The organism is Xanthomonas bonasiae (assembly GCF_014836395.1).
In the GTDB taxonomy this organism is placed as follows: domain Bacteria; phylum Pseudomonadota; class Gammaproteobacteria; order Xanthomonadales; family Xanthomonadaceae; genus Xanthomonas_A; species Xanthomonas_A bonasiae.
Map to the genome: position 1 here is coordinate 537,049 of NZ_JACSQX010000001.1, position 107,181 is coordinate 644,229.

At 68.9% G+C, this 107,181-nt stretch carries 105 protein-coding genes, 1 pseudogene and 1 riboswitch; of the genes and pseudogenes, 74 read left to right on the plus strand and 32 right to left on the minus strand.

Annotated elements, in window-relative coordinates:
• Window positions 1-39: 39 nt before the first annotated feature.
• From H9658_RS02340 to H9658_RS02410, 15 genes are all read right to left on the minus strand, one after another.
• A complete protein-coding gene (locus H9658_RS02340) occupies window positions 40-1,146 on the minus strand; it encodes a glycosyltransferase family 4 protein (protein ID WP_191824201.1) in 1,107 nt (368 codons plus the stop codon).
• Window positions 1,143-2,267, minus strand: a complete 1,125-nt coding sequence (locus H9658_RS02345) for a glycosyltransferase family 4 protein (protein WP_191824202.1) — start codon at window positions 2,265-2,267, stop codon at window positions 1,143-1,145. The genes H9658_RS02340 and H9658_RS02345 overlap by 4 nt, the downstream gene beginning before the upstream one ends.
• A 26-nt stretch (window positions 2,268-2,293) precedes the next feature.
• On the minus strand, window positions 2,294-3,805 hold the full coding sequence (locus H9658_RS02350) for a B12-binding domain-containing radical SAM protein (protein WP_191824203.1): 1,512 nt from the start codon (window positions 3,803-3,805) through the stop codon (window positions 2,294-2,296).
• A 23-nt stretch (window positions 3,806-3,828) separates the two neighbouring features.
• Window positions 3,829-4,527 carry a class I SAM-dependent methyltransferase gene (locus tag H9658_RS02355; RefSeq protein ID WP_191824204.1) on the minus strand — a complete coding sequence of 233 codons (699 nt, stop codon included), beginning with the start codon at window positions 4,525-4,527 and terminating at the stop codon, window positions 3,829-3,831.
• Complete coding sequence (locus H9658_RS02360; RefSeq protein WP_191824205.1) at window positions 4,524-5,756, minus strand: amidohydrolase family protein; 1,233 nt, start codon at window positions 5,754-5,756, stop codon at window positions 4,524-4,526. Before H9658_RS02360 ends, H9658_RS02355 begins: the two co-directional genes overlap by 4 nt.
• Window positions 5,757-5,759: 3 nt before the next feature.
• Window positions 5,760-6,608, minus strand: a complete 849-nt coding sequence (locus H9658_RS02365) for a class I SAM-dependent methyltransferase (protein WP_179564663.1) — start codon at window positions 6,606-6,608, stop codon at window positions 5,760-5,762.
• 138 nt (window positions 6,609-6,746) lie between these two features.
• Entirely contained in the window at window positions 6,747-7,604 is an 858-nt protein-coding gene (locus H9658_RS02370) for a Wzz/FepE/Etk N-terminal domain-containing protein (protein ID WP_191824206.1), read from the minus strand.
• Window positions 7,601-8,785, minus strand: coding sequence for a hypothetical protein (locus tag H9658_RS02375; protein WP_191824207.1), 1,185 nt, complete (start codon window positions 8,783-8,785; stop codon window positions 7,601-7,603). Before H9658_RS02375 ends, H9658_RS02370 begins: the two co-directional genes overlap by 4 nt.
• Window positions 8,782-9,723 carry a glycosyltransferase gene (locus H9658_RS02380; protein WP_191824208.1) on the minus strand — a complete coding sequence of 314 codons (942 nt, stop codon included), beginning with the start codon at window positions 9,721-9,723 and terminating at the stop codon, window positions 8,782-8,784. The genes H9658_RS02375 and H9658_RS02380 overlap by 4 nt, the downstream gene beginning before the upstream one ends.
• Window positions 9,723-10,976, minus strand: a complete 1,254-nt coding sequence (locus H9658_RS02385) for an O-antigen translocase (protein ID WP_191824209.1) — start codon at window positions 10,974-10,976, stop codon at window positions 9,723-9,725. The genes H9658_RS02380 and H9658_RS02385 overlap by 1 nt, the downstream gene beginning before the upstream one ends.
• On the minus strand, window positions 10,973-12,088 hold the full coding sequence (locus H9658_RS02390; protein WP_191824210.1) for a DegT/DnrJ/EryC1/StrS family aminotransferase: 1,116 nt from the start codon (window positions 12,086-12,088) through the stop codon (window positions 10,973-10,975). Before H9658_RS02390 ends, H9658_RS02385 begins: the two co-directional genes overlap by 4 nt.
• Window positions 12,085-13,020: a GNAT family N-acetyltransferase gene (locus tag H9658_RS02395; RefSeq protein ID WP_191824211.1), complete on the minus strand. Its 936-nt coding sequence runs from the start codon at window positions 13,018-13,020 to the stop codon at window positions 12,085-12,087. Before H9658_RS02395 ends, H9658_RS02390 begins: the two co-directional genes overlap by 4 nt.
• A complete protein-coding gene (locus H9658_RS02400) occupies window positions 13,007-13,966 on the minus strand; it encodes a glycoside hydrolase family protein (RefSeq protein ID WP_191824212.1) in 960 nt (319 codons plus the stop codon). The genes H9658_RS02395 and H9658_RS02400 overlap by 14 nt, the downstream gene beginning before the upstream one ends.
• Window positions 13,967-13,970: 4 nt before the next feature.
• Entirely contained in the window at window positions 13,971-14,636 is a 666-nt protein-coding gene (locus H9658_RS02405; protein WP_191824213.1) for an acetyltransferase, read from the minus strand.
• Window positions 14,637-14,640: 4 nt separating this feature from the next.
• Complete coding sequence (locus H9658_RS02410; RefSeq protein ID WP_004425725.1) at window positions 14,641-15,057, minus strand: sugar 3,4-ketoisomerase; 417 nt, start codon at window positions 15,055-15,057, stop codon at window positions 14,641-14,643.
• Window positions 15,058-15,403: 346 nt separating this feature from the next.
• On the opposite strand from H9658_RS02410, the gene H9658_RS02415 reads away from it, so the two are divergent.
• The 14 genes from H9658_RS02415 (at window position 15,404) to H9658_RS02480 (ending at window position 26,604) form a co-directional block, all read left to right on the plus strand.
• The gene (locus H9658_RS02415) at window positions 15,404-15,913 is read left to right on the plus strand and encodes a cytochrome b (protein ID WP_191824280.1); all 510 of its coding nucleotides are present in this window, start codon (window positions 15,404-15,406) and stop codon (window positions 15,911-15,913) included.
• A gap of 60 nt (window positions 15,914-15,973) precedes the next feature.
• Window positions 15,974-17,335, plus strand: a complete 1,362-nt coding sequence (locus H9658_RS02420; protein WP_191824214.1) for a cytochrome C — start codon at window positions 15,974-15,976, stop codon at window positions 17,333-17,335.
• A 29-nt stretch (window positions 17,336-17,364) separates the two neighbouring features.
• Window positions 17,365-17,763 (plus strand): c-type cytochrome, encoded by a 399-nt coding sequence (locus tag H9658_RS02425; protein ID WP_179564643.1) that lies wholly within the window; start codon window positions 17,365-17,367, stop codon window positions 17,761-17,763.
• A gap of 271 nt (window positions 17,764-18,034) precedes the next feature.
• A complete protein-coding gene (locus H9658_RS02430) occupies window positions 18,035-18,796 on the plus strand; it encodes a TorF family putative porin (protein ID WP_225209677.1) in 762 nt (253 codons plus the stop codon).
• A 64-nt stretch (window positions 18,797-18,860) separates the two neighbouring features.
• Entirely contained in the window at window positions 18,861-19,448 is a 588-nt protein-coding gene (locus tag H9658_RS02435) for an RNA polymerase sigma factor (protein WP_179564641.1), read from the plus strand.
• On the plus strand, window positions 19,445-20,089 hold the full coding sequence (locus H9658_RS02440; protein ID WP_191824215.1) for a zf-HC2 domain-containing protein: 645 nt from the start codon (window positions 19,445-19,447) through the stop codon (window positions 20,087-20,089). Before H9658_RS02435 ends, H9658_RS02440 begins: the two co-directional genes overlap by 4 nt.
• A 2-nt stretch (window positions 20,090-20,091) precedes the next feature.
• On the plus strand, window positions 20,092-21,417 hold the full coding sequence (locus H9658_RS02445; protein ID WP_406848093.1) for a S8 family serine peptidase: 1,326 nt from the start codon (window positions 20,092-20,094) through the stop codon (window positions 21,415-21,417).
• A gap of 11 nt (window positions 21,418-21,428) precedes the next feature.
• Window positions 21,429-22,229: a heme ABC transporter permease CcmC gene (ccmC, locus tag H9658_RS02450; protein WP_191824217.1), complete on the plus strand. Its 801-nt coding sequence runs from the start codon at window positions 21,429-21,431 to the stop codon at window positions 22,227-22,229.
• Window positions 22,226-22,441 (plus strand): heme exporter protein CcmD, encoded by a 216-nt coding sequence (gene ccmD, locus H9658_RS02455; protein ID WP_179564633.1) that lies wholly within the window; start codon window positions 22,226-22,228, stop codon window positions 22,439-22,441. The genes ccmC and ccmD overlap by 4 nt, the downstream gene beginning before the upstream one ends.
• Window positions 22,425-22,901 carry a cytochrome c maturation protein CcmE gene (gene ccmE / locus H9658_RS02460; RefSeq protein WP_191824218.1) on the plus strand — a complete coding sequence of 159 codons (477 nt, stop codon included), beginning with the start codon at window positions 22,425-22,427 and terminating at the stop codon, window positions 22,899-22,901. Before ccmD ends, ccmE begins: the two co-directional genes overlap by 17 nt.
• A 58-nt stretch (window positions 22,902-22,959) precedes the next feature.
• Window positions 22,960-24,945: a heme lyase CcmF/NrfE family subunit gene (locus H9658_RS02465; RefSeq protein ID WP_191824281.1), complete on the plus strand. Its 1,986-nt coding sequence runs from the start codon at window positions 22,960-22,962 to the stop codon at window positions 24,943-24,945.
• Window positions 24,942-25,484: a DsbE family thiol:disulfide interchange protein gene (locus H9658_RS02470; protein ID WP_191824219.1), complete on the plus strand. Its 543-nt coding sequence runs from the start codon at window positions 24,942-24,944 to the stop codon at window positions 25,482-25,484. The genes H9658_RS02465 and H9658_RS02470 overlap by 4 nt, the downstream gene beginning before the upstream one ends.
• Window positions 25,481-25,966, plus strand: coding sequence for a cytochrome c-type biogenesis protein (locus tag H9658_RS02475; protein WP_191824220.1), 486 nt, complete (start codon window positions 25,481-25,483; stop codon window positions 25,964-25,966). Before H9658_RS02470 ends, H9658_RS02475 begins: the two co-directional genes overlap by 4 nt.
• A complete protein-coding gene (locus H9658_RS02480; RefSeq protein ID WP_191824221.1) occupies window positions 25,960-26,604 on the plus strand; it encodes a tetratricopeptide repeat protein in 645 nt (214 codons plus the stop codon). The genes H9658_RS02475 and H9658_RS02480 overlap by 7 nt, the downstream gene beginning before the upstream one ends.
• Window positions 26,605-26,839: 235 nt before the next feature.
• On the opposite strand, the gene H9658_RS02485 is transcribed toward H9658_RS02480, so the two are convergent.
• Complete coding sequence (locus tag H9658_RS02485) at window positions 26,840-27,199, minus strand: response regulator (protein WP_191824222.1); 360 nt, start codon at window positions 27,197-27,199, stop codon at window positions 26,840-26,842.
• A 501-nt stretch (window positions 27,200-27,700) separates the two neighbouring features.
• Between H9658_RS02485 and H9658_RS02490 the strand changes: the two genes are divergently transcribed.
• From H9658_RS02490 to H9658_RS02500, 3 genes are read left to right on the plus strand one after another with little or no spacing between them, the layout of a single operon-like run.
• The gene (locus H9658_RS02490; protein WP_191824223.1) at window positions 27,701-28,048 is read left to right on the plus strand and encodes a DUF3649 domain-containing protein; all 348 of its coding nucleotides are present in this window, start codon (window positions 27,701-27,703) and stop codon (window positions 28,046-28,048) included.
• Window positions 28,045-29,664: a PepSY-associated TM helix domain-containing protein gene (locus tag H9658_RS02495; protein WP_191824224.1), complete on the plus strand. Its 1,620-nt coding sequence runs from the start codon at window positions 28,045-28,047 to the stop codon at window positions 29,662-29,664. Before H9658_RS02490 ends, H9658_RS02495 begins: the two co-directional genes overlap by 4 nt.
• Window positions 29,661-29,993 (plus strand): DUF3325 domain-containing protein, encoded by a 333-nt coding sequence (locus tag H9658_RS02500; RefSeq protein ID WP_179564617.1) that lies wholly within the window; start codon window positions 29,661-29,663, stop codon window positions 29,991-29,993. Before H9658_RS02495 ends, H9658_RS02500 begins: the two co-directional genes overlap by 4 nt.
• A gap of 18 nt (window positions 29,994-30,011) precedes the next feature.
• On the opposite strand, the gene crcB is transcribed toward H9658_RS02500, so the two are convergent.
• Both crcB and H9658_RS02510 read right to left on the minus strand, forming a co-directional pair.
• Window positions 30,012-30,431 carry a fluoride efflux transporter CrcB gene (gene crcB, locus H9658_RS02505; RefSeq protein ID WP_179564615.1) on the minus strand — a complete coding sequence of 140 codons (420 nt, stop codon included), beginning with the start codon at window positions 30,429-30,431 and terminating at the stop codon, window positions 30,012-30,014.
• Between the two features lie 111 nt (window positions 30,432-30,542).
• Window positions 30,543-30,613, minus strand: a riboswitch (Fluoride riboswitch).
• Between the two features lies 1 nt (window position 30,614).
• On the minus strand, window positions 30,615-31,925 hold the full coding sequence (locus H9658_RS02510; protein ID WP_179565601.1) for a replication-associated recombination protein A: 1,311 nt from the start codon (window positions 31,923-31,925) through the stop codon (window positions 30,615-30,617).
• Window positions 31,926-32,106: 181 nt separating this feature from the next.
• Here H9658_RS02510 and dmeF point away from each other — a divergent pair, with 181 nt between their 5' ends.
• On the plus strand, window positions 32,107-33,195 hold the full coding sequence (dmeF, locus tag H9658_RS02515; RefSeq protein WP_191824225.1) for a CDF family Co(II)/Ni(II) efflux transporter DmeF: 1,089 nt from the start codon (window positions 32,107-32,109) through the stop codon (window positions 33,193-33,195).
• 36 nt (window positions 33,196-33,231) lie between these two features.
• Here dmeF and lolA read toward each other — a convergent pair whose 3' ends face one another.
• The 3 genes from lolA to H9658_RS02530 all read right to left on the minus strand — a co-directional run bounded on the left by lolA (window position 33,232) and on the right by H9658_RS02530 (window position 38,341).
• A complete protein-coding gene (gene lolA, locus H9658_RS02520) occupies window positions 33,232-33,858 on the minus strand; it encodes an outer membrane lipoprotein chaperone LolA (RefSeq protein ID WP_191824226.1) in 627 nt (208 codons plus the stop codon).
• A 74-nt stretch (window positions 33,859-33,932) separates the two neighbouring features.
• Window positions 33,933-35,882: a DUF3857 domain-containing protein gene (locus tag H9658_RS02525; RefSeq protein WP_225209678.1), complete on the minus strand. Its 1,950-nt coding sequence runs from the start codon at window positions 35,880-35,882 to the stop codon at window positions 33,933-33,935.
• 101 nt (window positions 35,883-35,983) lie between these two features.
• Window positions 35,984-38,341: a DNA translocase FtsK gene (locus tag H9658_RS02530; protein WP_179564608.1), complete on the minus strand. Its 2,358-nt coding sequence runs from the start codon at window positions 38,339-38,341 to the stop codon at window positions 35,984-35,986.
• Between the two features lie 297 nt (window positions 38,342-38,638).
• Here H9658_RS02530 and trxB point away from each other — a divergent pair, with 297 nt between their 5' ends.
• From trxB to infA, 5 genes are all read left to right on the plus strand, one after another.
• A complete protein-coding gene (gene trxB / locus H9658_RS02535) occupies window positions 38,639-39,607 on the plus strand; it encodes a thioredoxin-disulfide reductase (protein ID WP_179564606.1) in 969 nt (322 codons plus the stop codon).
• The gene (locus tag H9658_RS02540; RefSeq protein WP_191824227.1) at window positions 39,604-40,476 is read left to right on the plus strand and encodes a hypothetical protein; all 873 of its coding nucleotides are present in this window, start codon (window positions 39,604-39,606) and stop codon (window positions 40,474-40,476) included. Before trxB ends, H9658_RS02540 begins: the two co-directional genes overlap by 4 nt.
• Window positions 40,473-41,594, plus strand: coding sequence for a GNAT family N-acetyltransferase (locus H9658_RS02545; protein WP_191824228.1), 1,122 nt, complete (start codon window positions 40,473-40,475; stop codon window positions 41,592-41,594). The genes H9658_RS02540 and H9658_RS02545 overlap by 4 nt, the downstream gene beginning before the upstream one ends.
• 30 nt (window positions 41,595-41,624) lie before the next feature.
• Entirely contained in the window at window positions 41,625-42,362 is a 738-nt protein-coding gene (gene aat, locus H9658_RS02550) for a leucyl/phenylalanyl-tRNA--protein transferase (protein ID WP_191824229.1), read from the plus strand.
• A 94-nt stretch (window positions 42,363-42,456) separates the two neighbouring features.
• Window positions 42,457-42,675: a translation initiation factor IF-1 gene (gene infA / locus H9658_RS02555; RefSeq protein ID WP_004425677.1), complete on the plus strand. Its 219-nt coding sequence runs from the start codon at window positions 42,457-42,459 to the stop codon at window positions 42,673-42,675.
• Between the two features lie 125 nt (window positions 42,676-42,800).
• Here the strand turns inward: infA and clpA are convergent, their stop codons facing one another.
• Both clpA and clpS read right to left on the minus strand, forming a co-directional pair.
• Window positions 42,801-45,083, minus strand: a complete 2,283-nt coding sequence (gene clpA, locus H9658_RS02560) for an ATP-dependent Clp protease ATP-binding subunit ClpA (RefSeq protein WP_179564598.1) — start codon at window positions 45,081-45,083, stop codon at window positions 42,801-42,803.
• 123 nt (window positions 45,084-45,206) lie between these two features.
• Entirely contained in the window at window positions 45,207-45,527 is a 321-nt protein-coding gene (clpS, locus tag H9658_RS02565) for an ATP-dependent Clp protease adapter ClpS (RefSeq protein ID WP_046979857.1), read from the minus strand.
• Window positions 45,528-45,602: 75 nt separating this feature from the next.
• On the opposite strand from clpS, the gene H9658_RS02570 reads away from it, so the two are divergent.
• The 6 genes from H9658_RS02570 (at window position 45,603) to H9658_RS02595 (ending at window position 50,080) form a co-directional block, all read left to right on the plus strand.
• Window positions 45,603-46,103 carry a hypothetical protein gene (locus tag H9658_RS02570; protein WP_191824230.1) on the plus strand — a complete coding sequence of 167 codons (501 nt, stop codon included), beginning with the start codon at window positions 45,603-45,605 and terminating at the stop codon, window positions 46,101-46,103.
• Complete coding sequence (locus tag H9658_RS02575; RefSeq protein WP_064539928.1) at window positions 46,103-46,561, plus strand: NUDIX hydrolase; 459 nt, start codon at window positions 46,103-46,105, stop codon at window positions 46,559-46,561. The genes H9658_RS02570 and H9658_RS02575 overlap by 1 nt, the downstream gene beginning before the upstream one ends.
• Window positions 46,558-47,697, plus strand: a complete 1,140-nt coding sequence (mnmA, locus tag H9658_RS02580) for a tRNA 2-thiouridine(34) synthase MnmA (RefSeq protein WP_191824231.1) — start codon at window positions 46,558-46,560, stop codon at window positions 47,695-47,697. The genes H9658_RS02575 and mnmA overlap by 4 nt, the downstream gene beginning before the upstream one ends.
• Entirely contained in the window at window positions 47,694-48,308 is a 615-nt protein-coding gene (hflD, locus tag H9658_RS02585) for a high frequency lysogenization protein HflD (protein ID WP_191824232.1), read from the plus strand. Before mnmA ends, hflD begins: the two co-directional genes overlap by 4 nt.
• A gap of 135 nt (window positions 48,309-48,443) precedes the next feature.
• On the plus strand, window positions 48,444-49,634 hold the full coding sequence (locus H9658_RS02590) for a methyl-accepting chemotaxis protein (RefSeq protein WP_179564590.1): 1,191 nt from the start codon (window positions 48,444-48,446) through the stop codon (window positions 49,632-49,634).
• Between the two features lie 128 nt (window positions 49,635-49,762).
• Window positions 49,763-50,080: a hypothetical protein gene (locus H9658_RS02595; protein WP_179564588.1), complete on the plus strand. Its 318-nt coding sequence runs from the start codon at window positions 49,763-49,765 to the stop codon at window positions 50,078-50,080.
• A gap of 214 nt (window positions 50,081-50,294) precedes the next feature.
• Here the strand turns inward: H9658_RS02595 and H9658_RS02600 are convergent, their stop codons facing one another.
• The 4 genes from H9658_RS02600 to H9658_RS02615 all read right to left on the minus strand — a co-directional run bounded on the left by H9658_RS02600 (window position 50,295) and on the right by H9658_RS02615 (window position 56,904).
• Entirely contained in the window at window positions 50,295-51,614 is a 1,320-nt protein-coding gene (locus tag H9658_RS02600; protein WP_191824233.1) for an ABC transporter ATP-binding protein, read from the minus strand.
• Window positions 51,615-51,635: 21 nt separating this feature from the next.
• Complete coding sequence (locus H9658_RS02605; protein WP_191824234.1) at window positions 51,636-53,390, minus strand: ABC transporter permease; 1,755 nt, start codon at window positions 53,388-53,390, stop codon at window positions 51,636-51,638.
• A gap of 81 nt (window positions 53,391-53,471) precedes the next feature.
• Window positions 53,472-53,720 (minus strand): hypothetical protein, encoded by a 249-nt coding sequence (locus H9658_RS02610; RefSeq protein ID WP_191824235.1) that lies wholly within the window; start codon window positions 53,718-53,720, stop codon window positions 53,472-53,474.
• 394 nt (window positions 53,721-54,114) lie between these two features.
• A complete protein-coding gene (locus H9658_RS02615; RefSeq protein ID WP_179564581.1) occupies window positions 54,115-56,904 on the minus strand; it encodes a sensor domain-containing protein in 2,790 nt (929 codons plus the stop codon).
• Between the two features lie 172 nt (window positions 56,905-57,076).
• On the opposite strand from H9658_RS02615, the gene H9658_RS02620 reads away from it, so the two are divergent.
• Both H9658_RS02620 and H9658_RS02625 read left to right on the plus strand, forming a co-directional pair.
• The gene (locus H9658_RS02620) at window positions 57,077-59,176 is read left to right on the plus strand and encodes a PAS domain-containing sensor histidine kinase (RefSeq protein WP_225209679.1); all 2,100 of its coding nucleotides are present in this window, start codon (window positions 57,077-57,079) and stop codon (window positions 59,174-59,176) included.
• Window positions 59,177-59,181: 5 nt separating this feature from the next.
• Complete coding sequence (locus H9658_RS02625) at window positions 59,182-60,906, plus strand: EAL domain-containing protein (RefSeq protein ID WP_179565595.1); 1,725 nt, start codon at window positions 59,182-59,184, stop codon at window positions 60,904-60,906.
• A gap of 134 nt (window positions 60,907-61,040) precedes the next feature.
• Here the strand turns inward: H9658_RS02625 and H9658_RS02630 are convergent, their stop codons facing one another.
• From H9658_RS02630 to flgA, 4 genes are all read right to left on the minus strand, one after another.
• On the minus strand, window positions 61,041-62,270 hold the full coding sequence (locus H9658_RS02630) for an ATP-binding protein (protein ID WP_179564579.1): 1,230 nt from the start codon (window positions 62,268-62,270) through the stop codon (window positions 61,041-61,043).
• A 104-nt stretch (window positions 62,271-62,374) separates the two neighbouring features.
• Window positions 62,375-62,719 carry a flagellar protein FlgN gene (locus H9658_RS02635; protein WP_179564577.1) on the minus strand — a complete coding sequence of 115 codons (345 nt, stop codon included), beginning with the start codon at window positions 62,717-62,719 and terminating at the stop codon, window positions 62,375-62,377.
• Window positions 62,716-63,033, minus strand: a complete 318-nt coding sequence (gene flgM, locus H9658_RS02640) for a flagellar biosynthesis anti-sigma factor FlgM (RefSeq protein ID WP_179564574.1) — start codon at window positions 63,031-63,033, stop codon at window positions 62,716-62,718. Before flgM ends, H9658_RS02635 begins: the two co-directional genes overlap by 4 nt.
• 65 nt (window positions 63,034-63,098) lie before the next feature.
• The gene (gene flgA / locus H9658_RS02645) at window positions 63,099-63,743 is read right to left on the minus strand and encodes a flagellar basal body P-ring formation chaperone FlgA (RefSeq protein ID WP_191824284.1); all 645 of its coding nucleotides are present in this window, start codon (window positions 63,741-63,743) and stop codon (window positions 63,099-63,101) included.
• Window positions 63,744-63,858: 115 nt separating this feature from the next.
• On the opposite strand from flgA, the gene H9658_RS02650 reads away from it, so the two are divergent.
• The 32 genes from H9658_RS02650 to H9658_RS02810 all read left to right on the plus strand — a co-directional run bounded on the left by H9658_RS02650 (window position 63,859) and on the right by H9658_RS02810 (window position 93,611).
• Window positions 63,859-64,803, plus strand: coding sequence for a chemotaxis protein (locus tag H9658_RS02650; protein ID WP_179564572.1), 945 nt, complete (start codon window positions 63,859-63,861; stop codon window positions 64,801-64,803).
• A 150-nt stretch (window positions 64,804-64,953) separates the two neighbouring features.
• Window positions 64,954-65,355 (plus strand): flagellar basal body rod protein FlgB, encoded by a 402-nt coding sequence (gene flgB / locus H9658_RS02655; protein WP_179564570.1) that lies wholly within the window; start codon window positions 64,954-64,956, stop codon window positions 65,353-65,355.
• A 2-nt stretch (window positions 65,356-65,357) separates the two neighbouring features.
• Complete coding sequence (gene flgC, locus H9658_RS02660; RefSeq protein WP_145708233.1) at window positions 65,358-65,765, plus strand: flagellar basal body rod protein FlgC; 408 nt, start codon at window positions 65,358-65,360, stop codon at window positions 65,763-65,765.
• Window positions 65,766-65,803: 38 nt separating this feature from the next.
• On the plus strand, window positions 65,804-66,475 hold the full coding sequence (locus tag H9658_RS02665) for a flagellar hook capping FlgD N-terminal domain-containing protein (RefSeq protein ID WP_179564568.1): 672 nt from the start codon (window positions 65,804-65,806) through the stop codon (window positions 66,473-66,475).
• Between the two features lie 25 nt (window positions 66,476-66,500).
• Entirely contained in the window at window positions 66,501-67,724 is a 1,224-nt protein-coding gene (gene flgE, locus H9658_RS02670) for a flagellar hook protein FlgE (protein WP_179564566.1), read from the plus strand.
• Window positions 67,725-67,872: 148 nt separating this feature from the next.
• Window positions 67,873-68,628 (plus strand): flagellar basal body rod protein FlgF, encoded by a 756-nt coding sequence (locus H9658_RS02675; protein WP_179564564.1) that lies wholly within the window; start codon window positions 67,873-67,875, stop codon window positions 68,626-68,628.
• Between the two features lie 117 nt (window positions 68,629-68,745).
• The gene (gene flgG, locus H9658_RS02680; protein ID WP_179564562.1) at window positions 68,746-69,531 is read left to right on the plus strand and encodes a flagellar basal-body rod protein FlgG; all 786 of its coding nucleotides are present in this window, start codon (window positions 68,746-68,748) and stop codon (window positions 69,529-69,531) included.
• 26 nt (window positions 69,532-69,557) lie between these two features.
• Window positions 69,558-70,259: a flagellar basal body L-ring protein FlgH gene (flgH, locus tag H9658_RS02685; RefSeq protein WP_179564560.1), complete on the plus strand. Its 702-nt coding sequence runs from the start codon at window positions 69,558-69,560 to the stop codon at window positions 70,257-70,259.
• An 8-nt stretch (window positions 70,260-70,267) separates the two neighbouring features.
• Complete coding sequence (locus tag H9658_RS02690; RefSeq protein WP_179564558.1) at window positions 70,268-71,386, plus strand: flagellar basal body P-ring protein FlgI; 1,119 nt, start codon at window positions 70,268-70,270, stop codon at window positions 71,384-71,386.
• Window position 71,387: 1 nt separating this feature from the next.
• On the plus strand, window positions 71,388-72,617 hold the full coding sequence (gene flgJ / locus H9658_RS02695) for a flagellar assembly peptidoglycan hydrolase FlgJ (RefSeq protein WP_191824236.1): 1,230 nt from the start codon (window positions 71,388-71,390) through the stop codon (window positions 72,615-72,617).
• Window positions 72,618-72,628: 11 nt separating this feature from the next.
• Entirely contained in the window at window positions 72,629-74,503 is a 1,875-nt protein-coding gene (flgK, locus tag H9658_RS02700) for a flagellar hook-associated protein FlgK (RefSeq protein ID WP_191824237.1), read from the plus strand.
• The gene (flgL, locus tag H9658_RS02705) at window positions 74,500-75,705 is read left to right on the plus strand and encodes a flagellar hook-associated protein FlgL (RefSeq protein WP_191824238.1); all 1,206 of its coding nucleotides are present in this window, start codon (window positions 74,500-74,502) and stop codon (window positions 75,703-75,705) included. The genes flgK and flgL overlap by 4 nt, the downstream gene beginning before the upstream one ends.
• 41 nt (window positions 75,706-75,746) lie before the next feature.
• On the plus strand, window positions 75,747-75,971 hold the full coding sequence (locus H9658_RS02710) for a hypothetical protein (protein WP_191824239.1): 225 nt from the start codon (window positions 75,747-75,749) through the stop codon (window positions 75,969-75,971).
• Window positions 75,972-76,038: 67 nt separating this feature from the next.
• The gene (locus H9658_RS02715) at window positions 76,039-77,223 is read left to right on the plus strand and encodes a flagellin (protein ID WP_191824240.1); all 1,185 of its coding nucleotides are present in this window, start codon (window positions 76,039-76,041) and stop codon (window positions 77,221-77,223) included.
• 196 nt (window positions 77,224-77,419) lie between these two features.
• Entirely contained in the window at window positions 77,420-78,754 is a 1,335-nt protein-coding gene (fliD, locus tag H9658_RS02720; protein WP_191824241.1) for a flagellar filament capping protein FliD, read from the plus strand.
• A gap of 167 nt (window positions 78,755-78,921) precedes the next feature.
• Window positions 78,922-79,341 (plus strand): flagellar export chaperone FliS, encoded by a 420-nt coding sequence (fliS, locus tag H9658_RS02725; RefSeq protein WP_179564545.1) that lies wholly within the window; start codon window positions 78,922-78,924, stop codon window positions 79,339-79,341.
• Complete coding sequence (locus tag H9658_RS02730) at window positions 79,338-79,640, plus strand: hypothetical protein (RefSeq protein ID WP_179564543.1); 303 nt, start codon at window positions 79,338-79,340, stop codon at window positions 79,638-79,640. Before fliS ends, H9658_RS02730 begins: the two co-directional genes overlap by 4 nt.
• Window positions 79,637-80,215 (plus strand): PilZ domain-containing protein, encoded by a 579-nt coding sequence (locus H9658_RS02735; protein WP_179564541.1) that lies wholly within the window; start codon window positions 79,637-79,639, stop codon window positions 80,213-80,215. Before H9658_RS02730 ends, H9658_RS02735 begins: the two co-directional genes overlap by 4 nt.
• Before the next feature lie 94 nt (window positions 80,216-80,309).
• Window positions 80,310-80,942 (plus strand): response regulator, encoded by a 633-nt coding sequence (locus tag H9658_RS02740; protein WP_179564539.1) that lies wholly within the window; start codon window positions 80,310-80,312, stop codon window positions 80,940-80,942.
• Window positions 80,943-81,212: 270 nt separating this feature from the next.
• Window positions 81,213-82,610, plus strand: coding sequence for an RNA polymerase factor sigma-54 (gene rpoN / locus H9658_RS02745; protein WP_179564537.1), 1,398 nt, complete (start codon window positions 81,213-81,215; stop codon window positions 82,608-82,610).
• 13 nt (window positions 82,611-82,623) lie between these two features.
• Window positions 82,624-83,007 (plus strand): response regulator, encoded by a 384-nt coding sequence (locus H9658_RS02750; RefSeq protein ID WP_010341669.1) that lies wholly within the window; start codon window positions 82,624-82,626, stop codon window positions 83,005-83,007.
• A complete protein-coding gene (locus H9658_RS02755; RefSeq protein ID WP_191824242.1) occupies window positions 83,004-84,494 on the plus strand; it encodes a sigma-54 dependent transcriptional regulator in 1,491 nt (496 codons plus the stop codon). Before H9658_RS02750 ends, H9658_RS02755 begins: the two co-directional genes overlap by 4 nt.
• Window positions 84,495-84,788: 294 nt before the next feature.
• Window positions 84,789-85,970, plus strand: coding sequence for a DegT/DnrJ/EryC1/StrS family aminotransferase (locus H9658_RS02760; RefSeq protein ID WP_191824243.1), 1,182 nt, complete (start codon window positions 84,789-84,791; stop codon window positions 85,968-85,970).
• Window positions 85,967-86,191 carry an acyl carrier protein gene (locus tag H9658_RS02765; protein ID WP_003466862.1) on the plus strand — a complete coding sequence of 75 codons (225 nt, stop codon included), beginning with the start codon at window positions 85,967-85,969 and terminating at the stop codon, window positions 86,189-86,191. The genes H9658_RS02760 and H9658_RS02765 overlap by 4 nt, the downstream gene beginning before the upstream one ends.
• 1 nt (window position 86,192) lies before the next feature.
• Entirely contained in the window at window positions 86,193-87,233 is a 1,041-nt protein-coding gene (locus H9658_RS02770) for a ketoacyl-ACP synthase III (RefSeq protein WP_191824244.1), read from the plus strand.
• A complete protein-coding gene (locus H9658_RS02775; RefSeq protein WP_191824245.1) occupies window positions 87,230-88,003 on the plus strand; it encodes an SDR family NAD(P)-dependent oxidoreductase in 774 nt (257 codons plus the stop codon). Before H9658_RS02770 ends, H9658_RS02775 begins: the two co-directional genes overlap by 4 nt.
• Window positions 88,000-88,752 (plus strand): SDR family NAD(P)-dependent oxidoreductase, encoded by a 753-nt coding sequence (locus H9658_RS02780; protein WP_191824246.1) that lies wholly within the window; start codon window positions 88,000-88,002, stop codon window positions 88,750-88,752. The genes H9658_RS02775 and H9658_RS02780 overlap by 4 nt, the downstream gene beginning before the upstream one ends.
• A complete protein-coding gene (locus H9658_RS02785) occupies window positions 88,752-89,393 on the plus strand; it encodes an acetyltransferase (RefSeq protein WP_191824247.1) in 642 nt (213 codons plus the stop codon). The genes H9658_RS02780 and H9658_RS02785 overlap by 1 nt, the downstream gene beginning before the upstream one ends.
• A 14-nt stretch (window positions 89,394-89,407) precedes the next feature.
• Window positions 89,408-90,553: an aromatic ring-hydroxylating oxygenase subunit alpha gene (locus H9658_RS02790; RefSeq protein WP_191824248.1), complete on the plus strand. Its 1,146-nt coding sequence runs from the start codon at window positions 89,408-89,410 to the stop codon at window positions 90,551-90,553.
• A complete protein-coding gene (locus H9658_RS02795) occupies window positions 90,543-91,166 on the plus strand; it encodes an LbetaH domain-containing protein (protein ID WP_191824249.1) in 624 nt (207 codons plus the stop codon). The genes H9658_RS02790 and H9658_RS02795 overlap by 11 nt, the downstream gene beginning before the upstream one ends.
• A gap of 31 nt (window positions 91,167-91,197) precedes the next feature.
• Window positions 91,198-92,139: a hypothetical protein gene (locus H9658_RS02805; RefSeq protein ID WP_225209680.1), complete on the plus strand. Its 942-nt coding sequence runs from the start codon at window positions 91,198-91,200 to the stop codon at window positions 92,137-92,139.
• Between the two features lie 254 nt (window positions 92,140-92,393).
• Window positions 92,394-93,611 carry an FkbM family methyltransferase gene (locus tag H9658_RS02810; protein ID WP_191824250.1) on the plus strand — a complete coding sequence of 406 codons (1,218 nt, stop codon included), beginning with the start codon at window positions 92,394-92,396 and terminating at the stop codon, window positions 93,609-93,611.
• A gap of 711 nt (window positions 93,612-94,322) precedes the next feature.
• Here H9658_RS02810 and H9658_RS02815 read toward each other — a convergent pair.
• Window positions 94,323-94,922 (minus strand): hypothetical protein, encoded by a 600-nt coding sequence (locus tag H9658_RS02815; protein WP_191824251.1) that lies wholly within the window; start codon window positions 94,920-94,922, stop codon window positions 94,323-94,325.
• Between the two features lie 155 nt (window positions 94,923-95,077).
• On the opposite strand from H9658_RS02815, the gene H9658_RS22835 reads away from it, so the two are divergent.
• From H9658_RS22835 to H9658_RS02865, 11 genes and pseudogenes are all read left to right on the plus strand, one after another.
• Entirely contained in the window at window positions 95,078-95,410 is a 333-nt protein-coding gene (locus H9658_RS22835) for a hypothetical protein (RefSeq protein ID WP_225209681.1), read from the plus strand.
• Window positions 95,392-95,775: a cytidylyltransferase domain-containing protein gene (locus tag H9658_RS02820; protein WP_263604312.1), complete on the plus strand. Its 384-nt coding sequence runs from the start codon at window positions 95,392-95,394 to the stop codon at window positions 95,773-95,775. Before H9658_RS22835 ends, H9658_RS02820 begins: the two co-directional genes overlap by 19 nt.
• Before the next feature lie 211 nt (window positions 95,776-95,986).
• Window positions 95,987-96,976 (plus strand): DUF1028 domain-containing protein, encoded by a 990-nt coding sequence (locus H9658_RS02825; protein ID WP_225209682.1) that lies wholly within the window; start codon window positions 95,987-95,989, stop codon window positions 96,974-96,976.
• A 293-nt stretch (window positions 96,977-97,269) separates the two neighbouring features.
• Window positions 97,270-100,761, plus strand: coding sequence for a glycosyltransferase (locus H9658_RS02830; protein ID WP_225209709.1), 3,492 nt, complete (start codon window positions 97,270-97,272; stop codon window positions 100,759-100,761).
• A 343-nt stretch (window positions 100,762-101,104) separates the two neighbouring features.
• A complete protein-coding gene (gene fliE, locus H9658_RS02835) occupies window positions 101,105-101,467 on the plus strand; it encodes a flagellar hook-basal body complex protein FliE (protein WP_185812917.1) in 363 nt (120 codons plus the stop codon).
• An 11-nt stretch (window positions 101,468-101,478) separates the two neighbouring features.
• Window positions 101,479-103,191: a flagellar basal-body MS-ring/collar protein FliF gene (gene fliF / locus H9658_RS02840; RefSeq protein WP_179564514.1), complete on the plus strand. Its 1,713-nt coding sequence runs from the start codon at window positions 101,479-101,481 to the stop codon at window positions 103,189-103,191.
• A 10-nt stretch (window positions 103,192-103,201) separates the two neighbouring features.
• The gene (gene fliG, locus H9658_RS02845; RefSeq protein ID WP_179565591.1) at window positions 103,202-104,191 is read left to right on the plus strand and encodes a flagellar motor switch protein FliG; all 990 of its coding nucleotides are present in this window, start codon (window positions 103,202-103,204) and stop codon (window positions 104,189-104,191) included.
• Window positions 104,188-104,808, plus strand: coding sequence for a FliH/SctL family protein (locus H9658_RS02850; protein ID WP_179564513.1), 621 nt, complete (start codon window positions 104,188-104,190; stop codon window positions 104,806-104,808). Before fliG ends, H9658_RS02850 begins: the two co-directional genes overlap by 4 nt.
• Window positions 104,805-106,181: a FliI/YscN family ATPase gene (locus tag H9658_RS02855; RefSeq protein ID WP_179564512.1), complete on the plus strand. Its 1,377-nt coding sequence runs from the start codon at window positions 104,805-104,807 to the stop codon at window positions 106,179-106,181. Before H9658_RS02850 ends, H9658_RS02855 begins: the two co-directional genes overlap by 4 nt.
• Window positions 106,182-106,184: 3 nt before the next feature.
• The gene (gene fliJ, locus H9658_RS02860; RefSeq protein ID WP_179564511.1) at window positions 106,185-106,652 is read left to right on the plus strand and encodes a flagellar export protein FliJ; all 468 of its coding nucleotides are present in this window, start codon (window positions 106,185-106,187) and stop codon (window positions 106,650-106,652) included.
• Window positions 106,649-107,181, plus strand: a pseudogene (locus tag H9658_RS02865) (hypothetical protein); the annotation flags it as partial. The gene fliJ and the pseudogene H9658_RS02865, both read left to right, overlap by 4 nt.

The following is a 107,181-nucleotide window of genomic DNA, read 5'->3' on the forward strand; positions in this document are numbered from 1 at the left end:
TGTCGCGGCTGAAGCCGCTCCTACAGGGAAAACGTATGTTCACGCGCGCGCCGGGCACAGCCGGCGGTAGATCGCGCCGAAGCTGCGCACGGTGTGCTCGGCATCCTCGCGCACCGCGCGGCACTGCGCGGACCAGGCCAGGCGCAGGCGCAGTTCGTCGTCGGCCAGGACCTGGCGCAAGGCTTCGGCCAGGCCGGCCCAGTCGCCGGTCGGCACTGCCAGCGCCGCCGACGGCGCCCATTCCAGCAGGTGCCCTACCCCGGTGCCGACGGTGGGCACGCCGGCCACCGCAGCTTCCAGCAGCACCATCGGCCCGGCTTCGTGCAGCGATGACAGCACCAGCAGATCGGCGGCCTCCACCAGCGGGCGCAGTTCGCGCTGGGTCTTGAAACCGAGAAAGCGCACCTGCTGCGACAGTCCCAGTTGCGCGACCAGGCGCTGCATCTCGCCGTCGAGCGTGTCCACGCCGACGATGTCGATCCGGAACGCGACCCCGGCACGTGCCAGTGCCGCCAGTGCACGCAGCAGCGTCGGCTGGTCCTTGACCCGGTTGAGGCTGGCGACGTGCAACAGCTGCGCCGTGCCGCCACCGCGCCGGCGCGGCGCGCGCTGCGGCCAGGCGCGCAGGTCCACGCCCAGCGGCACGCGTTCGGCGGCAATGCCCAGCGCCTGCACTGCCTCGACGATCGGCGCGCTGGCCGCGGTGACCGCGTCCGCCAGCCGCAGCACCAGCGCCTCGCGCAGCCGCCCTTGCCATTTGCGCCGCCCGCCATAGCCGATGGCATGCAGCGCGACCAGTTCGCCGCCGGCGATGTGCACCAGGCTCGGCCGCCGCAGCAAGCGCGCGGCGGCCACCGCGATCAGGCTGCAGTGGCCGGAGAAGATCGATTGCACCAGGTCGAACGGTGCCCGCCGATGCTCGGCGCGGATCGCGGCGACCGCGCGCAGGCGGGTGCGGCCGTCGCCGATGTTGTGGATGCGCGCGCCGAGCAATTCCCAGCACGCCGGCGCAGGCTCCTGGTGCAGCACGAACACATGCACCTCGTGGCTGCGCGCCAGGCGTTCGATCAGAGTCAGCAGCACCGGGATCACCCGGTACTCGCCGCTGCGATCGACCCCGCCGGGTACCACCAGCGCCAGCTTCATGCGTCTCTCCGCGCGGCTTGCTCCAGCAACTGCGCATAGGCGCGCGACCAGCGCCGGCCCACCGCCGCGAACGACAGCTGCGCATCGAAATGGGCCCGGACCTGCGCCGGCGACGGCCGTTCGCTGGCGGCATGCACCAGCGCCTCGGCGAGCAGCCCGGCATCGCCGCACGGCCACAGTTCGCCGACGCGGCCGCAGTCGGTGAGCGCGCGGAACGACGGGATGTCGGTCAGCACCGGCAGCGTGCCGCAGGCGAACGCTTCCAGCGCCGCGTAGCCGCAGCTTTCGGCCAGGCTGCCCGACACGAACAGATCCGCCGCGCGCATCAGCGTCTGCACCTGCGCGTGGTCGACCTTGCCCAGCAGATGCACGCGCCCGCGCAGACGCGGATCCCGCTGCACGCGCTGCTCGACCGCTTCCAGCAACGGCGCGCTGCCGAACGCGCAGAACAGCTGCAGTCCGGGCAGCCGCGCGGCGGCGCGGGCCACGCCGTCGAGCACGGTCAACGGATCCTTGCCGGCGCTCAGGTGCCCTACCCACAGCACGCAGGGCGCGCCATGCAGGCCGCTCTCGCGCCGCGCCTGATCCCGATCGCCGGGGGTGAAGCGACAGCTGGATTCGGGGATCGCGAACAGGCGGGTGGACGGCGCGAACAGACCGGCATGCACGAACGTCCGCGCCAGATCCAGCGAGGTGAAGGCGATTCCCGCTGCGGCCGCGTACCACTGCCGCCACTGCGAACGGCGCCACCAGCGCGGCGGGCGATTGGCGTGGTCCTGCAGCAGGATCGGCACCTGCGGCAACTGCCGCGCCATCGCGCAGGCCTCGCGCGCGAACTCCAGGCCGTGCACGTGGACCACATCGGCGCCGATCGCATGCACGATGCCGGCGATGCGCCGCGCCCGGCTGCTGGTGCCGGCATTGCCCGGATCGGTGAAGTGATATTCCACGCCGTTGCGCAGCAACTGCTCCGATACGTCGGCGGCCTGGATCACCGACACCCGGGTGCCGGCGCTGGCCACCGCTTCGGAGATGTCGGCCAGCGACGGCCAGTGCGCGAAGACCTGCGCCGGCGCCAGTCCCGGCGGCGTGCGGACGAAATTGATCTGGGCGACGTGCATGGGGTTTCCGCGGGGGAGCGACACGCCTAGAGGCCGGAGACCTGCGGCCGGCGCAGGCGCACCAGCCAATTGGCCAGGTTCAGTTCCCACGGCCGGTCGTAGCGCCGGTAGCGGTAGCGCCACGCCGCCATCGCGCTCAAGCCGCGCTTGGCCCAGCGCGGCGAGCGCAGGTCCTGTGCGGTGGGATAGCGGCAGCCCAGCACGGTGACGAAGTCGCGGATGCGCTGGCGCAGCGCGTCGTCGAGCCAGGGCGCGTCGGCATGGCAGGCGTAATCCACCCATTGCGGCTGGGTCCATTCCTCGGGCGTGCGCGGGAACACCACCGGCGCGCCGTGCAGGTCGCGCAGCGGCATCGATGCGCGCTTGCCGCGGTCCTTCTCGTGGCGGCTGGCCTCCGGCAGCGGCGTGTATACGTAGACGATGATTTCCGATTGCGGATTGATCCGCTTGAGCTCGCGGATGAACTCGAAGGTCTGCTCGGTCTCGTGCACGGTGTCCTGCGGCGGCGCGACCATGAACGACAGTTCCGGGATCACCCCGTTGCGCCGGCACAGTTCGGCCACCTCCAGGGTCTGGTCCGGGCGCGTGCCCTTGCGGATTTCCTTGAGCATCGCCCCGCTCGGCGATTCGGCGCCGATGTAGGCCATGCGCAGCCGGCTCTTGCGCACCAGCTTCCAGGTGCTCTCGGACAGGTTGAGCAGCGCGTCGGCGCGCGCATAGCACCACCACGGCATCTCCAGCTTGGCCATGACCTCCAGCAGCGGGATCATCTCCGCCTCGCGGTCGAAGAAGTTGTGGTCGAAGAACTGGATCGAATCGGCGCCCAGCTCCTCTTTCAGATAGCGCAGCTCGCGTTCCAGCCGCGCCGCGGTAGGCAGCGCGGTGGCGCCGCCGAACATCGCCGCCACGCCGCAGAAGGTGCAGCGGAAACGGCAGCCCAGCGCGGCCTGGTGCGAAGCGGTGCGGCGGCCGAGGAAACTGCGGCCGAGATAGTGGCGCGGATCGCCGAGCTTGTCGTACGGCAGCGCCGGCGCCGCCTCGCCGCGGCTGAAACCGCGATTGCGGTTGTGCACGATCGCACCGTCCTGTTTCCACGACAGGCCGTCGATCTGCGCCAGGCCGGGGCCTTCGCCGCGCAACGCGGCGACCAGTTCCGGCAGGGTGTCCTCGCCCTGCGCGCGGATCGCGTAGTCCACGTACGGCGCGCTCAACGCGGTGTCGGTGTACAGGGTCGGGAAATAGCCGCCCCAGACGATCGGCATGGCCGGGAAGCGCTCGCGGATCGCGGTGGACAGCGCGATCGACGGCGCGATCTGCGGCCCGCCCATGACGCTGATGCCGACCGCGTCGTAGCGTTGTTGCTGCAACGCCTGCAGCGCGCTGTCGATGAAGCCGCGATCGACGTTGCCGTCGATGATGCGGCTGTCGCCGCGGCGGTCCAGCGCCGCGGCCAGGTTCAGCAGCGCCAGCGGGAAGCGGGCGTTGCCGCGCGAGGTGATGGTCGGATTGACCAGCAGCGTGTTCGGTGTGGAAGGCATGGCAGGAGACCGCAGGGCGAGGCTCACGGCAGGCGCCGCAGCCGGAACACCAGCGCCACCGGGACCTGCAGCGCGGCAGGATCGAAGTGCGCGCCGGCGGGAATGTCGGCAGGGTCGAGCATCGGTTCGCGCACCGCCTCGATCGCCAGCCCGAGCGCGGCGCAGGCCGCATGCCAGTGGCTGTAGAGGTGCTGGGTATGGCGCACCGCATAGCGCTGGCCAGCGGCCTTGAAATCGCGCTTCCAGCCCAGCGCGTGGCCGATCGGGTGCACGTCGCTGCACAGCACGCTGCCGCCTGGGCGGGTGGCGCGGCGCAGTTCGGCCAGCGCCGGCAGCAGTTGCGGCAGATGCCCGACGACCAGGGCGCAGATGCTCAGGTCGGCGTCGGCATCGGCCACCGGCAGCGCGTCCAGGCTGCCTTCGCGCAGCGTGTAGCGATTGCTGGCGCCGGCCGCGTCCAGTTCGCGTGCGGCGCGGCCGAGCATCTGCGGCGACAGGTCCACGCCGGTGGCGTGCGCGGCGTGACGCTCCAGCGCATGCAGCAGATAACGTCCGCTGCCGCAGCCGGCATCGAGCACGCGCTGGCCGTGCAGCGCGGGCGGCAACAGCGCCAGCATGGCGCGCTGCTCGGCCTGCATCACCGGGTTGTGGGCGTGCGCCGGGTAGCTCGCCGCCCACAACGCATAGGCCTGGACCGGATCCAGGATCGGCACGGCGCTCATGCGCGGCGCGCCTGCAGCGCGGACGGCGCGATCGTGCGAAGCGCAGCGCCGCCTTGCAGCTCCAGCCCGGGTTCGAGCGCGAGCAATGCGGGGTCGGCCAGTTCCGCGGCCAGCAGCTTCGGCACGCCGTCCAGCGTGACCGGCACCGCCGCCACGCCGGTGGCCTCGAACCAGTCGGCGAAATCGGGATCGGCGATGCGCGGGCGGCCATCGCGCACCACCGCGCGCAGCTCGCTGCGTGCCAGCCCGACCAGGCTATGCGCCGGATCGCCGCCGCGGTCGCCGACGATCAGCAGATCCGCTGCGCTGCCGACCGCGAGACTGCCGCGTCCGGGCAGACGCAGGATGCGCGCCGCGGCGGTGGTCGCCAGTGCGAGCGCCTGTCCGGCATCCAGGCCGTTGGCGGTGGCCACCTGCAGTTCCTCGAGCAGGTCGCGCGCGCCGCTCAGGCGCGAATCGCTGCCCAGCGCCAGGCGCCCGCCCGCGTACAGACGGCGTGGATCCAGCGTGCGCCCCAACAGCGCCAGGTTGCTCGACGGGCACCACACCACGGCGGCGCCGCAGGCGAGCACGCGCTCGATGTCGGCCGCGCCGAGGCCGACCCCGTGGATCAGCACGCTGTTGGCGGCCAGGCAGCCGCGCCGGTCCAGCTCGGCCAGTTCGCCAGCGGCGACCGCATCGGTGCCCTCGGCCAGGTGAATCATCCACGGGCGGTCGGCGGCGGTCTCGGCGAAGCTCTGCGCCAGCGGCGGGCCGTAGTCGGGGCCGTGCAAGGCGTAGCTCCAGCCGAACTCGCGCAGCAGCGCGACCGGGAAGTCCGCCGCGTCCAGTTCGGCATGCCACGGATCGTGGTGAGCGACGCAGGTGACGCCGGCGAGCAGGTTCTTCAGCGCGCCGTGGCGCAGGCGCAGCGCTTTCGGCAGTTGCAGCGCGGCGGCGACGGCGGGATCGCGGAAATGCGCGGCGAACGCCTCGATCCACGCGTAGCTGTTGGCGAACGGCGCGGTCTGCGGCAACGGCGGCACCGCGTTGACCTGCAGGTGCTCGTGCGCATTGAGCAGTCCCGGAAACACCAGGTGCCCATGCAGCGCGACCCGGTACGCCGCAGTGGCCGGCGCAGCGGCGATGCGTGCGCCGCGCAACCCCAGGGACGCGCGTATCGCGCCGGCCGGCGTGGCCAGGCGCGCGCCGTGCAGGCAGATCTCGGCAGCAGCGGAAGGCATGCGCATCGGTCAGCGCTTGCGCATCACGATCAGGAAGTGATCGCCCATGTCGCGCAGCAGCGGCCAGCCGCCGATGCGGTCGTCGAGCCGGCCCAGGCGCTCGCCCCAGCGCGGGTGGCGCCGGTAGTGGTCGACCAGGTACGGCGGCGGCAGGCACAGGCTGAGCGCGCGGTAGGAGTCCAGTTCGAAATGCGCGGAGAAGGCGCGGTAGAACTCGCGCGGCAGGTAGTACCAGGTCCAGATGGTGTGCCCGTTCATGCCCACCGCGGTGACCCCACGCGCGCCACGCACCGCGGCGCGGCGGAAGCGCCCGCGCAGCGCGTAGTGCCCCACTTCCCACGGGCACAGGCGGCCGATCACCGAAAACACCAGGCGCCCGTCGCGGCGCAGCAGGCGCGCGCATTCGGCGGCGACCGCGGGCAGGTCCGGCGCGCAGTTCAGCGGGCCGAAGTTGGAATACATGCCGTCGAACTCGCCGTCGAGGCGGTCCAGTTGCTGGATGCCGACGTGCGCCGCGCTGAGCCGCCCCTGCAGCGCCGGGTCCTGCGCCCGCTGCCGGGTGCGCGCCACCATCTGCGGCGACCAGTCGGTGGCCAGCACGCGATAGCCGCGTTGCGCGAACTCGTGGGCGTCCAGGCCGGTGCCGCAGCCCAGGTCGATCAGCCGTGCGCCAATCGGCAACTGCGCGGCCACCGTGTCCCACAAAGTGGTGCGCATGCGCTGGATCAGCTCGTTGTTGCCGCGCGGGCCGTCGTAGTCGGCGGCGACGCTATCGAAGGCGCGCTGGGTCTCCAGCAGCAGCGCCGGATCGATCGTCGCCGCGCGCGCAGCGGCGCCGGGCTTGCCATTCGCAGTCACATCCACTCTCCACTCGCCTGCCGTCGTCGTCGGGAATTGCCGTGCCGGCCGCAAGCGCGGATCGCACGGTATGCCAGTGAGTGCGGGTGGCGGGCGGTTTGGTTGAATCGCCGTGAGCGGCGTCGTGCGTCTTCGCGCTTATGCGCCGCTGCCGGCCGGCGCAGGCTGCGGCATGCGTGCGGCCTGCCGGCGCCGCAGCGCGTTGCGGACGATCGCGGCGAACACGCCGAGTCCGACGCCCAGCATCAGCCCGACCGCCAGCACCAGCACCGGATTGGGAAATGCCGGGCGTTCGGGCACGTAGGCCGCCCATGGCGCGGAGGTGTCGTAGGTATAGCGTGCGCCGAGCCGGGCGAGCAGGTCGTCGCGCTCGGACTTCAGGCTGCGGATGGTCGCGTTCTTCTCCGACAGCAGCATGTTGCCGAGCAATTGCTGCTCGACGCTGCCCTTGCCCTCGGCCTGCTGTTGCAGCAGGCGCGCGCGCTCGGCCTGGGTCGTAGCGAGTTCGCTGCCGATGTCCTGCAGGCGTTCGCGCGTCTGCTGCATCGGCACGGCCTGGATGCGCCGGTGCAGTGCCTGCAGCTGCGCCGTGGTCGCCGTGGCCAGGGCGCGCGCCTGCTGCGCCGAATCGGCACGCAGGCTCAATTCGATCAGGTTGGCGTAGGGATCCGGGTCCAGCTTCAGGCTGCTGCGGTACAGCGCGGCCTCGCGCCCGTTCAACGGCAGGCCCAGGCTCTGCAGCACCTGATCCTGGAACAGCCGGGTCTTGATCCGCTCGATCACGCGCTGGAACGGCTCCAGCTTGGGGTCGCGCCCGGCCGGGGTCGGGCCGAATTCGCCCACCTGCACCCATGCGGTGGCCTGCCACTGGCGCGTGGCGATCTGCAGGAAGGCGAACGCCAGCGCCAGCGTCGCCAGCAGCGGCAGCACGCACCATGTCCACTCGCGCCGCAGGATCCGCCACAGGTCGATCAGGTAGATTTCGTCTTCTTTCATGGCAAGGCACTTCCCGGAGAAAAAGGTGGCGACGGCGCCTGCCCCGCCCTGCGCGGCGCCGTCAGCGCCGCGCGGCGGTTCGGCAGCAGCGCGCTGCAGGCGTGCAGGACCAGGCACAGCGCGATGAAGCCGGCGTTGGTCCAGGTGAAGGCCTGCGGCGCGAACGGCGACATCAGGCAGGCGTAGGCGATGCGCAGGAACACCAGCAGGTTGAACAGCGACACCGTGCTGCCAAGCAGGCGCACGCTCCACAGCAGCGCCGCGTACAGCGCCAGCATCGCCGCCAGCGCGGCGCCGGCGCCGCCGGCGAGCAGAAACGGGAAGAATTCGGTGCCGACGTTGATGTTCGGCGCATCCAGCGGAATGCCGGTGCCGGCGGTGGCGATCGAGCCGCTCAGCGGCACCAGCTGGTTGACCAGGAAGCTGGCGTTGACGTAGTCCTTGGCCAGCATCGCGCCGAAGTTGTACGGGCCGGCGCCGATGTACAGCAGCAACCACTTGATGCCTTGCGGCGCGGCGCGGTACAGCGCGCCGAACGGCAGCGTCACCGAATCCAGCGAGCCCGAACGCAGCGTACCCAGCAGCGAGAACGCCGCGCCGCCAGCGACCAGCAACGCCACGATGGCCTTCCACGGCATCGGCCGCGCCGGATCGCGCCGCAGCAGCAGGAGCAGCGCGAAGCTGAACAAGGCGGCGAAGATGCGGTTGCGGTCGATCACCAGCACCGGGAACACGAAGCCGGCGACGATCATCGCGTTGCGCAGTGTCTTGTCGCGCACGCACAGCAGCGCGATCGGCGGCAGGATCCAGCACATGTTGGACAGGTGCCGCACGTGCGAATGCAGCGGCGTCAGGTCGGCATACGCGGAGGGATTGGTGAACAGCGGGATCGGAAACAGCGCCAGGTCCAGCACGCAGAACACGCCGACCAGCGCGGCCAGGCACAGCGCGACGAAGGCCTCGCGCGTGCCGGCATAGCGGCGCGCGCGAAACGCGGCCAGCGACGGCAGGCGGATGCCGTGCAGCGCATCCAGCAACAGCGTCGCGGCGGCCGCGGCGGCCAGCAAGGCGATGCCGGCGGAGTAGCCGGGCGGCAGATCGAAGCTGAGCAGGGTCAGCGCGCAACTGAACAGCAGCGGCAGGCCGAAATAGCTCGACGGCAGGCGCAACAGGCGCTTCATGCGCGCTCCGCCAGCGGTGCCGCTGCGGCCGGCCGCAGGCGTGCCAGCAGCGACAGCCAGGCATGCGCCAGCAGGTGGCCGCCCAGCGCCGCCGGCTGCCGCCGCAGGAACGCGATCTTGGCCGCGATGTAGTGCGCCTGCGCGTGCAGCAGCGTGCGGCATGGGGGATCGAACAGCGCGGCGCGGCGCAGCGCCACCTGCCGCGACTCGGTCAGATTGGCCAGGCGGCTGGGCAGGTGGCGGGTCCTGCTGGCGTTGGCGCCGTGCAGCCGGTACGCGCAGACGCCGACGTCGATGAAGCCCAGCGCGTCGCGCGCGACCAGGCGCAGGAAGAAGTCCCAGTCCTCGATGTGCAGCTCTTCGTCCCAGGCCACGCGCGCCTGCAGCGCGCTGCGCCGCACCAGGGCCACCGCCCCGCTCACCGCCCAGTGCCGGATCACCGCGCGGCGGATGCCGGCGTCGCTCAGGTACAGGCGTTTGTCCACGCCGTGCAGGTCGCGCATGCTGCTCTGGTGCAGCAGGCGCCCGTCCGCGTCGACCACGACCGCATCGCCGATCACCGCGGTCTTGTCCGGCGAGGCGCGCAGATAGGCGACCTGCGCGGCCAGACCGCCCGGCAGCAGATAGTCGTCGCTGGCGCCCAGGCGCAGGAACTCGCCGCTGGCCATCGCCACCAGGTGGTTCAGCGTGGCGGCGATGCCGCGGTTCTCGCGCGGCCAGAACCGCACCGGTAGGCGCTGTCCGTGCAGCGCGATCCACTCGGCGATGCGCGCGGCGGTAGCGTCGCTGGAGCCGTCGTCGACGATCACCAGTTCCTTGTTTGGATACGGATCCTCCAGCACGCTGTCCAGGCAGCGCTGCACGAAGCGTTCGTGGTTGAACGCCGGCACCAGCACGGACACCAGCGGCACGTCGTGATGCGGTCCAAGCTCGGCCATCAGCGCAACCCTCCCAGATAGCGCCGCACCACCACGACGTTGAACGCCAGGTACAGCGCATAGTTGACTGCGAATGCGTAGGCCGCCCCGATCAGGCCCATGCGCGCGGTGAACAGATAGACCAGCCCCAGATAGCTGGCGGCGAACACGCATTCGGAGATCACGAACAGCCGTGTCATCGCCTTGGCCAGCATCAGGTACGAAAGAACGAACGAGGCGATCTTGATCACGTCGCCGACCAGCTGCGGCGCGTACAGCGGCGCGGCGGCGGCGAAATCGGCGGCGAACAGCAGCCGGGTGAGCCAGTCGCGGCACAGGTAGATCGCCGCGGCCAGGGCGATCACCGCCGGCAGCACGTAGCGGTAGGCGGTACGCAATTCCAGCAGCAGCCCGGCGCGATCGCGCAACGCCGCCAGCTTGGGCAGGTAATAGACGTTGATCGCGGTGGTGAAGAACAGCAGATAGGCCTCGGAGACCTTGCTCACCGCCTGCCAGTAGCCGACCTGCTGCCAGCCGAAGGTCTCGGCCAGATGGTCGCGCACGCCGATGTTGACCAGCAGCGGCAGCAGCGCCGAGGTCAGCGTCATCACCGAGAACGCGGCCAGGCGCCGGGTCATTTCCGCATCGAAGCGGATGCGCAGCATGTCGCGGCGGAAGTACGGGCTGCGCCGCAACGCCGGCAGGCCGGCGCACAGCCACAGCACCTGCCCGGCGACCAGCGCCAGCAGCGCGCCGTACAACTGCAGCCAGCGCGACAGCCACAGCACCACCAGCACGCTGAGCACCGAGCCGGCGACCTGGATGAAGGCCAGCCGGCGCACGTCCATGAAGCCGTTGACCACGGCCAGGATGTAGTTGACCAGGGCGATGCCGAGCTGGGCCACGGCCAGCACGCAGATCAGGCTCTGGTACTGCGGATCGCCGAGCAGGCGTTGCGCGATCTGGCGGCTGAACAGCAGCGCGAGCACGCCCATCACGCACGCGGCGCAGCACGCATAGCCCAGCGCCGCACCGAGCAGCCGCGCCAGTGTCTGCGCATCGTCGCGGTACTCGGCCACGTACTTGACGATGCCCGCACCGATGCCGCCGCCGGCCAGCACCGCCAGCAGCGACATCAGGCTGGTGAACTGGCCGAGCCGGGCCACGCCGGCCGGCCCCGCGTAGACGGCGACCAGCTTGAGCACCAGCAATGCGGCCAGCAGCTTGGCCGCGGTGGCCGCGCCGCTGTACAGGCCGCTGCGCAGCACGTTCATGCCGCCACCGCCTCGAATTCCAGGCAGGCTGCGATCACCTGTTGCACCGCATCCGGGTCCAGGGTCGGCCCGATCGGCAGGCTCAGCACCTCGCGGTGCAACTGCTCGCATAGCGGCAGGCTGAGTCCGCTCAGTGCGGCATAGGCCGGCTGCCGGTGCGGCGGCTGAGGATAGTGCACCAGGCAGTGGATGCCGCTGGCCAGCAGATGGCGCTGCAGCGCGTCGCGCCGGGCGCAACGCACCACGAACAGATGCCAGGCGTGGGCCGCATCGTCGGCCACCTGCGGCAACTGCAGCTGCGGATGCACGATGCCTGCGCGGTAGCGCCGCGCCACATCGCGGCGCAAGGCGATGTCGGCATCCAGGTAGCTCAGCTTGACCCGCAGCAACGCCGCCTGCATTTCGTCCAGGCGCGAGTTCACGCCTTGCACCAGGTGCCGGTACTTGATGTCCGAACCGTAGTTGCGCAGCATCCGGATCTGCGCGGCCAGCGCGGCATCGTCGGTCGTCACCGCGCCGCCGTCGCCGAGCGCGCCCAGGTTCTTGCCGGGGAAGAAACTGAAACCTGCGGCGTCGCCGAAGCTGCCGGCGTGGCGCCCGTGCCGGCGCGCGCCGTGCGCCTGCGCCGCGTCCTCGATCAGCAGCAGGCCATGCTGTCGCGCCAGCGTTCGCAGCGCCGCCATGTCCGCCAGCTGGCCGTACAGGTGCACCGCCATGATCGCCCGCGTGCGCGGGCCGATCGCGCGTTCCACGCTGGCCGGGTCCAGGTTGAAGCTGACCGGATCCGGCTCCACCGGCACCGGCAGCAGCCGGTTCTCGCTGATCGCCAGGAAGCTGGCGATGAAGGTGTTGCCCGGTACGATCACCTCGTCGCCGTCGCGCAGCCGGCCCAGTTCGCGGTAGCCGCGCAGGATCAGGCTCAGCGCGTCCATGCCGTTGCCCACGCCGATCGCATGTTCGGTGCCGCAATAGCCGGCGAATTCGCGCTCGAACGCGTCCAGTTCCGCGCCCAGCACGTACCAGCCCGAGTCGATGACCCGTGCCGCCGCGGCCTTCAGTTCGTCGGCGTAGCGGGCGTTGAGCGCGCGCAGGTCCAGGAACGGCACGCTCATCGCAGGTCCCAGGCGTAGAAATCGTGGACCACGCCGCGCGCGCCGAAGCGCTCCTTCTGCGTGACCAGGCCGTCGTTGAGTGCCTGGCCCTGCTGCTCGGTGGAAATGCCGAGGCTGAAGTAGTCGCGCTGCGCGTAGCGGTCTTCGATCAGCTCGGCCAGCAGCAGACTCAGCGCGTCCACGCGCCGGCCCTGCTCGGAGCAGGCCAGGTACTGGGTGTGCACCACGCGGCCGAAGTCGTACAGCAGCGTGCCGGCCAGCAGCGTCTCGCCATCACGCACTTCGTACAGCACCAGGTGTTCCGGGAAGCGCCCGCACAACAGGCGCAGTTCCTGCAGGCTGTGGGTGGGCGTGGCGCCGTGGCGCTGCAGCACTTCGCTCAGCAGCGCATGGAACGGCGCCGGATCGTCGCTGCGCTGCACGCGCAGGCCGGCCTTGCGCGCCTTGCCGACCGAGCGCCGCCGTTCGGCGGCGAAGCGCAGCGGCTCGCGCAAGGCGATCGCCGAAGACAGGTCGCGGCGCTGCAGGCGCGCACCGAGCCGATGCAAGGCGTAAAGATCCTCTTCCGCAGGCGTGGCATGGAACAGGTGCGGCACCGCCTTGTACAGCAGTTCGCGCACGCCGCGGGCGCGGTAATGCGCGGCGATCTGCTCGAACACGTCCAGCGTCGCCGCCGCGCGCAGGGCATGCGCGGACAGCAGCCCGGCATAGCTCAGCCCGGCATGGCTGACCACGCGCGTGCCGTCGATGTTGGCCGGGAACGCGGCCACCAGCGCACTGCCGCGTTCGACCAGCAGCGAGGCGTCGACGAAGCGCTCGGCGTGGTAGTCCATGTAGCCGCGCCGGTGCAGCAGGTTGCCGTTGCGGGATTCGGCGATCAACGCGTCCCAGGCCGGCGCATCCTCGGCGCGATAGGGCCTAACCGAATACATCGCCGCTCCCCTCGCCCGCACCCTGCGCAAGCGGCGCCACCGCCACGCCGAAGCCGTCGCGGCCCATGTCGTTGCCGTTGTAGAACATCAGCACGCGGTCGCGGTGCCGGATCAACGCCGGATAGCACAGCGTGCGCGCGTCCCAGCCGCCGGGCGAGAGCGCCAGGCCGAAGGCGTCGTCGCAACGCTGCCAGTGGCGGCCGTCGTCGCTGCGCGCCACACCGGGGAAATACGCGCCGCCGATGTTGCCGCGGGTGAAGTACATCAGGTAGCCGCCCTGGTGGCGGTACACGCGCGGGCGGCCGATGCGGTATTCGCTGCCCTGCGGCTGCAGGCACAGCGTGTCCTGGCGCGGGATCGCCTGCAGGTCCTCGGTCTCGGCGTAGCGGATGTGGTAGCGCGGGAACGGCGTGCCGTCGATCCATTCCCAATCGTCGCCGACCGCGTACCACAGCCGCCAGCGGCCGTCCTCGTAACGTGCCGAATGCACCGCGGCGATGGTGCTGCGCCCGGGCGCACGGTCCAGCAGCGGCGTGTCCTGGCGCCGCTGGAACGTCTCGCCGCCGTCGCTGGACACCGCCAGCCCGGTGAAGGCCAGGAACTTGGCCTTGGCCACGCGCTGAAAGCCGACATAGAACATGTACAGCCCGTCCGGCGCGGCGACCACGTCGCCGAGGATCATGCCGTTGTCGTCGAAGCAGCCGTCGCGGCCGATATCCAGCACCGGCGTGGCGCTGACCCGCACCACCCGGGTCGGGTCGTCGCCGCGCACGTCGACGTAGCCGATGCGGCTGATCCCGGCGTCGTCGCGGAAGCCGGCGTAGACGCGGATCAGCTCGGCGTCCAGGCGATGCGGGGTCGGCGTCAACGCCGAATGCCGCATCCAGCCGCCGACGCCGTCGCGTGCGGTGGCGAACGCCAGGCCGCGTTTGCTCCAGTCGAACATGGCGTCAGAGCGTCACGTCGAAGCTGGACTTGCCGGCCACCGCGCGCGCCGGCGCGCCGACGTAGACCCGGCCCGGCTCGGTGTCGCGAGTGACCAGCGCGCCGGCGCCGATCACGTTGTCCGCGGCGACCTTGACCCCGTCGCTGAAGGTGGCATTGACCCCGACGAAACTGCTCTGGCCGATCTCGCAGTAGCCGGAAATCACCGCATGCGAGGCGACGAACACATGGTCGTGGATCACCGTGCGGTGGCCGACGTGGTTGCCGCTCCACAGGATGCAGTTGTCGCCGATGCGGGTGAACGGCTGCACCACATTGCCTTCGAACACGAAGCAGTTCTCGCCCAGCTGCGCATTGCGCCAGACGAAGGCGCGCGAACTGACGTAGCTGGCCAGGCGATAGCCGCGGCGCTTGGCGTCGAGGAAGAACCGCGTGCGCAGGCGGTTGAGGCCGCTGGCGGGAATCGCCACGAACGCCTCGACCTCGCCTGGCGGGTACAGCCGTTCCAGGTCTTCGTACGCCACCACCGGCCGTTCGGCCAGGGTCGGCGCGGCGATGTAGGCGCGCTCGGCGCTGAAGGCCAGCACCTCGTAGTCGCTGTCGTGGCTGAAGTACTCGCAGGCGATCTGCGCCAATTCGCCCGCACCGATGATGACCAGCGGTTTCGCCATGGCCCTACGCCTCCTGCCTGCGTTCGCCCGCGGCTTCGCGCAGGAACTCGTCGTAGTCGAGGATGTAGTCGGCCGGATCGTAGGCCTGGTCGGCCAGCACCATCAGCACGCAGTCGGCGCTGAAGTCGTACAGGTCGCGCCACACCATGCTGCCGAGCAGCAGCCCCTGGCAGGGGTCGTCGAGCACCACCTGCACCGGTCCGCTGCCGTCGTCGAGCAGGAACGATACCGAGCCATGCAGGGCCACCGCCAACTGATTCAGATGGCGGTGCGCGTGCTGGCCGCGGTGCACACCGTGCTTGGTGGCGAACAGGTAGTACACGCGCCGGATGTCGAAGGGCACGTCGCGTTGCTGCTCCAGGGCCACGAGCAGACCGCGCTCGTCGCCGTGCGTACGCAACTGGATTCGTTCGATTGCCATAGTGTGTCCGACACGGACTCCGACGCGGAGTTACCAGGCTGAGTGCCGCCGGCCTGCGGAAAGGTTGCGCCATGCCATCGCAGCGCGATCCGAACGCGGCCGCCACGCCGACGCAACCTTTTGCCGCGCCCCCGGCACCCATCTGCGACCACCACTGCGCCAGCCGTTGCGCTGCCCGCCGGTGGCGCAGCACGACGCCGCGAACGGCAGCGCGCATTCCATCGACACGACCTGGACAGGGCACGCCACCATGACTTCATCCACGCAGGCCGACGACGGCACCTCTCTCTCCGACGCGACGGCGCATTCGCCACCCGCATCGGCCGCTGCAGGGTTGCCGCGGCCGATGGTGCTGCTGCACTGGCTCACCGTGCTGTGCCTGGTGCTGGCGGCGGGCCTGATCCTGCTGCGCGAAGAGGTTGAGGGCCGTGCCGTGCGCCAATGGTTGCTGGAGGGACATCGGCATTTCGGCCTGTTCGTGCTCGGCCTGTTCTTCCTGCGCGTGGCGCTGCGCCTGCGCCTGGGCAAACGCCACGACCCCGATGCCGCCTCGCCGCTGCTGCGTGCGCTTGCCGGGCTCACCCACGTGGTCATGTACGCGCTGCTGCTGACCCTGCCGGTGCTGGGCTGGGCGCTGAGCCAGTCCATGGGCAAGCCGGTGCATCTGTTCGCCGCCACGCTGCCGGAACTGGTCGCCCCCGATCCGGATCTGGCCGACACGCTCGGCGCCTGGCACGTGTATGCCGCCTGGGCGCTGCTCGGCCTGATCCTGCTGCATATCGGGGCCGCGCTATGGCACCACTTCGTGCGCCGCGACGACACCCTGCGGCGAATGCTGCGCTTGCGCCGCGGCTGAGCCGTGCTTTACGCCCTTCCCCCGTCCGCCGCCGCGCCGACCCGCTCAAGGACCCATCGCATGCAGACCACCCCGTCCCCTTCTTCCTTCTTCCGTCCCGGCACGCTGCGTGGCGCCGAGCAGGTGCTGCTGTGGTCCACGCTCGGCTCGCTGTTGCTGCTGGCCAGCCCGCGCGCCGCGGCGGTGCCTGCGTTCGCGCGGCAGACCGGCTCCTCCTGCGCGGACTGCCACATCGGCGCCTACGGCCCGGCGCTGACCCCGTACGGCATGCGCTTCAAGCTCAACGGCTATACCGACAGCGACGGCAACGGGACCAAGATCCCGGCCTCGGCGCAGCTCACCGGCACCCGCAGCGTGCCGGTGCGCGGCAAGACCAACAACCAGCTCAGCGAGGCCGACCTGTACCTGGCCGGTCGGGTCAGCGACAACGTCGGCGGCTACATCAAGGTCTCCAGCAGCAACAACGGCAAGGACAAGTTCACCACCAAGCTGGACAACGTGGACCTGCGCTTCGTCGCCAAGACCTTCAAGCTCGGCGGCAAGGACGCGCTGCTCGGGGTGAGCGTCAACAACAACCCCGGCAGCCAGGACCCGATCGGCGTGCTGCCCAATGCCTCCGGCCTGGGTCCGGCCTCGGCCTACGCCGGCTCCACCACCCTGCTCAACCAGTCCTCGCTGTCCAACCGGGTGATCGGCACCAGCGTCTACGGCGTCTACGACCGCAACTGGTACGGCGAGATCGGCACCTACAACGCGCTGCCGGTCTCCACCCAGGACGACCTCGGCTACGCGGTCGGCGGCGACCCAGGCAAGCTCAGCGACACCGGCTACCTGCGCCTGAGCTACATGAAGGACATGAAGAAGCAATTCTTCTCCGCCGGCGTGGTCGCGCTGACCACCCATCGCCAGCTGCCGCGCAGTACCGGCCCGCGCGACGACTTCACCGATCTGGGCTACGACCTGAACTACCAGTTCCTGGGCACCCGCGAGCACATCCTCAAGCTCGGCTACCTCAACATCTACGAGCGCCGCCGCTACGGCAGCGCGGCGATCGACCCGGCCGACCCCAGCGTGGCCGGGCTGCGCCGCGGCAGCATCCGCGACCAGTCGATCAATCTCAGCTACACCTACAAGCAGAGCTACGGCCTGCTGCTGGCGCACTTCATCAATACCGGTTCGGCCGACCCGTTCCGCTACAGCCCGTACGGCACGCCCGACACCACCAGCAACCTGATCAGCGCCTCCTGGGCGCCGTTCGGCAAGGACGACTCGTTCACCTCGATCGCCAACCTGCGCCTGTCCGCCACCTGGTTCCGTTTCAGCAAGTTCAACGGCACCACCGGCAACGTGTTCGGCGCCCTGCCGGTGACCCGTCCGCACGACCTGAACCAGTTCTCGCTGGCCCTGAGCCTCGCGTTCTGAGCACACCTCCCCACCCAGTACGGATCGTCATGAAACCAGCCAACGCATTTCCCCTGTGGTGCACCCTGATGGCCAGCCTGCTGCCGCTCGGCGTCGCGCTTGCGCCCGCCGCGCATGCCGGCGGCGGCCTGCCCGGCGCCGGCGTGTTCGCCACCGAATGCGCCGAATGCCATAGCGCGGCGCCGGGCAAGAACAAGAAGGGCCCGACCCTGTTCGGCGTGGTCGGGCGCAGCGCCGGCAGCGTGCCCGACTACCGCTACTCGGACGCGATGAAGAAGACCCAGTGGACCTGGAGCGACGACAAGCTGCGCAGCTACCTGGCCCAGCCCGCGTCCAAGGGCATCCCCGGCGCCAACATGAAGTACGACGGGCTCGACGACAGCAAGCAGCTCGAGGACCTCATCGCCTATCTCAATACCCTGCATTGAAGTCGGCGCCCGGCCCCGGCATAGTCGAAACTGAACCCGGCGTCCGACGCCGGGTGTGCGCCGTGTCGCCGCCAGTCCGCAACGCCGATAATGGCGAGCGTCCACGCGGCGAGCGCTCCGGCGTTGCCGCTGCCACGCGACCCAGCGCCCCCTGCGATCCGACCCGCGACCATCGAGCGACCGTGCACAACCGCCCTTCCGCCGCCGGCTCCCTGTCCCCGACCGCCCTGCCCGCGACCGACATGGGCCGCCGCCGCGGACACCGCCATGCATGGGCATCCCGACCGGCATGACCGCGGCCGCAGGTGACCTGGCGCAGCGTGCCGCGCGCCTGCGCCCGCTGCGCGGCACGCTGGCGCTGGCGGCGGCGCTGTGCCTGCCGGGCACGGCGCTGGCGGCCAAGCTGGGCGGCGCGGTCGGGCTCAGTTCGCAATTGGTCGATCGCGGCATCGCGGTGACCGCCGACACCCCGTCCCTGCAGCTCGCCGGCTACTGGCTGCCCGCGCCGGGCTGGTCGCTGGGCGCGTCCGCCAGTACCGCGCTGGACGCGCCGGGCCACCAGTTGCTGACCACGATCGAGCTGTCGCGCAGCTGGACCCTGTCCGACAGCTGGCAGATGCAGGCCGGGCTGCTGCGCTACGACTACCCCGGCAACCGCATCAACCGCCTGTTCAACCGCAACGAGGCCAGCCTCGGCTGGTCCTACCGGGACCGGCTGAGCGTGTCGCTGGCCGCGTTCGAGCTGCCCGACAGCTACCGCGGCCGCTGGTACGGCGCGGCCGACCTCACCGTGCACCAGCCGCTGCCGGGGCAGCTGTCGCTGTCGGCCGGGATCGGCATCAGCCAGGCCCCGCCGGCGCTGTACGGGCTGGACTACGCCGACCACTACAGCTACGGCCACGCCGGGCTGATGTGGAACGCCGGCGCCTGGAGCGTGGAGGTCGACCGCGTGTTCAGCGACGCGCGCAGCATCTACGCCAGGCGCGGCAACGGGATCTGGCCGTGGGTGGTCACCGTGTCGCGCGCCTTCTGATCCGCACGCAACCTTTCCGTGCCGACCCGGCACATACCGGTGCCCGTTGCCAAGCCAGCCCTCCATGACCGACACCGATCCACTAGGCGATGCCACCGACCGCATGCTGCTCCGGCGCATGGCCGGCGGCGATCGCGATGCGCTGGCCACCCTGTACCGCAACTACCACGGGCGCCTGTGCCGGTTCCTGTCGCGGCTGACCCGGCGCCCGGACATCATCGAGGAGGCGATCAACGACTGCTTCTGGATCGCCTGGCAGAAGGCCGGCGATTTCCGCGGCGACTCGCAGGTCTCGACCTGGATCATGGGCATCGCCTACCGCTGCGGGCTCAAGGCGATCCGTCACCACAGCGACGAGGCGATCGAGGACGGGGTGAGCGCCGAAGAGCATTTCGCCTCCTCCGCCGACCCGGATGAGGACCGCGAGCTGCGCGACTGGCTGGGCAAGGGCCTGGAGCGGCTGTCGGCCGACCAGCGCCTGGTGGTCGAACTGGTCTACGGCCTGGGCCACAAGCTGGAAGAAGTCGCGGCGATCATGCAGTGCCCGGTGGGCACGATCAAGGCGCGGCTGTTCCATGCCCGGGTCAAGCTGCGCAACGTGCTGCCGGGATTGGCCGGCGGCGCTTCCCCTCTGACGGAGAGCGTGTCATGAAGACAGGCTTCAACGAGCCGGGCAACGAGTGCTCGCATGCCTGGGAACTGATGCCGTGGGTGCTGCAGGCCAGCGCCACGGAAGAGCAACACGAGTGGCTGATCGCGCATCTGGCCAAGTGCAGCTTCTGCAGCGCCGAGTTCGCGCAGCAGAGCCGGCTGCGCATGGCGATGTCGCTGCCCAGCGACGTGCCGGTGGACGCCGAGGCCGGGCTGCAGCGCCTGCTCGGCCGCCTCGACGCGCCGGAACCGCAGCGCCTGCCGGCGCGCGCGCGCTCCAGCTGGACCACGCGGGCGCTGGTCGCCGCGGCGCTGGTGCAGGCGATCGGGCTGGGCGTGCTCGGGGTCAGGCTGTCCGCCAGCGACCAGGGCCAGGGCGCCAACTACCGCACCCTCAGCGAGACCGCGCAGCCGCTGGCGAGCGACGCGATCCGGGTGGTGCCGGACGCGCGCATGACCCTGGCCGACTGGGACGCCGTGCTGCGCAAGCTGCAGCTGCGCGTGGTCGGCGGCCCCAACGGCGCCGGCGCCTATACCGTGGTGCCGGTCCAGGCCGGGTCGCCGGCGCAGCCGCAGCGCAGCGTGCAGCAGCTGCGTGCGACGCCCGGCATCCGCCTGGCGGAGCCGATTTCCGCACCATGAGCCTGCGTCGTCTCTGCCTGCTGATGGCCTGCCTCGCGCTCGGCGCCTGCGCCCATGGCGGGCGCAGTGGCGCCGACGCGCCCGTCGCTGCCACAGCGGCGCCGGCCAAGACGCCGACCCTGGATGCCTCGCCGGCGTTGGACAGCCAGCGCCAGATCGTGCTCGCAGTGGCCAACCCGATGGCCGCACCGGGCCGGCATGCCGGCTCCAACCTGATCGGCTATGCCTCTTCCAAGTATTACGGCGCCGGCACCCAGGCGGCGGCGACGCTGGACGCGCTGGCCCAGCGCTACGGCCTGCGCCAGGTGACCGGCTGGCCGATCAAGCCGCTGGGCGTGTACTGCGTGGTGTTCGAGCCGGCGCCGGGCGCGGCGCGCGACGCGCTGCTCGCCGCGCTGGCCAAGGACGAACGCGTCGCGCTGTCGCAGCCGTTGCAGGAATTCGCCACCTACGCCGACCCGGCGCCGCCGGCCAAGCCCGCGCAGCCGCTGCGCTACAACGATCCCTACGTCGACATGCAACGCGGCTTCGCCGCGACCAACGCCGCCACCGCGCAGGTGCTGAGCCAGGGCCAGGGCGTGGGCGTGGCCATCGTCGATACCGGCGTGGACACCGCCCACCCCGACCTGCAGGGCCGCCTGCGCGAGGTGCGCGACCTGGTCGGTGCCGACCCCGCCGCGTTCAATCGCGATCACCACGGCACCGAGGTCGCCGGGATCATCGCCGCCGGCAGCAACAACCATCTGGGCATCGTCGGCATGGCGCCCAAGGCCATGCTCGACGTGTACAAGGCCTGCTGGTACCCGCAGCGCGCCGGGGCCGGCGCCGGCTGCAATTCCTTCACCCTGGCCAAGGCGCTGGTCGCGATCGGCGACACGCGCACGCGCATCATCAATCTGAGTCTGGGCGGGCCGGCCGATCCGCTGCTGCGCAAGCTGCTCGAGCAGTTGCTGCGGCAGGGCCGCATCGTGGTCGCGGCGATGCCGCCGGACGGCCGCCTGGACGGCTTTCCCGACGGCACCCCGGGCGTGATCGTGGTGCGCACCAGCAGCGCCACCGCCTCGCCGCCGGGGGTGCTCAGCGCGCCGGGCGAGGACATTCTCACCACCCAGCCCAACGGCGCCTACGATTTCACGTCCGGCTCGTCGATGGCCACCGCGCACGTCAGCGGCGTGGTCGCGCTGCTGCTGTCGCTGGCGCCGCAGCTGGACGCGCGCAGCGTGCACGAGCTGCTGCGCCGGACCAGCCGGCAACGCGACGGCCTGCTGCAGGTGGATGCCGCCGCCGCGGTACAGGCGCTGCCCCGCGCCGCCACGACGTCCCGCTGAGCGCAGCGGCCATGGCCAAGTGGATTCCGCACTGGATGCACCGGCTCGCCTCGCCGCCGACGTTCTATCGCGTCGCCGGCGCGATCCGGCCATGGGCGCTGGGCGCGGCGCTGCTGCTCGGCGCAGTGGCGTTCTACGGCGGCCTGGTGCTGGCGCCGCCGGACTACCAGCAGCACGACGCCTACCGGATCATCTTCATCCACGTGCCCAGCGCCTGGATGAGCCTGTTCGTCTACGCCGCGATGGGCGCGGCCGCCTTCGTCGCCCTGGTGTGGCGGCTGAAGCTCGCCGAAGTGGCGTGCATGGCCTCCGCCTCGATCGGCGCCGCGTTCACCTTCATCACCCTGTGCACCGGCTCGCTGTGGGGCAAGCCGATGTGGGGCGCCTGGTGGACCTGGGACGCGCGGCTGACCTCGGAACTGGTGCTGCTGTTCCTGTACCTGGGCATGATCGGCCTGTACCGCGCGATCGAGGATCCGCGCCAGGGCGCGCGCGCCGCCGCGCTGCTGGCGCTGGTCGGGCTGATCAACCTGCCGATCGTGCATTTCTCCGTGGTCTGGTGGAACACCCTGCACCAGGGCTCCACGGTGCGCGTGCTGGGCCCGTCGAAGATGCCGCTGGCGATGTTGTGGCCGCTGCTGACCGCGGTGCTGGCGAGCAAGTGCTATTACCTGGCCAGCCTGCTCGGCCGCATGCGCACCGACCTGCTGGCGCTGGAGCGCGGCAAGGGCTGGGTGCGGGCGCTCGCCCTGGCCGCACACGCGCCGGCGCCGCTGCCGGAAGCGCGCCTGGCAGCGGAGCGCGCGGCATGAGCGGCTTCTGGGCGATGGGCGGCTACGCCGCCTACGTATGGCCGGCCTACGCGCTGTTTTTGCTGGTGCTGCTGCTGGACACGCTGCTGCCGCGCTGGCGGCAGCGGCGCCTGCTTGCCGAGACGCGCGCACAGGTGGTGCGCGAACACAGCCGCCGCCAGCGCGGCGCCGCGCCGCTGTCGCCAGGTCCCGCCCATGAATCCCACCCGTAAGCGCCGCCTGCTGATCGTGCTGCTGGTGCTGGGCGCCGCCGCGCTCGCCACCGGCCTGTTCGTGCTGGCCCTGCAGCACAACATCAGCTACCTGTTCACACCGAGCCAGGTGCAGGCCGGCCAGGCCGAAGGCTACCGCGTGTTCCGTCTCGGCGGCATGGTCAAGGCCGGCTCGATCCGGCGCAGCGCCGATTCGCTGCGTGTGGACTTCACCGTGATCGACGCCTCCGGCGCCACCGCGGTCGCCTACACCGGGATCCTGCCCGACCTGTTCCGCGACAACCAGGCGGTGATCGCCACCGGTTCGCTGCACGGCGCCGCTTTCGTCGCCACCGAGGTGCTGGCCAAGCACGACGAGACCTACATGCCGCAGGAGCTGAAGGACGCGATGGCGCAGGCCCATGAGGGCCGCACCGCAGCGGCGGTTTCCGCGTCGGCGGCCACGTCCGCAACGCCATGAAGCCGATGCCGCCCTGCCGCGTCGCGCGGCGCTGGCCACGCTCGGCCGCCCTGCCGCGATGACCGCCGAACTGGCCCAGCTCGCGCTGATCCTGGCCCTGCTGCTGGCGCTGGCGCAGGGCGTGCTGCCGCTGCTCGGCGCCTGGCGCGGCGACCGTGCGCTGATGGCGGTGGCGCGGCCGGCCGCCTGCGCGCAGGCGCTGTTCGCCTGGCTGGCCTTCGCCCTGCTCGCCTATGCGCTGCTGCGCCTGGATTTCTCGGTGCGCTACGTGGCTGCCAACGCCAACCTGGCGCAGCCCTGGTACTACCGGCTGGCCGCGGTCTGGGGCGCGCACGAAGGCTCGCTGCTGCTGTGGATCGCCATCCTCGATCTGTGGACGGTGCTGCTGGCGCGCAGCAGCCGGCACCTGCCGGAGGCGTTCGCCGCGCGTGTGCTGGGCGTGCTCGGCCTGATCGCCGCCGGCTTCCTGGCCTTCGTGCTGTTCACCTCCAACCCGTTCGCGCGGCTGTCGCCGATGCCGCTGGACGGCAACGAACTCAACCCGGTGCTGCAGGATCCGGGCATGGTGTTCCACCCGCCGGTGCTCTACACCGGCTACGTCGGTTTCTCGGTGGCCTTCGCCTTCGCCATCGCCGCCCTGCTCGGCGGCGAACAGCAGCAGGCCTGGGTGCGCTGGGCGCGGCCGTGGACCAATGTCGCCTGGGGCTTCCTCACCGCCGGCATCGTCGCCGGCAGCTGGTGGGCGTATGCCGAACTGGGCTGGGGCGGCTGGTGGTTCTGGGATCCGGTGGAGAACGCCAGCTTCATGCCGTGGCTGGTCGGCGCGGCGCTGATCCACACCCAGGCGGTCACCGAAAAGCGCGGAGCGCTGGGCGCCTGGACCCTGCTGCTGTCGATCCTGGCCTTCTCGCTGTCGCTGCTGGGCACCTTCCTGGTGCGCTCGGGCGTGCTGACCTCGGTGCACGCCTTCGCCGCCGACCCGCGCCGCGGCCTGTACATCCTCGGCTTCCTGATCGTGACGGTCGGCGGTGCGCTGCTGCTGTACGCGCTGCGCGCGCCGCGGCTGGCCGCCGGCAAGCCGTTCGCGGCGCTGTCGCGGGAAACCGCGATCCTGGTCGGCAACCTGATGCTGACCGTGGCCGCGGCAATGGTGCTGCTTGGCACGCTGTTCCCGCTGCTCGGCGATGCGCTGCGCTTGGGCAAGGTCTCGGTCGGCCCGCCCTACTTCGGCCTGCTGTTCCCGCTGTTGATGCTGCCGGTGGTGCTGTTGCTGCCGTTCGGCCCGTACCTGCGCTGGGGCCGGACCGAACCGGGCGCGCTGCAGGCAGTGGCCGTGCGCGCGGTGCTGTCCGCACTGGCCTGCGCGCTGGTCGCCTTCGTGCTGACCGACGGCTCGGCCCGCGCGGTGGCCGGCGTCGCCGCCGCCACCTGGATCGGCATCGGCACCGCGCTGTATGCCTACAAGCGCCTGCGCGAAGCGCCGCGCGGGCGCCGTTTCCCGGCGGAGCTGGCCGGCATGCTGTTGGCCCATGCCGGCGTGGCGGTGTTCGTGGCCGGCGTGCTGCTGTCGGAAAGCCTGTCGATCGAGCGCGACGTGCGCCTGGCGCCCGGGCAAAGCGAACAGATCGGCGGCTACGCGTTCCGCTTCGATGGCGTGCGCATGATCGACGGGCCGAACTGGAAGGCCGAGCAAGGCACGCTGACGGTGAGCCGCGACGGTGCGGCGGTGGCGGTACTGCATCCGCAGAAGCGCCTGTATTCCAGCGAACGGATCCAGACCGAGGCGGCGATCGATGCCGGCGTTGTCCGCGATCTGTACGTCGCGCTGGGCGAGCCGATGGACGACCAGCACATCGAGAACGCCTGGACCCTGCGCCTGTACTACAAACCCTTCATCCGCTGGATCTGGCTGGGCGGCCTGCTGATGATGCTCGGCGGGTTCGTCAGCGCCTGCGCGCGCCGGCTGCGTGCGCCGCACCCGGTCGCACCCGGCGCCGAGCTTGCCGCGCCGCTCGCCACGACCGCATCGGCGATACCGACATGAGCCGGCTGCTGCCCCTGCTCGGTTTCCTGCTGCTGGCCGCGCTGTTGGGTTTCGGCATCTACTGGAGCCGCGCGCACGACCCGCGCGAGGTGCCCTCGCCGCTGATCGGCAAGCCGGCGCCGGCGTTCTCGCTGCCGCGCCTGGACGATCCCGCGCAACGCGCCGGCAGCGCCGAATTGCGCGGCCGCCCGTACTTGCTCAACGTGTTCGGCAGCTGGTGCCTGGCTTGCGGCGAGGAGCATCCGCTGCTGCTGGCGCACGCCAACGACCTCGGCGTCGCACTGATCGGCTACGCCTACAAGGACGACCCGCGCGACGCGCGCGCCTGGCTCGCGCAGCGCGGCAATCCGTATGCGCTGGTGGTGGTCGATCAGGACGGACAGCGCGCGATCGACTTCGGTGTCTACGGCGCTCCGGAAACCTTCCTGATCGATGCCCGGGGCGTGATCCGCTACAAGCATGTCGGCGTGCTGACGCCTGCGGTGATCGCCGGCGAACTGCGTCCGGCGATCGCCGCGCTGGACGGAGCGCAGCGATGAGCGGGCCATTTGCGCGGGCGCTGCGCGGCCGGCCATGGACCAGGCCGTGGCTGTCGCTGCTGGTCGTGCTGCTGCTTGCCCACGCGTTGCCGGCGGCGGCGCAGGCGGTGGATCCGTTGCCGTTCCGGGATCGGCAGCAGGAACTGCGCTTCCAGCGCCTGACCGCGCAATTGCGTTGCCTGGTCTGCCAGAACGAGAACCTGGCCGACTCCAACGCGACGCTGGCGCGCGACCTGCGCCACCAGGTGTTCGCGCAATTGCAGGCCGGCCGCAGCGATGCGCAGATCAAGCAGTACATGGTCGATCGCTATTCCCGGTTCGTGCTCTACGACCCGCCGCTGGCGCCCGGCACCTGGCTGCTGTGGTTCGGCCCGCTGCTGTTCCTGCTCGGCGGCGCGGCCATGGTCGTGGCCACGCTGCGGCGCCGGGCCGCCGCAGCGGCGCACGTGGCGCCGGACCAGGAGCCGGAAGAACAATGGTGACGGCCGGCTTCGGCATTGCTGCCGCGGGAATGGTCGGCATCGCCTTGGGCGCCTTGCTGTGGCCGCTGCTGCGCCGGCGGCCCGGCGCCCGCATGCAGCGCTGCGTCGCCGCGGCGCTGGTGGCGGTGACGCTGCCGCTGGCGAGCGCGGGCCTGTATCTGCTGGTCGGCGATCCCGCGGCGCTGGCAGGCATCCCCGTGCAAGCCACGCCGGCGCCCGACCCGGACGCGGCGCAAGGCGCGCTGCAGCGATGGATGGAGCAGGCCGCGGCCGCGGCGCAGGCCAAGCGCAGCGCCGAGGCGCGCGACGCCTACGCGCAGGCGCTGCGGATCGCCCCGGACGACAGCGAGGCGATGCTCGGCTGGGTCGAGGCGGACATGGCGCAACAGCCCGACTTCGCCGTCGGCCCGGCCGCGCACGGCATGCTAGAGCGCATCCTCGCGCGGCAACCGGACAACCAGCGCGCGCTATGGATGCTCGGCATCGGCGAGTTCCAGCAACACCGCTACGCCAACGCCGCGATGCGCTGGCGTCACCTGCAGACCTTGCTGCCGGACGCTTCCCCGCTGCGCGCAGCGGTGGCGCAGAAGATCGCCGCCGCCGACGCGATGGCCGCGGCGCCCCCGGCGGCGCGCTGAAGCGCGACTGTCGATACCGCCGCGACGGCGCGCCGCCTAGGCATTCCCCGCACATGCGAGCCCAGGCGCCACTTGCGCCGATCGAGGCCTGCGGCGCGATCGGCCCACAGGTAGCCGGCGCTGCCGGTCAGTCGCGCTGCGCAGCCACGGCGCTTGCCCGCCTTGGCCATGCCGCGACCAGCGCACGCACCGCAGGCCGGTTGGACCCTGTCGCATCGCCGATCGCCGAAACCGGTCAGAGCACGGCCTTGATCTTGCCCTGCAGCGTCTCGGCGTTGAAGGGCTTCATGATGTAGCCGCTCGCCCCCGCCTCCTTGAGGGCGGTGATGTCGTCGCGCCTGTCGTTGGCCAGGACCATGATGAACGGCGTGCCGGCCAGCGCACGGTCACTGCGGATTTCGCGCAGGAGCTGCAGGCCGGTCATCGGCTGCATGTTCCAATCGCACAGGACCAGGCCGATCTTGTCCGCACGCAACGCGGCCAGGGCCGACGCACCGTCTGCGGCCTCGGCCACGTCGTCGTAGCCGAGCCGGTTCAACAGGTTCTGGATGACACGCCGCATGGTGCGGTAATCTTCGACCACGAGAATCTTCATCCATCGCATCTCCGCAGTGATCCGTTGCCGGCATCGATCGGCGATCGCGCGCATCAGGCGCGGGACCGCGCCGTGACGGGAGCGCGGCACCGGCCGTCGGCCCCTTGCGCTCGACATCGTTGCCTGGCCCAGGGTGCCAGCAGTGCGGGAAGGATGGCAGCGCCGGAACATGCCGCGAGAGATCGTCATTCGTCCCGAGCCGCTTGCCGGCGCCGTGGCCTGACTGCCGCCTCCGCTACCTGCGGTCATGGCACCAGGCATGCCCGCAAGGTTCGAGCGCCGTCGCCGCGGATCGTTCCGCCAGCGCTTCAGCCGACGGCCAACCCCGGCGGCACGTTGCGCAACTTGATCCTGGTATGCGCTGCGCCCACTGCCCGCACTGGCGGCGCATTGCGCAGCAAAGATAGTAATGCGTATCATTAACGTGTTCGGCATGCTTCATCGCCGCCACGCTCCCGCCTAGCCCGATGCCAAGCCGGTGCCTTTTCCCGACAGGCTTCCATGCATCCAGTTCCTCCCGCGCCCCTGCACGATCCCCACGCCTCGCGCCCGCCCGCCGCGTCGCGGCGTCCATTGCCACCCTGGCTGGGCGTGCTGTCGCGCACCCTGGCGGCGATCTTCGGCGGTTATGCGCTGGCCGCGGCGACCTCCGCGCTGCTGCCACTGCTGTGGCCGAGCCTGCGCGCGCAGGCCGTGCTCAGCGGCATGATGCTGGGCATCCTGGTCTGCGCCTGCACCGCGTTGTGGGCGTTCGCCGCGCGCAGCGCCGGCCGTGCCTGGCTGGGGATCGTCGCGTTGCTGGCGCCGATGGCCCTGGCCATCGCCTGGCTGCAGCAGCACACGCCATGAAGCAGGGATTCCGCCAGTCGATGGCCTGGCTGCACACCTGGACCGGGCTGCTGGTCGGCTGGGTGCTGCTGCTGATCTTCATGGCCGGCACCGCCAGCTATTTCCGCAACGAGATCAGCCGCTGGATGCGCCCGGAATTGCCGCGCGCGTCGCTGGGCACGGACACCGTGGCCGCACGTGCAGTCGCGTTTCTGGAGCGGCAAGCGCCGCAGTCGCCGCAATGGACGGTGTCGCTGCCGGGCGCACGCTCCTCGTTCACGCAACTGTTCTGGCGCAATCCGCCGCCGGCCGACGGCAGCGCCCAGAGCCGCAAGCAGATGTTCGGCGACGCGCTGCTGGATCCGCTCAGCGGCCAGGCCAGCACCGCGCGCGACACCCGCGGCGGCGAGTTCTTCTATCGCCTGCACTTCGACCTGCACTACATCCCGGTGATGTGGGCGCGCTACATCGTCGGCTTCTGCGCCATGTTCATGCTGGTGGCGATCATCAGCGGGGTCATCACCCACAAGAAGATCTTCAAGGACTTCTTCACCTTCCGTCCGGCCAAGGGCCAGCGCTCGTGGCTGGACTTCCACAACGTCAGCGCGGTGCTGGCCCTCCCCTACCACGCGATGATCACCTACACCGGGCTGGTCACGCTGATGCTGATGTACCTGCCGTGGGGCATCAAGGTCGCCTATCCGAATGCCGAAGAAGCGTTCTACGCCGAAGCGTTTTCGCAGCCGGAGAATCCCCGCGAAGCCAGCGGCCGGCCGGGCACGCGCCTGCCGATCGCGCGCCTGCTGGACGTGGCGCGCGCCGAATGGGGTGCGCAGGCCCCGATCGCCGGGTTCTCGCTGTACAACCCGGGCGATGCCGCGGCGGTGATCGAGATCCGCCAGGGCGAGGGCCGGCGCCTGGCCTACGACCCGCCGTCGCTGCTGCTGGACGCCGGCAGCGGACAGGTCCTGGCGCGCAGCGGCAGCCCCGGCGCGGCCGCGCAGACCCGCAGCACGCTGTACGGCTTGCACCTGGCGCACTTCGCCGGGTCCGGGCTGCGCTGGCTGTTCTTCGGTTCCGGCCTGCTCGGCTGCCTGATGGTAGCCAGCGGCGTGATCCTGTGGGCGGTCAAGGAACGGCCCAAGCACGCCAAGGCCGGCCGGATCGGTGTCGGCCTGCGCCTGGTCGACGCGCTGAACATCGGCACGGTGGCCGGCCTGCCGATCGCCTTCGCCGCCTATTTCTGGGGCAACCGGCTGATCCCGGTGCATCTGGCCGAGCGCCCGGAGCAGGAAGCGGCGGCGTTCTTCCTTGCCTGGGCAGCGGCGCTGGTCGCCGCCTTCGTCTGGCCAAGGCGCGCGATGTGGGCCTGGCAGTTGTACCTGGGTGCGGCCCTGTTCGCGCTGCTGCCGGCGCTCAACGCACTGACCACCGACGCGCATCTGGGCAATACCCTGCCGGCCGGCGACTGGGCGCTGGCCGGCGTGGACTTGGTCTGCTTCGGGCTGGGTTGCGTGCTGGCGGTCGCGGCGCGGCGCATGCAGCGCTGGCAGCCGCCGCTGTCGGCGGCCGAACGCCGCGCGCGCGAACGGGCGGCGGCGCAGCCCGTGTCGACCACGGCACTGGAGACGCCATGAACCTGCTCGGCCTGGGCCTGGCCTTTTCCGGCTTCGTCGCGCTGTGCCTGGCGATGGAGAAACACCAGCTGGAGCTGTACGGCGCGCAGCGCGCCGCGCCGGCGCGGATGCGCCAGCTGCGCATCGGCGGCTGGCTGCTGCTGGCCGCGGCGTTCGCGTGCTGCGTGACAGCGCTGGGCTGGACCATCGGCCCGGTGCTGTGGCTGGGCACGCTCAGCGCCAGCGCCGCGCTGCTGACCTACGGCCTGCTGCCGTACCGGCCGCGCGCCATCGTGCCGCTGGCGTTGGCAGCGCCGCCGCTGGGGCTGGCGGCGGCGCTGCTGTCCTAGCACGCACGGCCAATGCACTCACTTGCCGGCACTGGCTGCCGGCGGTCGCAGTTCGGTCGCCACGCGGGCGCCGCCGATCACCAGCAGCAGGCCCGCCGCCAGGGTGATCGCCAGGTACAGCGGCACCATGCCGCCGCGCCCGTTACGCAGGAACACCAGGCTTTCCATCATCAGCGAGGAGAACGTGGTCAGGCCGCCGAGCAGGCCGACGACCAGCAACGCACGCCAGTACGGCGCGCTGGCGCCCTTGCCTTCGATCCAGACCAGCAGGAAACCGCCGAAGAACGCGCCGACCAGGTTCACCGTCAGCGTGCCCCACGGGAAACCGGCGCCGTAGCGCTGCAACAAGGCGCTACCGACGGCGAAGCGCACACCGGAGCCGACCGCGCCGCCGGCCATCGCAAGCAACAGCTGCTGCCACCACAGGGCGAAGTTCATGCGCTGCCCCGCTGCGCGGCGGCGCGGCGGCGTGGGAAAACGAAAACGAAGTGCGGCATCGTGGTCTCCAGATCGGGCGATGCCGGGGCGCAGGCCTGCCGCCCCGGCGGGGGTTGGGCAGGCATCATCAGCGCGCAGGGACTGCGGGCGGTTCGAGGAGGAATGCCATCTCCTTGATGCCGATTATGAGCGCGTCGGCTTGGCCTTGTCAGCCCGTGCCTGCTCGCGCGCGGCGCGCAGGCGGTCGAGCTTGTCCTTGAGCTTGATCTCCAGGCCGCGCTCCACCGGCCGGTAGTACACGCGCTCGCCCATCGCATCCGGAAACCCGGTCTGGTCCAGGGCGATGCCGCCTTCGGCATCGTGGTCGTACTGGTAGTGCTCGCCGTAGCCGAGGGTCTTCATCAGCTTGGTCGGCGCGTTGCGCAGATGCAGCGGCACCTCCTGGGTACCGCTCTCGCGCACCTCGGCCTTGGCCTGGTTGAACGCGGCGTAGCCGGCGTTGGACTTGGCGGTGCTGGCCAGGTACAGCACCAGTTGCGCGAAGGCCAGTTCGCCTTCCGGGCTGCCCAGCCGCTCGTAGATGTCCCAGGCTTCCAGCGCCATCTGCTGGGCGCGCGGATCGGCCAGGCCGATGTCCTCGATCGCCATGCGGGTCAGGCGCCGCGCCAGGTAGGCCGGATCGCAGCCGCCGTCGAGCATGCGCGTCAGCCAGTACAGCGCCGCATCCGGGTTGGAGCTGCGCACCGACTTGTGCAGCGCCGAGATCTGGTCGTAGAACTGCTCGCCGCCCTTGTCGAAGCGGCGGGTGCGGTCGGCCAGCACCTGCAGCAGGGTCTGCGGGGTGATCTCGCCGTCCTCGCCCTGGGCCAGCTCGGCGGCGATCTCCAGCAGGGTCAGCGCGCGCCGCACGTCGCCGTCGGCGGCGCTGGCGATCTCCAGCAGCGCGGCGTCCGAGACCCGGATCGCGTCCTCGCCCAGGCCGCGCTCGCTGTCGTGCAGCGCACGCTGCAGCGCCTCGACGATGTCCTGCGGCGACACCGATTCCAGCACGTGCACGCGGCAGCGCGAGAGCAGCGCCGAGTTCAGTTCGAACGACGGGTTCTCGGTGGTGGCGCCGACGAACAGGATGGTGCCGCGCTCGATGTGCGGCAGGAACGCGTCCTGCTGCGCCTTGTTGAAACGGTGCACCTCGTCCACGAACAACACCGTGCGGCGCCCGTCGGCGAAGCGCTGCGCCGCCTCGGCCAGCACCAGCCGCACCTCCGGCAGACCCGACAGCACCGCCGAGATCGCCTTGAACTCGGCCTCGGCATAGTGCGCCAGCAGCAGCGCCAGGGTGGTCTTGCCGCAGCCGGGCGGTCCCCACAGGATCATCGAATGCACGCGCCCGGACTCGACCGCGCGGCGCAGCGCGCTGGCCGGGGCCAGCAGGCGTTTCTGCCCGACCATTTCGTCCAGCGTGCGCGGGCGCATGCGCTCGGCCAGCGGGCGCATCGCATCGCGATCGACGCTCAGCAGGTCGGGGGTATCGGGGGCGAGGAGTCTGCGCTTGGCCACCTGCGCATTCTATCGCCGGCGCGTGCAGGCCGCGCGTTGCCGGTGGCGCCGGCAGCGCAAACCGGCGCCGCGCTGTCGCTACAATCCGTTGCGTTCCCCCTGCCCCGCGAGTGCCCCGATGAGCCACCACCGCACGCTGGACGCCTTCACCCATGCGCACGACTTCCTCGGCGATCGCCACGAGCGCAATGCGCGCCGGACCTGGGCGGTGGTCGCGCTGACCGCGGCGATGATGCTGGTGGAGATCGTCGCCGGCTGGTGGACCGGCTCGATGGCGCTGCTCGCCGACGGCATGCACATGGCCACCCATGCCGGGGCGCTGTCGATCGCCGGCTTCGCCTACTGGTTCGCGCGCCGCCACCGGCACGATCCGCGCTTCAGCTTCGGCACCGGCAAGGTCGGCGACCTGGCCGGGTTCTGCAGCGCGCTGATCCTGGCCCTGATCGCGCTCGGCATCGGCGTGGAGTCGGCGCTGCGCCTGGCGCAGCCGGTCCACATCGCCTACGACGAGGCGATCTGGATCGCGTCCTTGGGCCTGTTGGTGAACCTGGTCAGCGCCTGGATGCTCGGTGCCGACCATCACCATGGTCACGATCACAGCCACGATCACGGGCACGGCCATTCCCACGCGGCGCAGGCGTCGGCCGCGCAGCGCCACGCACATCACGACCACGACCACGACCACGACGATCATGCACACGGGCACGGGCATGGGCACGATCATGCCCACGCCCCTGGGCCCGACCATACGCATGGCAGCAGTGACCACGCCACGCACGCGCACACCGACAACAACCTGCGCTCGGCCTACGTGCACATGCTGGCCGATGCGCTGACCTCGGTGCTGGCGATCGTGGCCCTGCTGCTGGCCAAGACCCTGGGCTGGCTGTGGATGGACGCGCTGATGGGCATCGTCGGCGCCATCGTCATCGCGCGCTGGTCGCTGGGCTTGTTGCGCGACACCGGCGCGGTGCTGCTCGACGCCTCGGCGCCGGCCGCCTTGCAGGCGCAGATCCGGCAACGCCTGGAACAGGACGACGAGCGCATCGCCGACCTGCACGTGTGGCGGATCGGTCCCGGCCAGCATGCGGCGATCGTGTCGCTGGTGACCCACCGGCCGCGGCCGGCGGCGTTCTATCACGCGCGCCTGGAAGGCGTGGCGACACTGGGGCACGTCAGCATCGAAGTGCAGACCTGCCCCGATTGAGCCGGCCCGGCGTGGCCGCAGCCGGCGTTCGGCGCCTCAGCGGTCGCCGACCACGTCCACGTCCTTGTCCGGCACGTAGCGGAAGGTGCCGGCGGCGAAGGCCGGGTTGCGCTTCCAGCCGCTGAAGCTGATCTCGGTGCGCTGGCCGACCGCATCGACCACCTCCATCCGCGCCAGGCCGTTTCCGTCGAAGCCGAGCTTGGCGATCTGGAAGCTGGCCTCGGTGTCCACCTTCGGCGTCATCGACAGCCACTGCAGGCCGTCGCGCGCCACCGCTTCCTCGCTGACGTCGTACTGGCGGTCCAGCTTGCCCGGGTCGATCAGCGCGGTCAGCGGGCTGTTCTGCTCCTCGGCGCCCTGGGTGCGCACGGTGACCTGCTTCAGGTCCGGATCGTAGACCCAGACCTTGGCGCCGTCGGCGACGATCAGCTGCGTATAGGGCTTGCGGTATTCCCAGCGGAACAGGCGCGGCGCCGACAGCGCGACGCGGCCGCTGGCGGTTTCCTTCAGCGCGCCCTTGCCGTCGTAGACCTTCTGCGCGAACTGGCCGTCCAGGCCCTTGAGCCCGCGGGTGAAGGTGTTCAGGTCGTCGCGCGCGCCGGCGAAGGCGCTGCCGGCCAGCAGCGCGCTGGCGAGGACGGTATAGCGGAGTGTGCGAAGCATGCGGATGGAGTTCCGGATGGAGTGTGGGAAGTGTGCCGCGAACAAGCTGAATAGGCGATCAGACCCCGATGCGCTCAGTGCCCGGTCTGCATGCGGCCGAGGTCGCCGTACAGGATCTGGCCGCGGAAGCCGCGCCGCACCTGCTGGTACAGCTCGCGGAACGCGGCATAGTCCTGCGGCTGGCACAGCGCCTGCGGGCCATGCACCGCACGCCGGTGCAGCGTGTGCGTGGCGACCACGGTCTGCCCGTCGCGCACCCAGGTCGCGGCGTATTCGCCGGCGGCGTTGCGGAAATGGGTGTCGGCCGGGATCGCGATGATCGGCACGCTGTCCGGGAAGGTCAGCCGGTAGGTCTCGCTGCGCGCGTTGTCGTTGCAGTAGAACGGGGTCAGGTTGCGCTCGGCCGAGGTGGTCGCATAGACCCCGCGCACCGAATCGGCGCCGGGCATCTGCGGCAGGGTCATGCCGCCGACCACGCCGAAGTCGACGTAGTCGGTGGCGTGAAATTTATAGGCGTAGCCGAACGGCCGGCTCAGGTCCTGCGGCGCGCCCTGCAGCTCCAGTTCGCCGCTGCCGTCGAAGCCGGACGTGGCCAGGATCGATTCCTCGATGCGGGTGCGGTTCTGCGTATTGAGCTGCACGAACATGGTGCGCAGGCCGATCTCGCCGATCTGGCCGCTGTCCAGCCGGGTGGTGCCGCTCAGGCTGCCGTCGGCGGCGAAGCGGTAGTCGGCCTCGGCCTGGTACAGGTTGACCCGCGCGTCGTTGGGCGGGGTCCGCGCCACGCTGCCGTCGACGGTGTGCAGCACCGGCACGCCGAGATCGCCGGCCGGCAGCTGGCCGAAGCGCGCGTAGGGATTGGTCGAGTCCACGTACAGCTTGAACTCGGGCAGATAGGTGATGGCGTGGTTGAAGCGGCCGAGCACCGGCACCTCGGGCAGGGTCGGCCCGCCTTCGGCGCCGATCAGCACCGGCGTGCTGGCGATGCCCTTGGCCGCCAGCAGCGCCTCCAGCACCACGGTGTGGTCCTTGCAGTCGCCGTAGTGGTTGTCGAGGATGCTGTCGGCGCTGTTCGGCTCCAGCCCGCCGTTGCCCAGGTACACCGCCACGTAGCGGATGTTGCGCGCCACCCATTCGTACAGCGCCGCGGCCTGTGCGCGGCGGTCGCCGATGCCGGCGGTGATCTGCTCGGCGCGGGCACGCACCTTCGGCGTGACCTGCGCGGCGACGCCGCTGCTGCGCTGGTAGGCCTGGCCCATCTGCGACCAGCGGCGGAAGCTGCTGGCCATGATGGTCGGGCTGAATTCCCAGGTCGCCGCCGCCCAGTTCTGGCTCTTCATCGGCTCGCGGCGCTGGTAGCGCCATTCCCAGCGCGCCTGCGCGCCGTCGATCTTCGGCGTGTCGGCGCCGTCCACCCCGCGCGTTGACACGTGCATCGGCATGCGCCGCGGCGCGACCAGGGTCACCGTCGCGTCGTCGTACTGGGAGAACACGCTGAAGGTCTCCCACAGGCTGAAATAGCCCGGGAAGTACGGCACGGTCTGGGTGCGGCGCACCCGGTATACCAGCCGCGTGCCCGGCATCAAATTGGGGAACACCACCACCTTGACCTTGCGGTCGGCGTACATCGCCGCCGAGGCGCTGGAGTAGCTTTCCTGGGTGTAGATCTTGTCGGCCGGCACGTCGTGGCGCAGCCCGTCCGGGGTGATCGCGTAGGCCGCCAGCACCTCCAGCGTCTCCAGCTTCTCGCTGTAGCTCAGCCGCACCTGGCTGAACTTGTCCACGCCGGCCTTGGTCTTCAGCAGCAGCTCGTACTCGTCGGTCTCCACGCTGCTGGCGTCGTCGCGCACCTCGTAGTCGGCGCGGTAGCGCACGTAGCTGTAGTTGTTGGCGACTTCGGGCGTGGCCGCTGCAGGACTGGCCGCCGCGGCGGCAGCGGCTGGCGGCTGCGCGGCGGCAGCGGATCCGGCTACGGCAAGGACGGCGCACAGCAACAGGCGCACGGTGCAGGCGGTTCGGGACATCGGCAACGGCAGCGGGCGGGAACGGCCGCCAGCATCGCATGCGGCGCTGCGCCGGGTGGTTCCGATGGCCGGGAACCGGGATGCGGGCCGCGTCGCGCGTCTCACTTCGGCGGCGGCGGCGCCAGCACGCTGCGGTCGCCGTTGTGTTCGGGCGGGCTGACCACGCCGGCCGCCTCCATCGCTTCGATCAACCGCGCGGCGCGGTTGTAGCCGATCTTCAGCCGCCGCTGCACGCCGGAGATCGACGCGCGGCGGGTCTCGGTCACGATGCGCAGGGCTTCGTCGTACAGCGGGTCGGACTCGTCCCCGCCGCCGCCACTGCTCTCCGGCAGGCCGGTGGCGCCGACCACGGTGCCGTCGCCCATGGTCTGTACCTCGTCGAGCACGCCCTCGATGTAGTCGGCCGGGCCGCTGGCCTTGAGATGCTCGACCACGCGGTGCACTTCCTCGTCGCTGACGAAGGCGCCGTGCACGCGGTCGGGCATCGCCGTGCCCGGCGGCAGGTACAGCATGTCGCCGTGGCCGAGCAGGGTCTCGGCGCCGGACTGGTCGAGGATGGTGCGCGAGTCGATCTTGGAGCTGACCTGGAACGCGATGCGGGTCGGGATGTTGGCCTTGATCAGGCCGGTGATCACGTCCACCGACGGGCGCTGGGTGGCCAGGATCAGGTGGATGCCGGCGGCGCGCGCCTTCTGCGCCAGGCGCGCGATCAGCTCTTCGACCTTCTTGCCGACGATCATCATCATGTCGGCGAATTCGTCGATGAAGATGACGATGAACGGCAGCGTGTCCAGCGGCCGCGGCGCCTCGGCCAGGTCCGGGTTGGGCTTGAACAGCGGGTCCATCATCGGCTGCCCGGCGTCCTGCGCGTCCTTGACCTTCTTGTTGAAGCCGGCCAGGTTGCGCACCCCGACCGTGCTCATCAGCTTGTAGCGGCGCTCCATCTCCGCCACGCACCAGCGCAGGCCGTTGGCGGCCTCCTTCATGTCGGTGACCACCGGCGCCAGCAGGTGCGGGATGCCCTGGTAGACGCTCAGCTCGAGCATCTTCGGGTCGATCATCAGCATCCGCAGTTCCTTGGCCGAGGCCTTGTACAGCAGGCTCAGCACCATCGCGTTGACCGCCACCGACTTGCCCGAGCCGGTGGTGCCGGCGACCAGCAGGTGCGGCATGCGCGCCAGGTCGGCCACGGTCGGGCGGCCGGCGATGTCCTTGCCCAGCGCCAGGGTCAGCGGGCTGGCCGACTTGTCGTATTCCTTGGAGCGCAGCAGCTCGCTGAGATAGATCATCTCGCGGCTGACGTTGGGGATCTCCAGGCCGACCACCGACTTGCCCGGGATCACGTCGACCACGCGCACCGACTTCACCGACAGGCCGCGCGCGATGTCCTTGTCCAGCGAGCTGATCTGGCTGACCTTGACGCCCGGCGCCGGCTCGATCTCGAAGCGGGTGATCACCGGGCCCGGATAGGCGCCGACCACCTGCGCCTCGATGCGGAAGTCCTTGAGCTTGAACTCGATCTGCCGCGACAGGGTCTCCAGGGTTTCCTCGGAATAGCCCTTGGTCTGCGGCTTGGGATCGTCGAGCAGGGCCAGCGGCGGGATGCCGGACTGGTCGCCGCCGGTCCCGTGGAACAGCGGGATCTGCTGCTCGCGCTTGGCCCGCTCGCTCTTCTCCACCACCGGCGCCGGCGGCGGCTCGATCTTGACCGGTTCGCGCTTGGCGCGCTGCACCGCATCGACCTTGCGCACTTCCTCGCGTTCCTCGCGCATGGCGCGGGTCTGCTGCCATTCGTTGGCCTGCTGGCTGCCGCGCCGTGCCAGCGTCGGCAGGGTCATCACCGCGCGGCCGATGCGCTCCATCACCGCGAACCAGGACAGCCCGGTGGCCAGGGTGATCGACACCAGCAGCAGCACCAGCACGAACAGGTTGCTGCCCAGCGCGCCGAAACCGGCGGTCAGCGAACTGCCGACCAGCTTGCCGAGGATGCCGCCGGCACCGGCCACGTCGCCGCTGAACAGGCGCAGGTGCAGCAGCCCGGTGCCGGCGATCAGGAAACCGACGATCCCGACCAGGCGCAGCGCCGGGCCCAGGTCGGCCTCGCCGTCGCCATCGCTGTCCATGCCGAACAGCGCGATCCAGGAGACCGCGCCGATCACCACCGGCAGCAGGAACGCCACGTAGCCGAACAGCTGCAGCAGCACGTCGGCGATCCAGGCGCCGAACTTGCCGCCCATGTTGTGCACCGGCGCGACCACGCTGCCGGTATGCGACCAGCCCGGGTCGGTCGCCGAATAGGTGGCCAGGCTGGCCAGCAGGTACAACAGCAGCGGCGCGATCGCGATCAGCGCCAGGTCGCGCCACAGCTTCTGCCGACGCGGATTGGCCGCGGCGGCCTGCTTGCGTGCGGCCGCATTGGCGCCCTGGGATTTGCCGCGTTCCGGAACCTGCTTCGCCACGCTATGACCAGACCTTAGAAATACACCGTTAGTGATTGATAATAAACGAATCGGATCGGCATTTCAGCAGTCGGCACCGGATCGGCAGGCGAAGCCTGAATCGTCCAGCGCCCTCTCCCCACCGCGACGCGGCGGCATGGACACGCGGCGGGCGCAAGGCGGCGCGCTGGCCGCAGGCCGCAGCGTTCTCGCCACGCGGCTTGATTCATCCCAGGCCGGCCGCCACTCTATGCGACTACGCCGGAAGCCGCGCAATGCCGCGAATCCGCCGCCATTTCCACCTCTTCGCGAGTATACATGAGCTCTTCTGTCGCCAATTCCGCCAAGCATTCCCGCCTGCTGATCCTGGGGTCGGGCCCGGCCGGCTGGACCGCCGCGGTCTACGCCGCGCGCGCCAATCTCAAGCCGGTGGTCATCACCGGCCTGCAGCAGGGCGGCCAGCTGATGACCACCACCGAGGTCGACAACTGGCCCGGCGACGCCCATGGCCTGCAGGGTCCCGACCTGATGGCGCGGATGCAGGCGCATGCCGAGCGCTTCGACACCGAGGTGATCTTCGACCACATCCACACCGCCGACCTGTCGCAACGCCCGTTCAGGCTCAGCGGCGACAGCGCCGAGTACACCTGCGACGCGCTGGTCATCGCCACCGGCGCCACCGCCAAGTACCTGGGCATCCCCTCGGAAGAAGCGTTCAAGGGCCGCGGCGTGTCCGCCTGCGCCACCTGCGACGGCTTCTTCTACAAGGACCAGGACGTGGTCGTGGTCGGCGGCGGCAACACCGCGGTGGAAGAGGCGCTGTACCTGTCCAACATCGCCCGCAAGGTCTACCTGGTGCACCGCCGCGACACCTTGCGCGCCGAGAAGATCATGCAGGACAAGCTGTTCGCCAAGGTCGCGGCGGGCAAGATCGAGACCGTCTGGCACCACGCCATCGACGAAGTGCTGGGCAACGAGGCCGGCGTCACCGGGGTGCGGGTCAAGTCCACCCAGGACGGCAGCACCCGCGAGATCGAAGCGCATGGCTTCTTCGTGGCCATCGGCCACCACCCGAACACGCAGTTGTTCGACGGCCAGCTGGCGATGAACAACGGCTACCTGGAGATCCGCTCCGGCCTGGGCGGCGCGGCCACCGAGACCTCGGTGCCGGGCGTGTTCGCCGCCGGCGACGTCGCCGACCAGCACTACCGCCAGGCGATCACCTCGGCCGGCTTCGGCTGCATGGCCGCGCTGGATGCCGAGCGCTATCTGGACAAGGGCGCTTGACCGAATCGGGCTCCCGGGCCGCCGAGCGCGGCCGCCGTGGCGTCGCGCTCGCCGGCCTGCTCGCGGCGGCGGGCGCGCTGCATGCCGAGCCCGTGGCGCCGCCGCTGACGATCGGCTCGGTGGAAGCGGCGCATATGGCGTTCTGCATGTCCCCGGAACAGGTCGATGCGCTGGCCGCGACGCTGGCCGGCGGCTTGCTGGGTACCGGGGCCGACGACAGCATCAAGCTGCTGATGAGGTCGATGAGCAAGTCCGTGCGCGACACCGGCGACCGCATCACGGCCGAGGCCATCGCTGGCGATGCCGGCGCGCGGGCCGTGTTCACCCGTTTTCTCGGCGAGTGCCTGCTGGCTGGCATTCCGACAGCCCCGCAGCGCCGCGAGCGCGCCCTGGGCTGGTTGCGCGAGGACGCGGCTGGCGGCACCGTCGACGCGGCCGACACGCTTGCGGCCCTGGTCGCGCTGGGCGATCTTCCGGGCGGCGCCAGCGAAGTGCAACGCTTGCTGGCAGCGCACCCTTCGCAGGCGCCGGCAGGCGAGGCCGCCGTGCAGACCGAGGCGGCGCAGCAGCACCTGGCGCTGGCCTCGGCGCTGTTGCGCGGCGCGATGAGCACGTTCTCCAGCGAACTTGGCGCCAACGCGTCCGATGGCGCCCAGTTGCGCTTTCTCTACCGGCCCTGCCCGGGCTCGTTCGAATCCAGCGCAGCGCAGGCGGCGGCGCCGCAACGTGCCGCCGGCCTGGCCCGGGTGACGGCGCGCCTGGCGCAGTTGCCCAGGACCGGGCTCGACTGCACCGACCCGGCGCTCGCCGCGGTGGTCCTGCCGCTCTCGTTCACCGCGCCGGCCCGTCCCGAACCAGCCCGGCGATGACCCAGGTACGCTGGCTGCACCGGCTCGACGAGGTCGCCGCCTCCGCTTGGGACGCCCTGCACGACGGCCGCAACCCGTTCGTCGCGCACGCGTTCCTGGCCGGCCTGGAACGGCATGGCTGCCTGCGCCCGGACTGGGGCTGGAATCCGCTGCACCTGACCCTGTGGGACGGCGAGGCGCTGGTCGCCGCTGCGCCGGGGTACCTGAAGACCAACTCGCACGGCGAGTTCGTGTTCGACCATGCCTGGGCGCATGCCTATGCGCGCTACGGCCAGGACTATTTCCCGAAATGGCTGTGCGCGGTGCCGTATTCACCGGTGACCGGACCGCGCCTGCTGGCGCGCGACAGCGCCGGCCGCCAGGCGCTGCTGGCGGCGATGCAGGCGTTGACCCAGGCCAGCGGCCTGTCCTCCGCGCACGTGAACTTCCACAGCGCCGACGAGGATGCCGCGTTCGGCGACGACTGGCTGGCGCGCAGCGACGTGCAGTACCAGTGGCACAACGACGCCGGCTGGACCGAGTTCGATGCCTACCTGGCGGCGATGGACCACAAGCGGCGCAAGAACATCCGCCAGGAGCGGGCCAAGGTGCAGCGCGCCGGCATCGGCTTCCGCGTCGTGCACGGCGACGAGGCCAGCGCCGCCGACCTGCAGGCGATGTACGCGTTCTACCTGCGCACCTTCGACGACTACGGCAACTCGCCGGCGCTGACGCTGGAGTTCTTCTCGCATCTTGCGCGAGAAATGCCGCGTAATTTCCTGATATTTCTAGCCATTCTGGATGAAACGCCGGTAGCCGGAGCGCTGTGCCTGCGCGGTGGCGACACCTTGTACGGCCGCTACTGGGGCGGCGACACCCTGCCCGGCCTGCACTTCGAGACCTGCTACTACCAGGGCATCGACTACTGCCTGCGCGAAGGCCTGACCCGGTTCGAGCCCGGCGCGCAGGGCGAGCACAAGATCGCCCGCGGCTTCCTGCCGCGGCTGGTGCGCAGCCGCCACTGGATCGCCGACCCCGGCTTCCGCGCGCCGCTGGCGGACTGGTGCGCGGAGGAAACCGCAGCGGTGCGCCAGCATGCGGCGACCCTGCTGCGGCACTCGCCGTTCCGCCAGGACTGAACCGCCCGCCCGATCGGCTACCCTGCGCCGATGCGCCGTCTCCCTGCCCTGCTTGCCGCCGATCCGGCCGCCCCGTTCCCGCCCGCGGCGAGCGCGCTGCGCGAACCGGAAGGCCTGCTCGCGATCGGCGGCGACCTGACCCCGACACGCCTGCTCAATGCCTACGCACACGGCATCTTCCCCTGGTACTCGGACGGCGATCCGATCCTGTGGTGGAGCCCGGACCCGCGCACCGTGTTCCGCAGCGACGGGGTGCGGCTGTCCTCGCGCTTCCGCCGTTCGCTGCGCCACTCGCCGTGGCGGGTGCGCGCCGACACCGCGTTCGCGCAGGTGATCGCCGCCTGCGCGCAGGCACCGCGCCGCGGCCAGGACGGGACCTGGATCACCGCCGAGATGACCGCCGCCTACGTCGCCCTGCATCGCGCCGGGCACGCGCACTCGGTGGAGGTGTTCGACGGCGAGGCACTGGTCGGCGGCATCTACGGCGTGGCGCGCGGACGCATGTTCTTCGGCGAAAGCATGTTCAGCGCGCGCAGCGGCGGTTCCAAGGTGGCGCTGGCGGCATTGGCCAGGCGCCTGCATGGCTGGGGCTGGCCGCTGATCGATGCCCAGGTCGAGAACGACCACCTGCTCAGCCTCGGCGCCGAGCGCTGGCCGCGCGCCGCGTTCCTCGACGCGATCGCCGCGTTGGTGGCCGAGCCCGGCCCGGCGGGCCCGTGGACGCCGCGTTTCGGCGAACTGGCGGCCGCGGAACTGGCCTTGCCCTGAGCCGCATTAACGCAAACTTTGCATGCTGCGGCCGAGGCGAGTAAAATCCCCGCTCTTAAGGCCTTTGGCCGCACGCGAAATCGCACAGGATTACATGTCGAAAGACGACTCCATCGAATTCGAAGGCACCGTCAGCGAGACGTTGCCCAATACCACCTTCCGGGTCAAGCTGGAAAACGGGCACGAGATCATCGCCCACATCTCCGGACGCATGCGCAAGAACTACATCCGCATCCTGACCGGCGACCGGGTGAAGGTCGAGATGACCCCGTACGATCTGACCAAGGGTCGTATCACCTACCGCATGAAGTGACCGCCCCGCAGCGGTTGTAAGATAAGGCGGCCACCGGCCGCCTTCTCGTCTCTCATCGGTGACATCGCAAGGCGACTGCAGGGTCTGCAGCCGCCTTTTGTCGTGCCTGGCGTTCTAGCGCGCCATCACTCCACGGTCGCCGGCAGCAGGCGCTCCGGCTCGGCCTGGGTGTCCACCACCAGCTCGCCGTCCTGCACGTCGATGGTGACGCGGCCGCCGCCGACCAGCTTGCCGAACAGTAGCTCGTCCGCCAGCGGGCGCTTGACCTTGTCCTGGATCACCCGCGCCATCGGCCGCGCGCCCATCAGCGGGTCGAAGCCGTGCTGGGCCAGCCAGTCGCGCGCGGTCGGCGTGGCCGACAGCGACACGTGCTTCTCCTGCAGCAGCATCTCCAGTTCGATGATGAACTTGTCGACCACGCGCAGGATGTGGCTGAACGCCAGCGGCTGGAACTGCACCACCGCGTCCAGGCGGTTGCGGAATTCCGGGGTGAAGCTGCGGCGGATGGTTTCCATCGCGTCGGTGGAATGGTCCTGCTTGGTGAAGCCGATCGAGCGCCGCGAGGCCTGGGTGGCACCGGCATTGGTGGTCATCACCAGGATCACGTTCTTGAAGTTGGCCTCGCGCCCGTTGGTGTCGGTCAGCACGCCGCGGTCCATGACCTGCAACAGGATGTTGAAGATGTCCGGATGCGCCTTCTCCACCTCGTCCAGCAACAGCACGCAGTGCGGGGTCTTGACGATCTTCTCGGTCAGCAGGCCGCCCTGGTCGAAGCCGACATAGCCGGGAGGCGCGCCGATCAGGCGGCTGATCGAATGCGGCTCCATGTACTCGGACATGTCGAAGCGCACCAGTTCGATGCCCAGCTGCAGCGCCAGCTGCTTGGTCACCTCGGTCTTGCCGACGCCGGTGGGGCCGGCGAACAGGAAGTTGCCGATCGGCTTTTCCGGATTGGCCAGGCCCGAACGCGCCAGCTTGATCGACGAGGCCAGCGTCTCGATCGCCGGATCCTGGCCGAAGATCACCATCTTCAGGTTGCGCTCCAGATGCTGCAGCACGTCCTTGTCGGTGGCGCTGACCTGCTTGGCCGGGATCCGCGCCATCTTGGCGACAATGGTCTCGATCTCCTCGATGTCGATCAGCTCCTTGCGCACGCCCTGCGGCAACAGCCGCTGGCGCGCGCCGGCCTCGTCCATCACGTCGATCGCCTTGTCCGGCAGCAGGCGGTCGCCGATGTGCTTCACCGACAGGTCCACCGCCGCCTGCAGCGCGTCGTCGGCGTAGGTCACGCCGTGGTGCGCCTCGTACTTGGGCTTCAGGCCCTGCAGGATCTCGAAGGTCTCGCCCACGGTCGGCTCGACGATGTCGATCTTCTGGAAGCGCCGCGCCAGCGCGCGGTCCTTCTCGAAGATGCCGCGGTATTCCTGGAACGTGGTCGAGCCGATGCAGCGCAGATCGCCCGAGGCCAGCGCCGGCTTGATCAGGTTGGAGGCGTCCATGGTGCCGCCCGACGCCGAGCCGGCGCCGATGATGGTGTGGATCTCGTCGATGAACAGCACCGCGTTGGGCACCTTCTTCAGCGAGGTCAGCACGCCCTTCAGGCGCTTCTCGAAATCGCCGCGGTACTTGGTGCCGGCGACCAGCGCGCCCAGGTCCAGCGAGTAGATGACCGCGTCGGCCAGCACCTCGGGCACGCTGCCCTCGACGATGCGCTTGGCCAGGCCCTCGGCGATCGCGGTCTTGCCGACGCCGGCCTCGCCCACGTACAGCGGGTTGTTCTTGCGCCGGCGGCACAGCACCTGGATGGTGCGCTCGATCTCGTCGGCACGGCCGACCAGCGGGTCGATGCGGCCATTGCGCGCCTGTTCGTTCAGGTTGCTGGCGTATTCGGCCAGCGCGTCGCCCTTGGGCTCGCCCTCGCCCGCCTCGCCCTTGGCTTCGCCGTCGGACGGCGCCGGGCTTTCGCCCTCCTCGCCGAGCTTGGCGATGCCGTGCGACAGGTAGTTGACGATGTCGAGCCGGGTGATGTCCTGCTGATTCAGGAAATACACCGCATGCGAATCCTTTTCGCCGAAGATCGCGACCAGAACGTTGGCGCCGGTGACTTCCTTCTTGCCCGAGGACTGCACGTGGTAGACCGCGCGCTGCAGCACCCGCTGGAAGCCCAGCGTGGGCTGGGTGTCGCGGCCGTCGTCTTCGGCCAGGCGCGACACCGAGGCTTCGATGGCCTGCTCCAGCTCGCCGCGCAGGCGTTCGGTATCGGCGCCGCAGGCTTTCAGCACCGCCTGCGCCGAGGGGTTGTCGAGCAATGCCAACAACAGGTGTTCGACCGTCATGAACTCGTGACGGGCTTCCCGGGCGCGCTTGTAGCACTGGCCGATGGTTTGCTCGAGATCTTTGCTGAACATGGTTCACTCCGACGTCTGTTGCCAACAATATGCGGCTGGAGTTGCGAATTTCCACAACCCTATCGAATCAGTGTGTTCAGACCGCGTTAGTCCGGGCAAACCGGTGACCGACGCTTACCAATATCAGGCTTTTTCCATCGTGCACAACAGGGGATGCTGGTTCATCCGCGAAAACTCGTTGACCTGAGCTACCTTGGATTCAGCCACTTCGCGGGTGTACACCCCGCAAACGCCGCGGCCGCGGGTATGCACGTGCAGCATCACCTGCGTGGCCTTCTCCAGGTCCAGCGAGAAAAACTGCTGCAACACGGTCACCACGAAGTCCATCGGGGTGTAGTCGTCGTTCAGCAACAGCACTTGGTACATCGGCGGGCGGGCGACTTCGGGCTTGCCGGTCTCCACCATTACGCCGTGGTCGTGGTCTGAAGAATTCTTGCGAGGCATGCGCCGATTATATACGGCGGCTGTCGGCCCGGATTGGACGATCGCCGATCCTGCCCGCACAATTCCCCTCCTTTGATGGCGCGACGCATGCATTCGACGAATTTCCGCACGGCCGCCCTGCTCGCCGCGCTCCTGGTAGCCTCTGTGCCAGCCGCCGCCGCGCCGGACCAGGCACTGGGCAAGCGCCTGAAGGCGATGGGCTACGACGTCCAGGCCGATGCCGACGGCGACTACCAGTTGCTGTTCGGCCTGCGCGAACAGGGCCGCGAGCGCCAGCAGCTGATCTACGTGCGCTCGCCGGTGGAGAGCTTCGGCAGCCACCGCATCCGCGAGATCTGGTCGCCCGCCTACCAGGCCAAGGGCGACACCCTGCCCGCCGCGGTCGCCAACCGCCTGCTGGAAGACGCCCAGGCCGACATCCTCGGCGGCTGGGTGCGCCAGGGCGGCACCGCGGTGTTCGTGGTCAAGGTCGCCGCCGATGCCGACGACACCGCCTTGCGCGAGGCGCTGGAAGCGGCCGCGCGCGGCGCCGACGCGATGGATGCCGAACTCAACGCCGGCAAGGACGCGTTCTGATGGCGCTGGCCCCCGGCCCCTGGCAGCCCGACGTGACCGTGGCCACGGTGGTGGTCCGCGACGGGCGCCTGCTGCAGGTGGAGGAGTCCATCGCCGGCGCGCTGGTGCTGAACCAGCCGGCCGGGCACCTGGAGCCGGACGAGAGCCTGCTGCAGGCGGCGCTGCGCGAGACGCTGGAGGAGACCGGCTGGCAGGTGCGGCTGACCGCGTTCATCGGCGCCTACCAATGGAAGGCCGACAACGGCCGCCACTACCTGCGCTTCGCCTTCGCCGCCGAGCCGGTGGCGCACGACCCGCAGCGTCCGCTGGACGACGGCATCGTGCGCGCGTTGTGGATGACCCCTGCCGAGCTGCAGGCCGCCGCACCGCGCTGGCGCAGCCCGCTGGTGTGGCAGGTGGCCGCCGATTTCCTCGCCGGCAAGCGCTATCCGCTCGACCTGGTGCGGCAACTGGCATGAACGGCGCGCGGATCATGGTCGGCGTCTCCGGCGGGGTCGATTCGTCGGTGGCGGCCTGGCAACTGGTGCAGCAAGGCGCCGACGTGGCCGGCCTGTTCATGCAGAACTGGGCCGACGACGGCAGTGGCGATTGCCGCGCCGAGGACGACCGCCGCGACGCGGTGGCGGTGTGCGGTCTGCTCGGCATGCCGTTCCACTTCCGCGATTTCTCGCAGGAATACTGGCAAGGCGTGTTCGCCCACTTCCTGGCCGAATACGCCGCCGGGCGCACCCCGAACCCGGACGTGCTGTGCAACCGCGAGGTCAAGTTCAAGCATTTCCTGGATGCGGCGCGCGAACTGGGCGCCGAACGCATCGCGACCGGCCACTACGCCCGGGTGGCGTTCGCCGATGGGCGCTGGCGGCTGCTGCGCGGGGTGGACCGCAACAAGGACCAGAGCTATTTCCTGCACCAGCTCGGCCAGGCGCAGCTGGCCGCGACCCTGTTCCCGGTCGGCGAGCTGCCCAAGGAGCAGGTGCGGCGCATCGCTCGCGAGGCCGGCCTGCCGACCCATGCGAAGAAGGACTCCACCGGCATCTGCTTCATCGGCGAGCGCGACTTCCGCGAGTTTCTCGGCCGCTACCTGCCGGCCCGGCGCGGCGAGATCCGCGACCCGCAGGACCAGGTCGTGGCCGAGCACCCGGGGGTGTTCTATTTCACCCTGGGCCAGCGCGAGGGCCTGAACATCGGCGGCGTGCGCGGCCGCGCGGCCGCGCCGTGGTACGTGGTCGGCAAGGACGTGGCGCGCAACGTGCTGTACGTGGACCAGGATCGCGACAGCCCGCACCTGATGTCCACCCAGCTGCAGTCCGAAGCCGCCCACTGGATCGCCGGATCGGCGCCGGCGCGGCGCTTCGACTGCACCGCGCAGACCCGTTACCGCCAGGCCGACGAGCCGTGCACGGTCGAGGTGGCCGACGACGGCACCCTGGCGGTGCGCTTCGCCCGCCCGCAGCGCGCCGTGACCCCCGGCCAGTCGCTGGTGCTGTACCAGGGCGACGAGTGCCTGGGCGGCGCCGTGATCGCCACCACCGATGCCCCGCTGCAACGCCGTCTGGCGCAGCGCACCGATCCACATGAGGAAACCACCCGATGACCGATTCCATGGACGCGCGCGTGCTGGCGCTGGCCGGCGTCGCCCAGGCCCTGCAGCAGGTCCGGCGCATCGCCGAGACCGGGCAGTCCGAGGCGTCGCTGGTGCGGACCCTGCTGGACAGCGTGTTCCGCACCGATGCCGACACCCCGGAGGCGGTCTATGGCCGGGTCGGCGACGTCGCGCCCGGGCTGCGCCTGCTGCACAACTATTTCCGCAACCAGGGCCAGGACGAGGCGCTGCCGCGGCTGGCGCTGGCGGTGCTGCAACTGGAGCGGCGCTTCGTGCGCGACACCGAGACCAGCGCCAAGGTCACCGCCGGCATCGCCCGGATCGCGCCGAGGTTGGCCGAGCACGCCGACAGCGCGCATCCGGAGGTGATCGGCGCGCTCGGCCAGCTGTATGCCGACACCATCAGCCACCTGCGTCCGCGGGTGATGGTGCAGGGCAATCCGCATTACCTGGGCCAGGCCGGGGTGGTGGCGGAGATCCGCGCGCTGCTGCTGGCCGCGGTACGCTCGGCGGTGCTGTGGCGGCAGATGGGCGGCAGCCTGTGGGATTTCCTGTTGGCCAAGCGGCGCATGATCGACGCGGTGGACCGCGCGCTGGGCTGAGCGCGGCGCTGGCGCCGCCGGCGTGGGCTCGATGCAGCGCACGTTTCGCCGCGCGGACGCGATCGGCAGCACACCGCGGCTAAAGACCGAGGGGGTACGGCCGATACAGCAATCGTGAATCTGCCGAGAACGTCCATGTACTCACGCCTCCTGATCCGTCTGGCTGCTCCGCTCGCCCTGACGCTGCTGTTCCCCATCGCCGCCGGTTTCGATTGGCCGGCCCCGGTCCGTTGGGCCATCCTCACCACGATGACGTTGAGTTGGCTGGGCTTCGCCGCCTGGACAGCCTATAGCCAGAGCCGGCGTTCGCCGGAGCAGTCCAAGATCATGCGCGAGCAGGATCAGCTGCTGAGCGAACTGCGCAGCTTCGTCGGCAACGAGATCGACGGCTCGCGCAGCGAGATCGAACGGGCCCGCGAACTGATCCGCCAGGCGGTCAGCGGCCTGGGCGGCAGCTTCGAGGCGATGAACCGCAAGTCGCGGCAGCAGAGCGTGGCGCTGGCCCGGATCGTGGATCGCGCCGGCGACGACGGCGGTGCCGGGGTCGACGTGGCCCGCTTCGCCCAGCATGCCAGCCAGCGCATGGAGCAATTGGTCGAGGCGCTGGAACAGGTCAGCGGCCAGAGCAGCGCCACGGTGCATTACATCGACGACATGTCGCAGCACCTGGACGGCATCTTCGCCCTGCTGGAGGACGTCAAGTCGATCGCCGACCAGACCAATCTGCTGGCGTTGAACGCGGCGATCGAAGCGGCGCGTGCCGGCGAGGCGGGCCGCGGCTTCGCGGTGGTCGCCGACGAGGTGCGCAACCTGTCCGAGCGCTCGACCACCTTCAACGAGCAGATCCGCAAGCTGGCGCACAGCTCCAAGGACGCCATCGCCAAGGTCCGCGAGACGGTCTCGCACATGGCCTCGCGCGACATGGACCGCTCCCGCGAGGCGCGCGCCGAGGCCGCGTCGATGCTGGACAACGTGGCGGCGATCAACAACTCGCTGGGCGAAGGCATGCGCGAGATCTCCGAGTGCGGCCGCGCCATCGACAGCAGCGTCGCCGAAGCGGTACGCGCCCTGCAGTTCGAGGACATCGCGACCCAGGCCCTGGGTGGCGTGCATACCCACCTGGACCGCCTGACCGCGATCAACCGCGAGGCCGTGGCCCTGCAGGAACTGCTGCATCGCAACGGCGGCGTGTTCGACAGCGAGTTGGTCGATGCGCTGCAACGGGTCGGCACCCGTCTGCGCGAGATGCGCGTGGAGTGGGAGCGTCCGCCGCACAAGCCGGTGGCGCAGCAGAGCATGGGCGCCGGCACCGTCGAGCTGTTCTGACCGACACCGCGTGCACCCTGCCGTACCATGAAACGACCAGTCCCCGGCCCTGTCCGGGGCTTGTCGTGTCTGCCCTCCTCCGACCGTTCGAGCCGATGCCTTTCCAGTCCCAATCCCGAGTCGAGGCCATGTCCTGCGACGACCTGAGCGCCGAGCACGGCGCCCTGCCCGCTCGCGCGCACCCGGCACCGGGTGTGGCCGCCAACGTCACGCCCGTCGCGGCGCGGCGCCAGCCGGGCAGCGCGCTGCGGCAGCTGGAAATGCTGGCGCAGGACGAACTGCGGCAGATGCTCGGCGGGCGTGGCCCGATGGCGCAGAGCGACGGCATCGCCGACCTGATCTGGGCCGGCCTGGCCTGGGACATGGGCCTGAGCGGGACCGCCATCGCCGCGGCCGGCACGCCGCACCCGCTGCCCGGCTACGCGGCACTTTGCGACAACGACTGAATCGGCCTGCGCGCTCGCGCCGCCATCTGCGCTTGCGGATGCAGCCACCCGACCGCATCGCGACATCGCCACGGCCGCCGATCCGCTGGCTCATCGACGTGCGCGATGGCTTGGCGCCGCCAATCCTGTAGAAACGGCTTCAGCCGCGACCGGGCCTCACCAGGAACGCCCGGTCGCGGCTGAAGCCGCTCCTACAAGAGCGCGGGCGAACCAGCTAGCTCGGGTTCTCCAGCGAGAACAGGTCCGCCTGCTTGTCGTAGGCGAAGTACTCCGCGTAGCGCGCCCAGCTGATCACCGCCTGCACGGTTTCGGCCGCATAGTCCTCGGACATGTGGTCTTCCAGCTCGTCGCGGAAACGCCGCGCCGGCGCATGGTGGGTCGGGCGTTCGTCGAGCACGCGGCGGATGTGCGCGGCCAGCGGCACGTAGGTGGCCAGGTGCTGGGCGAACATCTGCTTGCGCGCGTCGGTGCCCAGTTCGGCGAAGCGTTGCCCGGCCGGGGTCAGCTGCAGGTCGCCCTGCTCGAACACGGCGAAGCGCAGCAACTGCAGGGTTTCGGCGATCGGGAACAGTTCGTCCACTTCCAGCTGCAGGCTGGCCGCCAGCGGCGGCAGGTCGGCGCGGCCGTGGTAGGGCTCGGCCGCCACCGCCTCGACCAGGCCGGCCAACAGGTTGCTCGACACCCGCGGCAGCACCATCGCGATGCCGCTGCCGGGGAACACGCCTTCGCGCGCCTGCGGCCGCTGCGGGCTGGCGGTCATGCGCGCGTAGATGTCGTCGACCAGGGCGCGGAACGCCGGCGCCAGGCGGTTGCGCGGCTGCGGCAGGGTGACCTGGATCTCGCCGATCACCCGGCCCGGATTGGCGCCGAAGATCACGATGCGGTCGCACATCAGCACCGCTTCTTCGATGTTGTGGGTGACCATCAGGATCGACTCGATCGGCATGCGCCCTTCCGACCACAGATCGAGCAGGTCGGTGCGCAGGGTCTCGGCGGTCAGCACGTCCAGCGCCGAGAACGGCTCGTCCATCAGCAGCAGTTTCGGCCGCACCACCAACGCGCGGGCCAGGCCGACGCGCTGGCGCATGCCGCCGGACAATTCCTTCGGGTAGGCGCCCTCGTAGCCGTCCAGGCCGATCAGGTCGATCGCCGCCAGCGCCCGCCGGCGGCGTTCGTCGGCGGCCACGCCGCGCGCCTCCAGGCCGACCTCCACGTTCTGCAGCACGGTCAGCCACGGGAACAGCGCGAAGCTCTGGAACACCATCGCGATGTCGTCGATCGCCTGGGTCGGGGTGGCGTCGCGGAACGCGATGCTGCCGGCACTGGGCTGCAGCAGCCCGGCGATGGCGCGCAACAGCGTGGACTTGCCGGAGCCGGAGCGTCCGAGCAGGCCGACGATCTGGCCCGAATGCAGGGTCAGGTCGACATCGTCCAGCACCACCAGCGGCGTCGCCCCGCCCTTGTCGTAGCTCTTGCGCACGCCGTGCACGCGGACCAGCGGGGCGCGCTCGGGCGCGCTTGCGGAAAAGGTCATGGTCGGAATCTCCAAGGATGGTCAGTCGAAGCGCAGGCGGCGTTCGGCGAAGGCGTACAGGCGCCGCCACACCGCGCGGTTGAAGACGGTCACGAACAGCGACATCACCGCCACCCCGAGCAGCACCCGCGCGCCGTCGCCGGCGGCGGTGGCGCGGGCGATGTAGGAGCCCAGCCCGTAGGCCTGCACCTGGGTGTCGCCCCAACTGGCGAGTTCGGCGACGATGCTGGCGTTCCACGAGCCGCCGGAGGCGGTCAGCGCGCCGGTGATGTAGTACGGGAAGATGCCCGGCAGGATCACCCGCCGCCACCAGGTCCACGAGCGCAGCTGGTAGACCGTGGCCGCCTCGCGCAGGTCGGTGGGAAACGCGCTGGCGCCGGCGATCACGTTGAACAGGATGTACCACTGCGTGCCCAGGATCATCAGCGGCGACAGCCAGATGTTGGGATTGGCGCCGGTGGCGACGATCGCCAGCACCGCGAACGGGAACAGCACGTTGGCCGGGAACGCGGCCAGGAACTGCGCCAGCGGCTGCACCCGCTGCGCCACCTTCGGGCGCAATCCGATCCACACCCCGATCGGCACCCACACCACGCTGGCCAGCGCGATCAGCACCACCACCCGCAGCAGCGTGGCCAGGCCGCCGCCGAACGCCTCGGCCAGGTCGTGCAGGCGCAGGTGCTGGCGGCCGTAGTCGAACGCGAACCAGGCCGCGGCCAGTCCCGCGATGGCCAGCGCCGCGCTCCATAGCCGGTCGCCCCAGACGTTGCCGCTGGCGTCCTGCACGGGCGCCGCCGCCGGACGCGGGCGCCGCGGCGCCCAGCGCAGCAGCAAGGTGCGCTGCCAGACCCAGGCCAGCGGCGCGACCAGGCGCTTGGCCAGGCGGGTGCGCCGCAGCAGGTCGTACAGCCACGATTGCGGCTTGTCCTGCGAGGCGGTGAGTTCGGCGCGGAACTTGTCCGACCAGGCGACGATGGGGCGGAACAGCAACTGGTCGTACAGCACGATCAGCACGCCCATCGCCAGCACCGCCCAGCCGACCGCGGCGAAGTTGCGCTGCGCGATCGCCAACGCCAGGTAGGAGCCGATGCCGGGCAGTTCCAGGGTGTGGTCGCCGACCGTGATCGCTTCGGAGGCGACCACGAAGAACCAGCCGCCGGACATCGACATCATCATGTTCCAGATCAGCGCCGGCGTCGCATACGGCGCTTCCAGCCGCCAGAAGCGCTGCCACGACGACAGGCCGAAGCCGCGCGTGACCTCGTCCAGGTCGCGCGGCACGTTGCGCAGCGACTGGTAGAACGAGTACGCCATATTCCAGGCCTGGCTGGTGAAGATGGCGAAGATCGAGGCCAGCTCGGCGCCGATCTGGCGGCCGGGAAACAGGCCCAGGAAGAAGGTCACGGTGAAGGTCAGGAAGCCCAGCACCGGCACCGACTGCAGGATGTCCAGCGCCGGCACGATCAGCCGCTCGGCGCGGCGGCTCTTGGCCGCCAGGGTCGCCACGACGAAGGTGAACATGAGCGAGGCGGCCATCGCCGCGAACATGCGCAAGGTGGTGCGCAGGCCGTATTCGGGAAGCTGGCGCAGATCCAGCGAGACCGCTTCGGTGCCCGGCGGCGGCAGCGGCGCGCGCATGTCGGCGGCGCCGTGCAACAGCAATACGCCCAGCGCCAGCAGCAGCGCGAACACCGCCAGATCGTGGAAATTGGGCAGCACGCCGGGGCGTGCGGCGACAGTACCGGGCGCGTTGCGGTCGCGGGGGAATAGCACCATGGGAAGGTTCCGGCAGGACGGCGGCGCCAGCTGCGCCGCACGGATGGTAGGGAATGAGGGAAACCGGCGGGGGACGACCGCTCAGTGTGGCAAGCGAATATGCAAGCCAGGCGTCAGCCGCTGCTGCGTCGCGTTCGTGGTGTGTCCAGAGGCCACCTGGCCGATGCCGGTCGCGGCGTCGATTGCGGCAGGCGCGCCGGCGTCGGCCAGGGCCGCAACGCGTTCGTGACGGCACATGCCCAGCCGGATCGGGGTGCCGGCGGCGCGACCGGCAGCCGCGCCGCTGCCGCGCGCCGGCGTGCGGCGCGGATCGAGCAGCGGCGGCAGCATGCCCCGCCGCGGACCATGGACCGCGGCGGGCGCGCGTACGCACAACCGGCGGCGCTCAAGCGGCGCATGGCGACAACGACGACGACAGATGCATGGGCGGCTCCGGAATGCGGAAACGCCAGTGGCCACGCTCGGGGTCCTCGCGGATCGGGCTTGCGTACTGCGGGAGTGTCTTGCCAGCGCCGGTGCGGCGGTGGCGAACGATCCCGTCCTGAGCGGACGGGACCCATCTGGGACGAACCCAGACCTTGGCGGTCCTGTCAGCTCGACAGCTGCAGCGTCGGTCTAGGATGACTGTCCAAGGAAGTGGCCTCTGGCCGGGAACGATGGGCGCGAAGTATAGCCAGCAACCGCGGTACCGCAACAGCGTCCGACGGGCGCCGGCGGCGAGCGTTCACTGGCCAGCAAGCACCAGCCGCGGCAGCGTCGCCGGGGTCTCGGCCTGGCGCGCGCGCAGCCAGGCCGCCAGCTCGCGCGGCGGCAGCGGCCGAGAGTGCAGATAGCCCTGGATCTCGTCGCAGCCCTGCTCGCGCAGCAGCGCCTCCTCCTGCGGCGTCTCCACGCCCTCGGCCACCACCTGCATGCCCAGCGCATGGCCGAGTTGCACGATCGCCTGGGTGACCTTGGCGGTGCCGCTGTCGATGAGCATGTCCTGCACGAAGCTGCGGTCGATCTTCAGCCGCTGCACCGGGAAGCGGTTGAGGTAATGCAGGTTGGAGAAGCCGGTGCCGAAGTCGTCCACCGCCAGCAGCACGCCTTCCTGCTCGAACAGTTCGAAGCAGCGGCGCAGCGATTCGGTGTCGCGGATCAGTGCCGATTCGGTCAGTTCCAGCTCCAGCCGCTTGGGCGACCAGCCGTTGCGCTGGCACAGCTCGATCACCCGCTCGGCGAAGCCGCGGTCGCGCAGCTGCATCGCCGAGACGTTGACCGACACGCGGTCGAAGCTCAGCCCCGCCGCATCCCAGGCCGCGGCCTGGCGGCAGGCCTCGTTGATCACCCAGTCGCCCAGGCGCACGATCTCGCCGCATTCCTCGGCGATGGGAATGAACTCGGCCGGGTTGCAATGGCCGTGGCCGGGGCGGTGCCAGCGCAACAGCGCCTCGACCGCCGGCGCGCGTTCGCCGGCCGCATGCACCAGCGGCTGGTACACCAGCGAGAACTCCTCGCGGTCCAGCGCGCCGTGCAGCGCATGCTCGATCTCCAGGCGCCGCTGCGCACGCAGCAACACGTCCTGGCTGTAGTAGTGGCAGGTGTTGCGGCCCGATTCCTTGGCCGCGTACATCGCCGCATCGGCGGCGCGCAGCAGGCTGTCGAAGTCCTGGCGCCCCTCCTCCATCAAGGCGATGCCGATGCTGGCGCCGATCTTGATCACGTTCTCGCCGTTGTGCAGCGGCTCGGCCAGCGCCGCGATCAGCTTGCGCGCCACATGGCCGGCATCGCCCGGCTCGGCCAGGTCGCGCAGCACCACCAGGAATTCGTCGCCGCTGAAGCGCCCGAACAGGTCGCTGGTGCGCAGTTGCTGGTGCATGCGCGTGGCCGCCAGTTTCAGCAACGCGTCGCCGGTGGCATGGCCGAAGGAATCGTTGATGCTCTTGAACCCGTCCAGGTCGACGAACAGCATCGCCAGGGTGCTGCCGCGCTCCACCGCGTCGTGCATCGCCGCTTCCGCCTGCTCGCGCAGCAGCTGCCGGTTCGGCAGCCCGGTCAGCAGGTCGTAGTGGGCCAGCAGTTCGATGCGCTCGCTGGCCTCGCGTTCGCGGCTGATGTCGCGGAACAGCACCACGAAGCGCGGCGGCAGGCCGTCGCGGTCGTCCAGTTCGATCAGCACCTGCACCCACACCCGGTGCCCGGAGGGGCGATGGAAGCACAGGTCCAGTTGCTCGGGCAGGCCGCCGTGGGCGATCCGCGCCAGCGCCGTTTCGAACGCGTCGCGCGAATCCAGCGTGTACAGCGCCAGCGCCTGGTCCAGGTCGATGTTTTCCTTGCGCAGGCCGTGGATGCGGTAGCACTCCTCGGTCCATTGCATGCGCCGGGTGCCGACCTCGATCTCGCAGCCGCCGATCTTGCCCAGCGCCGAGACGCGGTTGAGCAGTTCGGTGCGCCAGCGGATCAGCGCGTCGGTCTGGCGCTGCTCGGTGATGTTCTGCACCTGGCCGAGCACGCGCTGCACGGCGCCGTCCGCTTCCAGCTGCGGTTGCGCCCACACCCGCAGGTGCAGCGGCGCCTCGCTGCCGCGTACCAGCTCGACCTCGAAATTGGCCTGCTTGCCGTCGCGCTGCATGCGCCGCCAGGTGGAGATCACCTGCGCCGCCGACTCGCGGCTGAGCAGGCGCAGCCAGCCGCGGCTGCTCGGCACCTGATCCTCGGCCAGGCCGGTCACGCGCAGGAACTCGCGCGACCACCAGATCCGGTTCTGCAACGGATCCCACGACCAGCTGCCCATGCTGGTCATGCGCTGCGCCTCGCGCAGCAGGGTCTGCTGGTCGCGCAGGCGCTGCTCCAGCAGCTTCTGTTCGTGGATGTCGGTATGCGTGCCGACCATGCGCAGCGGGCTGCCGTCGGCGGTGCGGGCGACGATGCGGCCGCGGTCCAGGATCCAGCGCCACTGGCCGTCCTGCTGGCGCAGCCTGAATTCGCACACGTAGGTCGCGCTGCGGCCTTCGAAATGGGCGCGGATCGCCTCGCGCAGGCGCGCCTGGTCGTCGTTGTGCACCAACGGCAGCAGCGCGTTGAGTCCGTAGTCCGGCGCGTTGCCTTCGTAGCCGAGCATCTGCTTCCAGCGCTCGGAACGGAAGATCCGGTCGCTGGGGATGTCCCAGTCCCACAGGCCGTGTTCGGCGCTGTCCAGGGCGATTTCCCAGCGCGTGGCGCCGTCGCTGCCGACCGGCTCGGGCACGCTCAGGGTATAGGCCAACAGCGCGCCGGCATCGTCGCGCACCGCGCGCAGCCACCCGTCCAGGCGCCGCCCGGCGGTGCCGGGCAGCGCGCAGGCGAGCATGCTCTCGCCGTTGACAAGGCGCTCGCGCACGTCGCGCATCAGCTCGGCATAGGCCTCCACCGTACGCGGCAGCTCCAGCGCCTGCGCGGCCCGGTTCGCGGCCAGCGGCCGCCCTTCGGCGTCCAACAGGACCACGGCCGAGGTGAGCGGATGCTGCAGCAAGCTTGCGATGACGCCTTGATCCACGCCGAGGTGCTCCGTTTCTGCCGCGCTGGTGCTGGCGGACGAAGGTGATAACGGCACCCGGCGGCATTAATTGAGCGCCCGACCGGCCGCGGCGCCGGTCGCGCTGGGCCGCAATGGCCGCTTGCCGGTAAGATGGCGGCGGACGAATACCGCCGCATCGGGCTGTCGGGGCATGCAACCACAACGCGATCTCTCCCCGACCTCCCCGTCCTCGGGCATGCGTCTGGCGCAGCGGCTGGACCGGGGAATCTGGCGGACCGCGCTGCTGTACCTGCTGGTCGGCCTGATCTGGTCGCTGGGCAGCGACCTGCTGCTGGTTCGATTCGTGGACGACACGCAGACCCTGGCCATGCTGCAACTGGTCAACGACGCGGTGTTCCTGCTGTTGACCGCCATCGCCCTGTACTGCCTGCTGCGCCCGCTGGTGCGCGGGGCGGTGCAGGTGCACGCGCAGCTGGCGCTGTCCGAGGCCGGCTACCGGCAGATGTTCCAGGCCAATCCCAGCCCGATGCTGGTCTACGATCCGGAAACGCTGCGGGTGGTGGACGTCAATCCGGCGGCGATCGCCTTTTTCGGGTGGCCGCACGACACCTTCGTCGGGCTGGAACTGGGCCGGCTGTGGCCGCCCGGCGCCGCCGAGCGCATGAGCGACGTGATCCAGGCGATCCGCGACGCCCCCTCCAAGGTCTGCGTGGTGGCCGAGCCGCTGTGCCTGCGCGACGGCAGCCAGCGCATGGTCGAGGCGCGCAGCACCGGCCTGGACTACCGCGGCCGCGGCGCGCGGCTGGTGGTGATCAGCGACCGCAGCGCCGAGCACGAGGCGCAGCAGCGCCGCGACCAGGCGCTGCTGCGGCTGGAGGAAGCGCAGGCGATCGCCCGCCTCGGTTCCTGGCAACTGGACCCGGCCAGCGGCCTGGGCCGCTACTCCGACCAGGTCTACCGGATGCTCGGCCGGCGCGCGCCGGAGTCGCCGCGCCAGCATCGCCTGGAGGAATTGCTGATCCCCGCCGACCTGGCGTCGCAGGCGCGCATCCAGCGCATGCTCGAGGACCTGTGCGGCACCGCGCCGGTGCAACTGGACATGCTGCTGCCGGTGCTGGCCGCCGACGGTCAGGCGCGCATGCTGCACCTGCGCGCCGAATCGGCCAACGACGACGATGGCGCGGCCTGCGTGCGCGGCACCCTGCAGGACGTAACCGAGCACGAACGCTCGCGGCGCCTGCTGCACGAGCGCGAGGAACAGTTCCGCGAACTGGTGCGGGTGCTGCCCGACGGAGTGGCGATCCTGCACCAGGAACACGTGCTGTACGCCAATGCCGCCTGCGCCGGGCAGTTCGGCTACGAGGGCGAGAACCTGCTCGGCGAACCGTTGCAGGGCCTGGTCTACCCCAGCGATCTGCAGCAGGTGCGCGAGCAGATGCGCGATGCCGGCGACAAGGGCGAGCGCGGCGCCGCCGCGCGCATGCGCCGCCGCGACGGTTCGCTGTTCCACGCCGGGCTGTCGTTCGGCAAGGTGCGCTACAGCGGCCGCGACTGCAAGCTGCTGATCGTGCGCGATCTCAGCGAGCCCGAGCGCATGCGCGACGCGCTGGCGCTGAGCAACCGCGAGCTGCAGGCGATGGCGCGGCGGCTGTTCTCGCTGCAGGAGGACGAGCGCCGCGCGATCTCGCGCGACCTGCACGACGACATCGGCCAGGCGATCACCGCGATGAAGCTGTCCGCGCACGCGGCGCTGGACGAAACCGATGCCGAGCGCCGCCGCGAAGACCTCGACGAGATCGTGCAGCTGGCCGACAGCAGCATCACCAAGCTGCGCAACCTGTCCACCCTGCTGCGCCCGCCGCAACTGGACGCGCTCGGGCTGGAGGCGGCGCTGCGCTGGCAGGCCGGCATGCTGTTCCGCGCCTCGCCGGTGCGCCTGCAGCTGGAGATCGCCACCCTGCCCGCGCGGCCCAGCGGTGAGGTCGAGCAGGCCTGCTTCCGCATCGCGCAGGAAAGCCTGACCAATGTGCTGCGCCACGCCTGCGCCGGCGAAGTGCGCATGGCGCTGAGCGACGAGCAGCACCGGCAGCTGCGCCTGGAGGTGGTCGACGACGGCGACGGCTTCGATCCGGCCGGACCGCGCGGACTGGGCCTGATCGTGATGCGCGAGCGCGCGCAGAGCGCAGGCGGTACCCTGCAGATCGACACCGCGCCCGGTGCCGGCACGCGGGTGACGCTGTGCCTGCCCTACACGACGGCGGCGACGCCGACGCACCCACCTGGACCCTGAAGACGATGTGGAATCCCGCTGCCCCCGTGCCGCCAGACGACGAACTTCCGTCGCGCCTGGGCGCAGGCCACCCGGCGCTGACCGGCATGATCGCCGAGGCGCTGGCCGGCGGGCCGGGGGTGATGCTGCTGCACATCGACATCGACCACTTCGCCTCGATCAACGAGAACATGAGCGCGGAAGTCGGCGACCACGCGCTGGCGCTGCTGGCGCATCGGCTGCAGGCGCACCTGCGCGGGCGCGGCCTGCTGTGGCGCCACGGCAGCGACGAACTGGTCATGGCGGTGCCGCGCACCGCCGACGTGCCGCCGCCGGAGGCCTTCGCCGAAGAGGTGCGGCAGCAGATCGAACTGCCGCTGTCGGTACTGCCGTACACCTTGTTCATGACCGGCAAGATCGGCGTGAGCCTGTGCCCGGAACACTCCACGCGGCTGTCCACGCTGCTCGACTACGCCGAGGACGCGGTCTACCAGGCCGCGCGCGAAGGCGGCAACATGGTGCGCCTGTACGCGGCCGACGGCCCGCCCAGCGCGCACAGCGAGAGCATCATCTCGCGGCAGATCGTCGATGCGATCCCCAACGGCGAGCTGCGCCTGCGCTACCAGCCGATGGTCAGCGCCCGCGACGGCCGCGTGGTCGGCATGGAATCGCTGCTGCGCTGGCAATCGCCGACGCTGGGCATCCTGGTGCCGGAACGGTTCATGCGCACCGCCGAGCGGCTGGGCGTGATCGTGCAGATCGGCACCTGGGTGATGGAGGGCGCGCTGCGCCAGGCGCGGCTATGGCGCGACCAGGGTTTCGACGACTTCACCATCGCGGTCAACGTCTCCACCCTGCAGCTGCTGCGCCCGACCTTCTTCAACGAAGTGATGTCGGCGCTGCAGGCGGCCGGCGTGCCGCCGCAGATGATGGTGCTGGAGATCAACGAAAGCGCGCTGACCAACAACGTCAACTTCGTCCACGAGACCCTGGCCAACCTGTGCCGCGAAGGCATCAGCCTGAGCCTGGACAACTTCGGCACCGGCGATTCCAGCCTCAGTGCGCTGGTGCGTTATCCGGTGGACAAGCTGAAGATCGACCGCAGCTTCATCAAGAGCGCGCCGGCCGGCAACCGCGAGGCGGCGATCGCCCGCGCCATCATCGCCATGGGCCACCAGCTGGGCATGGTGGTGATCGCCAACGGCGTCGAATCGCAGGCGCAGCTGGGCTTCCTGCGCCGCAACGACTGCGACATCTTCCAGGGCTACCTGTTCGGCGAGCCGATGTCGGCCGAGGCCGCGGGCATGGCGTTGCGCCGGCGTTACCTGCGCCCGGAATCGTTCACCGAGACCCGTCCGGACCGCACCCTGCTGTTGCTCGACGACGAGGAGAACGTGCTGCGCTCGCTGGTGCGCCTGTTCCGCCGCGACGGCTACCGGATCCTGGCCGCCGGCAACGTGCGCGACGCCTTCGACCTGCTCGCCACCAACGACGTGCAGGTGATCCTGTCCGACCAGCGCATGTCCGACATGAGCGGCACCGAGTTCCTGGGCCGGGTGAAGATGCTCTACCCCGACACCATCCGCCTGGTGCTGTCCGGCTACACCGACCTGGCCACGGTCACCGACGCGATCAACCGCGGCGCGATCTACCGCTTCCTGACCAAGCCCTGGAACGACGACGAACTGCGCGAACACATCCGCCAGGCGTTCCGCACGCACGACGAACAGCGGCGGGATGCTGGGCCCTGACGGGCCGGGATTCGGGATTCGGCATTCGGGATTCGCAAAAGCCGCGATTCAGGCTTTTCCTCGACACGCACGGACCGGGACAGCAAGCGCAAAACCGCTCTTGCGAATCCCCAATCCCGAATGCCGAATCCCGGCTACTTCGGCTGCCTCACCGGAATCACGATCCGGAAGCTGGAGCCCTCGCCGACGGTGCTGGTCACGTCGATGCGGCCGTGGTGCTTGTTGATGATGCCGTAGGAGATCGACAGGCCCAGGCCGGTGCCGCTGCCGACCGGCTTGGTGGTGAAGAACGGGTCGAAGATGCGCTGCAGCAGGTCCGCCGGGATGCCGGCGCCGGAGTCCTTGAACTCGATCCAGACCTCCTCGCCGTCCTGGCCGGTGCTGACCACGATGGTGCCGCGCTCGCCGATCGCCTGGCCGGCGTTGAGCAGCAGGTTCATGTACACCTGGTTGAGCTCGGACGGCAGGCACTCGACCAGCGGCAGGTTGCCGTAGTGGCGGTCCAGGGTGACCTTGTACTTGAGCTCGTTCCAGATGATGTTGATCGTGGACTCGAGCCCGGAATGCAGGTCCACCAGCTTCCACGATTCCTCGCGGCCGGAGTACGAGAAATCCTTGAGGTCGCGCACGATGCGCGTCACCCGCTCGATGCCTTCGCGCGACTCGGCCATCAGCTGCGGCAGGTCGCGGCTGATGAAGTCGATGTCGAAGCGGTTGCGGATGTCGTCGATTTCCGGGATCAGCGCCTTGGGATCGGGCGCGCGCAAGGCGCGCTCGTAGGCTTCGATCAGGGTGAACAGGCTGCGCAGGTATTCCTGCAGGCTGCCCAGGTTGGAATGCACGTAGCCGATCGGGTTGTTGATCTCGTGCGCGACGCCGGCGGCGAGCTGGCCGATCGAGGCCATCTTCTCCGACTGCAGCAGTTTTTCCTGCGCGCCGTTGAGGCGCAGATAGGCCTGGCGCAACTCGGCGTGGCGCTGCTGCAGTTCCTGTTCGTAGTCCTGCTGGCCTTCGATGCCCTGGATCAGCACCAGAAAGTGGCCATCGTCGCCGTCGGCATGGAAATACAGATGCGCCAGCACCACGTGTTCTTCGGTCGGCAGGCTGCCGCTCCAGCGGCCATGGCTGCGCGCCTGCGACAGCGCATCGCTGGGCAGCCACTGTGCCAGGCGCTCGCCCAGGGCGCAGTCGTCGAAGACTTCGGCATTGCACAGGTGGCCGCGCGCGGCACTGTTGGCCAGCAACAGGCGGCCGTCGGCGCGGAACAGCACCAGGCCTTCGTCGATCAGCTCGCTCAGCGCGAGCAAGCTCTTGCGCGAAGGCAACGGCACCGTGTCGGTGTAATCGGGATCGGCGAAATTCACGAAAGGCAACGGGTAACGAGCGGACGCTCAATATACGCCGATGCCATCGCCAGGTGCGTGGATGCCGGCACATGGCCGGCATGCGGTGACGCGCCTGGCGTTTCTCAGGCGATCGCCAGCGGGCGGCTCATCCGCAAGGTGCTGGACTGGCCGTTGGCATCGTAGGACGAGGCGCTCTCGCTGCGCCCCAGATGCCGCAGCGCCCAGTTGACCTCGCGCCGCCGCCGCGACAGCAACGCGCCGTTGGCGCGGTTGGCGTCGGCCAGCTGGCGCAGCAGCGACTCGGCCTCGGCACCGGCCGGCACGTTGGCCTCCAGCGCCCGCAGCGCGGCCAGCTTGTCGCCGGTCGCCTGCATCAGGCCTTCCACGTTGTGATCCAACAACGCCTGCCGTTCGCCGGCGAGTGCGTCGCTGAGCTGCTGCAAGGGGTTGGTCACGGTCGTGTTCATGCGCTGAGCTGCTGGTCCATCTGCAGCATGCGGCTGGCGATCGCGTCCGGATTGATCTTGTAGCTGCCGCTCTGCAGCGCGCTGCGCACCGACTCGACGCGGTTGCTGTCCACCGCCGGCGCCGCCGCCAGCTCGCGCTGCAGGCTTTGCAGCCCGGACGCTTCGCCGGTCAGGCGCAGACTGTCGGTCGCGGCCGTGGCGCCCACCGCACTCGTCTTGCCGTCCTCGGACGCGCCGGAGGCGGCCTTGGTGTTGACGGTCGACGTGCGAAGGGTGGCCTGGGTCGGCGAATTCCCTTCAATTTTCTGGCTCATGACGAAATCCTGCTACGGGTTCGGTGTAGGTAACGGCCCTACACCGACGAACTTTAGGCCAGATCTCAACGCGTCACAAAAACGTCGCCATTTTGTGACACGGTTCCCTGAACGACGCGGCGAGACGACAGGTTTTCGACGGTCACCCGCTCGTTCTCGCCGCCGTCGCTGAGCGCGCGCCCCGCCATGCGCACTTCCAGCGCCCCGTTGCGCGCCACCAGCGCCACATTGTCGCCGCGCCGCACCAGTCGCTGCGCGACCAGATCGCTGGCCGACAGCAAGGTGCCGGCCGGCAGGGTGCGCCGCACCACCCTGCCGATCGCCGCGGCCGGATCGGTCATTGCCGCACCGACGATCCGCGCCGCGTCGCGCCTCTCGACGACCATATCGGCGGCACCGACGGTTTCTCCAGCGGCCAGGCCGCGGCCCAGCACCAGCACGTTCTGCAGGCGCCGCACCTTGACCGGCACGAACAGGCGCCAGCCGGCCTCGCGCGGACAACTCACTTCCACTGTCGTGGTCCCGGTCGGCTGCGCCTGCAGCGACACCGGGCACAGCGGCACGCGCACCGACGGGTCCAGCGTCGCCTCGGCTTCGGCATCGGCGCCAAGGGTGGACAGCGCCGCGGCGCGGATCGAGTCCACCGATTGGAATTCCGCGGCCCAGGCCGGCATCGCCGCCAGCAGGACCACTAACAGGATCAGGCGCATGGCCGTCTCTCTAATGAAGGTGTCGCCAGTCCCATGCAAAGCCCGTGCCGCAATTCGCGCCCGTCGCCGACAGCCCGGCCTCAAGTTCCGCCGCGAAGGCGCCGATATGAACCCCATGTCTCATGACCTGCTCAACCGAATCGACCAGCGCACCCGCTTGGCGGGCCACAATCGGCTTGCCCTGCTGCTGTTCCGGCTGGGCGGCCGTCAGCTTTTTGGCGTGAACGTCTTCAAGGTGCAGGAAGTGCTGCGCCGGCCGGAGCTGTTCCAGGTGCCGGGGCTGCCACTGCAATTCTCCGGGGTCGCCGATGTGCGCGGCCGTTCGGTGCCGGTGCTCGACCTGGGCCTGGCGATCGGCCATCCGGAACGCGAGACGCAGGCCGACAAGGCGCCCGGCTACCTGGTGGTCACCGAGTTCAACCGCTCGGTGCAGGGCTTCCTGGTCAGCGGCGTGGAGCGCATCGTCAACATCGCGGTGGAGGACATCCATCCGCCGCCGGAACTGGGCGCCGAATCCAGCTACCTGACCGCGGTGACCCGCTTCCAGGGCGAGCTGATCCAGGTCATCGACGTGGAAAGCGTGCTGGCCGACATTGCCCAGAACCGCACCGAGGCGCTGATCGACCCGTCGCTGGCGCTCACCGGCTCGCAGCTGCAGGTGCTGGTGGTGGACGACTCGCGCGTGGCGCGGCAACAGATCCGCAGCGTGCTCGACCAGCTCGGGGTCGGCGCCACCCTGCTGTCCGACGGCCGCCAGGCCCTGGACCACCTCCTGCAGATCCACGCCGGCGGCGAGAATCCGGCCGACCGCTACGCCATGGTGATCTCCGACATCGAGATGCCGGCGATGGACGGCTATACGCTGACGACGGAAATCCGGCGCCACCCCGGCCTGGCCGGCCTGTACGTGCTGCTGCACACCTCGCTGTCGGGGGTGTTCAACAACGCCATGGTCGAGCGCGTCGGCGCCAACGCCTTCGTCGCCAAGTACAGCCCGCACGAACTGGCCGACTATGTGCTGGCGCGGCTGCGGGTGGTCGCCGAGGCCCAGGCCGCCTAGCGTTTCGCGGCCCCGGCGCGCGACGCCGGGCGCCCAGCAGCACGCCTTCCGCCGCAATGGCGAAGGCCGTTCCCCCGCGCCGCACGGCGCGCCCCCCGGTTCTGGCACAGACCTTGCCTGTACTCCTGCAACGAACCGCGGGAGCGCGCCATGCCCAATCTGATTTCATCCTACCTAGGTGTCCACGGCGACGCCCTGCCGCTGCGCGAGCAACGGATGAAGCTGATCGCCAGCAACCTCAGCAATGTCGACACGCCCGGCTACAAGGCGCAGGACCTGGATTTCGACGCGGCGATGCGCGCCGCGCAGGGCCAGCGCGACGGCAGCCAGATGCAGGTCACCGACAGCCGCCACATCGCGGTCGGCGGCAGCACCGGGCTGAATCCGTTCCAGGTCACCCGCGAGGCCAACCAGCCCAGCCTCGACGGCAATACCGTCGATGCGGACACCGAACGTGCCGCCTACGGCCGCGCCGCGCTGGAATACCGCGCCTCGCTGAGCTTCGTCGAATCCAAGGTGCGCAGCATGCTCACCGCGATCACAGGCCAATAAGCATGAGCAATCTGCCGATTTTCGACGTCGCCGGCTCCGCGCTGCAAGCGCAGTCGGTGCGCCTGAGCACCATCGCCAGCAACCTGGCCAACGCCGATTCGGTGGCCGGGTCGGCCGAAGCGGCCTACAAGCCGATCGAGCCGATCTTCCAGGCGGTGCGCAACCCGCACGACAGCAGCCTGACCGCGGTCAACGTCAAGGAAATCACCCAGAGCAAGGATCCGCCGATCAAGCGCTACGAGCCCGGCCATCCGCTCGCCGACGCCGACGGCTACATCTACTCGCCGGACGTGGACCCGGTGTCGCAGATGGTCAACCTGATCTCCGCCTCGCGCAATTACCAGGCAGGCGTGGAAGTCCTCAACACCGCCAAGGAACTGGCGTTGGCCACCTTGTCCATGGGCCGCTGAGCCCTCCCTCCCGCCGCCTAACGGCCTAGGACGTACTGATGAGCACCGTTTCCAGCGACATCTATTCCAGCCTCGGATTGACCGCCTCCAGCACCACCAGCACGTCCAACAAGTCCTCGTCGCTGGACCAGGCCGACTTCCTGAAGCTGATGACCGAGCAATTGCAGCACCAGGATCCGCTCAAGCCGATGGACAACAGCCAGATGGTCTCGCAGATGGCGCAGCTGTCCACCGTGCAGGGCATCGGCGACCTCAACAAGACCGTGACCGCACTGTCCGATTCGATGAGCACCGACCAGATCCTGCGCGGCGCGCAGCTGGTCGGGCACAAGGTGCTGGTGCCGTCGGCGACGATGCCGCTGGGCAGCGACGGCGGCACCACCGGCGTGATCGCCGCGCCCAGCGCGGGCATCGTCAACCTCACCGTCACCGATGCCAACGGCAACGCGGTCAAGCAGATCAGCGTCACCGCCAGCAAGGCCGGCGAAGTCAATTTCAGTTGGGACGGCACCAACACCGCCGGCGAGCGCATGCCGGCCGGCGCCTACGGCGTCACCGCCACGCATACCGACAGCAAGGGCACCAACACCGCGCTGTCCACCTACGTCCAGGCCCCGGTCGAGAGCGCCACCATCGGCTCGGACGGCATCTACCTCGACCTGACCGGGCTGGGCACCGCCCCGCTCGCCAACGTGCTCCGCGTCAGCTGAGCCGGCCAATCCACAGGAGTCCATCATGGGTTTCAATACTTCGCTGTCCGGTATCAAAGCGGCCAACTCCGACCTCAACGTCACCGCCAACAACATCGCCAACGTCAACACCACCGGTTTCAAGGAGTCGCGCGCCGAGTTCGCCGACCTGTTCTCCGCCACCGGCTACGGCCTGGCGCGCAACGCGATCGGCGCCGGCGTGCGGGTCAGCAACGTCGCCCAGCAGTTCTCGCAGGGCAACGTCGACCCGACCGGGCGCAACCTGGACCTGGCGATCTCCGGCGACGGCTTCTTCACCCTGACCAACAACGGCGCCAAGGTCTATTCGCGCGCCGGCAACTTCCAGACCGACGAGAACGGCTACGTGGTCAACCCGCAGGGCGCCAGGCTGCAGGTGTTCCCGCCGGCGGCCAACGGCAACGGCTTCGCGGTCGGCACGCTGAGCGACCTGCAGCTGCTGACCACCGACAGCTCGCCCAAGCAGAGCGAAACGGTGAACCTGATGTTCACCCTGCCCGGCAACGCCAGCGTGCCGACGGTGACCACCTTCGATCCGGCCGACGCCAACAGCTACAACCATTCCACCGGCGGCATCACCGTCTACGATTCGCTGGGCGTCAGCCACACCCAGACTTCGTATTTCGTCAAGACCGCCAACGCCAACGAATGGCAGGTGCACAACTACGTCGACGGCACCGCGGTCGGCACGCCGAGCACGATCCAGTTCGACGGCAACGGCAAGCTCACCACGCCCGCCGACGGCAGGATCGCGCTGAGCACCTTCACCCCCAGCACCGGCGCCGGCACCCTCAACCTGACCCTGGACATCAGCGGCTCGACCCAGTACGGCGAGGCGTTCGCCTTGCGCGACGCGCGCCAGGACGGTTACGCCAGCGGCAAGCTCAACTCGATCAGCATCGACGCCAGCGGCGTGGTCTACGCGCGCTACTCCAACAACGCCGACAAGGCGCTGGGCCAGGTGGCGATGACCAACTTCGTCAATCCGCAGGGGCTGAGCTCGCTCGGCGACAACGTGTGGGCGGAAAGCTCGGCCTCGGGCAACGCGCGCACCGGCGCGCCGGGCACGTCGGACTTCGGCAGCGTCCAGTCCGGCGCGCTCGAAGCCTCCACCGTCGACCTCACCGAACAGCTGGTCAACATGATCGTCGCGCAGCGCAACTTCCAGGCCAACTCGCAGATGATCTCGACCCAGGACCAGGTCACGCAGACCATCATCAATATCCGTTAAGGCCGGGATTGGTGATTCGGGATTGGTGATTCGTCACGGCTGGCATTCCGTCGATCGGAAGCCAGCCTTGCACGCCACCCCTGATCGTTTGCGGCACCCCCGCTTCTTCGAATCCCGAATCCCCCATCCCGAATCACGGCTCACATCCATGGACAAAGCACTCTACGTCGCCATGACCGGCGCCCGCGCTTCGCTGCAGGCGCAGGGCACGGTGTCGCACAATCTGGCCAACGTCGATACCGCCGGCTTCAAGGCGGCATTGGCCAATACCGAGGCGTACCGCATCAAGGGCGCCGGCTATCCGTCGCGGATCGATGCGCTGCACATCGACCAGGGCTTCAATCGCGATGTCGGCGCGCAGCAGGTGACCGGCAATGCGCTGGACGTCTCGCTCAGCGCCGACAACTGGCTGGCGGTACAGGCCAGCGACGGCAAGGAGGCGTACACGCGCGGCGGCGAACTGGCGTTGACCCCGAACGGCCAGCTGGTCACCTCCAGCGGCCGCGCGGTGCTCGACGACCAGGGCAATCCGATGGCGATCCCGCCGCACCAGTCGCTGGAGATCGGCGGCGACGGCTCGGTGTCGATCGTGCCGCTGGGCGAAGGCCCGCAGGCGATGACCGTGGTCGGCAAGATGAAGGTGGTGCAGGCGCCGGCCGAACGCCTGGAACGCCGCCCCGACGGGCTGATGCGCAACATCAGCGACGATCCGACCCAGGCCTTCGCCCTGGCCACCGGCACCGCCGTGCACACCGGTGCGCTGGAAGGCAGCAACGTCGATGCCGCCGGCGCGCTGGTGCAGATGATCCAGCTGCAGCGCCAGTTCGAGATGCAGGTGAAGGTGATCAAGCACGGCGACGAGAACGCGCAGTCGGCCAACACCATGCTGCGCCTGAACGGCTAAGCCCGCCATGGGCGCCGCGCCGCTGCCGACGAAAAGCCGGCGCATTTGTGGCACGGCACATGCATCAGTCCCCCTGCCCCTCGCGGATCTCGGGGCCACCATCAGAGGAATCGGGTCATGAATCAGGCTTTGTGGGTCGCCAAGACCGGACTGGATGCGCAGCAGACGCGCATGTCGGTCGTGTCCAACAACCTGGCCAACACCAACACCACCGGCTTCAAGCGCGATCGCGCCAGCTTCGAGGACCTGCTGTACCAACAGGTGCGTCAGCCTGGTGGCGCGACCTCGGCGCAGACGCAGTTGCCCTCGGGCCTGCAGCTGGGCACCGGCGTGCGCGTGGTGTCCACCTCGAAGGATTTCGAGCAGGGCAATCCGCAGCAGACCGGGCGCGCGCTGGACGTGATGGTCAACGGCCGCGGCTTCTTCGAAGTGCAGATGCCCGACGGCACCTCGGCCTACACCCGCGACGGCAGCTTCCAGATCAACTCGCAGGGCGAACTGGTCACCAACAGCGGCTATGCGATCCAGCCCGGCATCCAGGTCCCGGAAGGCGCGCAGTCGCTGACCATCGGCACCGACGGCACGGTCAGCGTGCAGGTCGCCGGCACCGCCGCGGCGCTAGAGATCGGTTCGTTGACGCTGAGCGACTTCATCAACCCCTCGGGCCTGCAGGCCAAGGGCGAGAACCTGTACGCGGAAACCGCCGCCTCCGGTCCGGCGCAGAACGGCACGCCCGGTCTCAATGGCCTCGGCACCACCGTGCAGGCCTCGCTGGAAGGCAGCAACGTCAACGTGGTCGAGGAGCTGGTCAGCATGATCGAGACCCAGCGCGCCTACGAGATGAACGCCAAGGCGATCTCCACCACCGATTCGATGCTCGGCTATCTGAACAACAACGTCTGATCCCGACACTTCTTCTGGAAACCGCCATGTCGCGTCCGTCCTCCTTCTCTCTCATCGCTGCGCTGGTCCTGCCCGCGCTGCTCGGCGGCTGCGCCGGGCTGGGCATCGCCGCCGGCGACGTGCGCCCGTATGCGCCGATGGCGCCGATCGTGCCGGTGGTGGCGCAGCCCGCGCAGCCCAGCGCCGGCGCGATCTACGCCGCCGGCCCGAGTCTGTCGCTGTATTCGGATCGGCGCGCGCGCGACGTCGGCGACCTGCTGACCATCACCCTGGTCGAAAGCACCAACGCCAGCTCCACCGCCAACACCAGCATCACCAAGAAGGACGCGGTGACCATGGCCACGCCGACCCTGCTCGGCGCGCCGCTGACGGTCAACGGCATCAACGTGCTCGAAAACAGCACCAGCGGCGACCGCAGCTTCGCCGGCAAGGGCAACACCGCACAGAGCAACACCATGCAGGGCAGCATCACCGTGACCGTGGTGCAGCGCCTGCCCAACGGCAACCTGGTGATCCAGGGGCAGAAGAACCTGCGCCTGAACCAGGGCGACGAACTGGTGCAGGTGCAAGGCATCGTCCGCGCCGCCGACATCGGTGCGGACAACACCATTCCGTCCAGCAAGGTCGCCGACGCGCGCATCGCCTACGGCGGCCGCGGCGCCGTCGCCCAATCCAACGCGATGGGCTGGCTGAGCCGCTTCTTCAACTCGCGCATCTCGCCGTACTGAGGCCTGCCATGAACCTTCTGTCCCTGTCCTGCCGCCTGCTCGCCGCGTTCGCGCTGTGCGCCGGCCTGGCCGCCCCGGCCGCCGCCGAACGCATCAAGGACCTGGCCCAGGTCGGCGGCGTGCGCGGCAACGCGCTGGTCGGCTACGGCCTGGTGGTCGGCCTGGACGGCAGCGGCGACCGCACCAGCCAGGCGCCCTTCACCGTGCAGAGCCTGAAGAACATGCTCGGCGAGTTGGGCGTCAACGTTCCGTCGAACGTCAATCCGCAGCTGAAGAACGTGGCCGCGGTGGCGATCCACGCCGAACTGCCGCCGTTCGCCAAGCCCGGCCAGCCGATCGACATCACCGTGTCCTCGATCGGCAACGCGGTGTCGCTGCGCGGCGGTTCGCTGCTGATGGCGCCGCTGAAGGGCGCCGACGGCCAGGTCTACGCGATCGCCCAGGGCAGCCTGATCGTCGGCGGCTTCGGCGCGCAGGGCAAGGACGGCTCGCGGATCTCGGTGAACGTGCCCAGCGTCGGCCGCATTCCCAACGGCGCCACGGTGGAGCGCGCGTTGCCGGACGTGTTCGGCAGCAGCGGCGAGATCACCCTGAACCTGCACCAGAACGATTTCACCACGGTGTCGCGGATGGTCGCGGCGCTGGAGAACACCTTCGGCCCCGGCAGTGCGCACGCGGTCGACGGCGGCACCGTCGCGGTGCGCTCGCCCACCGACCCGAGCGCGCGCATCGGCCTGCTGGCGCGGATCGAGAACGTGGAACTGTCGCCGGGCGCGGCGCCGGCCAAGGTGGTGGTCAACGCCCGCACCGGCACCGTGGTCATCGGCGCGCAGGTGCGGGTCAGCCCGGCGGCGATCTCGCACGGCTCGCTGACCGTCACCATCAGCGAAGGCACCCAGGTCAGCCAGCCCAACGCGCTGAGCAACGGCCAGACCGTGGCCACGCCGAAATCGACCATCACCGCCACCAACGAAGGCAGCCGCATGTTCAAGTTCGAGGGCGGCACCTCGCTGGACCAGATCGTGCGCGCGGTCAACGAAGTCGGCGCCGCGCCGGGCGACCTGATCGCGATCCTGGAAGCACTGAAGCAGGCCGGCGCGCTGAGCGCGGAGCTGGAGGTGATCTGACATGCGCATCTCGGCCTCTCCCATCGAACTGAACGCGACCACCCAGAACGATCCTGCCCGGATCGACAAGGTGTCGCGCCAGTTGGAAGGACAGTTCGCGAACCTGCTCGTCAAGAGCATGCGCGACGCCAGCTTCGGCGATTCCCTGTTCCCGGGCGAGAACCAGACCTTCCGCGACATGTACGACCAGCAGATGGCCAAGGCGCTGACCGAGGGCAAGGGGCTGGGCCTGGCGGCGATGATCGCCAAGCAACTGGGCGGCGGCAAAAGCGCCGACGCGCCGGCCACCAACACGTCGATCGGTGCCGCGCAGGCGGCCAAGGCGTATTCGCTGGTGTCCGGCCAGGGCGGCGGCAGCGCCGGCAACAGCGCCGGCGCCGGTGCCTCCGCGCTTGCCGATACCGGCGCAGTCGCCGGTGCCGGTGCCGCTGCCTGGGGCGGCCTGGACGCCGCCGACGCGCCGCAGCAGCAGGTCGCGCGCGTGCTCGACCTGATCGCCGGCCGCGAGACCAGCGCCATGCACGAAGCGATCGGCAGCAATCCCGCCGACGGCAGCGCCAGCCTGGCCTGGACCGGGGCGGACGACCGCTGGTCGGATCTGGCGACGACGGCGGCCGACGACAGCATCGGCATCGATGCCAGCGCTACCGCCGCCGCCAAGGCCGCCGCGGCCAGCCTCGGCGAGCGCACCCCGGAAGGCTTCGTCGCGCAGATCTGGACCCATGCGCAGAAGGCGGCCAAGGAACTGGGTGTGGATGCGCGGGCGCTGGTCGCGCAGGCCGCGCTGGAGACCGGCTGGGGACGCCGCGGCATTTCCCGCGGCGACGGCGCCAGTTCCAACAACCTGTTCGGAATCAAGGCCACCGGCTGGAGCGGCGAGCGCGTCACCACCGGCACCCACGAATACGTCGGTGGGGTCAAGCAATCGCAGACCGCCGATTTCCGCGCCTACGCCTCGCCGGCCGAGAGCTTCGCCGACTACGTGCGCCTGCTGAAGACCAATCCGCGCTACCAGCAGGCGCTCAATGCCGGCACCGACATCCGCGGCTTCGCCCAGGGCCTGCAGCGTGCCGGCTATGCCACCGATCCGTCCTACGCCGCCAAGATCGCCGCGATCGCCGGCGGCCCGACCATCGGCCGCGCCGTCGCCGCGATCGGCAACGCCGCCGCCAGCGGCATCGAACGCGCGTTCGCCAGCACCTCCGATCCGTCCAACAGCGTCCTGCGCTGAGGTAGCCGTCCATGTCCGTCCTGTCCACCGGCACCAGCGCCCTCATCGCCTTCCAGCGCGCCCTGGCGACCGTGAGCCACAACGTCGCCAACATCAACACCGACGGCTACAGCCGGCAGCGCGTGTCGTTCGCGACCACCACGCCGACCCAGTACGGCTCGGACTACATCGGCAACGGCACCAAGATCACCGACATCTCCCGCGTCGCCGACCAGCTGGCGACCTCGCGGCTGCTGGACAGCAGCGGCGAACTGGCGCGGCTGAAGCAACTGTCGAGCCTGTCCGACCGCGTCGACGGGCTGTTCTCCGACAAGGCCACCAACATTTCCGGGCAGTGGTCGAACTTCTTCGACGCCACCACCGGGCTGTCTTCCAACGCCTCGGCCACCGCCAGCCGGCAGAACGTGCTGGACAACGCCAACTCGCTGGTGACCCGCTTCAAGCAGCTCAACGGGCAGATGGATTCGCTCGGCAACGAGGTCAACAACGGCCTGCTCTCGGCCACCACGGAAGCCAACCGCCTGGCCACCGAGATCGCCAAGATCAACGGCCAGATCGGCGGCGACGCCAGCTCGGCCGCGCCGGACCTGCTCGACCGGCGCGATGCGCTGATCACCCAGCTGGTCGGCTACACCGGCGGCAGCGCGGTGCAGCAGGACGGCGGTGCAATCAACGTCTATACCTCCGGCGGCCAGGCGCTGGTGGTCGGCACCACCGCCTCCACCCTGACCACGGTCACCGATCCCTATCAGCCCGGGCGCCTGCAGGTCGCGCTGAAGGCGCAAGGCACCACCATCACCCTGAGCGACAGCTCGCTGGGCGGCCAGATCGGCGGCCTGCTCGAGTTCCGCAGCAGCGTGCTGGATCCGACCAAGGCCGAGCTGGGGCGCATCGCCACCGGCCTGGCGGTCACCTACAACCAGCAGCACAAAGCCGGCGTGGACCTGTACGGCAACCTGGGCAGCGACTTCTTCTCGCTGTCCGCGCCCAGCGTCAACGCCAACGCCGCCAACACCGGCACTGCCAGCTTCAGCGCCAGCGTCAGCGACCTGAGCAAGCTCGACGGGCAGAACCTGCTGCTGAAGTTCGACGGCAGCACCTGGACCGCCAGCCGCGCCGACACCGGCGCCAGCGTGGCCATGACCGGCACCGGCAGCAGCGCCGATCCGTTCGTGGTCAACGGGGTGACCCTGCAGGTGTCCGGCAGCGCCGCCGCCGGCGACAAGTTCCTGCTGCAACCCACCGCCAACGCGGTCACCGGCCTGGCGGTGGCGATCACCGACCCGTCGCGTATCGCCGCGGCCACGCCGGTCACCGGCAGCGCCGACCTGGACAACCTGGGCACCGGCAAGGTCAGCAACGTGCGCGCCACCGACGCCAGCAACGCCAATCTGCTGACGCCCTCCAGCATCGCCTTCATCGACGCCAACCAGTACACCATCGACGGCGCCGGTCCGTTCGCCTACACCGCCGGGCAGACCATCAGCGCCAACGGCTGGAGCATGACCCTGGACGGCGCGCCGGTCGCCGGCGACACCTTCGCGGTCAAACCCACCGGCGCCGGCTCCAGCAACAACGGCAACGCGCTGACCCTGTCCAACCTGGACGACAGCAAGGCGTTCAACGGCGGCACCATCACCCTCAATGGCGCGGTGTCCGGACTCACCACCACGATCGGCTCGGCGGCGCGGCAGGCGACCTACGCGGCCGACGCGCAGGAAGTGATCCACACCAGCGCGCAGGACGCGCGCGACTCGGTTTCCGGCGTCAACCTGGACGAGGAAGCCTCGGACATGTTGCGCCTGCAGCAGGCCTACCAGGCCGCCTCGCAGTTGATCTCCACCGCCGACACGATGTTCCAGTCCATTCTGGGTGCGATCCGATGAGCAACCGTATCTCCACCGGCATGATGTTCAGCCAGTCGGTCAACAACATGCTGGGCAAGCAGGCCAAGATCTCGCATCTGGAACAGCAGCTGGCGACCGGCCAGCGCCTGGTCACCGCCGCCGACGATCCGGTCGCCTCCGGCACCGCGGTCAACCTGGACCGCGCGGTGGCCGAACTGGAGCGTTTCGGCCAGAACGCCAACAACGTGCAGAACCGCCTGGGCCTGCAGGAGAACGCGCTGTCGCAGGCCGGCGACCTGATGGCCCGGGTCAACGAATTGACCGTGGAAGCGAACAGCTCGGCGTTGACCACCGACAACCGCAAGGCGATCGCCTCCGAACTCAAATCGCTGCACGATAGCCTGCTCAGCCTGTCCAACAGCACCGACGGCAGCGGCCGCTACCTGTTCGCCGGCGCCGCCGACGACAAGGCGCCGTTCGCGGTGGTCAACGGCAGCGTGGTCTACAGCGGCGACCAGACCCAGCGCAGCGTGGAGGTGGCGGCCGACACCCAGGTCGCCGACGCCCTGCCCGGCAGCGAGATCTTCATGCGCATCCGCACCGGCGACGGCACCGTCGATGCGCACGCGGCCAGCACCAACACCGGCACCGGCCTGCTGCTGGACTACAGCCGCGACTCCGGTGCCGGCGGCTGGAACGGCGGCAGCTACAGCGTCGCCTTCACCGCCACCGACACCTATGAAGTACGCGACAGTACCGGCACCGTGGTCACCACCGGCACCTACGCCGCCGGCGAGACGCTCAGCTTCGGTGGCCTGAAGATGCGCCTGGACGGCGCGCCGGCGGTCGGCGACAGCTTCCAGATCGGCGCCTCCACCACCAAGGACGTGTTCTCCACCATCACCAATCTGGTCAATGCGCTGAACACCGACCCGATCACCGCCACCGACAAGGCCGCGTTGCAGAACACCCTGCAGTCGTCGATGCGCGACATCAGCCAGGCCTCGGCGAAGATGATCGATGCGCGCGCCGCCGGCGGCGCGCAGCTGGCCGCGCTCGACAGCGCCGCCGAGCTGCGCGAATCCAACGAAGTGACGCTGAAGACCACCCTGTCCTCGCTGCGCGACCTGGACTACGCCGATGCGATCGGCCAGTACCAGCTGGAACAGGCCGCGCTCAAGTCGGCGCAGACCATCTTCACCCAGATGCAATCGATGTCGCTGTTCAACATGATCCGTTGAATCCCGATTCCACTCCATACGCGAAGGCCCGGAGCGCAGCGATGCCTCCGGGCCTTTGCCGTTATACCGAGTTCGTCATCGCTGCCGATCCCGCCAAATTTCGTGCCAAGGCCGCTAAAGTTTGCCAAACCGCGGCCGAAACAAGCTCTTCGCCGCGAGTGCCACAGGCTCCCGGTTCGCCGCATCGCGATAATTTCCGCAGCGAATCGCTAAAGGTTGTTGACATCGCGCCGTTATTTATCTCAGCAGCGGCAACGGCCAATTGATGGCCCCCCTGCGGAGGCTCCAGGCACCGATGGGTTGCCGGATAAATCGCTTAGAGGAGATATCAAAATGGCACAGGTAATCAACACCAACGTAATGTCGCTGAACGCTCAGCGTAATCTCAACAGCACCAGCGCGAGCATGGCGACGACGATTCAGCGTCTGTCTTCGGGCCTGCGCATCAACAGCGCCAAGGACGACGCCGCCGGTCTGGCGATCTCCGAGCGCTTCACCACCCAGATCCGCGGCCTGGACGTCGCCTCGCGCAACGCCAACGACGGCATCTCGCTGGCGCAGACCGCAGAAGGTTCGATGGTTGAAATCGGCAACAACCTGCAGCGTATCCGCGAGCTGTCGGTGCAGTCGGCCAACGCCACCAACTCCGCCACCGACCGCGAGGCGCTGAACTCGGAAGTCAAGCAGCTGACCTCGGAAATCGACCGCGTCGCCAACCAGACCAGCTTCAACGGCACCAAGCTGCTGGACGGCTCGTTCTCCGGCGCGCTGTTCCAGGTCGGCGCCGATGCCGGCCAGACCATCGGCATCAACAGCATCGTCGACGCCAACGTCGATTCGCTGGGCAAGGCCGGCTTCGCCGCCACCCAGACCGGTTCGGCCGCCCTGGCCTCCGGCACCGCGACCGCCAGCGGCAGCTTCTCCGGCATGTCGGTCAACGGCACCACCATCGCCTCGGTTGCCGTCGCCGTCGGCGACACCGGCAGCGATATCTCCAAGAAGATCGCCGCCGCGATCAACGACAAGCTGGACCAGACCGGCGTGTATGCCTCGGTCGACAGCACCACCGGCGCGCTGAAGCTGGAATCGCTGAAGGCCGGCAAGGACTTCTCCTTCACCGCAGGCTCGGCCACCGGCGCCACCGGCGTCACCTTCAGCAGCGCAGGCATCGCCACCTCGGCCACCGCCGTCGCCGGCACCACCAGCACTCTGGAGGACCTGGACATCTCCACCTTCTCCGGTGCGCAGCGAGCGCTGGAAATCGTCGACAAGGCGCTGACCGCGGTCAATTCCTCGCGCGCCGACATGGGTGCGGTGCAGAACCGCTTCACCTCCACCATCGCCAACCTGAGCTCCACCTCGGAGAACCTGTCGGCCTCGCGTAGCCGCATCCGCGATACCGATTACGCCAAGGAAACCGCCGAACTGACCCGCACGCAGATCCTGCAGCAGGCCGGTACCGCGATGCTGGCGCAGGCCAAGTCGGTCCCGCAGAACGTGCTGAGCCTGCTGCAGTAACAGCCAGCTCGACACCAGTGTCATCCGAAGCCCCTCCGCAAGGAGGGGCTTTTTTGCGTCTGGCTGTGCGCAGGCACAGGATTTGCATCGCGCTGGGGCACTGGCGACGCGCGCGCGGCCTCAAGAACCGCTGTACGCCGCCGATACTCCTATCTACCGCTGGCCTCCGTGCCCGCCATCGTAAGGAAGCCCACCCATGGCTACTTCATCGCTGTCTTCTGTCGGCTCCGGTATGGACGTCACCGCAGTCGTCAAATCATTGGTCGCTGCGCAGCGCGCACCGCAGGAAAACCGAATCAACGCCGACGGTACCGCGTCCAGCGCCCAGCTTTCGGCGCTGAGCACGATCAAGGGTGCGCTGTCCAACCTGCAGACGGCGATGAACGCGATCGCCAAGAGCGCGGACAAGAGCGCGGTCAAGGCCACCGTCGCCGACGGCGCCGGCTATACCGCCAGCGTCACCGAGAGCGCCACCGCCGGCAACTACAGCGTGGAAGTGGTGAAGCTGGCCGAACGGCAGAAATTGACCTCGGCCGCCTATGCCAGCGATGCGGTGGTCGGCGACGGCACCTTGACCATCGCCTATGGCGACAAGACGCTGAACGTCACCGTGGCCGAAAACAGCAAGCTCAGCGACGTCGCCGCCGCGATCAACAAGGCCGCCGGCGGCAGCGGGGTGACCGCCAGCGTGGTCAGCGCCGACGATGGCGATCACTTGGTGCTCAACGCAGTCGATTCCGGCACCAAGGGCGCGCTGACCCTCACCAGCGCCGGCGGCAACGGCGGACTCGCCGCGCTGACCTACGGCAGCGGCAGCAGCGGCGGCCTGACCCAGACCGTGGCTGCGGCCGATGCGGTGGTGCGCGTGGACGGCTTCGAACGCACCTCCAGCAGCAACGCGATCGCCGACCTCGTGCCCGGCGTCACCCTGAACCTGACCAAGGCCGCGGAAGGCACGAAGTACAGCCTGAGCATCGTCAACGACAGCACCAGCCTGAAGGCGAACCTCACCGCGTTCGTGACCGCCTACAACACCGCCAACACCTTGCTGAAGTCCTCCAGCGCCTACGACGCCACTAACAAGAAGGCCTCGGCGCTGACCGGCGATTCGATGGTGCGCGGGCTGCAGCAATCGCTGCGCAAGCAGGTCAGCGACAACGTCGTCGACCTCAAGGCGCTGGGCGTGACCATCGACAAGGACGGGGTGATGAGCTTCGACAGCGCCAAGTTCGACAGCGCCGTCGCCAGCGACCCGTCGTCGGCCAAGGCGATGTTCGGCACCGACGGCAGCTTCACCGCCGGCATGACTACGCTGCTGGACAGCAACCTCGATACCACCAACGGCAGCATCACCCAGCGCACCGCCTCGCTCAACAAGCACATCACCGACCTGACCGACCAGCTCAGCGACCTGGACAAGCGGATGGAGACGCTGACCACCCAGTACACCGCCAGGTTCACCGCGATGGACACCATCGTGGCGCAGATGCAGTCGATCAGCGACACCCTCACCAAGCAGTTCTCGTCGTAGCGGCAACGGCGTCGGGAAAAGTCATTGCCGATGCTCAAGTACAAGCGGATAGCTGCCGATATCTTTAGCATCGACAGTCATTCCGGACTGGCAGCACGTACCGCCGCCGCGGCGCCTTCGCCGTCCGGCGCGGCAGCGCGGCACCAGGCCACCCGAGGGAGTTTTCCATGCACGGTTCCAGTCGCCAATACGCCGAGCAATATCGCAAGATGAGCGTGTCCACCAGCATCACCGATGCCGACCCGCACAAGCTGGTGGCGCTGCTGTTCGCCGGCGCGTGCCAGCGCATCCGCCAGGCCCAGGCCTGTCTGGCGCAGGGCGACCAGGCGCGCAAGGGCAAGGCGATCGGCGAAGCCTGCGCCATCGTCGGCCACCTCAACGGCTCGCTGGACCACGAGGCCGGCGGCGAGATCGCCAACAACCTCTCGGCGCTGTACGACTACGTGATGCACCGGCTCACCGAAGCCAACCTGCACAACGACGACAGCGCGCTGGTCGAATCGCTGGAACTGCTCAGCGAGATCGATGCGGCGTGGAACGCCATTCCCGTCCAGCAACGCGAACTCGCCGCGGTCGCCACCCTATGATCGCCGTCAGCATCGAATCGCTGCACGCCGAACTGCAGCAGCTGCAGCAGGTGCTGCACGGCGACGACCACGCGCTGGCCGAGCGCATGGTCGCCGAGCACGACCAGCACCTGCGCGAATACCTGCAGCAGGCCGGCAGCGACGTCTCGCGCGAGGGCATCGGTTCGCTGCTGAAACTGCAGCAAGCGGTGATCGCGCAGATGCTGCAGGCGCGCGACGAGGCCGGCGACTGGCTGCGCGCCAACCGCTTGTCCAACAATGCCGCGCGCGCCTATTCGCAGGCCGGATCGCTGAGATGAACAGCGCGTCCGACGGCGTCGTGCACCACCCTGCCGAAACGGAGCTGTTCCACGACACCCTCAGCTGCGAACTGGCATTGCCGGCCGACTTCAAGCTCGGCAACGGCATCGGCCGCTTCGGCGCCGGCGAAGCCCTGCTGCGCGGCCTGGCCCAGGTCGAGGACCTGCGCAGCGAGGACGGCGGCGAGGAGCGCAGCGACCAGCCACTGCAACTGCAGCGCATGGACGCCAAGCTCGACCTGATGCTGGTGCTGCTCGGCCGCCTGGCCCGGCAGCACGAGGAAGGCCTGCCGCTGCGCCCCGTGCGCTGGTCGCGCCGAGGACTGAGACTGGAATTGGGATCACGCTCGGGCGCGCTGCCGGGCGCGGCCGGCCTGTTGCGCCTGCAGCCCTCGGACTGGCTGCCCGATCACCTCGAACTGCCGGTCCAGGTGCTGGCCGAGGCCACCGCTGGCGGCGGTTTCTATCTCTGGCTACGATTCGAGACACAGCCACCCGGCCTGGAAGAAGCCCTGGAACGGCACCTGTTCCGCCTGCACCGGCGGCAGATCGCCGACAGCCGGCGCGCGCGCTGAATCGCCGCTGGCCGCCCCGCCGCGGCGCCGCGAGGTTGGCGGCGACGGCGCGCTCGGCTAAGGTGCGGTACTAGAGTAGAGAGATCTTCCCACTGTGCGAGTCATCATCGTCGACGATCACACCCTGGTCCGCGCCGGCCTGAGCCGGCTGTTGCAGACGTTCGCGGACATCGACGTGATCGCCGAGGCCAGCAACGCACAGGAAGCGGTGGACCTGGCCAGCCTGCACCGCCCCGACCTGGTGCTGATGGACCTGTCGCTGCCCGGGCGCAGCGGCCTGGACGCGCTGACCGACGTGCTGCAGACCTCGCCCAAGACCCGCGTGGTGATGATGTCGATGCACGACGATCCGGTGCACGTGCGCGACGCGCTGGACCGCGGCGCCACCGGCTTCGTGGTCAAGGATGCGGCGCCGCTGGAACTGGAACTGGCGCTGCGCGCGGCCAGCCTCAACCAGGTGTTCCTGAGCCCGCAGATCTCCTCGAAGATGATCGCGCCGATGCTGGGCCGCGAGCGTCCGGTCGGCGTCGCCGCGCTGTCGCCGCGGCAGCGCGAGATCCTGCGCCAGATCGGCCGCGGCCAGAGCAACAAGGAAATCGCCTCGGACCTGGGGATCAGCGTCAAGACCGTGGAGACCCACCGCGCGCGGATGATGGAATCGCTGGGCTGCCGGCGCGCCAACGATCTGGTCCTGCTGGCCGCGCGCCACCAGAACGAATTGACCTGAGCGGCCGGGAACGGGTTCCCGACGCGACGCACTGGCATGCGGCTTGCCTTAACCGCTCAGCTGCCGCCGTGAAACCGTCGAAGCCCGCCAGCGTTGACTCTGCAGCGCCGATCGACCGGCGCCCCCTACGGTCATGTAGGGATTTTCCCCACATGCTGTCGGGAATTTGACTACCTCACTCAGGAACGCCCTGATTCTGTTACCGTCAGGTGGCAAGCACTATGCATTCCACGGGCGCCAGAGGGTTGGCGCCAAACCGAGGAAGTTCGCATGAAGCCGACCGTCTCCGCCCAGCTAGGCCAGCAACTCCACCTGACCCCGCAATTGCTGCAGTCGATCCGGCTGCTGCAACTGGACGGGATGCAATTGGAAATGGAAATCCGGCGTGCGCTGGAAACCAATCCCTTGCTGGAACTGGAAGAGCCGGAAGGCGTGCTCGAGCCGGTGGTCGATCACGACACCACGCTGGAAACCGCCGCGTTCGACGAGCTGCCCGAATCCTCGATGTGGGACATTCCCGCCGCCGGCTGGAGCGAGGGCGAAGACGACCGCATGCAGCGCATCGCCGCCGGCGAGTCCACCGATCCGCAGCTGCGCGTGCTGCAGCGCCTGGCGCTGGAACTGGACGAACGCGACCTGGAAGTGGCCGCGTTCTGGCTGGAGCACAGCGACGATGCCGGCTACCTCGACGGCGCGCTGGACACCCTGACCCTGCTCGCCTGCGCGCGCTTCGACCGCTCCGCCGCGCAGGTGGAAGCGATCCGCCAGCGGTTGCTGCACGGCGACCCCGCCGGCCTGGCCGCCTGCGACCTGCGCGAATGCCTGAGCGTGCAGCTGGCCGCCCTGCCCGGCCGCGTCGCCGGCCGCCACCTGGCCGCGCGCATCCTCGCCGGCGACCTGAATCTGCTCGCCAGCCACGATTACCCGCTGCTGGCGCGCCTGCTCGACGCCGAAGCCGACGACGTGCGCGAAGCGGTGCGGCTGATCCTGTCGCTGCAGCCGCGTCCCGGCGACAGCCTGCTGCCGGAGAACCTGGGCCACGTGATTCCCGACGTGGTCGCCTGGCACAGCGACGGCACCTGGCGGGTGGCGCTGAACCCGGCCACCACCCACCGCGTCAGCGTCAACCCGATGCACGAACGCGCCCTGGCCGAGGCCGGCGAGGCGGCGGCGCCGTTGCGCGAAATGCTGCAGGAGGCGCGCTGGCTGACCCGCGGCCTGTCGATGCGCTACGAGACCCTGCTGCGCACCACCCGCGCCATCGTCGAACGCCAGGCCGCGTTCCTGGTCAAGGGCGAGGAAGCGATGGCGCCGCTGACCCTGAAGGAAGTGGCCGACGCGATCGGCATGCACGAGTCCACCGTGTCGCGCATCACCACCGGCAAGTACCTGCAGACGCCGCGTGGTACCTTCGAACTGAAGCATTTCTTCGCCGTGCGCCTGGAAGGCGCCGCGGTCTCGGGACAGGCGGTGCGCGCGATGGTGCGGCGCCTGATCGAATCCGAGCCGTCGGGGCGGCCGCTGGCCGACGAGGCGATCGCCGGCCTGTTGTCGCGCCAGGGCGTGAACGTGGCCAGGCGCACCGTGGCCAAGTACCGTGAACAACTGGATATCGCCCCCGCCCGCGAACGCCGTCGCGCCAAACCGCTGCTGGCCCGCGCGGGCTAAGGAAACACTACACATGAACAAATTGTCCGTGCTTCTGGTCGACGACCACGAAGGCTTCATCAACGCCGCGATGCGCCACTTCCGCAAGCTCGACTGGATGGAAGTGATCGGCAGCGCCGCCAACGGCCTGGAGGCGATCGAACGCTCCGAGTCGCTGCGCCCGCAGGTGGTGCTGATGGATCTGGCCATGCCCGAAATGGGCGGCCTGCAGGCCACGCGCCTGATCAAGACCCAGGACCAGGCGCCCTACATCGTGATCGCCAGCCATTTCGACGATGCCGAGCACCGCGAGCACGCCATGCGCGCCGGTGCCGACAACTTCGTCAGCAAGCTGTCCTACATCCAGGAAGTGATGCCGATCCTGGAGGGCTTACGCACAGAGGGAGTACCGGCATGAGCGAATCGCGCATCCTGGTGATCGATGACGACGCGGTCCGCGCCGAACGCACGGTAAGCCTGCTCGAATTCATGGACCTCAACCCGCGTTGGGTGACCGACGTGGCCGACGTCAACCCCGGCCGCCACCGGCAGAGCGAGTGGATGGCGATCCTGGTCGGCGGACTCGACGACCAGGCCCAGGCCGACGCGTTCTTCGGCTGGGTCGCGCGCAGTCCGCTGCCGCCGCCGGTGCTGCTGCTCAATGGCGAGGCGCAGGCGTTCGCGCAGCGCCACGGCCTGCACGAAGCCAACGTGTGGCAGCTGGAAGCGCCGCTGCGCCATGCGCAGCTGGAAACCCTGCTGCGCCGCGCCAGCCTCAAGCGCCTGGACGCCGAGCACCAGGCCGGCGCGGTGCAGGACAGCGGCCCGACCGGCAACAGCGCCGCGGTGGTGCGGCTGCGGCGGCTGATCGACCAGGTCGCCGCGTTCGACACCACCGTGCTGGTGCTGGGTGAGTCCGGGACCGGCAAGGAAGTGGTCGCACGCGCGATCCACCAGCAGTCGCCGCGCCGCGACGGCCCGTTCGTCGCGATCAACTGCGGCGCGATCCCGCCGGATCTGCTGGAAAGCGAACTGTTCGGCCACGAGAAAGGCTCCTTCACCGGCGCGCTGTCCGCGCGCAAGGGCCGCTTCGAGATGGCCGAGGGCGGCACCCTGCTGCTCGACGAGATCGGCGACATGAGCCTGCCGATGCAGGTCAAGCTGCTGCGCGTGCTGCAGGAACGCAGTTTCGAGCGGGTCGGCGGCAACGTCACCATCCGCTGCAACGTGCGGGTGATCGCCGCCACCCACCGCAACCTGGAAGAGCGCATCGCCGGCAACCAGTTCCGCGAGGACCTGTTCTACCGGCTCAACGTGTTCCCGATCGAGATGCCGGCGCTGCGCGAACGCAGCGACGACCTGCCGGCGCTGGTCAACACCATCGCCGCGCAGCTGGCGCGCACCGGGCGCGGCGAAGTGCGCTTCTCCGAAGAAGCCTTGCAAGCGCTGCGCGGCTACGACTGGCCGGGCAACGTGCGCGAGCTGACCAACCTGGTCGAGCGCCTGGCGGTGCTGCATCCCAGCGGCCTGGTGCGGGTGCAGGACCTGCCGGCGCGCTACCGCGGCGACTTCGCCTCCTCGATCGACGTGTCGGCGCCGCCGGCGCCGATCGCAGCAGCGGATCCGCGCCGCTTGCCCAACGTGGTCGACCTGCACGTCGGTCCCAAGGCGTTCTCCGATCCGTCCGAAGCGGCCGCACAGACCGCATCGACGCTGCCGGAGAGCGGCCTGGACCTGCGCGGACACATGGCCAACATCGAGTTGGCGCTGATCAACGAAGCGCTGGAGCGCACCCAGGGCGTGGTCGCGCATGCGGCCCAGCTGCTGGGCCTGCGTCGCACCACGCTGGTGGAGAAACTGCGCAAGTACGGCATCGACCGCGACCAGACCGAACTGGCAGGCTGAGCGCGCGTCGCGAGCAGAACCGCGTCGTCGCGCGCTTGCTGCGCTACGGAACGACCGCGGTTCGAAACTGAAGTACCCTCCCCTCCACGCATCGCATGCTTTCCGGACGTGCGTCCGGCCGGCCCGCTGCGGCTGTGTCGCGAACGATGGGGATCGTCGCGCGCTCGCACGCTTCTCGCAGGCGAACGCGGAAGCAGTGGACACGTCTGTTGGCATATGGCTTGCTTTCAGAACAGGAACCCCGTCGCCACGATCCGCGCCGCGGATTCTCCACACGTACCCACGCAGGCCACCATGCCCATTCCCGTCACCAGTCCGCTGCTGCCTCCCCTGGACGAGTTCGTGCCGTACCTGGAGAAGATCTGGAGCAGCCGCATCCTGACCAATGGCGGCGACATGCATCGGGCGCTGGAAAAGGCGCTGGCGGAGTACCTGGGCGTCGGGCATCTGGCGTTGCTGACCAACGGCACGCTGGCCCTGCTCACCGCGCTGCAGGCACTGCGCGTCACCGGCGAGGTGATCACCACGCCCTACTCGTTCGTGGCCACCGCGCACTCGCTGCTGTGGAAAGGGATCAAGCCGGTGTTCGTCGACATCGATCCGGTCACGCTGAACCTGGACCCGCAGAAGATCGAGGCCGCGATCACCCCGCAGACCACCGCGATCATGCCGGTGCACTGCTACGGCACGCCGTGCGACACCGCCGCGATCGAGCGCATCGCCGACACCTACAACCTCAAGGTCATCTACGACGCCGCGCATGCCTTCGGGGTCAGGGACGACGGCGGCTCGATCCTGCGCCACGGCGACCTCAGCGTGCTCAGCTTCCACGCCACCAAGGTGTTCAACACCTTCGAGGGCGGCGCCATCGTCTGCCCCGACGAAAAGACCTACCAGCGCATCAGCCGGCTGAAGAACTTCGGCTTCGTCGACGAGACCACGGTGGTGGCCACCGGCATCAACGGCAAGATGAGCGAGGTGAACGCCGCCTTCGGCCTGCTGCAACTGCAGCACATCGATCGTGCGCTGGCGCAACGCCGCGAGATCGACGCCGACTACCGGCGACGCCTGGCGCAGGTCCCCGGCGTACGTTGCCTGGCGCCGCGTTCCCCGGACCTGGCCAACTACGCCTCGTTCCCGATCCTGATCGAGGACGACTTCCCGCTGACCCGCGACGGCCTGCATCAACTGATGCGCGAGCATGAGATCCTGGTGCGCCGCTACTTCTATCCGCTGATCAGCGATTTCCCGATGTACCGCGGCCTGCCTTCGGCCGCGCCGGCCGGCTTGCCGGTCGCCCGGCAGATGTCCGAACGGGTGCTGTGCCTGCCGATCTATCCCGGCCTGAGCGGCGGCGACGTGGAGACCATCGCCGACCTGATCGCCGGCGCCGGTACAGCCGCATCAACCGCTGCAAAAATCGGTCGCCCTGCCGCGACCCTCCCTTCCTCCGCCCACTCCGTGGAACAAGAATGAGCCAAGCAACGTTTATCGAGAATTTCCTGTCGGCGACCGATTTCCAGACACCGGTCGAGGTGACGACGGACACCGTGCTGCGCGAGCTTCCCGAATGGGATTCGCTCGCCGCGCTCGGCGTGATCGTGATGTTCGACATGGAGTACGGCAAAACCATCACCGGCGAGCACCTGGCCGCCGCCGTCACCGTGGGCGACCTCTACCAGCTGACCGAGGCGTAGCATGCCGACTTCCACGCTGCACAACGTGCGCTTCGCCGGCATGGCGACCTGCGTGCCCAAGCGCGTCGTCTCCAACCTGACCGATTGCCGGCCGCAGATCCGTTCCGAGCGCGAGCGGCTGGTGCGCAACATCGGCATCGAGACCCGGCGCATGGCGCAGGAGTGGCAGTGTTTTTCCGACCTGGCGTTCGACGCGGCGCAGGTATTGATCGAACGGCTGCAATGGCAGCGCGAGGAAATCGATGCGCTGATCGTGGTCACCCAATCGCCGGACTATCCGATCCCGGCGACCGCGATCATCCTGCAGGATCGGCTGGGCCTGTCGCATGCCACCGTCGCCTTCGACGTCAACCTGGGTTGCTCGGCCTATCCGTTCGGCATCAACTTGCTGGGCTCGATGATCGCCGCCGGCGGGGTCAAGAAGGGCCTGCTGCTGGTCGGCGACCGCAGCGCCAACCTGGAAGACCCGATCTTCTCCGATTCCGGCACCGCCACCGCGCTGGAATTCAGCGCCGACGCCGCGCCGATGCATTTCGACCTCAACAGCGACGGCAGCGGCTACAAGGCGATCATCCTGCCGGTGGGCGGCCAGCGCGAGCCGGTCGGCATCCAGCACCTGATGCCGTTCCGCGCCGACGAGAACGACTACTGGCACCGCGGCGTGGACCTGCAGCTGGACGGCGTGGCGGTGCTGAGCTTCTCCACCCAGCGGGTGCCGCCGGCAGTGCAGAAGCTGCTCGACTACACTGGCGTGTCCAAGGACGAGATCGACTACTTCGTGTTCCACCAGGCCAACCGGATGATCAACGAGACCATCCGCAAGAAGCTCGGCCTGCCGGTGGAGAAGGTGCCTTCGACCCTGCGCGACTTCGGCAACACCAGCGGCGCCTCGCTGCCGGTGACCATGACCGCACGCATCAACAAGGAACTGGAATCGGGCCGCAAGCGCGTGCTGCTGTGCGGTTTCGGCATCGGCCTGTCCTGGGGTACCTGCCTGATTGATATCGAGGGCGCGGTGTTTCCGGAGTTGATCGAGTCGTGAATACCGACATCGATCCGAACGACCCGTTCGCGCTTCAGGGCAAACGCATCCTGATCACCGGTGCCTCGTCCGGCATCGGACGGCAGATCGCGCTGAGCTGCGCGGAGATGGGCGCGCAACTCGTCATCAGCGGTCGCAACGAAGCCCGCCTGGCCGAGACGTTCGCCACACTTGAAGGCACAGGGCATGAGCAGGTGATCGCCAATCTGGACAAGCAGGAGGACATCGACAATCTCGTGGCTTCGGTCGGTGTCCTGGATGGCGTCGCGCACGCGGCCGGAATCGCCCGGCTGGCGCCGTTCCGGCTAATGAACCGAGCGCATCTGGATGAAACCTTCGCCAGTAATGTCTATGCACCGCTGCTGCTGACGCGCGGCCTGCTGGCGAAGAAACGCATCAACGCCAACGGCTCGATCCTATTCATCTCGGCGGTGGGCTCGCACGTCGGTCCCGTAGCCACTGCCGCCTACTCTGCCAGCAAGGCGGCCCTGCTCGGCGCAATGCGTACGCTGGCGCTGGAAGTGGCCAGGCAGGGTATCCGCGCCAACTGCATCGCGCCCGGCTATGTGCGCACGCCCATGCTCGACGGGCTCAACCAGAGCGGCGGCAACATCGACGAGCACGCGAAGCTGACTCCTCTTGGACTCGGCGAACCGGAGGACGTGGCTTATGCGGCGGTGTTCTACCTGTCCGATGCCAGTCGCTGGGTCACCCGCAACTACTTCGTCGTTGACGGTGGTCTGACCGTGCCGATGGACATCTACGCATGAGCAATCCAACTCGCAAAGCCTTTTCCCTGGAGGGCAAGACCATTCTGGTCACCGGCGCGTCGTCCGGCCTCGGCCAGGAAATCGCACTCACCTGCGCACGGCGCGGCGCGCGACTGGTCGTCAGCGGTCGCGATGTCGCGCGTCTCCAGGCCACCCATGCGCAGCTGGCCGGCGACGGGCATGTGCAGGTGCATGCCGACCTGACTGTTGCGGAGGACCGGGAGCGCGTGGTGCAAGCCAGCCAGCGCATTGACGGCGTGGTGCACTGCTTCGGCGGACAGATGCTGTCGCCGATCCGCCAGCTGAAGGAAGAGCTGATGACGCGCATGTACGAGGTTCATTTCCTGGCCCCGGTCATGCTGACCCAGCGTCTGCTGCAGGCCAATGCCATTAACGCGCAAGGCTCCATCGTGTTCATGCTGTCCACCTCGGCGCACATTGGCACACGCGGCGTGGGGCCATACTCGGCAATGAAGTCCGGCCTGCTGGGCATTATCCGCTGCTTGGCGCTGGAACAGGCGAGGCACCGCATGAGAGTCAACGGGATTTCGCCATCGGTCGTGCCCACCCCGCGCCTTTGGGGCGAGGACAACGAGCATAACGAACCACTGAAGCAGCAACGCACGCGCCATCCTCTTGGTCTGGGCACGCCGCAAGATGTCGCCAACGCCGCGGTCTATTTGCTGTCCGACGCCAGCCGTTGGGTCACCGGCACCAGCCTGGTCATGGACGGCGGGGCGGTGCTTTGATGGAACGGGCACTCATTATCGGCGCCGGCGGCTGGGGGCGCGAAGTCCTGGAGCAAATGCATGACGACGTCGGGCATGGCAAGGACTGGCTGATCGGTGGGTTCCTGGACAGCCGCGCCGATATCCTCGACCGCTACGCCGTCGACACGCCGATCATCGGCGATCCGATGAGCTACCTGCCACAGCCTGACGATGTATTCGTCTGTGCGATGGGCAACCCCTACGACCGCCACCGCTACGCTCTGCCGATCCTCGAGAAAGGCGGGCGGTTCATTCCCATCCTTACCGACGTCCGTCTGGGTAGGCGGGTGCACTTCGGCCAGGGCTGCTTCTTCGGCCTGCTGGTCCAGTCCGGGCCGGACGTGCGCATCGGCGACTTCGTCACCATCCACGCCCAGAGCATGCTCGGGCACGATGTCAGCATCGGCGATTACGTGCACGTTGGCGCAATGGCATTCATGGGCGGCGGCGTCCAGATTGGTAACTTCGTCACCGTACATCCGCGCGCCACCCTGATGCCCGGCGTCAAGGTCGGTGACGGCGCGGTCATCGGGGCCGGCGCGGTGGTCATGAAAGACGTACCAGCCGGCGCCAGCGTGTTCGGCAACCCTGCCCGAATCGTGTTCCAGAAAGACATTTGACAAGGCAGTTACTCATGCGCTCGCGAATGCACCCCAGGTACTACCTGTCACCGGAGATTTTTGCCCGCGAGCAGGAAAAGATTTTTCGCAAGGTTTGGCTTTTCGCCGGTCTGAAGACCCTGCTGACGGAGAACAACAACTTCATCACCCGCAAGATCGCCGGCATCCCGGTGGTCATCCAGAATTTCAACGGCCAGTTGCGCGCATTCGAGAACGTGTGTCTGCACCGCAGCGCGCCGCTCCAGACCGCGCCGACCGGACGACGTCCGCTGGTATGCCCCTACCACGCTTGGAGCTACGACCAGGACGGCGCGATCAAGAACATCCCCGAATGTCGTGCCCTGTATCGCATAAGCACGGCCGAACAGCAGAAGCTCCGGCTGCGGGAGTTCGCCCTGCACGCCATCGGCAACGTGCTCTTCGTCAACCTGGACAGTGACCCGATGCCGATCGAGGAACAGTTCCCCGCGCACTTCATCGCCATGCTGGAAAGCAGCTCCAACCTGTACGACGGCGAGGTGATGGTGACCACCTGGCACTGCAAGTTCAACTGGAAGCTGGCGTACGAGAACCTGCGCGACGCCAATCACCCGCGCTTTGTCCATCCGAAGAGCCTCGCCCGGGAATTCGACTTCATCCCCTACGTCGATACTGAACTGGCGGCCGAAGGCCTCCGTCCCCTGGCCGACACCAGCCCCACCGGGTTGCGCGCGGAGATGCGCCGCTTCAGCTCGGCCGGCGCTGACGCGCCGATCACCGAGCCCAAGCCTCTGCCGTTCCATGACATGGTCGAGCGCTGGGGGGAACAGGACGCCTATTTCAACTGGCTGGCGTTTCCCAACATGCATATCGCCTGCCCCAACGGCGGCTATTCCTTCACCCTGGAACATCACATCCCCGTGGCCCCGGACAGGACCGACCTGGAAATCTATTGGTTCACCACGCGCAAGAAGAAGCCGTATGCCTTTTCCAGCTGGAACCTGCTCTCGCACATGCATGGCAGCCGGCTGGTGACAGGCGAGGACGTGGAGATCATGGAACATGTGCAATCAGCGCTGCACATGGACGCACCGATGCCGACCCAGGGGGTCTACGAGTTCACCAACCGCTTGGTGGAGCGCTGGTACGCAACACTGATGGAGACAGAACATGGCCTCTAGATGCGTCATCGGAACGGGCATCTGCCTGGAACAGGTCTTCAATGCCTGGAGGCAGGCCGAACCGCAGGCCGACGTGCGCAGGATCGAGATTTCGCTACGCACCGACTACGGCTTCGACCTGGACGTACTGGATGGCCTGGACCCGGCTGCGGACAGACTGTTCATCGCCTACGACGAACGCTTCGGCAATTTCAAGCGCATGGAGCTGATGCAGCTGGCGATGGCGCGCGGCTTTAGCCTGGAGTCTTTCGTGAGTACTACGGCCGTGGTCGCCGCCGATGCAGTGATCGGCCGCAACTGCTTCATCGGCGACGGCGTGGTGGTCGGCGCGGGCAGCCGTATCGATTACAACACGGTGCTGCATAGCGGGGTCAAGATCGGCGCAGGCGTGCATCTGCGCCCCTCATGTTGGTGCGACATCGGCGTAAGTATCGGCCAGGGCACGGAGATCGGCGCGCACTCCATCCTGCGTATGGGAGCGGTGGTCAGCCCTGGCGTCCGGATAGGCCGCCACTGCGAACTGGGCTGGCCACGCCTGTATGACCGGGACGTGCCCAGCCGCACGGTGTACGACACCCGCTATGACGAACCCATCCTGGTCTACGGACAGTAACGGAGGAGCCGGGCCGTACGCCTGCCACGCAATGAAAACCAACTACATATTCCTCTCCGGCATGGAGAAATGCGGGACCACGCCCCTGGCCGGTTGGCTGACCGGAAACGGGATCGCACAGTATCTGGTCGAGGACATCAAGGAACCGCATGGCTACCTGATTCCCGGCACGCCGCCGCAACTGCCCGCACCAGCGCAACTGCCGTGGCTGGATGCCAGCGCCGGCTACTCCCTCAGCCCCTATGCGATCTCGCGGCTGCCCGAACATGGCACCCGGATCGTGCTATGCCTGCGCAATCCCTTCGAGCGGACCTGGAGTTCCTACCGCATGAAGAAGATCAACGCCCTCCAAGGCAGCGAGGCGCTGGCGCTTTCCGACAGTTACCTGAAAGCCTCTGGAACCACCACGACCCAGGACGGGACGCGGCTGCAAAAGATCACCGCGTCCACTTCCTACCAGGAACAGAAGGACCTTCACCTACGCATGTTCCCTCGGGTTTCCTCTGGTTACATCGAGCAGCATTTCGATGCAGAGATCGATAGACTCCGGCAAGGCGACTTTGCAGGCCGGCTAAATTATGAAGCAGCGTTTTTGATGACTCGCCGGAGCTTCCCCTTCATGTCTGTGCTGGTGGCGAGCTTCTACTACGCCGGCATTAAGAGCTTCCTCGATCGATACCGCCCGGAAGACCTGATCCTGGTCTCACTCGACAAGCTAAAGGAGGAGGCGAACCGCGTGAAGTTCCTTTCAAGGCTGATTGGCGAGTCACCTGACACGGATGACATAAAGTTTGGCTTCTCCAGCCGGGACCTGCCCTTCGATGAGCAGGAGCCCGACTTCGACGCACCGAAGTTCGACTCGCTGCGGACAGCGTTGTCCTACGATTTGCAGCAGTACTCAGAGCTACTCGCCGCGCGCGGTGTGGCCACCGACCTGCTGGACTGGGACGACCTACGCCGGCACTTGCGCTAAGCGCACGCGGTTGTTCTTGCCGATGCCGATCCCGCGCCGATGCCCCCTTTTCAATGGTCAGCATCGTCGCGATCGCCTACAAACCCCGTTACATCGAGCGTGCTATGGACGGCTTACTCACTCAGACTTGGACTGCACTGGAATCGAGATCGGAGCAAGCGAAATAGGTAGACACTACGAAACGCTGTTGAGCGGCAAGCCCCGTCATTAGGGCATACGATTAATATTTGCAGAACATGACCCAGGGACCAATCATGCAAACCAATATACAAGCCAAAATTAATATCGATCCCCAGTCAATGGAAGAAATCTTTCTGCATGCTGCCCAGGGCCTGGCTGACGACCCAATGTTCGGCGTTCCCGAGGACGTGCGCCGCCTCATTGCCAAGCATGGCGGTGACACCAAGATGATCGTCCTCGGAACTGGAGGTTTCGGCGGGTACTTACTGAGCCTGAAAGAGGATCGGCCTTGCAACGTCATCGCCTCTGTGGACGACTTCCACTATCACTCCGGCGCTCTGCATTACGACACGCCCATCATCTCTACTGAAAAATTCGTAGAGCTGGCTAAATCCGGAGACATCATCGCCTTCAACACCTGCCGACGCGACAGCACTAAGCGTTTTTTTGATCAAGTATGCCGGCAACACCGCATTCCCCACCTCAATTTTGAACAGACCGTTCGCGCCTTCGGCTTGCAGGGACGGGTTGATTACAGGGTGGACGACTGGGGACAGGAAATCGTGCGCAACATCGCAAGATTTCAGCGCTTAGCAAAGCGTTTTTGCGATGATTACTCCGCGCAAACCCTGTTTTCCGTCCTGAACTTCCACCTAACCTGTGATCCTGAGTATTACCACGAAGTTGAACGCCCCTATACCACCTTGTATTTCCGCTCTGGCCTGCTGCGATTCGGCGATTCGGAAAAGATGGTGGATTGTGGGGCCTCCATCGGCGAATCCCTCACCGGCCTGATTGGCGTCACCAAAGGCCAATTCTCACGTTCGTGGATGATCGAGCCTGATCGCATTAATATAGGCACACTGAATAACGTGTTGCGCCGCTATGAAGGCACCCCTCTAGCATCCAAAATCAGTCTACACCGCTGCGGCGTGGGCGAGACAGAAACCAGGGTTCCATTCAAGCACGAGGGTGGGCACGGTGGCTTCATCAGGCCCTCGGGTGACGAATGCGAGCCTACAGACATGATCGACGTGCGTCCCATCGACAACATCATCGACGATGCGCCCACGTTCATCAAAATGGACATCGAAGGGTCGGAACTAGGTGCCCTAAAGGGTGCGGAAAAGACGATCAAACTGTGCAAGCCCAAAATGGCAATCTCTGCCTATCACAGGTCCACCGACTTGCTGGATCTCAGCGATTTGGCGCTCTCTTTGAACCCGGATTACAAGATCGGCCTGCGCCATCACACGCAAGATCGTTGGGACACATGCCTGTATTTCTATTGACTGTCCCCCGCAGAAATGAGTGGATTGATGACTGGCCGATTCGCGCCGGCACCGCATCCAATTCTGACGACCACCCACGCGCTCTCCTGCTCTGTTCAGCATCGTCATGCCGACCTACGAGCCGCGTTACTTCGCGCAGGCGCTGGACAGCGTGCCTATGCAGCGTTGTAGCGGGTGATCTGGACGCCAATGCCCATGCCGCCATTGAGGTGGTGCTGGCGTCCAGGTTGCTGGTAGCCCCCGTTCGCCACCATCAAGCAGCCAAGCATGGGCTATTAGGGGATATATCGATTTTCGGCGGCGCGTACACGTTCTGAGCTGGCAGCTCACTAGCTTGGCCAATCGCCGGCCTGAATGAGGAATGCCGGTCTTCACGAACGAAATTCTTAATATCAAGAATAACTTCCGCCGGTAAGAATGTACCCGGCCACGCTTCCCGGGAAAACACTTTGACCTTTCCCATTAACCCAAATCACCCCATTTGCATTGATTCCATACCGCGGACCCGTGGCAGCTCCGGAGAACGTAAATACTGAGTCCCCGCCATTAATGCTACCCACACGACCAACGGTAGCGAAGGCACCAGTAAAAGCCGGCACACCTGTCAAGGTGACGGTAATGTTTAAAATAGTGAACTGACCGCCATCGAATATCCCATAATGGGCGTAACCACCCCCAGTAATACTGTAGCTTCCTGAGGCAATGCCAACGCTATTGCGCGTAACGATGACTTGATAGCCGGTCACCGCTGCAAAAACGTGGCCGCCCTGGAAATAACACAACCCTCCATTGGTTATCACAATTCCGTTTACTGTGCTCCCGCCACCCAAAAGTGAAACCAGAAACATGAACCGAGTTACCTTCAGTCACTGTAAGGAGTTGTCCTGCAGTGTTACGCCAAATAGCAGATGAACTACCTACAAAACGCACGATGCCACCTGTCACGCCGCCCATCACAACATTTTCTACGTAAGTTCCGTCAGCAACATTTATAATTGCTGTATAGCCGCATAATGAATATCGTGTTCTCACCACATTCACAGCATGCTGGATGGTCTGGAATGCCGTCGCAGCGCTTAGCCCGTCATTAGAATCACTGCCCGTGTTGGAGACGTACAAAGACAAATCCTGAATCAAGGCAATGGCGTAAGTGGCGTAGCTATTCGCGCTAGTGCCCATCGCGAACCGACCTTCATCGGTGATGAAATATGGTTCACTGGCAGCGAGTTCACCAGCCGTCGCAGCAGCATCAAACTGCGCACGCGTACCGCTTTTTACATAAATATTTGCACCTGAGATTGCATCTGGCATGACATGAAACTCCTTAAACATTCAATTTCGAAGTGCATTATCCAAAAATTTACCTACCCCCATTATGAGGATTGTAAAAATAAGAAATTTTTGGAAATTCATCACTTCTCCAATAGCAGAGAGCATCTCGACCTTTAATATTTAATAATACCGGAATGTTGTCATCCTCCAGCAGGAATTCACGGTTCATTCAACTTACCATTGGCCTTGCTCGATTACTGAGAACCAGCCCGCATTTGATGATCGGCATCGGCGCAGCAAGCCGCGTCTCTGCGCATTCAGGCTTGGCTGAATTCAGCAACCTAGTGCCGCACAATCAAAATATTCATATTTCAAGTGGCGGATCACGCTTGCCCATGCCTGGTTGCACCCAAGACATTCGGCGTGCAAATAAAATTCCCATGAACTACGCCATCGTCATCCAGCGCGCCGCGACTCTTCGCGCCTGCCGGGTAAGCCGCTGCTCGCGCTGGACGGCGTTCCCATGATCGTGCGTACCTATCGGCAATGTGCAAAAGCCGCACCTGCCGAGCGTATCGTGGTGGCCACCGACTGCGACCTGATCTGCGCCACCTGCGAACAGGCCGGGATCCGCACGCTGATGACCTCAAGCGACTGCCTGATCCACCGCGTCTGGCGCCAGGTCTGCGCCTACGCGTTTCCCAGGCAGGCGCTGCAGGCGTTCGCCGCGCCTCCCCCAAGACCGCGCCTGGACGGGATCGAGGACATCGAGACCCTGCGCTTCCTGGAGGTAGGCTTCGAAGTCAGGATGGTGCAGATGAGCGACCAATCGATCGCCGTGGATACGCCGGCCGACGTGCTGCGCGTGGAGCAGGCGCTGCGCGCCCGGTAGCTCACCGAAGTGCTGGACGCGCAGCCATGAGCGCAGGCAGCGATCTGTCCGATCCCCAGTCGTCGGACTGAGTGTCGCTGGTTAAGCCACGGCCGGCACTTCCTCAATGCAGCCTTGCTCTGCATAGTGGCGTCGTGTCGAGCCGTCGGGGACGGCAATGAGCGCAGGTCACCTTGTAGGCACTCCACCGCACCAGTAACGAGAACCCGGCATGCTGCGTTCGAACATCACCGCACGTCGCATCGCGCTTCGGCTGCTGGCTGCGGCGATGGCCCTGGCCGCAACCGGCCCGGCGTTCGCGACATTCTCCATCGTGGCCTGCACGCCGTCCGGCACCTGCGGGGCGGCGGTGGCCACCAATAATCTCGCGGTGGGCGCGACGGTCATCTACGCCAAGGCGCAGGTCGGCGCGGTGGCGTCCCAATACGAGACCAACCCCTCCTATGGACCGAAGGGAATCGCTCTGCTGCAACAGCGCGCCTCGGCCCGCGCGGTGGTCGACGGACTGGTCCGAACCGACGATGGGTTCGAGGGGCAGGATGCCTCGTTCCGGCAAGTGGGCGTGGTCGGGATGCGCGGCGTAGGCGCGGCCTTTACCGGCGCGCAGGCCATGGCCTCGGCCTGGGCCGGGTCGATCACCGGGCCGGGCTATGCGATTCAGGGCAATGGCCTGACCAGCGAAGCGGTCGTCGCCGCGATGCGTGACAGTTTCCTCGGCGGCCACGGTACGCTCGCCGATCGCCTCGTCGCCGCCCTCGCCGCCGGCCAGCCGGCCGGCGGCCAGAGCACCGGCAAGATGTCCGCCGCCCTGCTGGTGCGCACGCCGCAGGGAGGATTCGAGGATATCGATCTGCGCGTCGATGCCGCCAGCGAGCCGGTGCCCGAGCTGCGTCACCTGCTCGATCTGAATCAAGCCAACAGCGCGATGGCCCGCGCCGAGCGCGCGCAGCGGCGGGGCAACGCCGGGCAGGCGCGGGACGCACTGGACGAAGCGGTCAGGCTCGGCGCCGACTGGGACAGGATCTGGCGCCGCGCGGCGCGCCTGCAGATGGCGCTGGGCGACAGCAATGGCGCGCGGCAAGCGCTTGCCGCCTTTGCGCACCTGAACCCGGCATGGGCGCAACTGGAACGGCAAGACCCGCTGTACTCCGCCCTGCCCTTGGAAGCGCCGCAGCAAAGCCCGCCCTCCAGTTCCGAATAGACTGCGTCGGGTCTGGTGCTCGGGTCGCGCCACGCGGCAGCGGCGGCGATCCGCCTGCTGCGATCCAGGCAACCGGCCCACCGATCCACGGTCGCATCCTCACCTGGGCGCGGAGCGGCGGAGCCGCGGAGGGCCTGATCCAACGCCTGCGGCACGCATGTTGCATCCCCAGCGGATTGGCGGTGACAACGCCGGCATCCGTACGTGCGGGAGCCGACACCGCGACCGCCCCCCCTCTTTCCTCTCAGAGACCATCCGTCCCAATGAGTGTCAACGCCCTGGTCAGCATCGTCATGCCGGCCTACAAGTTCCGCTACTTCGAGCGGACGCTCGACAGCGTGCTGGGCCAGACCCATCCGGCGCTGGAACTGGTGATCTGCGACGACAACCCCGATGGCACGATCGCCGCGGCGGTGGAGCGCAGGCGTGCCGCGGCGCGCTTCCCGATCCGCTACCAGCGCAACCCCAGCCGCCTGGGCGAACTCGGCAGCACCATCAAGGGCATCGGCTTGGCGCAGGGCGACTACGTCAAGTTCCTGCACGACGACGACGTGCTGGAACCGGACTGCATCGCCGCGCTGGTGAAGGCTATGCAGGCCGGCCCCGACGTGGTGCTGGCCTCCTCGCGCCGGCAGCGCATCGACGGCGACGACGCGCCGCTGCCTGACATCCACGCCACCAGCTTCCCGTTCGCCGGCGACGTGCTGCTCGATGGCCCCGAACTGCTGTCCTTCCTCGCCGACCACACCATCAACTTCATCGGCGAACCCAGCTGCGTGCTGTGCCGGCGCCAGGATCTGCTGGAGATCGGCGACCAGCTGATGATGCTGGACGGCAAGGTGATCCACTGGGTCGGCGACCTGGCGCTGTACGCCAAGCTCCTGCACCGCGGCAACCTGGCCCTGCTGGCCAGGCCGCTGACCCGCTTCCGGGTGACGCGGGACCAGTACAGCCAGGCCGGCCGCGACCAGCCGGGGATCGGCGACCAGGGCCACGACGATTTCCGCCGCGGCGTGCGCGCCATGGGCTGGTACCGCGGCGACGGCGACGTGCGCCTGGTCCATGTGACCCCGCTGGACGGAGGCCGCGCCGAACCGGTCGATCTGCTGCAGGCGATCCAGGCCGCGTATGCGCGCGGCCGCGCCCAGCTGGCGCTGCGCGACTGGCAGGCGCAGCGCCAGCTGCCGCCGGCCAAGCGCGCCCTGTTCGACGCGCGCCTGGCGGAACTGGGCGGCGGCGCGCGGCTGGCGGTAATGCTGGACGCGCGCAACGCCGATGCGGCCGCGCTGCAAGCCAGCCTGCACAGCCTGCTGCTCGACGGCGCCGCCTTCGCCACGCTGAGCGTGGCCGTGCTCGGCGCCGCGACGGCCACGCCGTGGCCGGATCCGCGAGTCCGGCATCTGCCGCTGGCGTCCGCCGACGAGGCCGCCGACCGCAACGCCGCGCTGGCCGAACTCGACCGCTCTGACTGGTTCCTGTGCGCCCGCGCAGGCACCGTTTTCTGCGCGGGCGGCCTGCTGCGCTTGGTGCTGGAGCTGGCGCAGCAGCCGCACTGCAGCGCGCTGTATGCCGACGAATGGCTGGCGCTGGACGGCCAGACGCTGGCCCCGGTGCTGCGCCCGGATCCGGATCTGGACCTGCTGCTGGGCAATCCGCTGGCGACCGCCGGGCACTGGGTGTTCCGCCGCGCCCTGGTGCAGGAGCTGGGCGGGTTCGATCCCGATCACGACGGCGCGCTGGAACTGGAGCTGATCCTGCGCCTGTTCCAGCGCGATGCCGGCGCCAGCCTGGGACATCTGCCCGAGCCGCTGCTGATCGCGGCGCCGGCCGACGCCGCCGCGGGCGCCGAGGCGCGCCAGCGCGCCGTCGCCAGCCACCTGCGGGCACGCGGCTATGCCGACGCCAGGATCGACACGCTGCCTGGCGGACTGCATCGCATCGACTATGGCCATGCGCAGCAGGCGCCGGTCTCGATCGTGACCATCGCCCAGGACAATCTGCCGGCCCTGCAGCGCCTGGTGGTCGGCCTGCTCGAGACCACCGCCTACCCGGCCTACGAATTGCTGCTGGTCGACAACGCCAGCGACGCGCCGGCAGTCGGCGCATGGCTGCAGGCGGTGGCCGAACTGGGCAACGGCCGCATCCGCGTGTTCGCACTGGAGCAGCGCGTGGCCCAGGCCGAGGCGCGCAACCTGGCCGCGACCCAGGCGCATGGCGACTACCTGCTGTTCCTGGACGCCGACAACGCCGTGGTCCAGGGCCGCTGGCTGCACGAACTGATGAACCACGCGCAGCGCCCGGAGGTCGGCATCGTCGGCGCCAAGGGCGTGTCCGCGGACGCCACCATCACCCACGCGGGTCTGCTGCCCGGGCTGTTGCCCGGCGCCGGCCACGCCTTCGCCGGCGAGCCGATGGCGCAGGCCGGCTACATGGGCCGGCTGCAGGTGGCGCACCGCTACAGCGCCGTGTCCGAGCGCTGCATGCTGGTGCGGCGCGACCTGTTCGAACGCTTGTCCGGCTTCGATGCGGGCGGGTTCGGCGACGGCGGCGCCGACGTGGACCTGTGCCTGCGCGCCGCCGCGCTGGGCGAATGGACGCTCTGGACGCCGGAAGCGCTGCTGCTGCAGCCCCCCGCGCCGCCACGGCCGCAAAGCGCGGACGATGCGCTGCTGCAACGCTGGCTGCCGGTCATGGCGCACGATCCGGCCTATTCGCCGAGCCTGGGCCTGGAGCAGCCGGGCGGCTTCAAGCTCGGCGAATCCGAGTTCTCCTGGCAGCCGCTGGCGTGGAAGCCGCTGCCGCGGATCCTGGCGCATCCCGGCGACGCCTTCGGCAGCGGCCACTACCGGGTGATCCAGCCGTTCCAGGCACTGGCCGAGGCCGGGCAGATCGACGGCGTCTACTACGCGCGCCTGCTCGACCCGGTGGAGATGGAGCGCATCGCCCCGGATGCGGTGGTGGTGCAACGCCGGGTCGGCGACGTCGAACTGGCCAAGATGGAGCGCATGCGCCGCTTCTCCACCGCGTTCAAGGTCTACGAACTCGACGACTACCTGCCCAACCTGCCGTTGAAGAGCGTGCATCGCGAGCAGATGCCCAAAGACGTGCTGCGCTCGCTGCGCCGCGCCGCGGCGCTGGTGGACCGGGTGGTGGTGTCGACCCCGACCCTGGCCGACGCCCTCGCCGGCCTGCATGCGGACATCCGCGTGGTCCACAACCGGCTGGATCCGCGCATGTGGGGCGATCTGCCCGCACCGACCAGGACCAGCGCCGGCGCCAAGCCGCGGGTCGGCTGGGCCGGCGGCGCCAGCCACACCGGCGACCTGGAACTGATCGCCGACGTGGTGCAGGCGCTGGCCGGCGAGGTGCACTGGGTGTTCATGGGCATGTGCCCGGAGCGGCTGCGCCCGCATGTGGCCGAAGTGCACCCGGGCGTGGACTTCGAACGCTATCCGCAGGCCCTGGCCGCGCTGCGCCTGGACCTGGCGCTGGCGCCGCTGGAAGACAATCTGTTCAACCGCTGCAAGAGCAATCTGCGCCTGCTCGAATACGGCGCCTGCGGCTACCCGGTGGTGACCAGCGACCTGCCGCCCTACCAGCACGGGTTGCCGGCCACCTTGGTCAAGAACCGTTTCCGCGACTGGGTCAACGCGATCCGCATGCACCTGGCCGATGCCCCCGCCCGGGCTGCGGCCGGCGACGCGCTGCACGCGGCGGTGCGCCGCGACTGGATGCTGGAAGGCGCCAACCTGCAGGCCTGGCGCGCGGCCTGGCTGCCGGACTGAGCGCAGCGGCCGCCGGGACCGGCACCAGGATTGCATCTGCTGATCCGGTCCAGGACCCGAGCCGGCACGGCGCGTCAATCGGCCGTCACCAGGGCAGCGACGACCGCGGCCGGACTGCGTCGGGAAGCCGACGCCGCCGCCCGCCCTCGCACGGCGCGCGCTTCCCTTCTCCCCCCGGGAGAAGGTGCCCCGAAGGGGCGGATGAGGGTAAGGGCGAAGCTTCGTGTCGTTCGATGCGGGCATGCGTTCGCCCGTCCTTCCGGGTAGCCGATCGGCACCCGCCGGATTTCGGCACACCGCTTGCATCCATTCCGGGTAGCCGCCCCGGCATGGACATCCCCGTATGAGCGACTCCATCAGTTCCATCCTCTCGCAGATCCGCAGCTACCAGAGCCAGGTCGGCCAGGCCGCGCCTGCGCAGGTGGCCGATGCCGGACGCAGCAATGCGATCGAAGGCCTGACCGGGACCCAGGGCACGCAGGCCCCGAGCTTCAGCGAGACCCTGCGCAGCGCGATCAGCGGCGTCAACGAAACCCAGCAGAAGGCCGGCGATCTGGCCAAGGCGTTCGAAATGGGCGACCCCAACGCCGGCCTGGCCAAGGTGATGATGGCCGCGCAACAGTCCCAGGTGGCGTTCCGCGCCACCGTGGAAGTCCGCAACCGACTCGTCCAGGCGTACCAGGACGTGATGAACATGCCGCTGTAAGGTAGACAACGATGGCTCTTGCGCTCAGCAAAGACACTCTCAGCGGCGAAAAGGCAGGCGCCTGGTTCGATCGCCTGCAGAGCCTGCAGATCACCCGCCGCATCGGGCTGATGGCGATGATCGCCGTGGCCGTGGCCGCGGGCCTGTTCGTGTTCTTCTGGTCGCAGAAGCCCGCGTACACCCCGCTGTACACCGGCCTGGACGAAAAGGGCACGGCTGAGGCCACCGATCTGCTGCGCACCGCGCAGATCCCGTTCAAGCTCGACCAGACCACCGGCGCGATCACCGTGCCGGAGGACAAGCTCTACGACGCGCGGCTGAAGCTGGCCGGCTCCGGCCTGACCGACACCGGCAACATGGGCTTCGAGGTCATGGAGAAGGATCCGGGCTTCGGCGTCAGCCAGTTCGTCGAGAACGCGCGCTACCAGCACGCGCTGGAGACCGAACTGGCGCGCACCATCGCCAGCCTGCGCCCGGTGCGCGAGGCGCGGGTGCACTTGGCCATCCCCAAGCCCAGCGCGTTCACCCGCCAGCGCGACGTGGCCAGCGCCTCGGTGGTGCTGGAACTGCGCGGCGGCACCACCCTGGAACGCAACCAGGTCGATGCGATCGTCAACATGGTCGCCTCCAGCATCCCCGACCTGACCCCGGAGCGGGTCACCGTGGTCGACCAGAGCGGGCGCATGCTGACCATCGCCGACCCGAACAGCGACGCGGCATTGAACGCGGCCCAGTTCGAGCAGGTGCGGCGCCAGGAAAGCTCCTACAACCAGCGCATCCGCGAACTGCTGGAGCCGATGACCGGCCCCGGCCGGGTCAACCCGGAAGTCAGCGTGGACATGGACTTCTCGGTCACCGAGGAAGCGCGCGAGCTGTACAACGGCGAGCCGCCGAAGCTGCGCAGCGAGCAGGTCAGCGACAGCAGCATGGCCGCGGCCGGCCCGCAGGGCGTACCCGGCGCAACCAGCAATTCGCCGCCCGGCGCGGCCGCGCCCGGCCAGCCCGGTGCCGCCGGCACCCCGGGCGCGACCCCGGCCAACACCCAGCAGGCGGCCGCCGCGACCCCGACCGAAACCTCCAAGAGCGCCACCCGCAACTACGAGCTGGACCGCACCCTGCAGCACACCCGGCAGCCGCCGGGCCGGATCAAGCGCGTGTCGGTGGCGGTACTGGTCGACCACGTGCCGCGGCCGGGCGCCAAGGGCAAGATGGTCGAGCAGGCGCTCAGCGCCGCCGAGCTGACCCGCATCGAAGGCCTGGTCAAGCAGGCGGTCGGTTTCAACGCCGAGCGCGGCGACACCGTCTCGGTGATGAATGCGCCGTTCGTGCGCGAAGCGCCGGAAGCGGCGGACAAGCCCGGTTGGTGGGAAGATCCGCGGGTGATGAACGGCTTGCGCCTGCTGCTCGGCGCGGCGGTGGTGCTGGCCCTGCTGTTCGGCGTGCTGCGCCCGGCGCTGCGCCAGATCGCCGGCCCGGCGCCGGCCAAGAACACCGGCAAGGACAAGTCCGAGCCGCACAACGCCAATGTGTCGATGCTGGACGACGACGACCCGCTGCTGCCGTCGATGGCCGAAGACACGGCCAGCATCGCCGGCGGCAGCCGTCCCGCGATCGCCCTGCCCGACGCCTACGAAGAGCGTCTGCGCCTGGCCCGCGAAGCGGTCAAGCAGGATTCCAAGCGTGTCGCGCAAGTCGTGAAGGGATGGGTCGCCAGTGAAGCCTGATGCCAGTGCAATCAATGGAGTGCAGCGCGCCGCGGTGCTGCTGCTGTCGCTAGGCGAAGCCGACGCGGCCGAGGTGCTCAAGCACATGGACCCCAAGGAGGTGCAGAAGATCGGCATCGCCATGGCGACCATGAGCGGCATCTCGCGCGACCAGGTCGAGAAGGTCATGGACGAGTTCAACAACGAACTCGGCAGCAAGACCTCGCTGGGCGTGGGCGCCGACGACTACATCCGCAACGTGCTGGTGCAGGCGCTGGGCGCGGACAAGGCCGGCGGCCTGATCGACCGCATCCTGCTCGGCCGCAACACCACCGGCCTGGACACGCTGAAGTGGATGGACCCGCGCGCGGTCGCCGACCTGGTGCGCAACGAACACCCGCAGATCATCGCCATCGTCATGGCGCACCTGGACAGCGACCAGGCCGCCGAGGCGCTGAAGCTGCTGCCCGAGCGCGTGCGCGCCGACGTGCTGATGCGCATCGCCACCCTCGACGGCATCCCGCCGAACGCGCTGAACGAACTCAACGAGATCATGGAGCGGCAGTTCTCCGGCAACCAGGGCCTGAAGTCGTCCAACGTCGGCGGGGTCAAGGTCGCCGCCAACATCCTCAACTTCATGGACAGCGGCCAGGACCAGGGCGTGCTGGCGGCGATCGGCAAGATCGACGCCGAGCTCAGCACCCGCATCCAGGACCTGATGTTCGTGTTCGACAACCTGGTCGAACTGGAAGACCGCGCGCTGCAGACCCTGTTGCGCGAAGTCAGCGGCGACCGCCTCGGCCTGGCCCTGCGCGGCGCCGACATCAAGGTGCGCGAGAAGATCACCAAGAACATGTCGCAGCGCGCCGCCGAAATCCTGCTCGAGGACATGGAAGCGCGCGGTCCGGTGCGCCTGGCCGACGTGGAAGGTGCGCAGAAGGAAATCCTCACCATCGTGCGCCGGCTGGCCGATGAAGGCGTGATCAGCCTCGGCGGCGCCGGTGCGGAGGCGATGGTATGAGCGGCAACGTGGTGCGCTGGTTCGCGCCGGAGCTCAACGCCGCGCCGGTACCCGAGCCGCAGTTCGAGGACGCCCTGCCCGAAGAGCCGGTCCTGCGTCCGCCCAGCCTGGAAGACATCCAGGCGATCGAGGCAGCCGCGCAGCTCGAAGGCTTCGAGCGCGGCCACAGCGAGGGCCTGGCCCAGGGCCAGGCCGAGATCCGCCGCCTGACCGCGCAGATCGAAGGCATCCTGGACAATTTCTCGCGGCCGCTGGCGCGGCTGGAAAACGAAGTGGTCGGCGCGCTCGGCGAACTGGCGGTGCGCATCGCCGGCAGCCTGGTCGGCCGCGCCTACGAGGCCGATCCGGCGCTGCTGGCGGACCTGGTCGGCGAAGCGCTGGACGCGGTCGGCGGCGCGCGCCGCGAGGTCGAGGTGCGCCTGCATCCGGACGACATCGCCGCGCTGACCCCGCTGCTGGCCTCGATGGCCGACGGCACCCGGCTGGTGCCGGACCTGACCCTGAGCCGCGGCGACCTGCGCGTGCATGCCGAAGCGGTGCGCATCGACGGCACCCTGGAAGCGCGCCTGCGCGCGGCGCTGGAGACGGTGATGCGCAAGTCCGGAGCCGGCCTGTGAGCGCGCTGTCCGGCACCCATCCGGCCGACTGGCTGGACGCGCGCAACCTGCGCCTGGCCTCGCGCCTGGGCCAGCTCGACCTAGACGCCGCCGCCGGCCGCGGCCTGATCCGCGAAGGCATCCTGCGCCGCGCGGTCGGGCTGACCCTGGAAGCGGTCGGCTGCGAGGCGCCGATGGGCGCCACCTGCAAGGTCGAGGTCGACGGCGGCTGGGTCGATGCCGAAGTGGTCGGCTTCTCCGGCGAACGCACCTCGCTGATGCCCAGCGCCGAAACCCATGGCCTGCTGCCCAACGCGCGGGTGGTGCCGGTGCGCCGCCGCGGCGGCGTGGAAGTGGGCGAAGGCCTGCTTGGCCGGGTCATCGATTCGGACGGCGTGCCGCTGGACGGCAAGGGCCCGATCCGCGCCGAAGGCTCGGTCGGCATGGCCGGCATCTCGATCAATCCGCTGGCGCGCGAGCCGATCACCATGCCGCTGGACGTGGGCGTGCGCGCGATCAACGCGCTGCTGCCGATCGGCCGCGGCCAGCGCGTGGGCCTGTTCGCCGGCTCCGGCGTCGGCAAGTCCACCCTGCTCGGGATGATGACCCGCTACACCGCCGCCGACGTGATCGTGGTCGGGCTGATCGGCGAACGCGGCCGCGAAGTGCGCGATTTCGTCGAGACCACGCTGGGCGAGGAAGGCCTGCGCCGCGCCGTGGTCGTGGCCGCGCCGGCCGACCGCCCGCCGCTGGCGCGCCTGCACGGCGCCTACCGCGCCACCGCGATCGCCGAATGGTTCCGCGACCAGGGCCTGAACGTACTGCTGCTGATGGACTCGCTGACCCGCTTCGCCCAGGCGCAGCGCGAGATCGGCCTGTCGGTCGGCGAACCGCCGACCACCCGCGGCTACCCGCCGTCGGTGTTCGCCAAGCTGCCGGCGCTGGTCGAGCGCGCCGGCAACGGCGCCAAGGGCCGCGGCTCGATCACCGCCTTCTACACCGTGCTGACCGAAGGCGACGATCCGCAGGATCCGATCGCCGACGCCGCCCGCGCCATCCTCGACGGCCACATCCTGCTGTCGCGGCGCGTCGCCGACAGCGGCCTGTATCCGGCCATCGATGTCGAATCCTCGGTCAGCCGCGTGGTCCAGGACATCGCCGACGAGCCGTGGCGGCTGCGCATCCGCGCGCTGAAGCGGCTGGTCTCGGCGTACTCGGCCAACCGCGACCTGATCACCATCGGCGCCTACCAGCGCGGCAACGATGCGGCCGTGGACGAGGCGCTGGAGCGTTGGCCCGAAATCATGGAATTCCTCGGACAGGATGTCGCCAAGGCCGCAGATCTGCCCCACAGCCAGGCCGCGTTGAAGCGCCTGGTCGAACGTGAGAACTAAGCCATGATGCAATCACAGCGTATCGATCCCCTGCTCCGCCGCGCCCAGCAGCACGAGGACGAGGTCGCCCGCGACCTGGCCGAGCGCCAGCGCGCGCTGGAGACCCACGAGTCGCGGCTGGAAGAACTGCGCCGCTACGCCGAGGAATACGCCAACAGCCAGATGGCCGCGACCAGCCTGGCGCAACTGGCCAACCGCCGCGCGTTCCTGGATCGCCTGGAAAGCGCGGTGCAGCAGCAGTGCCAGACCGTGGACCGCAATCGCGAGAAGGTGGAAATGGAGCGCAGCCGGCTGTTGCTGGCCAGCCGCGACAAGCAGGTACTGGAACAACTGGCGGCCAGCTACCGCGCCCAGGAACGCAAGGTCGACGACCGCCGCAGCCAGCGCGAGATGGACGACCTCGGCGCGCGCCGGGTGCGCCTGGCGGTGGCCGCGGCCGACAGCGACAACGACAACGGAGACAGCCGATGAGCAACGCACTTTCCGCGCTGGGCGGCAACGCCCGCGCCAGCGCCAGCGCCTCCGGCAACAGCGCCGACACCCAGGGCCGGGACCGCAGCGGCGGCCAGGACTTCGACAAGCTGCTCGGCAACGACAGCGCGCGCGCCGCGCCGAAGCCGGCGCCGCGGTCGAGCGCCAAGTCGCAGCAGGCATCCGCCGACAAGGACGCGGCGGCGAAGCGGCCGGAGGCGGCGGACGACAACGCCAGCGAACCGGCGCGCAGCGCGCAGGCCGGCAACCAGGCCGCCCGCGACAGCGAAAAGAGCAGCGAGGACAGCAAGGCGCCGAGCAAGGACAGCAAGGCCGCCGCCAAGAAAGGCGAGGACGGCGAGGAAGACGCCGGCTGGCCGCCAGCGGGCCTGGCCGGGATCGGCATGAGCCTGTTGCCGACGCTCGCTGCCGCGCTGCCGGCGGCGAGCGCCGGCCCGCTGGGCGCAGCCGGGCTGGCGATCGGCGTCGCCGGCGCCGCCGCCCAGGGCGTGGCCGCGTTGCTCGGCGG

What these genes read in the sequence shown, in the direction of transcription:
- H9658_RS02340 (WP_191824201.1), bottom strand. Translation starts at nt 1,146, where the DNA reads ATGAAGCTGGCGCTGGTGGTACCCGGCGGGGTCGATCGCAGCGGCGAG.
- H9658_RS02345 (WP_191824202.1), bottom strand. Translation starts at nt 2,267, where the DNA reads ATGCACGTCGCCCAGATCAATTTCGTCCGCACGCCGCCGGGACTGGCG.
- H9658_RS02350 (WP_191824203.1), bottom strand. Translation starts at nt 3,805, where the DNA reads ATGCCTTCCACACCGAACACGCTGCTGGTCAATCCGACCATCACCTCG.
- H9658_RS02355 (WP_191824204.1), bottom strand. Translation starts at nt 4,527, where the DNA reads ATGAGCGCCGTGCCGATCCTGGATCCGGTCCAGGCCTATGCGTTGTGG.
- H9658_RS02360 (WP_191824205.1), bottom strand. Translation starts at nt 5,756, where the DNA reads ATGCGCATGCCTTCCGCTGCTGCCGAGATCTGCCTGCACGGCGCGCGC.
- H9658_RS02370 (WP_191824206.1), bottom strand. Translation starts at nt 7,604, where the DNA reads ATGAAAGAAGACGAAATCTACCTGATCGACCTGTGGCGGATCCTGCGG.
- H9658_RS02375 (WP_191824207.1), bottom strand. Translation starts at nt 8,785, where the DNA reads ATGAAGCGCCTGTTGCGCCTGCCGTCGAGCTATTTCGGCCTGCCGCTG.
- H9658_RS02380 (WP_191824208.1), bottom strand. Translation starts at nt 9,723, where the DNA reads ATGGCCGAGCTTGGACCGCATCACGACGTGCCGCTGGTGTCCGTGCTG.
- H9658_RS02385 (WP_191824209.1), bottom strand. Translation starts at nt 10,976, where the DNA reads ATGAACGTGCTGCGCAGCGGCCTGTACAGCGGCGCGGCCACCGCGGCC.
- H9658_RS02390 (WP_191824210.1), bottom strand. Translation starts at nt 12,088, where the DNA reads ATGAGCGTGCCGTTCCTGGACCTGCGCGCGCTCAACGCCCGCTACGCC.
- H9658_RS02395 (WP_191824211.1), bottom strand. Translation starts at nt 13,020, where the DNA reads ATGTATTCGGTTAGGCCCTATCGCGCCGAGGATGCGCCGGCCTGGGAC.
- H9658_RS02400 (WP_191824212.1), bottom strand. Translation starts at nt 13,966, where the DNA reads ATGTTCGACTGGAGCAAACGCGGCCTGGCGTTCGCCACCGCACGCGAC.
- H9658_RS02405 (WP_191824213.1), bottom strand. Translation starts at nt 14,636, where the DNA reads ATGGCGAAACCGCTGGTCATCATCGGTGCGGGCGAATTGGCGCAGATC.
- H9658_RS02410 (WP_004425725.1), bottom strand. Translation starts at nt 15,057, where the DNA reads ATGGCAATCGAACGAATCCAGTTGCGTACGCACGGCGACGAGCGCGGT.
- H9658_RS02415 (WP_191824280.1), top strand. Translation starts at nt 15,404, where the DNA reads ATGGTGCTGCTGCACTGGCTCACCGTGCTGTGCCTGGTGCTGGCGGCG.
- H9658_RS02420 (WP_191824214.1), top strand. Translation starts at nt 15,974, where the DNA reads ATGCAGACCACCCCGTCCCCTTCTTCCTTCTTCCGTCCCGGCACGCTG.
- H9658_RS02425 (WP_179564643.1), top strand. Translation starts at nt 17,365, where the DNA reads ATGAAACCAGCCAACGCATTTCCCCTGTGGTGCACCCTGATGGCCAGC.
- H9658_RS02430 (WP_225209677.1), top strand. Translation starts at nt 18,035, where the DNA reads ATGGGCATCCCGACCGGCATGACCGCGGCCGCAGGTGACCTGGCGCAG.
- H9658_RS02435 (WP_179564641.1), top strand. Translation starts at nt 18,861, where the DNA reads ATGACCGACACCGATCCACTAGGCGATGCCACCGACCGCATGCTGCTC.
- H9658_RS02440 (WP_191824215.1), top strand. Translation starts at nt 19,445, where the DNA reads ATGAAGACAGGCTTCAACGAGCCGGGCAACGAGTGCTCGCATGCCTGG.
- ccmC (WP_191824217.1), top strand. Translation starts at nt 21,429, where the DNA reads ATGGCCAAGTGGATTCCGCACTGGATGCACCGGCTCGCCTCGCCGCCG.
- ccmD (WP_179564633.1), top strand. Translation starts at nt 22,226, where the DNA reads ATGAGCGGCTTCTGGGCGATGGGCGGCTACGCCGCCTACGTATGGCCG.
- ccmE (WP_191824218.1), top strand. Translation starts at nt 22,425, where the DNA reads ATGAATCCCACCCGTAAGCGCCGCCTGCTGATCGTGCTGCTGGTGCTG.
- H9658_RS02465 (WP_191824281.1), top strand. Translation starts at nt 22,960, where the DNA reads ATGACCGCCGAACTGGCCCAGCTCGCGCTGATCCTGGCCCTGCTGCTG.
- H9658_RS02470 (WP_191824219.1), top strand. Translation starts at nt 24,942, where the DNA reads ATGAGCCGGCTGCTGCCCCTGCTCGGTTTCCTGCTGCTGGCCGCGCTG.
- H9658_RS02475 (WP_191824220.1), top strand. Translation starts at nt 25,481, where the DNA reads ATGAGCGGGCCATTTGCGCGGGCGCTGCGCGGCCGGCCATGGACCAGG.
- H9658_RS02480 (WP_191824221.1), top strand. Translation starts at nt 25,960, where the DNA reads ATGGTGACGGCCGGCTTCGGCATTGCTGCCGCGGGAATGGTCGGCATC.
- H9658_RS02485 (WP_191824222.1), bottom strand. Translation starts at nt 27,199, where the DNA reads ATGAAGATTCTCGTGGTCGAAGATTACCGCACCATGCGGCGTGTCATC.
- H9658_RS02490 (WP_191824223.1), top strand. Translation starts at nt 27,701, where the DNA reads ATGCATCCAGTTCCTCCCGCGCCCCTGCACGATCCCCACGCCTCGCGC.
- H9658_RS02495 (WP_191824224.1), top strand. Translation starts at nt 28,045, where the DNA reads ATGAAGCAGGGATTCCGCCAGTCGATGGCCTGGCTGCACACCTGGACC.
- H9658_RS02500 (WP_179564617.1), top strand. Translation starts at nt 29,661, where the DNA reads ATGAACCTGCTCGGCCTGGGCCTGGCCTTTTCCGGCTTCGTCGCGCTG.
- crcB (WP_179564615.1), bottom strand. Translation starts at nt 30,431, where the DNA reads ATGAACTTCGCCCTGTGGTGGCAGCAGCTGTTGCTTGCGATGGCCGGC.
- H9658_RS02510 (WP_179565601.1), bottom strand. Translation starts at nt 31,925, where the DNA reads ATGCGCCCGCTGGCCGAGCGCATGCGCCCGCGCACGCTGGACGAAATG.
- dmeF (WP_191824225.1), top strand. Translation starts at nt 32,107, where the DNA reads ATGAGCCACCACCGCACGCTGGACGCCTTCACCCATGCGCACGACTTC.
- lolA (WP_191824226.1), bottom strand. Translation starts at nt 33,858, where the DNA reads ATGCTTCGCACACTCCGCTATACCGTCCTCGCCAGCGCGCTGCTGGCC.
- H9658_RS02525 (WP_225209678.1), bottom strand. Translation starts at nt 35,882, where the DNA reads ATGTCCCGAACCGCCTGCACCGTGCGCCTGTTGCTGTGCGCCGTCCTT.
- trxB (WP_179564606.1), top strand. Translation starts at nt 38,639, where the DNA reads ATGAGCTCTTCTGTCGCCAATTCCGCCAAGCATTCCCGCCTGCTGATC.
- H9658_RS02545 (WP_191824228.1), top strand. Translation starts at nt 40,473, where the DNA reads ATGACCCAGGTACGCTGGCTGCACCGGCTCGACGAGGTCGCCGCCTCC.
- aat (WP_191824229.1), top strand. Translation starts at nt 41,625, where the DNA reads ATGCGCCGTCTCCCTGCCCTGCTTGCCGCCGATCCGGCCGCCCCGTTC.
- infA (WP_004425677.1), top strand. Translation starts at nt 42,457, where the DNA reads ATGTCGAAAGACGACTCCATCGAATTCGAAGGCACCGTCAGCGAGACG.
- clpA (WP_179564598.1), bottom strand. Translation starts at nt 45,083, where the DNA reads ATGTTCAGCAAAGATCTCGAGCAAACCATCGGCCAGTGCTACAAGCGC.
- clpS (WP_046979857.1), bottom strand. Translation starts at nt 45,527, where the DNA reads ATGCCTCGCAAGAATTCTTCAGACCACGACCACGGCGTAATGGTGGAG.
- H9658_RS02570 (WP_191824230.1), top strand. Translation starts at nt 45,603, where the DNA reads ATGGCGCGACGCATGCATTCGACGAATTTCCGCACGGCCGCCCTGCTC.
- H9658_RS02575 (WP_064539928.1), top strand. Translation starts at nt 46,103, where the DNA reads ATGGCGCTGGCCCCCGGCCCCTGGCAGCCCGACGTGACCGTGGCCACG.
- mnmA (WP_191824231.1), top strand. Translation starts at nt 46,558, where the DNA reads ATGAACGGCGCGCGGATCATGGTCGGCGTCTCCGGCGGGGTCGATTCG.
- hflD (WP_191824232.1), top strand. Translation starts at nt 47,694, where the DNA reads ATGACCGATTCCATGGACGCGCGCGTGCTGGCGCTGGCCGGCGTCGCC.
- H9658_RS02590 (WP_179564590.1), top strand. Translation starts at nt 48,444, where the DNA reads ATGTACTCACGCCTCCTGATCCGTCTGGCTGCTCCGCTCGCCCTGACG.
- H9658_RS02595 (WP_179564588.1), top strand. Translation starts at nt 49,763, where the DNA reads ATGTCCTGCGACGACCTGAGCGCCGAGCACGGCGCCCTGCCCGCTCGC.
- H9658_RS02600 (WP_191824233.1), bottom strand. Translation starts at nt 51,614, where the DNA reads ATGACCTTTTCCGCAAGCGCGCCCGAGCGCGCCCCGCTGGTCCGCGTG.
- H9658_RS02605 (WP_191824234.1), bottom strand. Translation starts at nt 53,390, where the DNA reads ATGGTGCTATTCCCCCGCGACCGCAACGCGCCCGGTACTGTCGCCGCA.
- H9658_RS02610 (WP_191824235.1), bottom strand. Translation starts at nt 53,720, where the DNA reads ATGCTGCCGCCGCTGCTCGATCCGCGCCGCACGCCGGCGCGCGGCAGC.
- H9658_RS02620 (WP_225209679.1), top strand. Translation starts at nt 57,077, where the DNA reads ATGCAACCACAACGCGATCTCTCCCCGACCTCCCCGTCCTCGGGCATG.
- H9658_RS02625 (WP_179565595.1), top strand. Translation starts at nt 59,182, where the DNA reads ATGTGGAATCCCGCTGCCCCCGTGCCGCCAGACGACGAACTTCCGTCG.
- H9658_RS02635 (WP_179564577.1), bottom strand. Translation starts at nt 62,719, where the DNA reads ATGAACACGACCGTGACCAACCCCTTGCAGCAGCTCAGCGACGCACTC.
- flgM (WP_179564574.1), bottom strand. Translation starts at nt 63,033, where the DNA reads ATGAGCCAGAAAATTGAAGGGAATTCGCCGACCCAGGCCACCCTTCGC.
- flgA (WP_191824284.1), bottom strand. Translation starts at nt 63,743, where the DNA reads ATGCGCCTGATCCTGTTAGTGGTCCTGCTGGCGGCGATGCCGGCCTGG.
- H9658_RS02650 (WP_179564572.1), top strand. Translation starts at nt 63,859, where the DNA reads ATGTCTCATGACCTGCTCAACCGAATCGACCAGCGCACCCGCTTGGCG.
- flgB (WP_179564570.1), top strand. Translation starts at nt 64,954, where the DNA reads ATGCCCAATCTGATTTCATCCTACCTAGGTGTCCACGGCGACGCCCTG.
- flgC (WP_145708233.1), top strand. Translation starts at nt 65,358, where the DNA reads ATGAGCAATCTGCCGATTTTCGACGTCGCCGGCTCCGCGCTGCAAGCG.
- H9658_RS02665 (WP_179564568.1), top strand. Translation starts at nt 65,804, where the DNA reads ATGAGCACCGTTTCCAGCGACATCTATTCCAGCCTCGGATTGACCGCC.
- flgE (WP_179564566.1), top strand. Translation starts at nt 66,501, where the DNA reads ATGGGTTTCAATACTTCGCTGTCCGGTATCAAAGCGGCCAACTCCGAC.
- H9658_RS02675 (WP_179564564.1), top strand. Translation starts at nt 67,873, where the DNA reads ATGGACAAAGCACTCTACGTCGCCATGACCGGCGCCCGCGCTTCGCTG.
- flgG (WP_179564562.1), top strand. Translation starts at nt 68,746, where the DNA reads ATGAATCAGGCTTTGTGGGTCGCCAAGACCGGACTGGATGCGCAGCAG.
- flgH (WP_179564560.1), top strand. Translation starts at nt 69,558, where the DNA reads ATGTCGCGTCCGTCCTCCTTCTCTCTCATCGCTGCGCTGGTCCTGCCC.
- H9658_RS02690 (WP_179564558.1), top strand. Translation starts at nt 70,268, where the DNA reads ATGAACCTTCTGTCCCTGTCCTGCCGCCTGCTCGCCGCGTTCGCGCTG.
- flgJ (WP_191824236.1), top strand. Translation starts at nt 71,388, where the DNA reads ATGCGCATCTCGGCCTCTCCCATCGAACTGAACGCGACCACCCAGAAC.
- flgK (WP_191824237.1), top strand. Translation starts at nt 72,629, where the DNA reads ATGTCCGTCCTGTCCACCGGCACCAGCGCCCTCATCGCCTTCCAGCGC.
- flgL (WP_191824238.1), top strand. Translation starts at nt 74,500, where the DNA reads ATGAGCAACCGTATCTCCACCGGCATGATGTTCAGCCAGTCGGTCAAC.
- H9658_RS02710 (WP_191824239.1), top strand. Translation starts at nt 75,747, where the DNA reads ATGCCTCCGGGCCTTTGCCGTTATACCGAGTTCGTCATCGCTGCCGAT.
- H9658_RS02715 (WP_191824240.1), top strand. Translation starts at nt 76,039, where the DNA reads ATGGCACAGGTAATCAACACCAACGTAATGTCGCTGAACGCTCAGCGT.
- fliD (WP_191824241.1), top strand. Translation starts at nt 77,420, where the DNA reads ATGGCTACTTCATCGCTGTCTTCTGTCGGCTCCGGTATGGACGTCACC.
- fliS (WP_179564545.1), top strand. Translation starts at nt 78,922, where the DNA reads ATGCACGGTTCCAGTCGCCAATACGCCGAGCAATATCGCAAGATGAGC.
- H9658_RS02730 (WP_179564543.1), top strand. Translation starts at nt 79,338, where the DNA reads ATGATCGCCGTCAGCATCGAATCGCTGCACGCCGAACTGCAGCAGCTG.
- H9658_RS02735 (WP_179564541.1), top strand. Translation starts at nt 79,637, where the DNA reads ATGAACAGCGCGTCCGACGGCGTCGTGCACCACCCTGCCGAAACGGAG.
- rpoN (WP_179564537.1), top strand. Translation starts at nt 81,213, where the DNA reads ATGAAGCCGACCGTCTCCGCCCAGCTAGGCCAGCAACTCCACCTGACC.
- H9658_RS02750 (WP_010341669.1), top strand. Translation starts at nt 82,624, where the DNA reads ATGAACAAATTGTCCGTGCTTCTGGTCGACGACCACGAAGGCTTCATC.
- H9658_RS02755 (WP_191824242.1), top strand. Translation starts at nt 83,004, where the DNA reads ATGAGCGAATCGCGCATCCTGGTGATCGATGACGACGCGGTCCGCGCC.
- H9658_RS02760 (WP_191824243.1), top strand. Translation starts at nt 84,789, where the DNA reads ATGCCCATTCCCGTCACCAGTCCGCTGCTGCCTCCCCTGGACGAGTTC.
- H9658_RS02765 (WP_003466862.1), top strand. Translation starts at nt 85,967, where the DNA reads ATGAGCCAAGCAACGTTTATCGAGAATTTCCTGTCGGCGACCGATTTC.
- H9658_RS02770 (WP_191824244.1), top strand. Translation starts at nt 86,193, where the DNA reads ATGCCGACTTCCACGCTGCACAACGTGCGCTTCGCCGGCATGGCGACC.
- H9658_RS02780 (WP_191824246.1), top strand. Translation starts at nt 88,000, where the DNA reads ATGAGCAATCCAACTCGCAAAGCCTTTTCCCTGGAGGGCAAGACCATT.
- H9658_RS02785 (WP_191824247.1), top strand. Translation starts at nt 88,752, where the DNA reads ATGGAACGGGCACTCATTATCGGCGCCGGCGGCTGGGGGCGCGAAGTC.
- H9658_RS02790 (WP_191824248.1), top strand. Translation starts at nt 89,408, where the DNA reads ATGCGCTCGCGAATGCACCCCAGGTACTACCTGTCACCGGAGATTTTT.
- H9658_RS02795 (WP_191824249.1), top strand. Translation starts at nt 90,543, where the DNA reads ATGGCCTCTAGATGCGTCATCGGAACGGGCATCTGCCTGGAACAGGTC.
- H9658_RS02805 (WP_225209680.1), top strand. Translation starts at nt 91,198, where the DNA reads ATGAAAACCAACTACATATTCCTCTCCGGCATGGAGAAATGCGGGACC.
- H9658_RS02810 (WP_191824250.1), top strand. Translation starts at nt 92,394, where the DNA reads ATGCAAACCAATATACAAGCCAAAATTAATATCGATCCCCAGTCAATG.
- H9658_RS02815 (WP_191824251.1), bottom strand. Translation starts at nt 94,922, where the DNA reads ATGCCAGATGCAATCTCAGGTGCAAATATTTATGTAAAAAGCGGTACG.
- H9658_RS22835 (WP_225209681.1), top strand. Translation starts at nt 95,078, where the DNA reads ATGTTGTCATCCTCCAGCAGGAATTCACGGTTCATTCAACTTACCATT.
- H9658_RS02825 (WP_225209682.1), top strand. Translation starts at nt 95,987, where the DNA reads ATGCTGCGTTCGAACATCACCGCACGTCGCATCGCGCTTCGGCTGCTG.
- H9658_RS02830 (WP_225209709.1), top strand. Translation starts at nt 97,270, where the DNA reads ATGCCGGCCTACAAGTTCCGCTACTTCGAGCGGACGCTCGACAGCGTG.
- fliE (WP_185812917.1), top strand. Translation starts at nt 101,105, where the DNA reads ATGAGCGACTCCATCAGTTCCATCCTCTCGCAGATCCGCAGCTACCAG.
- fliF (WP_179564514.1), top strand. Translation starts at nt 101,479, where the DNA reads ATGGCTCTTGCGCTCAGCAAAGACACTCTCAGCGGCGAAAAGGCAGGC.
- H9658_RS02850 (WP_179564513.1), top strand. Translation starts at nt 104,188, where the DNA reads ATGAGCGGCAACGTGGTGCGCTGGTTCGCGCCGGAGCTCAACGCCGCG.
- fliJ (WP_179564511.1), top strand. Translation starts at nt 106,185, where the DNA reads ATGATGCAATCACAGCGTATCGATCCCCTGCTCCGCCGCGCCCAGCAG.